Source organism: Rhizobium sp. 05N430 (assembly GCF_056396985.1).
On the sequence record NZ_JBFTMO010000008.1, the window covers coordinates 1 to 114,327 of the forward strand.

At 60.1% G+C, this 114,327-nt stretch carries 107 protein-coding genes and 5 tRNA genes (1 of these 112 only partly in view); 49 read left to right on the forward strand and 63 right to left on the reverse strand.

Annotated elements, in window-relative coordinates:
* Positions 1–114: integrase core domain-containing protein (locus tag AC1DJO_RS17360; protein WP_477831473.1), on the forward strand; the 114-nt coding region annotated here is incomplete at its 5' end.
* Here the strand turns inward: AC1DJO_RS17360 and AC1DJO_RS17365 are convergent.
* From AC1DJO_RS17365 to AC1DJO_RS17390, 6 genes are all read right to left on the reverse strand, one after another.
* Positions 61–708 carry a hypothetical protein gene (locus AC1DJO_RS17365; RefSeq protein WP_477972349.1) on the reverse strand — a complete coding sequence of 216 codons (648 nt, stop codon included), beginning with the start codon at positions 706–708 and terminating at the stop codon, positions 61–63. The two genes, AC1DJO_RS17360 and AC1DJO_RS17365, sit on opposite strands and share 54 nt — an antisense overlap.
* A 129-nt stretch (positions 709–837) precedes the next feature.
* Entirely contained in the window at positions 838–4,659 is a 3,822-nt protein-coding gene (locus AC1DJO_RS17370; RefSeq protein WP_477972035.1) for a vitamin B12-dependent ribonucleotide reductase, read from the reverse strand.
* A gap of 590 nt (positions 4,660–5,249) precedes the next feature.
* Complete coding sequence (locus tag AC1DJO_RS17375) at positions 5,250–5,843, reverse strand: PDC sensor domain-containing protein (RefSeq protein WP_112387921.1); 594 nt, start codon at positions 5,841–5,843, stop codon at positions 5,250–5,252.
* Between the two features lie 195 nt (positions 5,844–6,038).
* A complete protein-coding gene (gpt, locus tag AC1DJO_RS17380; RefSeq protein WP_112387922.1) occupies positions 6,039–6,533 on the reverse strand; it encodes a xanthine phosphoribosyltransferase in 495 nt (164 codons plus the stop codon).
* A 159-nt stretch (positions 6,534–6,692) separates the two neighbouring features.
* Complete coding sequence (locus AC1DJO_RS17385; protein WP_112387923.1) at positions 6,693–7,535, reverse strand: universal stress protein; 843 nt, start codon at positions 7,533–7,535, stop codon at positions 6,693–6,695.
* A gap of 111 nt (positions 7,536–7,646) precedes the next feature.
* Positions 7,647–8,423, reverse strand: coding sequence for a competence/damage-inducible protein A (locus AC1DJO_RS17390; RefSeq protein ID WP_477972037.1), 777 nt, complete (start codon positions 8,421–8,423; stop codon positions 7,647–7,649).
* 223 nt (positions 8,424–8,646) lie between these two features.
* Between AC1DJO_RS17390 and wrbA the strand changes: the two genes are divergently transcribed.
* The 3 genes from wrbA (at position 8,647) to AC1DJO_RS17405 (ending at position 10,411) form a co-directional block, all read left to right on the forward strand.
* Positions 8,647–9,243 (forward strand): NAD(P)H:quinone oxidoreductase type IV, encoded by a 597-nt coding sequence (gene wrbA, locus AC1DJO_RS17395; RefSeq protein ID WP_477972039.1) that lies wholly within the window; start codon positions 8,647–8,649, stop codon positions 9,241–9,243.
* A gap of 422 nt (positions 9,244–9,665) precedes the next feature.
* Positions 9,666–9,929: a hypothetical protein gene (locus tag AC1DJO_RS17400; RefSeq protein WP_477972041.1), complete on the forward strand. Its 264-nt coding sequence runs from the start codon at positions 9,666–9,668 to the stop codon at positions 9,927–9,929.
* Positions 9,930–10,003: 74 nt separating this feature from the next.
* The gene (locus AC1DJO_RS17405; protein WP_477972043.1) at positions 10,004–10,411 is read left to right on the forward strand and encodes a GFA family protein; all 408 of its coding nucleotides are present in this window, start codon (positions 10,004–10,006) and stop codon (positions 10,409–10,411) included.
* 5 nt (positions 10,412–10,416) lie between these two features.
* Here AC1DJO_RS17405 and AC1DJO_RS17410 read toward each other — a convergent pair.
* Positions 10,417–10,502, reverse strand: a tRNA-Leu gene (locus AC1DJO_RS17410).
* 33 nt (positions 10,503–10,535) lie between these two features.
* Positions 10,536–10,913, reverse strand: a complete 378-nt coding sequence (locus AC1DJO_RS17415; RefSeq protein ID WP_477972045.1) for a VanZ family protein — start codon at positions 10,911–10,913, stop codon at positions 10,536–10,538.
* A gap of 195 nt (positions 10,914–11,108) precedes the next feature.
* Between AC1DJO_RS17415 and ilvA the strand changes: the two genes are divergently transcribed.
* The 3 genes from ilvA to AC1DJO_RS17430 all read left to right on the forward strand — a co-directional run bounded on the left by ilvA (position 11,109) and on the right by AC1DJO_RS17430 (position 14,200).
* A complete protein-coding gene (gene ilvA / locus AC1DJO_RS17420; protein ID WP_477972047.1) occupies positions 11,109–12,365 on the forward strand; it encodes a threonine ammonia-lyase in 1,257 nt (418 codons plus the stop codon).
* 37 nt (positions 12,366–12,402) lie between these two features.
* Positions 12,403–12,735 (forward strand): HlyU family transcriptional regulator, encoded by a 333-nt coding sequence (locus tag AC1DJO_RS17425; protein WP_477972049.1) that lies wholly within the window; start codon positions 12,403–12,405, stop codon positions 12,733–12,735.
* A 193-nt stretch (positions 12,736–12,928) separates the two neighbouring features.
* Positions 12,929–14,200, forward strand: coding sequence for a GGDEF domain-containing protein (locus AC1DJO_RS17430; protein ID WP_477972051.1), 1,272 nt, complete (start codon positions 12,929–12,931; stop codon positions 14,198–14,200).
* 78 nt (positions 14,201–14,278) lie between these two features.
* Here AC1DJO_RS17430 and AC1DJO_RS17435 read toward each other — a convergent pair whose 3' ends face one another.
* Complete coding sequence (locus AC1DJO_RS17435; protein ID WP_477942802.1) at positions 14,279–14,893, reverse strand: FMN-dependent NADH-azoreductase; 615 nt, start codon at positions 14,891–14,893, stop codon at positions 14,279–14,281.
* A gap of 135 nt (positions 14,894–15,028) precedes the next feature.
* Here AC1DJO_RS17435 and AC1DJO_RS17440 point away from each other — a divergent pair, with 135 nt between their 5' ends.
* A complete protein-coding gene (locus AC1DJO_RS17440; RefSeq protein WP_477972054.1) occupies positions 15,029–15,991 on the forward strand; it encodes a LysR family transcriptional regulator in 963 nt (320 codons plus the stop codon).
* Positions 15,992–16,033: 42 nt separating this feature from the next.
* On the opposite strand, the gene AC1DJO_RS17445 is transcribed toward AC1DJO_RS17440, so the two are convergent.
* The 4 genes from AC1DJO_RS17445 to AC1DJO_RS17460 form a co-directional block, all read right to left on the reverse strand.
* Positions 16,034–18,022 carry a bifunctional 2',3'-cyclic-nucleotide 2'-phosphodiesterase/3'-nucleotidase gene (locus AC1DJO_RS17445; RefSeq protein WP_477972056.1) on the reverse strand — a complete coding sequence of 663 codons (1,989 nt, stop codon included), beginning with the start codon at positions 18,020–18,022 and terminating at the stop codon, positions 16,034–16,036.
* Between the two features lie 141 nt (positions 18,023–18,163).
* Complete coding sequence (locus AC1DJO_RS17450) at positions 18,164–18,499, reverse strand: PilZ domain-containing protein (RefSeq protein WP_112387934.1); 336 nt, start codon at positions 18,497–18,499, stop codon at positions 18,164–18,166.
* Positions 18,500–18,583: 84 nt separating this feature from the next.
* On the reverse strand, positions 18,584–19,465 hold the full coding sequence (locus AC1DJO_RS17455; RefSeq protein ID WP_112387935.1) for a DMT family transporter: 882 nt from the start codon (positions 19,463–19,465) through the stop codon (positions 18,584–18,586).
* Positions 19,466–19,537: 72 nt separating this feature from the next.
* Positions 19,538–19,999, reverse strand: a complete 462-nt coding sequence (locus AC1DJO_RS17460) for an Lrp/AsnC family transcriptional regulator (RefSeq protein WP_477972058.1) — start codon at positions 19,997–19,999, stop codon at positions 19,538–19,540.
* A 157-nt stretch (positions 20,000–20,156) separates the two neighbouring features.
* On the opposite strand from AC1DJO_RS17460, the gene ald reads away from it, so the two are divergent.
* Positions 20,157–21,275, forward strand: a complete 1,119-nt coding sequence (gene ald, locus AC1DJO_RS17465; RefSeq protein WP_477972060.1) for an alanine dehydrogenase — start codon at positions 20,157–20,159, stop codon at positions 21,273–21,275.
* 16 nt (positions 21,276–21,291) lie between these two features.
* Here ald and AC1DJO_RS17470 read toward each other — a convergent pair whose 3' ends face one another.
* From AC1DJO_RS17470 to AC1DJO_RS17495, 6 genes are all read right to left on the reverse strand, one after another.
* Complete coding sequence (locus AC1DJO_RS17470) at positions 21,292–21,768, reverse strand: DUF1203 domain-containing protein (protein WP_477972062.1); 477 nt, start codon at positions 21,766–21,768, stop codon at positions 21,292–21,294.
* Positions 21,769–21,863: 95 nt separating this feature from the next.
* The gene (locus tag AC1DJO_RS17475; protein ID WP_477972063.1) at positions 21,864–22,661 is read right to left on the reverse strand and encodes a M15 family metallopeptidase; all 798 of its coding nucleotides are present in this window, start codon (positions 22,659–22,661) and stop codon (positions 21,864–21,866) included.
* Positions 22,662–22,758: 97 nt separating this feature from the next.
* The gene (locus tag AC1DJO_RS17480) at positions 22,759–23,319 is read right to left on the reverse strand and encodes a GNAT family N-acetyltransferase (protein WP_477972065.1); all 561 of its coding nucleotides are present in this window, start codon (positions 23,317–23,319) and stop codon (positions 22,759–22,761) included.
* Between the two features lie 4 nt (positions 23,320–23,323).
* Positions 23,324–24,193: a 3-mercaptopyruvate sulfurtransferase gene (gene sseA / locus AC1DJO_RS17485; RefSeq protein ID WP_477972067.1), complete on the reverse strand. Its 870-nt coding sequence runs from the start codon at positions 24,191–24,193 to the stop codon at positions 23,324–23,326.
* A gap of 41 nt (positions 24,194–24,234) precedes the next feature.
* Positions 24,235–24,972 (reverse strand): alanyl-tRNA editing protein, encoded by a 738-nt coding sequence (locus AC1DJO_RS17490; RefSeq protein WP_477972069.1) that lies wholly within the window; start codon positions 24,970–24,972, stop codon positions 24,235–24,237.
* Between the two features lie 6 nt (positions 24,973–24,978).
* Positions 24,979–26,019 (reverse strand): cysteine synthase A, encoded by a 1,041-nt coding sequence (locus tag AC1DJO_RS17495; protein WP_477972071.1) that lies wholly within the window; start codon positions 26,017–26,019, stop codon positions 24,979–24,981.
* A 217-nt stretch (positions 26,020–26,236) separates the two neighbouring features.
* On the opposite strand from AC1DJO_RS17495, the gene AC1DJO_RS17500 reads away from it, so the two are divergent.
* Complete coding sequence (locus AC1DJO_RS17500; protein ID WP_477972073.1) at positions 26,237–26,893, forward strand: ChrR family anti-sigma-E factor; 657 nt, start codon at positions 26,237–26,239, stop codon at positions 26,891–26,893.
* 101 nt (positions 26,894–26,994) lie between these two features.
* Positions 26,995–27,831, forward strand: coding sequence for an SDR family NAD(P)-dependent oxidoreductase (locus AC1DJO_RS17505; protein ID WP_477949698.1), 837 nt, complete (start codon positions 26,995–26,997; stop codon positions 27,829–27,831).
* Here AC1DJO_RS17505 and AC1DJO_RS17510 read toward each other — a convergent pair whose 3' ends face one another.
* The 6 genes from AC1DJO_RS17510 to AC1DJO_RS17535 all read right to left on the reverse strand — a co-directional run bounded on the left by AC1DJO_RS17510 (position 27,832) and on the right by AC1DJO_RS17535 (position 34,621).
* Positions 27,832–29,139: an MFS transporter gene (locus tag AC1DJO_RS17510; RefSeq protein WP_477972075.1), complete on the reverse strand. Its 1,308-nt coding sequence runs from the start codon at positions 29,137–29,139 to the stop codon at positions 27,832–27,834.
* 36 nt (positions 29,140–29,175) lie between these two features.
* A complete protein-coding gene (locus AC1DJO_RS17515) occupies positions 29,176–30,435 on the reverse strand; it encodes a class I SAM-dependent methyltransferase (RefSeq protein WP_477972076.1) in 1,260 nt (419 codons plus the stop codon).
* 79 nt (positions 30,436–30,514) lie between these two features.
* Positions 30,515–31,369: a DUF1365 domain-containing protein gene (locus tag AC1DJO_RS17520; protein WP_477972078.1), complete on the reverse strand. Its 855-nt coding sequence runs from the start codon at positions 31,367–31,369 to the stop codon at positions 30,515–30,517.
* Complete coding sequence (locus tag AC1DJO_RS17525; RefSeq protein ID WP_477972080.1) at positions 31,366–32,712, reverse strand: NAD(P)/FAD-dependent oxidoreductase; 1,347 nt, start codon at positions 32,710–32,712, stop codon at positions 31,366–31,368. The genes AC1DJO_RS17520 and AC1DJO_RS17525 overlap by 4 nt, the downstream gene beginning before the upstream one ends.
* Complete coding sequence (locus tag AC1DJO_RS17530; protein ID WP_477972082.1) at positions 32,709–34,160, reverse strand: cryptochrome/photolyase family protein; 1,452 nt, start codon at positions 34,158–34,160, stop codon at positions 32,709–32,711. The genes AC1DJO_RS17525 and AC1DJO_RS17530 overlap by 4 nt, the downstream gene beginning before the upstream one ends.
* A 152-nt stretch (positions 34,161–34,312) precedes the next feature.
* Entirely contained in the window at positions 34,313–34,621 is a 309-nt protein-coding gene (locus tag AC1DJO_RS17535) for a hypothetical protein (protein WP_112387949.1), read from the reverse strand.
* Positions 34,622–34,802: 181 nt separating this feature from the next.
* On the opposite strand from AC1DJO_RS17535, the gene AC1DJO_RS17540 reads away from it, so the two are divergent.
* Entirely contained in the window at positions 34,803–35,123 is a 321-nt protein-coding gene (locus tag AC1DJO_RS17540) for a hypothetical protein (RefSeq protein WP_477972084.1), read from the forward strand.
* On the opposite strand, the gene AC1DJO_RS17545 is transcribed toward AC1DJO_RS17540, so the two are convergent.
* The 3 genes from AC1DJO_RS17545 to AC1DJO_RS17555 all read right to left on the reverse strand — a co-directional run bounded on the left by AC1DJO_RS17545 (position 35,124) and on the right by AC1DJO_RS17555 (position 36,961).
* Positions 35,124–35,444, reverse strand: coding sequence for a hypothetical protein (locus AC1DJO_RS17545; RefSeq protein WP_477972086.1), 321 nt, complete (start codon positions 35,442–35,444; stop codon positions 35,124–35,126).
* Between the two features lie 117 nt (positions 35,445–35,561).
* Positions 35,562–36,728: a hypothetical protein gene (locus AC1DJO_RS17550; RefSeq protein WP_477972088.1), complete on the reverse strand. Its 1,167-nt coding sequence runs from the start codon at positions 36,726–36,728 to the stop codon at positions 35,562–35,564.
* Positions 36,729–36,886: 158 nt separating this feature from the next.
* Positions 36,887–36,961 (reverse strand) — tRNA-Asn (locus AC1DJO_RS17555).
* A gap of 117 nt (positions 36,962–37,078) precedes the next feature.
* On the opposite strand from AC1DJO_RS17555, the gene AC1DJO_RS17560 reads away from it, so the two are divergent.
* Positions 37,079–37,378 carry a hypothetical protein gene (locus AC1DJO_RS17560; RefSeq protein ID WP_112513818.1) on the forward strand — a complete coding sequence of 100 codons (300 nt, stop codon included), beginning with the start codon at positions 37,079–37,081 and terminating at the stop codon, positions 37,376–37,378.
* Between the two features lie 9 nt (positions 37,379–37,387).
* Here AC1DJO_RS17560 and AC1DJO_RS17565 read toward each other — a convergent pair whose 3' ends face one another.
* The 5 genes from AC1DJO_RS17565 to AC1DJO_RS17585 form a co-directional block, all read right to left on the reverse strand.
* Positions 37,388–38,392 carry an inorganic phosphate transporter gene (locus AC1DJO_RS17565; protein ID WP_112387953.1) on the reverse strand — a complete coding sequence of 335 codons (1,005 nt, stop codon included), beginning with the start codon at positions 38,390–38,392 and terminating at the stop codon, positions 37,388–37,390.
* Positions 38,392–39,033 carry a DUF47 domain-containing protein gene (locus tag AC1DJO_RS17570; protein WP_112387954.1) on the reverse strand — a complete coding sequence of 214 codons (642 nt, stop codon included), beginning with the start codon at positions 39,031–39,033 and terminating at the stop codon, positions 38,392–38,394. Before AC1DJO_RS17570 ends, AC1DJO_RS17565 begins: the two co-directional genes overlap by 1 nt.
* A gap of 144 nt (positions 39,034–39,177) precedes the next feature.
* Entirely contained in the window at positions 39,178–39,345 is a 168-nt protein-coding gene (locus AC1DJO_RS17575) for a hypothetical protein (protein ID WP_310298919.1), read from the reverse strand.
* A 58-nt stretch (positions 39,346–39,403) separates the two neighbouring features.
* Positions 39,404–39,637 carry a hypothetical protein gene (locus tag AC1DJO_RS17580; protein WP_112539689.1) on the reverse strand — a complete coding sequence of 78 codons (234 nt, stop codon included), beginning with the start codon at positions 39,635–39,637 and terminating at the stop codon, positions 39,404–39,406.
* A gap of 194 nt (positions 39,638–39,831) precedes the next feature.
* Positions 39,832–39,905 (reverse strand) — tRNA-Cys (locus tag AC1DJO_RS17585).
* Between the two features lie 159 nt (positions 39,906–40,064).
* Here AC1DJO_RS17585 and AC1DJO_RS17590 point away from each other — a divergent pair.
* Positions 40,065–40,298 (forward strand): hypothetical protein, encoded by a 234-nt coding sequence (locus AC1DJO_RS17590; protein WP_112387956.1) that lies wholly within the window; start codon positions 40,065–40,067, stop codon positions 40,296–40,298.
* Positions 40,299–40,318: 20 nt separating this feature from the next.
* On the opposite strand, the gene AC1DJO_RS17595 is transcribed toward AC1DJO_RS17590, so the two are convergent.
* A complete protein-coding gene (locus AC1DJO_RS17595; RefSeq protein ID WP_162705969.1) occupies positions 40,319–40,462 on the reverse strand; it encodes a hypothetical protein in 144 nt (47 codons plus the stop codon).
* 656 nt (positions 40,463–41,118) lie between these two features.
* On the opposite strand from AC1DJO_RS17595, the gene AC1DJO_RS17600 reads away from it, so the two are divergent.
* The 6 genes from AC1DJO_RS17600 (at position 41,119) to exoR (ending at position 49,035) form a co-directional block, all read left to right on the forward strand.
* Positions 41,119–41,763, forward strand: a complete 645-nt coding sequence (locus AC1DJO_RS17600; RefSeq protein ID WP_477972090.1) for a protein-L-isoaspartate O-methyltransferase family protein — start codon at positions 41,119–41,121, stop codon at positions 41,761–41,763.
* A 232-nt stretch (positions 41,764–41,995) separates the two neighbouring features.
* Entirely contained in the window at positions 41,996–42,877 is an 882-nt protein-coding gene (locus AC1DJO_RS17605; RefSeq protein ID WP_477972092.1) for a PopZ family protein, read from the forward strand.
* Between the two features lie 118 nt (positions 42,878–42,995).
* A complete protein-coding gene (locus AC1DJO_RS17610; RefSeq protein WP_477972094.1) occupies positions 42,996–45,836 on the forward strand; it encodes a valine--tRNA ligase in 2,841 nt (946 codons plus the stop codon).
* A 401-nt stretch (positions 45,837–46,237) separates the two neighbouring features.
* Positions 46,238–47,506, forward strand: coding sequence for an OmpP1/FadL family transporter (locus AC1DJO_RS17615; protein WP_477972096.1), 1,269 nt, complete (start codon positions 46,238–46,240; stop codon positions 47,504–47,506).
* Between the two features lie 294 nt (positions 47,507–47,800).
* On the forward strand, positions 47,801–48,241 hold the full coding sequence (locus AC1DJO_RS17620) for a hypothetical protein (protein ID WP_477972098.1): 441 nt from the start codon (positions 47,801–47,803) through the stop codon (positions 48,239–48,241).
* Entirely contained in the window at positions 48,235–49,035 is an 801-nt protein-coding gene (gene exoR, locus AC1DJO_RS17625; RefSeq protein WP_112387962.1) for an exopolysaccharide production regulator ExoR, read from the forward strand. Before AC1DJO_RS17620 ends, exoR begins: the two co-directional genes overlap by 7 nt.
* Positions 49,036–49,041: 6 nt before the next feature.
* Here the strand turns inward: exoR and xth are convergent, their stop codons facing one another.
* Together xth and erpA are read right to left on the reverse strand one after the other, a co-directional pair.
* The gene (xth, locus tag AC1DJO_RS17630) at positions 49,042–49,833 is read right to left on the reverse strand and encodes an exodeoxyribonuclease III (protein WP_112513812.1); all 792 of its coding nucleotides are present in this window, start codon (positions 49,831–49,833) and stop codon (positions 49,042–49,044) included.
* Between the two features lie 116 nt (positions 49,834–49,949).
* Positions 49,950–50,282: an iron-sulfur cluster insertion protein ErpA gene (erpA, locus tag AC1DJO_RS17635; protein WP_112387964.1), complete on the reverse strand. Its 333-nt coding sequence runs from the start codon at positions 50,280–50,282 to the stop codon at positions 49,950–49,952.
* A gap of 221 nt (positions 50,283–50,503) precedes the next feature.
* On the opposite strand from erpA, the gene AC1DJO_RS17640 reads away from it, so the two are divergent.
* The 13 genes from AC1DJO_RS17640 (at position 50,504) to AC1DJO_RS17700 (ending at position 65,861) form a co-directional block, all read left to right on the forward strand.
* Positions 50,504–51,721: a deoxyguanosinetriphosphate triphosphohydrolase gene (locus AC1DJO_RS17640; RefSeq protein ID WP_477972100.1), complete on the forward strand. Its 1,218-nt coding sequence runs from the start codon at positions 50,504–50,506 to the stop codon at positions 51,719–51,721.
* A 65-nt stretch (positions 51,722–51,786) separates the two neighbouring features.
* Positions 51,787–53,544, forward strand: a complete 1,758-nt coding sequence (gene argS, locus AC1DJO_RS17645; RefSeq protein ID WP_477972102.1) for an arginine--tRNA ligase — start codon at positions 51,787–51,789, stop codon at positions 53,542–53,544.
* Positions 53,545–53,605: 61 nt separating this feature from the next.
* On the forward strand, positions 53,606–56,596 hold the full coding sequence (locus AC1DJO_RS17650; RefSeq protein ID WP_477972104.1) for an SPOR domain-containing protein: 2,991 nt from the start codon (positions 53,606–53,608) through the stop codon (positions 56,594–56,596).
* A 121-nt stretch (positions 56,597–56,717) separates the two neighbouring features.
* Positions 56,718–57,731, forward strand: coding sequence for a beta-N-acetylhexosaminidase (nagZ, locus tag AC1DJO_RS17655; RefSeq protein WP_477972106.1), 1,014 nt, complete (start codon positions 56,718–56,720; stop codon positions 57,729–57,731).
* A 20-nt stretch (positions 57,732–57,751) separates the two neighbouring features.
* Entirely contained in the window at positions 57,752–58,612 is an 861-nt protein-coding gene (locus tag AC1DJO_RS17660; RefSeq protein WP_477972108.1) for a segregation and condensation protein A, read from the forward strand.
* Positions 58,612–59,325, forward strand: coding sequence for an SMC-Scp complex subunit ScpB (gene scpB, locus AC1DJO_RS17665; RefSeq protein ID WP_477972341.1), 714 nt, complete (start codon positions 58,612–58,614; stop codon positions 59,323–59,325). The genes AC1DJO_RS17660 and scpB overlap by 1 nt, the downstream gene beginning before the upstream one ends.
* Positions 59,326–59,512: 187 nt before the next feature.
* Positions 59,513–59,704, forward strand: a complete 192-nt coding sequence (locus tag AC1DJO_RS17670; protein WP_112387970.1) for a twin-arginine translocase TatA/TatE family subunit — start codon at positions 59,513–59,515, stop codon at positions 59,702–59,704.
* A 49-nt stretch (positions 59,705–59,753) separates the two neighbouring features.
* Positions 59,754–60,422, forward strand: a complete 669-nt coding sequence (gene tatB / locus AC1DJO_RS17675) for a Sec-independent protein translocase protein TatB (protein WP_477972110.1) — start codon at positions 59,754–59,756, stop codon at positions 60,420–60,422.
* Positions 60,419–61,246 (forward strand): twin-arginine translocase subunit TatC, encoded by an 828-nt coding sequence (tatC, locus tag AC1DJO_RS17680; RefSeq protein ID WP_112387972.1) that lies wholly within the window; start codon positions 60,419–60,421, stop codon positions 61,244–61,246. Before tatB ends, tatC begins: the two co-directional genes overlap by 4 nt.
* 97 nt (positions 61,247–61,343) lie before the next feature.
* On the forward strand, positions 61,344–62,627 hold the full coding sequence (serS, locus tag AC1DJO_RS17685) for a serine--tRNA ligase (protein ID WP_477972112.1): 1,284 nt from the start codon (positions 61,344–61,346) through the stop codon (positions 62,625–62,627).
* 4 nt (positions 62,628–62,631) lie between these two features.
* On the forward strand, positions 62,632–63,399 hold the full coding sequence (gene surE / locus AC1DJO_RS17690) for a 5'/3'-nucleotidase SurE (protein WP_477972114.1): 768 nt from the start codon (positions 62,632–62,634) through the stop codon (positions 63,397–63,399).
* 7 nt (positions 63,400–63,406) lie between these two features.
* Positions 63,407–64,060: a protein-L-isoaspartate(D-aspartate) O-methyltransferase gene (locus tag AC1DJO_RS17695; RefSeq protein ID WP_112518660.1), complete on the forward strand. Its 654-nt coding sequence runs from the start codon at positions 63,407–63,409 to the stop codon at positions 64,058–64,060.
* Positions 64,061–64,226: 166 nt separating this feature from the next.
* Positions 64,227–65,861 carry a peptidoglycan DD-metalloendopeptidase family protein gene (locus tag AC1DJO_RS17700; protein WP_477972116.1) on the forward strand — a complete coding sequence of 545 codons (1,635 nt, stop codon included), beginning with the start codon at positions 64,227–64,229 and terminating at the stop codon, positions 65,859–65,861.
* Positions 65,862–65,934: 73 nt separating this feature from the next.
* Here AC1DJO_RS17700 and AC1DJO_RS17705 read toward each other — a convergent pair whose 3' ends face one another.
* Positions 65,935–66,807, reverse strand: coding sequence for an ATP-binding protein (locus tag AC1DJO_RS17705; RefSeq protein ID WP_112518658.1), 873 nt, complete (start codon positions 66,805–66,807; stop codon positions 65,935–65,937).
* 208 nt (positions 66,808–67,015) lie between these two features.
* On the opposite strand from AC1DJO_RS17705, the gene yajC reads away from it, so the two are divergent.
* From yajC to AC1DJO_RS17730, 5 genes are all read left to right on the forward strand, one after another.
* Positions 67,016–67,363, forward strand: a complete 348-nt coding sequence (gene yajC, locus AC1DJO_RS17710; RefSeq protein ID WP_112387978.1) for a preprotein translocase subunit YajC — start codon at positions 67,016–67,018, stop codon at positions 67,361–67,363.
* 36 nt (positions 67,364–67,399) lie between these two features.
* Positions 67,400–69,943 carry a protein translocase subunit SecDF gene (gene secDF, locus AC1DJO_RS17715; protein WP_477972118.1) on the forward strand — a complete coding sequence of 848 codons (2,544 nt, stop codon included), beginning with the start codon at positions 67,400–67,402 and terminating at the stop codon, positions 69,941–69,943.
* A 3-nt stretch (positions 69,944–69,946) separates the two neighbouring features.
* Complete coding sequence (locus AC1DJO_RS17720) at positions 69,947–70,333, forward strand: Mth938-like domain-containing protein (RefSeq protein WP_112518656.1); 387 nt, start codon at positions 69,947–69,949, stop codon at positions 70,331–70,333.
* Between the two features lie 2 nt (positions 70,334–70,335).
* Positions 70,336–71,187 carry a phytoene/squalene synthase family protein gene (locus tag AC1DJO_RS17725; RefSeq protein ID WP_477972120.1) on the forward strand — a complete coding sequence of 284 codons (852 nt, stop codon included), beginning with the start codon at positions 70,336–70,338 and terminating at the stop codon, positions 71,185–71,187.
* 70 nt (positions 71,188–71,257) lie between these two features.
* A complete protein-coding gene (locus tag AC1DJO_RS17730; protein ID WP_477972122.1) occupies positions 71,258–71,728 on the forward strand; it encodes a hypothetical protein in 471 nt (156 codons plus the stop codon).
* Between the two features lie 4 nt (positions 71,729–71,732).
* On the opposite strand, the gene trmFO is transcribed toward AC1DJO_RS17730, so the two are convergent.
* The 7 genes from trmFO to AC1DJO_RS17765 all read right to left on the reverse strand — a co-directional run bounded on the left by trmFO (position 71,733) and on the right by AC1DJO_RS17765 (position 82,712).
* On the reverse strand, positions 71,733–73,166 hold the full coding sequence (gene trmFO, locus AC1DJO_RS17735; protein ID WP_477972124.1) for a methylenetetrahydrofolate--tRNA-(uracil(54)-C(5))-methyltransferase (FADH(2)-oxidizing) TrmFO: 1,434 nt from the start codon (positions 73,164–73,166) through the stop codon (positions 71,733–71,735).
* Positions 73,167–73,236: 70 nt separating this feature from the next.
* Positions 73,237–74,895: a GNAT family N-acetyltransferase gene (locus tag AC1DJO_RS17740; protein ID WP_477972126.1), complete on the reverse strand. Its 1,659-nt coding sequence runs from the start codon at positions 74,893–74,895 to the stop codon at positions 73,237–73,239.
* 186 nt (positions 74,896–75,081) lie between these two features.
* The gene (locus tag AC1DJO_RS17745; protein WP_112387985.1) at positions 75,082–75,573 is read right to left on the reverse strand and encodes a hypothetical protein; all 492 of its coding nucleotides are present in this window, start codon (positions 75,571–75,573) and stop codon (positions 75,082–75,084) included.
* Positions 75,574–75,655: 82 nt separating this feature from the next.
* The gene (locus tag AC1DJO_RS17750; protein ID WP_477972128.1) at positions 75,656–77,002 is read right to left on the reverse strand and encodes an HlyD family type I secretion periplasmic adaptor subunit; all 1,347 of its coding nucleotides are present in this window, start codon (positions 77,000–77,002) and stop codon (positions 75,656–75,658) included.
* A 6-nt stretch (positions 77,003–77,008) separates the two neighbouring features.
* On the reverse strand, positions 77,009–79,354 hold the full coding sequence (locus AC1DJO_RS17755; RefSeq protein ID WP_477972343.1) for a type I secretion system permease/ATPase: 2,346 nt from the start codon (positions 79,352–79,354) through the stop codon (positions 77,009–77,011).
* A gap of 105 nt (positions 79,355–79,459) precedes the next feature.
* On the reverse strand, positions 79,460–81,532 hold the full coding sequence (locus AC1DJO_RS17760; protein WP_477972130.1) for a hypothetical protein: 2,073 nt from the start codon (positions 81,530–81,532) through the stop codon (positions 79,460–79,462).
* A gap of 139 nt (positions 81,533–81,671) precedes the next feature.
* Complete coding sequence (locus AC1DJO_RS17765) at positions 81,672–82,712, reverse strand: fibrinogen-binding protein (RefSeq protein ID WP_112387989.1); 1,041 nt, start codon at positions 82,710–82,712, stop codon at positions 81,672–81,674.
* Between the two features lie 860 nt (positions 82,713–83,572).
* Here AC1DJO_RS17765 and AC1DJO_RS17770 point away from each other — a divergent pair.
* Positions 83,573–84,340: a helix-turn-helix transcriptional regulator gene (locus AC1DJO_RS17770; protein ID WP_112387990.1), complete on the forward strand. Its 768-nt coding sequence runs from the start codon at positions 83,573–83,575 to the stop codon at positions 84,338–84,340.
* Positions 84,341–84,617: 277 nt separating this feature from the next.
* Here AC1DJO_RS17770 and AC1DJO_RS17775 read toward each other — a convergent pair whose 3' ends face one another.
* Positions 84,618–84,761 carry a DUF1127 domain-containing protein gene (locus AC1DJO_RS17775; RefSeq protein WP_074061123.1) on the reverse strand — a complete coding sequence of 48 codons (144 nt, stop codon included), beginning with the start codon at positions 84,759–84,761 and terminating at the stop codon, positions 84,618–84,620.
* 294 nt (positions 84,762–85,055) lie between these two features.
* Positions 85,056–85,202: a DUF1127 domain-containing protein gene (locus AC1DJO_RS17780; RefSeq protein WP_112387991.1), complete on the reverse strand. Its 147-nt coding sequence runs from the start codon at positions 85,200–85,202 to the stop codon at positions 85,056–85,058.
* 854 nt (positions 85,203–86,056) lie between these two features.
* Between AC1DJO_RS17780 and AC1DJO_RS17785 the strand changes: the two genes are divergently transcribed.
* The 5 genes from AC1DJO_RS17785 (at position 86,057) to AC1DJO_RS17805 (ending at position 90,334) form a co-directional block, all read left to right on the forward strand.
* Positions 86,057–87,160, forward strand: a complete 1,104-nt coding sequence (locus tag AC1DJO_RS17785) for a DUF2157 domain-containing protein (protein WP_477972132.1) — start codon at positions 86,057–86,059, stop codon at positions 87,158–87,160.
* Complete coding sequence (locus AC1DJO_RS17790) at positions 87,157–87,747, forward strand: GDYXXLXY domain-containing protein (protein ID WP_112518648.1); 591 nt, start codon at positions 87,157–87,159, stop codon at positions 87,745–87,747. Before AC1DJO_RS17785 ends, AC1DJO_RS17790 begins: the two co-directional genes overlap by 4 nt.
* 153 nt (positions 87,748–87,900) lie before the next feature.
* Positions 87,901–87,985: transfer RNA gene (locus AC1DJO_RS17795), tRNA-Leu, on the forward strand.
* Between the two features lie 177 nt (positions 87,986–88,162).
* Positions 88,163–89,641 carry a trigger factor gene (gene tig, locus AC1DJO_RS17800; protein WP_477972134.1) on the forward strand — a complete coding sequence of 493 codons (1,479 nt, stop codon included), beginning with the start codon at positions 88,163–88,165 and terminating at the stop codon, positions 89,639–89,641.
* Positions 89,642–89,821: 180 nt separating this feature from the next.
* On the forward strand, positions 89,822–90,334 hold the full coding sequence (locus AC1DJO_RS17805; protein WP_477972137.1) for a PAS domain-containing protein: 513 nt from the start codon (positions 89,822–89,824) through the stop codon (positions 90,332–90,334).
* A gap of 22 nt (positions 90,335–90,356) precedes the next feature.
* On the opposite strand, the gene sthA is transcribed toward AC1DJO_RS17805, so the two are convergent.
* The 6 genes from sthA to phaC form a co-directional block, all read right to left on the reverse strand.
* Positions 90,357–91,763, reverse strand: coding sequence for a Si-specific NAD(P)(+) transhydrogenase (gene sthA, locus AC1DJO_RS17810; protein WP_477972139.1), 1,407 nt, complete (start codon positions 91,761–91,763; stop codon positions 90,357–90,359).
* Between the two features lie 100 nt (positions 91,764–91,863).
* Positions 91,864–92,454, reverse strand: coding sequence for a dual specificity protein phosphatase family protein (locus AC1DJO_RS17815; protein WP_477972143.1), 591 nt, complete (start codon positions 92,452–92,454; stop codon positions 91,864–91,866).
* Between the two features lie 93 nt (positions 92,455–92,547).
* A complete protein-coding gene (radC, locus tag AC1DJO_RS17820; protein WP_112387997.1) occupies positions 92,548–93,375 on the reverse strand; it encodes a RadC family protein in 828 nt (275 codons plus the stop codon).
* Between the two features lie 7 nt (positions 93,376–93,382).
* Complete coding sequence (gene map / locus AC1DJO_RS17825) at positions 93,383–94,219, reverse strand: type I methionyl aminopeptidase (RefSeq protein WP_112387998.1); 837 nt, start codon at positions 94,217–94,219, stop codon at positions 93,383–93,385.
* A 158-nt stretch (positions 94,220–94,377) separates the two neighbouring features.
* Positions 94,378–95,637: a DUF2778 domain-containing protein gene (locus AC1DJO_RS17830; protein ID WP_477972146.1), complete on the reverse strand. Its 1,260-nt coding sequence runs from the start codon at positions 95,635–95,637 to the stop codon at positions 94,378–94,380.
* Positions 95,638–95,881: 244 nt separating this feature from the next.
* The gene (gene phaC / locus AC1DJO_RS17835) at positions 95,882–97,741 is read right to left on the reverse strand and encodes a class I poly(R)-hydroxyalkanoic acid synthase (RefSeq protein ID WP_477972147.1); all 1,860 of its coding nucleotides are present in this window, start codon (positions 97,739–97,741) and stop codon (positions 95,882–95,884) included.
* A 127-nt stretch (positions 97,742–97,868) separates the two neighbouring features.
* Between phaC and AC1DJO_RS17840 the strand changes: the two genes are divergently transcribed.
* The 4 genes from AC1DJO_RS17840 (at position 97,869) to recJ (ending at position 103,027) form a co-directional block, all read left to right on the forward strand.
* On the forward strand, positions 97,869–98,285 hold the full coding sequence (locus tag AC1DJO_RS17840) for a hypothetical protein (RefSeq protein ID WP_477972148.1): 417 nt from the start codon (positions 97,869–97,871) through the stop codon (positions 98,283–98,285).
* 223 nt (positions 98,286–98,508) lie between these two features.
* Positions 98,509–99,726, forward strand: coding sequence for an LL-diaminopimelate aminotransferase (locus AC1DJO_RS17845; RefSeq protein WP_112388164.1), 1,218 nt, complete (start codon positions 98,509–98,511; stop codon positions 99,724–99,726).
* A 64-nt stretch (positions 99,727–99,790) separates the two neighbouring features.
* A complete protein-coding gene (locus tag AC1DJO_RS17850; RefSeq protein WP_112388165.1) occupies positions 99,791–101,113 on the forward strand; it encodes a homoserine dehydrogenase in 1,323 nt (440 codons plus the stop codon).
* A 108-nt stretch (positions 101,114–101,221) separates the two neighbouring features.
* A complete protein-coding gene (gene recJ / locus AC1DJO_RS17855) occupies positions 101,222–103,027 on the forward strand; it encodes a single-stranded-DNA-specific exonuclease RecJ (protein ID WP_477972150.1) in 1,806 nt (601 codons plus the stop codon).
* A gap of 3 nt (positions 103,028–103,030) precedes the next feature.
* On the opposite strand, the gene rfbA is transcribed toward recJ, so the two are convergent.
* The 6 genes from rfbA to AC1DJO_RS17885 form a co-directional block, all read right to left on the reverse strand.
* The gene (gene rfbA / locus AC1DJO_RS17860) at positions 103,031–103,900 is read right to left on the reverse strand and encodes a glucose-1-phosphate thymidylyltransferase RfbA (protein WP_477972152.1); all 870 of its coding nucleotides are present in this window, start codon (positions 103,898–103,900) and stop codon (positions 103,031–103,033) included.
* Positions 103,901–103,910: 10 nt separating this feature from the next.
* Positions 103,911–104,795 (reverse strand): dTDP-4-dehydrorhamnose reductase, encoded by an 885-nt coding sequence (gene rfbD / locus AC1DJO_RS17865; RefSeq protein ID WP_477972154.1) that lies wholly within the window; start codon positions 104,793–104,795, stop codon positions 103,911–103,913.
* 2 nt (positions 104,796–104,797) lie between these two features.
* On the reverse strand, positions 104,798–105,853 hold the full coding sequence (gene rfbB / locus AC1DJO_RS17870) for a dTDP-glucose 4,6-dehydratase (protein ID WP_477972156.1): 1,056 nt from the start codon (positions 105,851–105,853) through the stop codon (positions 104,798–104,800).
* Positions 105,854–105,871: 18 nt separating this feature from the next.
* A complete protein-coding gene (gene rfbC / locus AC1DJO_RS17875) occupies positions 105,872–106,438 on the reverse strand; it encodes a dTDP-4-dehydrorhamnose 3,5-epimerase (RefSeq protein ID WP_477972158.1) in 567 nt (188 codons plus the stop codon).
* A gap of 8 nt (positions 106,439–106,446) precedes the next feature.
* Positions 106,447–108,432: a CgeB family protein gene (locus tag AC1DJO_RS17880; RefSeq protein WP_477972160.1), complete on the reverse strand. Its 1,986-nt coding sequence runs from the start codon at positions 108,430–108,432 to the stop codon at positions 106,447–106,449.
* 206 nt (positions 108,433–108,638) lie between these two features.
* Positions 108,639–108,713 (reverse strand) — tRNA-Glu (locus tag AC1DJO_RS17885).
* 393 nt (positions 108,714–109,106) lie between these two features.
* On the opposite strand from AC1DJO_RS17885, the gene AC1DJO_RS17890 reads away from it, so the two are divergent.
* Positions 109,107–109,790, forward strand: coding sequence for a tyrosine-type recombinase/integrase (locus AC1DJO_RS17890; RefSeq protein WP_477972345.1), 684 nt, complete (start codon positions 109,107–109,109; stop codon positions 109,788–109,790).
* Between the two features lie 164 nt (positions 109,791–109,954).
* Here AC1DJO_RS17890 and wecB read toward each other — a convergent pair whose 3' ends face one another.
* The 5 genes in view from wecB to AC1DJO_RS17915 are tightly spaced (at most 9 nt apart) and all read right to left on the reverse strand, a layout consistent with a single transcriptional unit that may run on beyond the window.
* Positions 109,955–111,082, reverse strand: coding sequence for a non-hydrolyzing UDP-N-acetylglucosamine 2-epimerase (gene wecB / locus AC1DJO_RS17895; RefSeq protein WP_477972162.1), 1,128 nt, complete (start codon positions 111,080–111,082; stop codon positions 109,955–109,957).
* Positions 111,075–112,085: a polysaccharide biosynthesis protein gene (locus AC1DJO_RS17900; RefSeq protein WP_477972164.1), complete on the reverse strand. Its 1,011-nt coding sequence runs from the start codon at positions 112,083–112,085 to the stop codon at positions 111,075–111,077. Before AC1DJO_RS17900 ends, wecB begins: the two co-directional genes overlap by 8 nt.
* Positions 112,086–112,094: 9 nt before the next feature.
* Positions 112,095–112,949, reverse strand: a complete 855-nt coding sequence (locus AC1DJO_RS17905; RefSeq protein ID WP_477972166.1) for a dTDP-4-dehydrorhamnose reductase family protein — start codon at positions 112,947–112,949, stop codon at positions 112,095–112,097.
* Positions 112,946–114,184, reverse strand: a complete 1,239-nt coding sequence (locus AC1DJO_RS17910) for a glycosyltransferase family 4 protein (protein ID WP_477972168.1) — start codon at positions 114,182–114,184, stop codon at positions 112,946–112,948. The genes AC1DJO_RS17905 and AC1DJO_RS17910 overlap by 4 nt, the downstream gene beginning before the upstream one ends.
* Positions 114,181–114,327, reverse strand: partial view of a glycosyltransferase gene (locus tag AC1DJO_RS17915; protein WP_477972170.1) — the 3' portion only. It continues 879 nt past the right edge of the window; the window shows 147 of its 1,026 coding nt (coding positions 880–1,026); the start codon falls outside the window, past its right edge; the stop codon is at positions 114,181–114,183. Before AC1DJO_RS17915 ends, AC1DJO_RS17910 begins: the two co-directional genes overlap by 4 nt.

The window sequence follows — 114,327 nt, forward strand, 5'->3', positions numbered from 1 at the left end:
GACACAGCTCTCCGGAAGATCGACGGATGGATTGAAGACTATAATGAAATCCATCCACACTCAGCGCTCAAAATGGCCTCCCCAAGGGAGTTCATCAAAGCATTGTCTCAATAGCTGAGCTGTCCGGCGAAATGGGGGGCACTCCAACAACAGAATTCTATGATCCTGCGTGGTCGTGGATTTTGTAGCCCTACCTCCCAAGCTTATATCTGATACCTCTACAAGGCGCCCGGCATTTCTCTGGATAGTGTTTAGAATGTTGAGGACTACTGTTTCGTGGTTGACGTGCATATCGATCCAAGCACGCTCAACATGCTGAATAAGCTGCCGATAGCTTTTCATCCACAATTCCACATCCTCGACGGAATTGCTTATTTCCAAGATCAGAAATCGATCATGCGCCGATCTTGTTCGCCGACGCAGGTCGGCCGTGCAGTGCTTAAAAACATCGACGCCAAAGAAATCTCTCGCGCAAGCACTACCGAAAAGTATCCTATCACCGTTTGCGAATAATCCGGTAATGCCTTTGTGATGGCGGTGCCCGCCACAGATATGGCAGTAAATCTTCTCGCTCTTTGAGCGGTAAAAGTTGTCAAAGACGACTTGGCTATCACCCGTGACGACCCTCTCTTTGGCAAGCAAGCCATCTTGCTCATAGGGGCTTTCTAAGAATAAGCGTTCGCTGTGTAAGAAGCTGTGCAAATCCACAGGACTCTCCTCGACGGTTGTTTTTACCTTTCCACCCACGCAAAACGTGATTCACTATTTGTTCCAGATGGACTATCAGCCCGGAAATGACTTCCGGGCTGATAGTCAAAACACTGTCGCAACACTTAATCAGCTGCAGCCGCTCGTCGCGCCGCAGGTGTCGCATTTCTCGCACGTCCCATTCCGTACCATCGTGAAGTTCTGGCACTCGGAGCACATGTTGCCCGTGTAGCCCTGCATGATGGAGCGGGCGCGGCGTTCGGCTTCGACCTTCTTGGCTTCCGTCTTGGCGGTCGCAGCGTCGGCGGCGGCCTTGTCGGAGAAGAGGGCGGTTGCCTGCTGCTGGCTTTCGGTGGCGATCTCCTCGATCACTTCCTCGGCGATCTCTTCGGCCAGTTCCTTGGCGCGCTCCTCGTAATCGCGCTTGAAGGCGACGATTTCGGAGGTGGAGATGGCAACCGTTGGTTCCAGCTTGCGGGCGGCAGCGCCGGCAAACGAGGTGACGGTCGCGGTCGAGGAGGCGCGGGCAGGAGCGGCGGTCGCCGACCCCTTCGGTTCGCCGGCAGCCTGGCGTTCGCCGTTCGAAACCAGCGTCGGCTTGTAGCCGCGGGTCCAGCCGGTCGAGACGAGGTTCGTCTTGCCTTCCTGGATACCCTTGCCGAGAGCCGTGTTCGAGAAGTCGGACGTATCGACATGCGCGAGGTCATGACGGCCGAGATAGGAGACAGCCAGTTCGCGGAACACGTAGTCGAGGATGGACGTGGCGTTCTTGATCGCATCGTTGCCGATGACCATGCCGGCCGGTTCGAACTTGGTGAAGGTGAAGGCCTCCACATATTCTTCGAGCGGCACGCCATACTGGAGACCCAGCGAGATGGCGATGGCGAAGTTGTTCATCATCGCACGGAAGGCGGCGCCTTCCTTGTGCATGTCGATGAAGATTTCGCCGATGCGGCCGTCGCCGAATTCGCCGGTGCGGAGATAGACCTTGTGTCCGCCGACGGCAGCCTTCTGGGTGTAGCCCTGGCGGCGGTTCGGCAGCTTTTCGCGTTCGCGGGTGACGCGTTCGACCACACGCTCGATGATCTTCTCGGTGATCGTTACGGCCTGGGCCGCGACCGGCTGCTGCAGCAGATCCTCGAGCGCCTCGTCGGTTTCGTCCTCGATCAGCGAGGCGTTCAGCGGCTGCGACAGCTTGGAGCCGTCGCGGTAGAGGGCGTTCGCCTTGAGGCCGAGCTTCCAGGAGAGCATGTAGGCGCTCTTGCAATCGTCGACCGTTGCATCGTTCGGCATGTTGATCGTCTTTGAGATCGCGCCGGAGATGAACGGCTGGGCAGCCGCCATCATGCGGATATGGCTATCGACCGAGAGGTAACGCTTGCCGATCTTGCCGCATGGGTTGGCGCAATCGAAGACGGCGAGGTGCTCGTTCTTCAGGAACGGTGCGCCCTCAAGCGTCATCGCACCGCAGACGTGAACGTTTGCCGCCTCGATGTCCTTGCGCGAGAAGCCGAGGTGGTCGAGCAGGTTGAAGCTCATGTCGCCGAGCTGCTCGTCGGAAACCTTCAGCGTGCCCTTGAGGAAATCGGTGCCGAGCGTCCACTGATTGAAGACGAACTTGATGTCGAAAGCCTGCTTGAGCGCGCCGTTGACTGCTTCGATCTTCTCGTCGGTGAAGCCCTTGGCCTTCAGCGAGCCGGGGTTGATGGCCGGTGCCTGGTTCAGGTTGCCGTGGCCGACTGCGTAAGCTTCGATCTCGGCGATCTGGCTCTCGGAATAGCCGAGCGTGCGCAGCGCTTCCGGAACGGTGCGGTTGATGATCTTGAAGTAGCCGCCGCCGGCGAGCTTCTTGAACTTCACAAGTGCGAAATCAGGCTCGATACCGGTCGTGTCGCAATCCATGACGAGACCGATCGTGCCTGTCGGCGCGATAACGGTTGCCTGAGCGTTGCGGTAGCCATGCTTTTCGCCGAGCTCGAGTGCCTTGTCCCAGGCGCTCCTGGCGTGTGCGGCCAGATCCTGATCCGGGTTTTCGGAGTGGATCAGGGCGACCGGGTTGATCGACAGGCCCTCGTAGCCAGACGTCTCGCCATGGGCGGCGCGGCGATGGTTGCGGATGACGCGCAGCATGGCTTCGCGGTTCGGCTTGAACATCGGGAACGGACCGAGTTCAGCAGAGATTTCGGCCGACGTGGCATAGGAAATGCCGGTCATGATCGCCGTCAGCGAGCCAGCGATGGCGCGGGCTTCGTCGGAGTCGTAGGGAATGCCCGACGACATCAGCAGGCCGCCGATATTGGCGTAGCCGAGGCCGATCGTGCGGTATTCGTAGGAGCGCTCGGCAATCTGCTTCGACGGGAACTGCGCCATCATCACCGAGACTTCGAGAACGACGGTCCAAAGGCGGACGGCATGCTCGTAATCGGCAATATCGATGCGCTTGGTCGCCGCGTCCTTGAACTGCAGCAGGTTGAGCGAAGCAAGGTTGCAGGCCGTGTCATCGAGGAACATGTATTCCGAGCACGGGTTGGAAGCACGGATCGGGCCGGCCGCCGGGCTGGTGTGCCAGTCGTTCATCGTCGTGTTGAAATGCAGGCCCGGATCGGCCGATGCCCAAGCGGCGTAGGAGATCGACTCCCAGAGGTCGCGGGCCTTCAGCGTCTTCATGACCTTGCCGTCCTTGCGGGCGGTCAGGTTCCAGTCACCGTCGTTCTCGACAGCGCGCAGGAAGTCGTCCTTGATCGAGACCGAGTTGTTGGAGTTCTGGCCCGAAACCGTCAGATAGGCTTCCGAATCCCAGTCGGTATCATAGGTCTTGAACTCAAGGTCCTTGTAGCCCTGGCGGGCGAACTGGATGACGCGGCCAATATAGTTTTCCGGAACCTGATCCTTCTTGGCAGCGCGGATTTCGCGCTTCAGGGCGGGGTTCTTGTTGGCGTCGAAGCAATCGCCGTCATCGCCGCCGTCGCAATTGACGCAGGCCTTCATGATCGCCTTCAGATGCTTGGCGACGACCTTGGAACCGGTAACGAGGGCAGCAACTTTCTGCTCTTCCTTGACCTTCCAGTTGATGTATTCCTCGATATCCGGATGATCGATGTCGACGACCACCATCTTGGCCGCACGGCGGGTCGTGCCACCGGACTTGATGGCGCCGGCAGCGCGGTCGCCGATCTTCAGGAAGCTCATCAGGCCGGAGGAGCGGCCGCCGCCGGAAAGGCGTTCGCCTTCGCCGCGCAGGTAGGAGAAGTTGGAGCCGGTGCCGGAACCGTACTTGAAAAGACGGGCTTCGCGGACCCAGAGGTCCATGATGCCGCCTTCGTTGACGAGATCGTCTTCAACCGACTGGATGAAGCAGGCATGCGGCTGCGGATGTTCGTAGGCGGACTTGGACTTGGTCAGCTTGCCGGTGAACGGATCGACATAATAGTGGCCCTGGCCGGGGCCATCGATGCCATAGGCCCAATGCATGCCGGTGTTGAACCACTGCGGCGAGTTCGGGGCAACGCGCTGTGTGGCAAGCATGTAGGCAAGTTCGTCGCGGAAAGCAGAGGCATCTTCCTCGGACGAGAAATAGCCGCCTTTCCAGCCCCAGTAGGTCCAGGTGCCGGCGAGGCGGTCGAAGACCTGACGGGCGTCGGTCTCGGAGCCGTATTGCTGATCCTTCGGCAGATCCTTCAGCGCCGCTTCATCGGCAACCGAGCGCCACAGGAAGGAAGGAACGTCGTTTTCCTCGACCTTCTTCAGCTTGGCGGGTACGCCGGCCTTGCGAAAATACTTCTGCGCCAGAATGTCGGCGGCAACCTGTGAAAACTGCGCGGGAACATCGATGTTCTCGAGGCGGAAGACGATCGAACCGTCAGGGTTCTTGATCTCGCTGGTCGCCTTGCGGAATTCGATCTCCGTATAGGCGCCCTGATCTGCCTTCGTAAAACGCCGTTCGATGCGCATGTTGCCTAACCTCTAGATTGCGCGCCCCGTCCCCGATGACCAAGGCGCAAGTTTCCTCATCCGGCAGCGCCGTAAAGAGCGCAGCCAGTTCTCGTATCCGTATCGTGACAGGGGTGTCATCCGGAGATGTCTTTCCTGTATCTTGTGGTGATGATGGCTGCTAGCACTAAATATAGTATTAACAGCTTATTTTCGCCAGCCCCGGATGTTGTTTTTTGGAGCCAAAAAATCGCGCGCAAAAGCCGTCGAGGTGCACACCCGCGATGGATACAACACCCTGATTCTACGCTCGTTTTTTGAAGAGAACCGGCCTCGTTACTTCCGGTCCAGCTGCCGCCGCAACATCGAAGCCTATTAAGTTTGAAACAGGCGATTCCGTCAAGGGGTGGTTTTTAACGAAGCGTTCACCACAAGATATTGTGGATGGGGCTGTGGACAGTGGGGAAAAGCCCGGAGGCCTTGTTTTTCAAGGGCTTGCAGCGGCTTGAGCCGCCAATGATACCGGTGTCATCAAAAAAACACGAATTTCCAAATCTTGCGATGGCTATTGCGCCCCAAATCGGCATTGCGATTCGGAATGCGAAGAACGCTCAGATCGCGTCCAGCGCGATCGTTACGGTGGCGATGCCGATCGCGGCACCATTCTCGTCGCGGATCGTGAAACTTGCCTGTGTTTCAAGGATTTGCGTGACATCGTCGCGTTCGGCGCGGTCGATGAAGATCTCATCCGAATCGCTGGCGAAGGTTCTCAGATATTTATTTTCGTCGCCCTGCCAGTAATCCACGGTCGGACGGCTCTCGCCGACATTCAGTCCGTTTTTATCGGTCACAAAGAATTCAATGATGATGCCCTGCGAATTGTCCTGTTCGGCCTTGAGATATCGCGAGACCGGTTTCGCCGAGAGATTGGTCAGCATCTGGTACTGACCAGTCTCGATCTCGGCACGGTACGTGGAGTCGAGCACCTGGATGTCGGTTTTGCTGACATCGCCGAATTTGATGTTCTGATCCTTGATCGCCTTCATGACAACAGGATCCTTGACCATCGGCCGCACGACCTTATCGACATATTCCCGGACCACCGAGATATAGGCAGGTTCTGCAAGGGCAGGGGAAAAGACAGCAGTTGGCAGGATCGAAAGCCCTGAAGCCACGACCGCAATAACCCAACCCCGGTACCGCATTACCCTTCCTTGCTGCGCGCCCAGAGGCACGCCGTTGCCGGTATATATCTGTGGCAGGGGCAGATTTGCCGGCGCGCCCTTGTGCCGGTAATCTGTGGATGCCCTTGCCGAGCACCCACTATACGTTCGCAATATTACTAAGATAACAATCAATACCCGCACCAGCTGCGCCGGTCGGAAATATCATCTTTAGGTTTATTTAGGGCCTTTTGCAATCGGTTCCTGATAGGTGAAGCCCATATCCCACGGGAAATAGATCCACGTATCCTGGCTGACCTCGGTGACGAACGTATCGATCGTCGGCACGCCCTGCGGCTTGGCGTAGACGCAAGCAAAATGCGCCTTCGGCAGCATGCGGCGCACCTGGGCGGCGGTCTTGCCGGTGTCGGTCAGATCGTCGACGACAAGAATGCCTTCGCCGCCATTCTGCTGCAGTTCCGGTGCGATCCCCTTCAGTACGACCATTTCGCCCTGGTTGACGTAATCGTGGTAGGAGGCGACGCAGACCGTTTCGATCAGCCGGATGTTCAGTTCGCGGCAGATGATCGCTGCCGGAACCAGCCCGCCGCGGGTGATGCAGACGATGCCGGTGAATTCCTTCTTCAGCCCGGCGATGCGCCAGGCCAGAGCACGGGCGTCGCGGTGGAACTGATCCCAGGAAACGGGAAAGGCTTTATCGGGAAGGGACATGGGGCTGCTCCACGGCATGAAAGAAAGACCGCCGGCGACCTGGGGCTGACACAAACGCAAATCGCGCAGCCGGGGCTGCGCGAAAAGTGCCGGAACCCGTCACCGGTCGCCTGAAATAGCGGGATTTGCGGTCAAAACGCAAGTCCCGCCCTGATGTCATCAACGGGAGAGCAGCGTCAGCGCCGTCATCGACTGCAGCAGCGACTTGGTGGTGCCGCCGAAAATCAGCTGCCACAGCCGCGAATGGGTATAGGCGCCCATGACCAGCAGATCGACGCTGTTGTCGGAAAGCCGGTTCTCGATGACCGAGGATGCGCTCTTGTTGGCGCTCTCGGCGGTGGCGAGGCTGACCTTGACGCCATGGCGGGCCAGATTTGCGGCAATGTCGGCTCCTGCCATACCGGCACTCTGCGTCGCCGTATCGACCGGATCGACCGAGAAAACCTCGACTTCGTCTGCGGCTTTGAGGATCGGCAGGGCATCCAGCGTGGCACGCGCCGCTTCCTTAGAGCCGTTCCAGGCAACCAGCACCCGCTTGATCGGCTTCGGCGTGCGCAGGATATAGGGGATCATCAGCACCGGACGCCCGCTCTCGAACAGGAAGCTGTCAACATCGACATGACTGTCGGAAGGCTTGGCGGGGTCGGCCTGCGAGGCAATCAGCAGGTCGGCGCTGCGGGCGGTTTCGATCAGCGGCGCCGAGCCGTAGCCGGTCGCGGTTGCAAAGCTTCGCCATTCGAAGGGCACGCCGCTCGCCTCCGCCTTCTGCCGGAAGATGCGCTCGACCTCGAGCGTTTCGGAATGCGCCATGTCCTGCAGCGCTTGAACGGCAACCGGATCCGGGATCTCCATCGGCGCAACCAGCGGAACCGCAGACAGCGTCTCGGCGTGCAGCCCGATCACATGGGCATTGTTTGCCGCTGCAATCGAAAACGCGAAATCTGCCACGGTTGCGCTGTTATCGGCAGTATCGAGAATGGCCAGTATGGTTTTGTAGGACATATCAATTCTCCTTGGGCGGCTGAAATGAACTTCCGCGTCTAAAGAATGCTTTCGATGGTGCTCCGGTTCCTTGACTGAGATCAAAGGCTTGGCGGCAAAAGGCCGCGTGTCTCAAGCTTCGGCGGACTGGTTCTCGCCAATCGCCTTGGCCTTGCGGATATCCTCGATCATCGCTTCCACCTCCTTGCCGGCGGCGTCGATGACGTCCTGCGAGCGACCGCGCACGACGATCTCGGTCGAGAATTTCTGGCCGACATAGCGCGGATAGGAACCGATGCTGGTCTCCGGATGCGCCTTCTGGATCGCCGCCAGCGGCGTGCCGATATCACCCTCGCCATAGGGGCAGGCGATCGCCAGCGATAACACCTTGGTGCCAGTCTTCAGCGTCGGCAGCACATTGCCGATCATCGCCTGGAACACCTGCGGCACGCCGGCCATCACATGGACATTGCCGATGATGAAACCCGGTGCTGTCGAGACCGGATTGTCGATATGGGCAGCACCCCGCGGCATCCGCGCCATCCGCTGGCGGGCTTCGGTGAACTCCATCTCGCGGCGTTTGTACATGTCTGCGAGCAGTGACATTGCCTTTGCGTCGTGTTCGCAGGGCACGCCGAACGCTTTGGAAATCGCATCCGCGGTGATGTCGTCGTGGGTCGGGCCGATACCGCCGGAGGTGAAGACATAGTCGTAGCGGCCGCGCAGCGCATTCAGCGCCTCGACGATCGCGTCCTCCTCGTCGGCGACGATGCGGACCTCCTTGAGATCGATGCCCGATAGCGTCAGGAGATCGGCGAGATAGCCGATATTCTTGTCCTTGGTACGGCCCGAAAGCAGTTCGTCGCCGATGGCGAGCATGGCGGCAGTCACGATGGTCTGATTGGTCATGGAAACAGTCCGGAATGAAAATCGTCCGCTATAGGTAGCGCCGATTGCGCCGCTTGCAAATGCGGCGGAAAAACTGTTCGAAAATCACAAAAATAAGACAGCAAGCACTTTTGCGTCTTCATACAGTGAACACTGAGTTCTGTTTAGGCGGGCTGTGCCATGGACGCGCGGCTGATAGAACCGGCACCGGTTACAAACCCAATCAACCCAGACGGAGCTTGAAATGGCAAAAGTCCTCGTTCTCTACTACTCGGCTTACGGCCACATCGAAACTATGGCCTATGCCGTAGCTGAAGGTGCGAAGTCGGCTGGCGCCGACGTCACCGTCAAGCGCGTGCCGGAACTGGTGTCCGAAGAAGTCGCCAAGGCTTCCTATTACAAGCTCGACCAGAAGGCCGAGATCGCAACCGTTGACGAACTCGTCGAATATGACGCGATCATCGTCGGCGCCGGCACCCGCTTCGGCACCGTTGCCTCGCAGATGCGTAATTTCTGGGACCAGACCGGCGGTCTGTGGTTCGGCGGCAAGCTCGTCGGCAAGGTCGGCTCGATGTTCACCTCCTCGGCGACCCAGCACGGCGGCCAGGAATCGACGATCCTTGGCTTCATCCCGACCTTCCTGCACCACGGCATGGCCTATGTCGGTCTTCCCTATGCCTTCCAGGGCCAGATGGGCACTGAGGAAGTCAAGGGCGGCTCGCCCTACGGCGCTTCGACGATCACCAACGGCGACGGCTCGCGCCAGCCTTCCGAGATCGAACTCGAAGGTGCACGCTTCCAGGGCGCTCACGTTGCAAAGCTTGCAGCCAAGCTCGCCTAACACCTATTGACGCTGATCAATGAGAACGGTGCGGCCTCGGCTGCGCCGTTTTTGCTGGGCGTATCAACCCAGATTATGAAGCTGTGAAGTCAGGGCAAGAAAAGACACTGCCGCGATCGCCGTTGCGAAAATACAGGCCGCAGTCGCTTTGTAGAATCTCAGACGCTTCGTTCTGACGCCATCCCAATCGTATACCACCGTCTTACTCCCACAAGACAATCTCTACACATACGCCGCATCGTCATTCTTGCATCTTGCGCCGGCCGATCAATCGCCAGCGCCCCGTTCTGCACAATATACAAGCACATTCGAACGCGATGATAAAGCCTTCGGCATTCTGGCGGACTGCGCAAAAATGGTGCAATCGCCGATGACGCCCTGTCATGACGTCCTATATGACGGATTTCAAAGGAGATTCGCCGATGCGCGCCGCTGTTTTTCTGATGCTTCTGCTGCCGCTGGCGGCCTGCAACACCACGATGCCGCCGCCCGAGCCAATGCGCGGCAGCCTGACCTATGGCAACAGGGTGGTCTATTATGAAGCAGCGCCCGGCCACGTGGTCGATCACGAATTCCCCGACAAGTTCGGCTATCGCGTCTTCGAGAAATATGTGGTGCAGCCCGACGGCACACTGAAATTGATCTCGCGTCGGACCGGTTCCGACTATTGGAAGATCCATCGCTGAGCATCGCCGCCGTTTGACTTCGCCTTGATCCGCGCCATCTTTTCGCGCTGAGCCTGTTACCGGGAGTTTCGCGCATGGCGACGAGAATTGCCAAATGCACCTGCGGCCAGCTGCAGATCGCGGTCGAAGGCGAACCGCTCGGCGTCGGTGTCTGCCACTGCTTCGCCTGCCAGAGCCGGACCGGCAGCGTCTTCGCCGCGCTCGCAGCCTTCGGTCCCGATTATAAGGTGACCGGCCGGGCCACCGACTACATTCGCACCGGCGACCAAGGCGCCAGATTTCGCTTCCGCTTCTGCCCGGTCTGCGGCAGCAATCTCTATCACACGGAGGACGGCGAGGAGCATCGCTCGGTGGCGGTCGCCGTCGGCGCCTTCGCCGATCCGGATTTCCCGCCGCCACAGGATTCGGTCTACGACTGCCGCAGGCACCGCTGGGTAAAGCTGCCCGAAGGCATCACCGTCTATGAAAAGGACCCGGAGTAGAGGCTTGGTGCGGGCGGCGGGGATCGAACCCGCATAGCCTAAGGCCGAGGGATTTTAAGTCCCTTGCGTCTACCAGTTTCGCCACGCCCGCAGCGCGCGCTTCTCAATCAACGACTGGCGCGATTCAGTCAAGTGCGGCGCTGGAGGGAGCGGGGTCCGCTGGCTCTTTGGGAGCCGACTTGCGGGTACGAATTTTCAGAAGGCCGTGGGCGGCCATGGCGCCTATCGCGGCACCGATACCCTTGATGATGCCGTCGTGCAGGCGAGCGTGGCGGCTGGGCGAGAAATATTGCAGCGCCTCGATGGCGACGGCGCCGAAGGCGAGCAGCAGGACGATCAGCTTCCATTGCTTGGGATAGCCGAGCACGAAGATGAAGCCGGTAACGGCGTAGGCGAGCGCGCGGTCGAAATCGACCGTGGTCATCGTGTGCGGGCGCAGGCTGATCGGCGATATCGTGACGAAGACGATCGCGGCCAGCACCAGCCAGGCCAGCGGTCTCATGATTTTCGGTGTTATCATTCCGTCACATTAGCAGCGCGGCCTCATGGGTGCACTGCAAAAAACCGTGTCCGTGCAATGTTGTGGAAAGCGGGCTTAAGAAATGCTTGCCGCAACCGAACCGCCGCGGCCGCTTTCAGGCTTTCTTTCGGCCCGCGCTCTATGTCATAGCGGACCCTCGAAATGAGGAATGGACCGATGACCGTCAATCGTCAGGATGTTGAAAATGCGGGGGAGGCGCTGCGCAGCCTGTTTCCGGCGACGCCGCTGCAGCTCAATGATCATCTTTCGGCGCGCTATGGCGCGGAGATCTGGCTGAAGCGCGAAGATCTCTCGCCGGTTCGCTCCTACAAGATCCGCGGTGCGTTCAACTTCTTCCGCAAGGCGATTGCCGAAGGCGGCGAAGGACGCACCTTCGTTTGCGCTTCGGCCGGCAATCACGCGCAGGGCTTTGCCTTCGTCTGCCGCCATTTCGGCGTGCCGGGCGTCGTCTTCATGCCGGTGACGACGCCGCAGCAGAAGATCGACAAGACCCGCATGTTCGGTGCCGAGTTCATCACCATCAAGCTCTATGGCGACTTCTTCGACCAGTGCTACAAGGCAGCCCGCGATCACGTGGAAGCCATCGGCGGCGTCATGGTGCCGCCTTTCGATCATGAGGACATCATCGAGGGGCAGGCGACGGTGGCCGCCGAAATCACGCAGCAGCTGCCGGATGGCAAGGTCCCCGACATGATCGTCATGCCGGTCGGCGGCGGCGGTCTGGCAGCCGGGATCACCGGATATCTAGATGGCGTGGTGCCGAAATCCGGCTTCGTCTTCACCGAGCCTGCGGGCGCTGCGAGCCTCAAGCGCAGCATCGAGGCGGGTGAGGCGGTGACGCTCGCCAAGGTCGACAACTTCGTCGACGGTGCTGCCGTGGCCCGCATCGGCGATCTCAATTTCGCAGCGTTGAAGGATTTTCCGGCCGATCAGGTGATGCTGATGCCCGAGAACGCGATCTGCGTGACGATCTCGGAAATGCTGAATGTCGAAGGCGTGGTGCTCGAGCCTGCGGGCGCGCTGTCGCTGACGGCGATTGCGGCGATGGATCCGGAAGATATCCGCGGCAAGACCATCGTTGCCGTCGTCTCCGGCGGCAATTTCGACTTCGAGCGCCTGCCCGATGTCAAGGAGCGCGCCATGCGCTACGCGGGCCTCAAGAAATACTACATCCTGCGGCTGGCGCAGCGCCCCGGGGCGCTTCGCGACTTCCTCAATATGCTTGGCCCGGATGACGATATCGCCCGCTTCGAATATCTGAAGAAGACGGCCCGCAATTTCGGCTCGATCCTGATCGGCATCGAAACCAAGGCGCCTGAGAATTTCGCGACACTGATCGAGAACTTCGACAAATCGGGCATGGGCTTCGAGGACATTACCGAAAACGAGATCCTGGCAAACCTGATCATTTGACTTTGCGGCATCAAGTCCCTCGTGTTAAAGGCGAAACATGGCTTCGATATTCTCCAGCATTTTTTCGATGTTCTCAGGCGGCGGCGACAAGGCGGCTGCGAGCAGCGGCAGCAGAAAATCCGTTGAGCCGCAGCTCTACGGCGACTGCGCCATCTATGCCGAACCGCAGAAAGAAGGCGGCCAGTACCGCTTGGCAGGCCGGATCGAGAAGGGAGCAGGCGAGGATGTGCTCGTTCGCACCTTCATCCGCGCCGATATGTTCTCCTCGCTCGACGATGCCAACGAGTGCACCGTGCGCAAGGCACAGCAGATCATCGACCAGCACGGCGCGTCGCTTTTCGGCGACGGTGTCAAGCAGCGCCAGATCTAGGTTCGCCTAGCGCCGGATACGGGCTTCTGTCACTTAATTTTAAGTGATTTCCGCCAAAGGTGCTGCGAAGGGAATCGCAGGATCATTTCGTGGTTGCTCCAACCCGCTCTCCATCCGGACTGGCTCATCGCCCGCATGCGCGCCCTGCGCAGGCGGTGAATGATGCGCGGAATTCGCTTGGGAGAGCGCCGCGATGATCGAAGCCGCCAATCTCGGCCTCTTCGTCCTCGAAGCCATCGGCTATTTCGGGCTGATGGTGACGCTGCTGCATTTCAGAAACCGCCTGGGCCTTGGTGTCTTCGTCGCCGCGCTCGGTGTCATGCATTTCATGGAAACCTATCTGGCGGCGGTCTTCTACGTCTCGCTGCCCTTCGGCGTGGCATCGCCGGGCTCTTCGGTGTTCTTTGCCGGCAAGCTGATGATGATCCTCATGCTCTATCTGCAGGAGGACGCCGCAACCGTCCGACAGCCGATCTACGGTCTGTTCATCGGCAATCTGCTGACGGTGGCGATCGCCTGGATTCTGCAGCTGCATCACACCATCCAGCTTTCGCCCGGCAACGAGGCCGATTTCGGTTTCCTCAAGGAAATGGGCTGGCTGATGATCTGGGGCACTGCGCTGCTCTACCTGGATTCGATCGGCATCATCCTGCTCTATGAGCGGCTCGGCCGTTACATCAGGCGCAAGGTCATCCTGCGCTTCATGATCTGCGGTTTCGTGCTCCTGACCTTCGACCAGGTCGGCTTCTTCGGCGCGCTGCATTATTTCATGGACGTGCCGCTGGCGGCTTTCTGGGATGGCTGGAAGGCGAAAATGTTCGCCGTCCTGATCTACACGGTGCTGTTTGCAGTCTACGAAATCTATGTCAGGCGCGACCGCCTGCCGTCCTCGGCGCGTTCGATCAGCGACGTATTCGGCGATCTGACCTTCCGCGAGCGCTACAACGATCTGCTCGACCGCAGCGGACGCGATATCCTGACCGGCGTCTATGACCGCGGCCGCATGGAGCTGGAAGCGCCGGTGATGATCCGCGAGGCGCTGCGCCAGGCACAGCCGGGAACGGTGATCATCATCGATGCCGACCACTTCAAGGACGTGAACGACAATTTCGGTCACCTGCAGGGAGATGAAGTGCTGAAGGCGATTGCCGCGCGCCTCGGCACAATCCTGCGCTCGGCCGACCGCGTCTTCCGCTTCGGCGGCGAGGAATTCGTCGCCATCTGCCCGGGAACCGATCAGGAGGAAGGCCTGCTGGTCGCCGAACGTCTCCGCTGGACGATCGCCACCAGTGTCAAGACGCCCGACGGCAAGCCGGTGACCGTCAGCATCGGCGTCGCGACGGCCGACGAAGACGGCGTCAGCTTCACGACGGTTCTCTCTGCCGCCGACGACCGGCTCTACCAGGCAAAGAAGAGCGGCCGCAACTGCGTCGTCGGCCGCTCCGGCCTCGTCAAGGTCAGCTGAATTTCCGAAGGCCATAGCCGGACAATGAAAAACGGCCGGTGGTGAACCGGCCGTTTTCTTTGGGGATGCGTCGAGCCGTTAAGCGGCGAGGGCGATTTCTTCCGCGCGGGCCTTGGCGGCGCCGATTGCCTTTTCGGCCGCTTCCGGACCGAAGGCCAGGCCTTCGACATAGATGGTCTCGACGTCAGTGATCCCGAGGAAGCCGAGAACCGACTTCAGGTACGGAACGGCATGGTTCATGCTGACGGCTGGGCCCTGCGAATAGACGCCGCCCGAAGCGAGCACCACATAGACCTTCTTGCCGGTGGCAAGGCCAACAGGGCCGTTTTCGGTGTAGCTGAAAGTGCGGCCGGCACGCGCAACATTGTCGATCCAGGTCTTCAGCGACGAGTAGATGTTGAAGTTGATGAGGCCGGTGCCGATGACGATGGTGTCGGCGGCAAGCAGCTCGTCAACCAAGGTATCCGAAGTCTTGACGGCTTCGGCTTCCTGCGCGGTGCGCTGGTCGGCAGGCTTGCGGATGGCGGCAGTGAAGAGGTCATCGATATGCGGCAGCGGGTTGGCGGCGAGGTCGCGGCGAACAACGACGCTGCCGGCATTCTGAGCGGCGATCTTGTTGGCGAGATCGGCAGCGATCGTCGTCGACAGCGATTCAGCGCGCGGGCTGGAGGTCAGAAGAAGGATGGAAGACATGGCAGGCTCCTCATTTCGAATTGGGTTTGCCGCGGCAGCAAGGGAGGTTTGCCGTGGCTTCGACATGAGAAATAGGTCTGGCCAGCTATCTAAAAAACTGGGATAATATAGATCGAAACTATCGATGGATTAGATATGCTCCCAAACCCCACCCTCGATCAACTGCAGGTGTTTCTGACCGTTGCCGATACCGGCAGCTTCTCGGCCGCCTCGCGCGTGCTGAACCGTGCGCAATCGGTGATCAGCTACACGATCGCCAATCTTGAGGCGCAGCTGGAGGTCGAGCTTTTCGAGCGCTCCGGCGCCCGCCAGCCGAAGCTGACCAAGGCCGGCCACGCGATGCTCGCCGATGCCCGCCGCCTAGTCGCCGATCTGGAAGTGATGCGCGCCCGCGTCAAGAACCTCAAAGAGGGACTCGAAGCTGAACTGTCGATCTCCATCAGCGTCATGGTGCCGTCGCAGGCCGTGGTGATGGTCCTGCGCGAATTCCGTGTCAAATTCCCGTCGGTCACGGTCAACCTGATGGTCGGCGAGCTCGGTGAAGTCATGAACATGGTGGCGACCGGCGATGCGACCGTTGGCATCGGYGGTGCGCTGATGAAGCAGGATGATACGCTGGTTGCCGAGCGAATCGGTCATTCCTTCATGATCCCGGTCGCCGCACCCTTCCATCCGCTCGCTAAGCTTCGCCGTCCTCTGACGCTTTCGGATGTCCGCGAAGAGGTTCAGATGGTGGTGCGCGATACGTCCGGTATCACCAACGGCCGCGATTTCAATGTGCTGTCCTACCGGACGTGGCGCGTCAGCGACATCGCCATCAAGCACCAGCTGATTGCAGGCGGCCTTGGATGGGGTGGTCTCCCAGCTTCGGTGTCACGCGATGATCTGAACTCCGGCAAGCTCGTGCAGCTCGATCTCCCTGCCTATGAGCAGGGCGAGTACCCGATCTACAGCCTTCACAAGATCGCCAATCCCCCAGGTCCGGCAACCGCCTGGCTGATCGATCGCTTCCGCAACCTCCTGTCGATGTGCCCGAGCCACAGCGAATTCCAGGAGCAGCTTGCCGCTATGACCTCGGTGCAGGAAGCGGCAGAATAGGTCGGCGCTGCCGCCGGCCTCCTTCCTCAGATTGTCAGCGCCTTAGAGAACCAGCCGGAACTTGGCGAAGCCCTCGGTAGCATCGCCAGCTTCCTCGATCTTGGCGCCCTTGACCGCAGCCATATACTGCTTGGCCTTCGGACCGCTCTCGAACGTGGCGGTCGTGCCGGGCAGGGACTTGAAGGTCCAGTTGCCGTCAGCCGACGGATTGATCGTGCCTTGATCGTGGATGAAGCGGACGATCACGTCGCGGTTCGTATCCGGTGCCTGGAACACCACCTTGTCGGAGGCGATCTCGGGGAACTTGCCGCCGCCGCCAGCGCGATAGTTGTTGGTCACCACGACGAACTTCTGCTTCGGATCGATCGGCTTGCCTTCGAATTGCAAGTTCTGGATGCGGTTCGAAGCCGCATTCACCGCTTTGCCGTCGTTGTCGTACTTGCGCGGCTGAGAAAGGTCGATCTGATAGGTGACACCGTCGATCACATCGAAATTGTAGGACGGGAAGTCGTTGTTCAGCAACGGCGTATCCTTGGACCCCACCTTCACCTCGTTGAACATCCCGGCCGACATTTCCAGCCAGTTCTTCACCTGCTCGCCATTGATGACGACGGCCTGCACGGTGTTCGGATAGAGATAGAGGTCGGCGACATTCTTGATCGCCACGTCGCCGGCCGGAACGTCGGTATAGTAATCGGCGCCGCCGCGGCCACCGGCCTTGAAGGGCGCTGCTGCCGAGAGAACAGGCAGATCCTTGAACTCGGTATCGGCAAGCATCTGCTTGATGTACCAGGTCTGCGCCTGGCTGACGATCTGTACCGAGGGGTCGTCGGCAACCAGTGCGAAATAGGAATAGAGAGGCGCCGAGGTCTTGCCGACAGGCGTGCGGACATAGGCGAGCGTTGCCTCATGCTCAGCCTTGGCGGCTTCCACCACTTCCTTCTTGTCGGCGACGTCGGCCACCACCTTCTTGCTCTCGTCGCGATGATAGATCGGCCGCGCCTCGGCGGTGAAATCGACGATCTTCCAGCTCTTGCCGTCTTTCTCCAGCAGCAGGTCGATCAGCCCGAGATGCGAGCCCCAGAAGCCGGCCATGACCGTTGGCTTGCCATGCAGCGTGCCCTTGACCGGATCGGCATTGGCAATGCCTTCCCAGGTCTTCGGGCCGGGGAAGACCAGATGCTGGTGGCCGGTAAAGATCGCATCGATGCCATCGACGGCAGCCAGATAGAGCGAGGCGTTTTCCATCTTCTCTGAGGGTGCAGTGCCGTCGATACCGGAGTGGGACAGCGCGATGACGATATCCGCACCCTCTTCCTTCATGGCAGGCACCCAGGCCTTGGCGGCCTCGACGATATCGCGGGTCTGCGCCTTGCCTTCGAGGTTCTTGATATCCCAGAGCATGATCTGCGGCGGCACGAAGCCGATAAAGCCGATCTTGACCGGGCTTTCCTTACCGGCGCCGTCCTTGATCTGCTTTTCGACGATCATGTAGGGCTTGAAGAACAGGTCGTCTTTCTTGGGGTCGGAGGCCAGCTGGCCCTTGGTGAGATTGGCGCAGACGAACGGGAAGTTTGCACCGCCGAGAACCTTGAACATGAAGTCCAGGCCGTAGTTGAACTCGTGATTCCCGAGCGTGCCGACCGTATAGCCGAGCGTGTTCATCGCCTTGATAACCGGGTGGACGTCGCCGTCCTTCATCCCGTGCTGATAGGCCATGTAATCGCCCATCGGATTGCCCTGCAGCACGTCGCCATTGTCGATCAGCAGCGAATTGGCAGCTTCCGCACGGATCGAATCGATGATCGTCGCGGTGCGTGAAAGCCCCATCGTGTCGTTCGGCTTGTCGGCGTAGTAGTCGTAGGGGAAGACGTTGACGTGAATGTCCGTCGTTTCCATCAATCTCAGATGCGCCTGGTTGGCGGCGGCGCGGGCGGTGAAGGGATGGAGCAGGACGAGGGCCGAGGTCGCGGCGATTCCGCTGAGGAGAGACCTGCGGCTTATCGGGTGCAAATCGAGAATGGAAGACATCAAACACTCCTTCAAAAAATCACGCAACGCCCAGCCCGGGGTCGAACGTAGAATGATTTGCACGGGAGTGCATCCGTAAAATGACAGTGGGCGCGCCCGTTCTGTCGAGCGCGCCCACTGCCGTTCAACTCTCTGTGTCGTCTAGCGCGCCAGCACCGGCTTCACGTCTCTGTGGAAGAAACGGAAGTAGGAGGCGACCTGGGCGCGGGCGTTGGAATTCGGGTCGAAGTGGATGCCGAGGCGGCCGTTATGGCTCCAGCGGATGATGCCTTCGAGGGCCCCGAGGTCCTCGGCTTCGATGCGCACGCGGCTGCCGGACGCGGCGGCGACCGGCGTGCGAAGATCGACGGCGATGCCTGTCGTCGACAGGTTGACGATGCGGGCGTCGATCTCCTGGTTCAGGTAACGCAGCTTGCCGAACACTCGGCAATACTTGCGCTCCGACTTGCGGGTAATGATGTTGAGATTGCGGGTCATGCAGGGTCTCCGGATAGATATGCCGAGACCGTAGCAAGGAAAAATTGAAATCCTTTTAGGCAGTTAGATAAAATTGCACAAAATCTAATGTGCCTTTGCAGTCCGCCTGCCRACGACATGTTCGCGCCAGATGGTGAAGATGCCGGCGGCGACCACGATCACCGAGCCGATGACTGTGGTCAGGCTTATGCTTTCGCCGAAAATGGTGACGCCGAGGATGGAGGCATAGACGAGCTGCAGATAGGTGAGCGGCTGCACGGCGGCCGCATCCAGCATGTCGTAGGCGCGGATCAGGAAATAATGGCTGGAAATGCTGGTCATGCAGACCAGCGCCATCCAGCCCCAATCGCCTGGCAGCATCCAGGTCCAGTAGAAGGGACCGATCAGCGTCATGGTGATGCCGCCGACGACGCCGGTATAGAAGAAGCTGGTCATCGAGCTGTCGTCGCGCGACACCAGACGTGTCGCGATGACATAGAAGGCGAAGATGAAGCAGGAGACGATGGCGAGCATCAGCTTGACGTCGAAGAACTCGCCCTCCGGCTTCAGGATCAGCAGCACGCCGAAGAGGCCCGCACCGATCGCCGTCCAGCGCCGCCAGCCGACGCGCTCGCCGAGGATCGGCATGGAGAGCAGGGCGATGATGATCGGCGTCGCCGCAAAGATCGCCTGCGAATGCGCCAGCCCAATGACGGCAAAGCAGGTGATGGCAAGCACGACCTGAACGGCAAGCAGAACGCCGCGCGTCACCTGCAGCAGCGGCCGCTTGGTGCGCGCCGTCTGCCGGATGCCGCCGCGCATCTTGGAAGCCAGCAGGATGGTGAAAAGCGCAAAGGCCCAGTAGCGGATCATCGTCACAAAGATCGGCGGGTAGAGCCCGCCGAGATGCTTGGAGATCGCATCCTGCGCCGAAAATATCGTCAGCGCCAGAAGGACGAAGATATAGCCTTGCGTCTTGGATTTCATGTCTTGCAGTCAGGCAGTGGGAGTGTCCGCTTGCCACAAGCTTGGTCAGGATTCCGGTCTCTTTGCAAGGTCTCAGAAGCCGACATTCGGCCGGTCGAAGATTTCGCGCAGGGCAAAGCTGGAATTGATCTTCACGACATGGGGGAGCGCCGAGAGCCAGTCGCGGTGGATGCGCTCGTAGTCTTCGAGATCGCGGGCGGCGACCCGCAGGATATAGTCGTATTCGCCCGACATCAGGTAGCACACCAGCACGTTCGGACAGCGCTTCACCGCCAGTTCGAATTCCGACAGCGTCTTGGCGAACTGGCCCGACAGCGAGATGTGGACGATCGCGATCATCTTGTATTCGAGCACCTTGTTGGAAAGGCGCGCGTGATAGCCGGCGATCGCACCGTTCTTTTCCAGGATATCGAGACGCCGCGAACAGGCCGAAGCCGAGAGGCCCACCTTGTTGGCAAGTTCGGCGTTGGTAATCCGGGCGTTTGCTTGAAGCGCTCTCAGAATCGCAAGATCGATACTGTCGAGTTCAGGCATTCGAAGAACCTTCGGTTTGGGTCGATGAAACCGCACAATCTTCGAAAAATAGCTTTCAGGCAATACCTCTTTGCAAGGACATTTCGCAACGGCAGTGGTTGGATTCACCCATTGAAAACGTCCCGCGCCAAGCGGGCATATATGAGAGGAACGCTTCATGCGTGTCGGTTGCCCGAAGGAAATCAAGAACCATGAATATCGTGTCGGTCTGACACCCGCTTCGGTTCGTGAATATGTCGCCCATGGCCATGAAGTCTGGGTCGAGACCAAGGCAGGCGCCGGCATTGGTGCCGATGATGCCGCCTATGCAGCCGCTGGCGCGAAGATCGCTGCCACGGCCAAGGAAATCTTCGAAAAGTGCGACATGATCGTCAAGGTCAAGGAGCCGCAGCCTTCCGAATGGGCGCAGCTTCGCGACGGTCAGCTTCTCTATACCTATCTCCATCTCGCGCCGGATCCGGAACAGACCAAGGGTCTGCTCGCCTCCGGCGTTACCGCAGTCGCCTATGAGACCGTTACCGATGAGCGCGGCGGTCTGCCGCTGCTGGCTCCGATGTCGGAAGTTGCCGGCCGCCTGTCGATCCAGGCTGGCGCCACCGCGCTGCAGAAGGCCAATGGCGGCCTCGGCATCCTGCTTGGCGGTGTCCCCGGCGTTCTGCCGGCCAAGGTCACCGTCATCGGCGGCGGCGTCGTCGGCCTGCATGCCGCCAAGATGGCGGCCGGTCTCGGCGCCGATGTCAGCATTCTCGACCGTTCGCTGCCGCGCCTGCGCCAGCTTGACGATATCTTCAACGGCCGCGTCCACACGCGTTATTCCAGCATCCAGGCGCTCGAGGAAGAAGTGTTTTCGGCCGACCTCGTCATCGGCGCCGTGCTGATCCCGGGTGCTGCCGCACCCAAGCTCGTCACCCGCGAAATGCTCTCGGGCATGAAGAAGGGCTCCGTCATCGTCGACGTCGCCATCGACCAGGGTGGCTGCTTCGAAACCTCGCACGCAACGACCCATTCCGAGCCGACCTACGAGGTCGATGGCGTGGTGCACTATTGCGTCGCCAACATGCCGGGGGCCGTGCCCGTCACCTCGGCGCATGCACTGAACAACGCAACGCTGGTCCACGGCCTGGCGCTCGCCGACCGCGGCCTGCGCGCCATTGCCGAAGACAAGCACCTGCGCAACGGCCTGAACGTCCACAAGGGCCGCCTCACCTACAAGCCGGTTGCCGAAGCGTTGGGCTATGAAGCATACGCCCCGGAAAGCGTCCTCAACGTCGCGTAATTCCCATCACGTTACGTTAGATGAAGGCGCCGGCTTCGCGAGAGTCCGGCGCCTTTTCTATGCGGCACTGGAAGCAGTTGTTGCGTGCCGAGCGGACATGCACATAGGCGATACCAGGCCGCTCCAGCAGGCCACCGGCATAGGCCGGGATATCACGCGTCGGCGTTACCGCGCCGGTGCCGTAGACGATGCGGTTGTTGTCGGAATAGCCGCGGACGATGTAGTCGGTACTGCTGAGAACGGGCGGGACGATCTCTTCGGCCTGGTAACGCTCGCAACGGCGCTTGTGCAGGAAGATCGGCCCGGTTTCGGCATAGGGCTGCATCTCGGGAAACGGCCGGTAGGCGAAAACCAGCAATTCCTCACCGGCGTCGATATTCCCAAGGCAATGGCGGCAGGGATGGCCAGGCCCATCGGACACCATCGTTTCCGGCAGGAAGCCATAAGAATCGGTGCCGCCATTCCAGAGCTGTTCGGCGTCGGCAGTCGGCATTGCGGAAAACGGATATCGGTCATGGCGGTCTCCTCAGGGGTCCGCCATGAAATGCGCCTTTATCAGGAAGCGAACCACCCGATTCCTGCCGAACTTCAGGCAAGCCTATCGGCGTCGAGAGTCTTCTTCGAATTATCGAATGCCAATTTCAGTCCCGCGAAACCCAAGATTTGCGGTAGGGGGGCTAAGTTGAGCCCTCCGAACTGCAATGTTGGAAATACCTCACTGCCAGCCGGCGAATCCACCGCGACCGCGTTTGGTCCCATGTCTGCCACCTGCAGACCGGGAATCATCCTGATATCCGCCACCTTGACGAAAAGATCGCCAAAGACGCTCTTCACGTCGGCGGCGACGGCGGCGCCGCTTATGCTCATCGTCACGTCCTTGACCGACGGCGCGTCGTTGTCGATGAATTTGATGATTTCGTAATGCATGGGGTCGTTGAAGGATTTTCCCCAGCGAAAGCCATGATGCTCGAAGACCGGCGCAATCGGGGCGGTGGTGCAGCCGAGACATTTGTCGTCAGCGTTGAGGTCGATTGCGATTCCGAACGAGTGGTTGGATGGCTCCTTGCTGAGCGCGCCCGACGTTGGCTTCTTCAGCCGCTGATAGAAGGCGCCGGCGCAGCTGTCGATATGTTTCAGTAGCCCGAGATTTTCGATGTCTTCGAACGCCGCCAGTAGCTGCTTTTGTCCACGCTTGTGAAACTTGATCACCCCGCTATTCGTGTTTGGGATATGCTTCAGCTGCGGAACGGTAACGTTGACTACGTCGGCGGAATTGAAGCCGTCAATGAAGGTGATTGAATCGCCACGCCGCCAATCATTGTGCTTTGTCTTGAATTTCACGACCCCGAAAAGCGGGTGATTATAAGTCCCTATTGGCATCGTCATCCCTCCCTCAGATGAGGTTGAGAATACTGCATCGGGCTGACGGAATCCATCTTGAGTTGCGTTCAATGTAGCAACTCAAGGTATATGCGGGTTGCACTCAGCCCTTGCGGGCGATCTCCAGCAATTCCTTGTCGCTCAGCGGCCGGACGATGCCGGTGCCGGTCGAGACCGGGGAGAAGCCGAACATCTGGTAGAGCTGCAGCGCGCGGGGATGATCGAGATTGTTGGTCGTCGTCAGCACTCGCTTCGGGTTCAGCGTCCAGATCGCATAGAGTGCCTGGAGCAGGAACCATTTGCCGATGCCGAGGCCGAGCGCGTGCTCGATCAGGCCGAAATGCGACAGCTCGATCGTGTCCTCGTCCTGACAGAAATACTCATAGAAGCCGCCTGGTGCACCGTTGACATAGAGCACGCTGATATTGTTGCGCTTGTCGTGCAGCGTTGCGGTCAGCTGCTCGTCGCTCAATCGAAGACGATCGACCCATTGCCAGCGGGCCCCGACCTGCCGGTAGAGGTGGCGATAGAAGGGCAGCGGGATCTCGGTCGTCCGCATGATGGCCGTCTGGATATTGACGGGCATCGGCAGGCTCGCCTTTGGCGGCGAGGTCATTTCCAGGCGAGTGATATGGGCGGAGAGCGACGAAGGAGATTTTGCCATGCGCTCAAGCCTTGATCGGATCGGGCGGGCCGGTGACGACTGGCGTGTCGTCGCGGCTGCCCCATTCGCTCCATGAGCCGTCATAGAGCTTGTTGTCGGTATGGCCGAGTGATTCCAGCGCCAGCGTGATGATTGCCGCGGTGATACCGGAGCCGCAGGACGTGACGACCGGCTTCGACAGATCGATACCGGCGTCTTCGATCGTCTGCTTCAGCTCGGCCAAAGACTTGAAGCGGCCCTGCGTGGCGAAGACGCCCGACGGTAGGCTGCGGGCGCCGGGCATATGGCCGGAGCGCATGCCCGCGCGCGGCTCGGGCTCGGCGGCGGCGAAACGGCCGGCGCTGCGGGCATCAGCAATCTGCAGCGCACCGCTCGAAACGATGTCGCGCATGCGATCGAGCGTGACGACGCGGGCTTCGTCATAGCTGGTCTTGAAGGTTGCAGCCGGATAATCCGGCGTTGCCGTTTCCAGCGGACGTCCCTCGGCCTTCCAGCCATCGAGACCACCGTCGAGCACGAAGACGTTCTTGGCGCCCATCACCCGGAACAGCCACCAGACGCGTGGCGAGGCAAACATGCCGATGCCGTCATAGACGACGATACGGTCGTTCTCGCTGATGCCGAGCTTGCCCGCCTCAGTGGCAAAATAGCCGGGCGAGGGGATCGTATGGGGAAGATTGGTCGAGTGATCGGCGATCTTGTCCTGATCGAAGCGGATCGCACCCGGGATATGGCCTGCCGCATATTCGGCATCGGCGTCGCGCTTCTGTGCCGGCAAATAGAAGGAGGCGTCGAGGACGCGCAGATCCGGCTTTCCAAGCTCGCCCTGCAGCCAATCGGCCGAAACAACGAAGCGGCTCTTGTCTTCACTCATTCTGCTCTCCCTGATCTCTTGATGCAGCCTCTAAAGCTGCCTTACGCCTCGTCGCCGGGAGCGCCGAAGCGAATGCGGAAGCGGCGGTTTTCCTTGCCCTTCTTTTCGATCTTGGCAATGTGAATCTGCCCGACTTCCTGCGTTTCCGACACATGTGTCCCGCCGCATGGCTGGCTGTCAATCGCGGAATTCTCGCCGATGCAGACAAGGCTGACGCGTCCGAGACCCATTGGCGGGCGGACGTTCTTCGACTTGACGATACCAGGGTTGGCGGCGAGCTCTTCGTCGGTGATCCACTGCAGATAGACCGGATGATTCTGGTTCACCAGCTCCATCATCTTCGCTGTCACCTCGTCCTTGTCGATCGTTTCGCTCATGTCGAAATCGACACGGCTCTCATCCTCGCCAACGGCGGCACCGGTGATCGGAAAGGAACACACGACGGAGAGCAGATGGCAGGCGGTGTGCATGCGCATCAGCTTGTAGCGGCGCTGCCAGTCGACATGCAGCACCAGCTTCTCGCCGACATCAGGAACTGGCTGCCCGTCGAGCGGCACATGGATGATGATATCCTTGGCAGCGCCGTGCTTCGTCTGGCCGAGTTCTATCTTCGAGCCGTCGGCGCGTTCTAGAAAGCCGGTGTCACCGGGCTGTCCGCCCGATGTCGCGTAGAAGCAGGTCTGGTCCAGTTCGATGCCCCCATCGTCGTGAATGGCGGTGACGACCGCCTCCGATGTCGAAAGGTAGAAGTCGTCACGGTAGAGGGCATTGACTGGCATTGGGTCTCACGCTGCTGGTTCGTAGGGTATGTTAATATCTGCCGCGGACTTGATGAAGCCCGGAACCGGCAGGCCCTTGGACTTGAGGAAGTCGGCGTTGAAAAGCTTCGACTGGTAGCGGTTGCCGTAGTCGCAGAGGATTGTCACCACTGTGTGACCTGGTCCGAGATCCCGTGCGAGATGGACGGCACCGGCGATGTTGATCGCAGTCGATCCGCCGAGGCAAAGCCCCTCATGCTCGACAAGATCGAAGACATAGGGAAGCGCTTCGGCATCGGTGATCTGATAGGCGAAATCAGGCGTGAAATCTTCGAGATTGGCGGTGATGCGCCCCTGGCCGATGCCTTCGGTGATCGAGGAGCCGGAGGATTTCAGTTCGCCGTTCTTGTAGAATTCGTAGAGCGCGGCGCCTTCCGGGTCGGCGATACCAATCTTGATGTCCTTGTTGAAGCCCTTCAGACCGGCCGCGACCCCAGCCAGCGTGCCACCGGAGCCGACGGCGCAGATGAAGCCGTCCACCTTGCCATCGGTATCCTGCCAGATTTCCCTGGCGGTGGTCTCGATATGCGCCTGGCGATTGGCGACATTGTCGAACTGGTTGGCCCAGACGGCGCCGTTCGGCTCGCTCTTCGCCAGCTGTTCGGCAAGACGTCCTGAAACCTTCACGTAGTTGTTCGGGTTCTTGTAGGCGACGGCAGGCACTTCGACGAGTTCGGCGCCGAGCAGCCTGAGCGCATCCTTCTTTTCCTGGCTCTGCGTCTCGGGAATGACGATGACGGTGCGGTAGCCGAGTGCCTTGGCGACGACGGTCAGGCCGATGCCGGTATTGCCGGCCGTGCCCTCGACGATCACGCCGCCGGGCTTCAGCAGGCCCTTCTTTTCCGCATCCCGGATGATGTAGAGCGCGGCGCGGTCCTTCACCGACTGGCCGGGATTGAGGAATTCAGCCTTGCCGAGAATGGTGCAGCCGGTCGCTTCTGACGCGCCCTTCAGCTTGATGAGCGGGGTGTTGCCGATCGCTTCGATCACGGAGGGGTAGAAGGTCATGGAATCTGCCTCTTTGGAGCTCTTACTGTAAGAACGGTCTTTTCCCTTCACAAGGCAGGGTTGGCAAGAAATGCTATTCCTCGCCATTGCCCGCGCCGGTAAAATTAGTCTTCAGTTTCGGGAAGTCTCGAAGTCGGCCCAAAAGTGGCGGGTGATCCGAAGATTGACTTTCCGCGTATGGACGACGACAAGCAATTGCGGAGCGCAGGAACAGGGCGTGGCCGAAACCGATATGGTTCATGAGCATATAGACAGTGTCGATGCATTGATGGCGCATTATGTCGCCGGTTCATTGCCAGAACCGGCGCGCGTGCTCGTGGCCTCCCACCTGGAACTGAAGCCGGATAACCGCGGCCTGGTGACGGATCTGGAGCTGCTCGCCGGCGAAGCCCTCGAGCTGACGGATGGTACGCCGATCGCCGATCGCGACCAGCGCCTCCAGGCCATCTTTGCTTCAAAAGACATGCCATCGGCTGCCCGCATGCCGAACTCTGCCAAGCCTGTCTTCCCGCGCCCCATCCGCGAGCTTGTCGGCTTCGATGCCGATACCGTGCCGTGGAAGACCAGACTTCCCGGGTTCAAGGAATATTCGACGGATATAGATGGCTGCGAGGTCAGCCTGATGTGGATCCGTCCCGGCCGTGCGCTTCCCGCCCATACCCATAAGGGCATGGAGCTGATCCTCATCCTAGACGGCGCTTTCATCGATGAACGGGGCCGGTTCGGGCCGGGCGATATTTCCGTTGCCGACGAGACCCTCAACCACCGGCCGGTCGCCGAAAAGGAGCGTCCGTGCATTGCTTTTTCCGTGCTCGACGCACCGATCAAGCTCACAGGGTCGTTCCGCCAGCTGATCGGCGATCTGATCGGCTGAAAGCAGCCACAATAGCGTGATATGAACTTGAATCCGGGAGCACTCGGGGAACTTCCGGACGTGGTTTGGTGTTGAATCCGGCAGTCCTGGAGGTATTTCATATGCGCGATTTCATTGCCCGCCCCGAACACGGCATCGTCTGGATTTCAGGCGCCAGCTCCGGCATTGGCCGGGCTCTGGCGCTGAAGCTCGCAGGCGAGGGCTACAAGGTTGCCGTCACTGCCCGGGATCACGAAAAGCTCGCCGAACTGCAGTCCGAAGCCAACGGCCTTCCGGGCGGCATCATCGTTCTCGATGGTGACGTGACCGATGCCGAGGACATGGAACATGTGCTCGCCTCGATCGAATACGAACACGGCGCGCTCGCCATGGCGATCTTCAATGCAGGTGTCTATCTGCCCGTTCATGCAGAAGAGCTGAATATTGCCGACTTCGAAAAGACCTTTGCGGTGAACCTCTCCGGCGTCGTCAACTGTCTGGTGCCTGCTGTCAGGCACATGAAGGGCAAGGGGCAGGGGCAGATCGCCATCGTGTCGTCGGTCACGGGCTATGGCGGCCTGCCGACGAGCGCTGCTTACGGCGCCAGCAAAGCCGCACTCATCAACATGGCCGAGAGCCTGAAGTTCGATCTCGACAAGATGGGAATCCGCATCCAGATCATCTGCCCGGGCTTTGTCGACACGCCGGCAACGCAGAAAAACGAGTTTCCGATGCCGTCGCTGATATCCGTCGAGGAAGCGGCGTCGGAGATCGCCGCCGGCCTCAAATCCCAATCCTTCGAGATCAGCTTCCCGAAGCGCTTCACCTATCAATTGAAGCTGCTGCGCATGCTGCCATACAGTCTGTATTTCTGGCTGCTCAACCGTTCCACCGGCTGGAGCGAACGGCCGGCCGGCAAGCACAGCCATCACCCGGTCACTCCGCATCCGGCCGAGTGATCAGCGGCTTTCGATCCGATGGCGCAGCTCGCGATGCTTCGCCTCGTCGAGCGGAAAATTCCACATCAATGCGACGGCGCCGAGCTTCAGCGCGATCGGCACCCATGCGTAGATGGCGCCGAGCGCCGTCAGCGCAGCGGGCGCGTTGTCTGCTCCCTTCGCGGCATCGAAGCCGAACAACGCCAGGGTTGGAAACACCAGTCCGGCAGCCACGGCCAGCGAGGCCTTGGTTGCCAGTCCCCAGGCTGCGAAATAGAGGCCGCTGCGCTGCTCTCCCGAATTCACCGTATCCTCGTCGATCACGTCGGCCTGCATCGCAGGCGGCAGCGACAGATCGAAGCCCAGCATCAGCCCGGTCAGGACACAGATAAGGCCGAACGAATAGACGGCACCCGACGGCAGCAGAGGTGCCGTTGCAAACACCAGACAAGCGGCGATCATCGCCAGACACCAGGCGCGGTGCTTGCCTGCTCGTTTGGCGGCAAACGCCGCCAGCGGCACTCCGGCTATTCCGGCAAGGAAATAAATGAAAAGCAGCGGACCGCGTGCCTCGGGCATGCCGAGCCTCGCAGAGACGAAATAAAGAAACAGCGTGGCGGGGATGCCGTTGGCAAGCCCGTTCATGAAATAGGCGGAGAGCAGCCGGACAAATGGACGATTGGCGGCGAGATAGCCGACCCCCTTGCGCCAGCCGACGATCGCAGCCGTATGCTCCGAAGGTTCCGGGACCGCCCAGAGCGTGAAGGCGCCGATCACTGGCAGCGAGATGGCGACGGCAATGCCAAGCACGGCCAGTCCCGAAATGCTGCCCGCCGGATCAAGGCCGATCGCAAAGGGCAGGACGATGGCGATGAGGGTTCCCACCAGCGTCGTCGCTTCGCGCTGTGCGGCAAGCGACGTGCGCCCCGCATAATCGCTGACCAGTTCGGCGCCCCAAGCCGAATAGGGCACCAGCGCCAGCGTAAAGCCAAGGGATAGAAGGCAGCCCCAGAGACCGAGCCAAACCACTGTCGCACCGGCAGGCGGAGCATATAGCGCCAGTGCCGCAAGCGCCGCGACCGGCAGCGACAGCGCGAAAAAGAACCGCCGCCGCCCGAATTTAGGCCGGTAGCGGTCGGCAAGCACGCCGATAATGGGGTCGCAGACCGCGTCGAAGACACGGACCAGCAGCAGCGTCAGCCCGACGGCCGCAAGCGGCAGACCGAGCGTCTCGGCATAATAGGTCGGAACGATGGCATAGAGCGGCAGGCCGAGCGCTGCGAGCGGGGCGGCGGGCAGCACATAGGCGAGGCGGGTCGCGGCTGTCACATCGGATCTCTGCCGCTCGCCGCTCATCCGCTGCCGTCAGCTGCGCGAAAAGACGACCTGGCGGACGTCGATATTCTTGGCGCGGAAGCCGGCCTCGCAATAGAAGAGGTAGAATTCCCAGAGGCGCTTGAAACGCTCATCGAAGCCCATCGGCCGGACCCGCTCCCAGACATTCCAGAAGCGTTCGCGCCATTCGGCCAATGTCCGGGCGTAATCGAGGCCGAAGCCGAAATCCTTCACCAGCGACAGATCGACCCTGCGGCCGAGTTCCGCCAGATGGTCCTGCGTCGGCAGCATTCCGCCCGGGAAGACGTATTTCTGGATGAAGTCGGGATTGCTGCGATACTGATCGAAAGCCTCGGGTTTGATGGTGATGATCTGCAGCCCGGCCTTGCCGCCCGGCTTCAGGCATTCGCGCAGTTTGGAGAAATAGGCAGGCCAGTATTTTTCGCCGACCGCTTCGAACATCTCGATCGAGACGATCCGGTCGTAGAGCCCTTTCTCGTCGCGGTAATCCTGGAAGCGCAGCTCGACCCGGTCGGCAAGCCCCGCCTTGCGGATGCGCTCTTCGGCAAAGGCGAGCTGCTCGCGGCTGATCGTCAATCCCGTCACCTTGCAATTCATCTCGCTGGCGGCGAATTCAGCGAAGCCGCCCCAGCCGCAGCCGATCTCCAGCACATGATCGCCGGGCCTGATGCCGGTCGCTTCGGCGAGCGCCCGGTATTTGGCGTTCTGTGCCGACTGCAGATCGTTGGCGCCGGTGGAATAGAGCGCCGACGAATAGGTCATCGTCGGATCGAGCCACTGTTTGTAGAAGTCGTTGCCGAGATCGTAATGGGCCGAAATGTTGCGCTTCGAACCGGTCTTGGTGTTGGTGTTCATCCAGTGGCGGATGCGCTCGAACACCCGCACGATGCCTTTCCTGCCGTTCGAATATTTTTCGGCCGCCTCGCCGTTGATCAGGAACAGTTCGAGGAAGGCGGTAATGTCGGGGCTCTGCCAGTCGCCGTCCATATAGGTCTCGGCAACACCGATCGTGCCGCTGGTCATCGCCCGGCTGGCAAGGTTCCAGTTGTTCAGCTTGACGGCGGCGCGGGGGCCCTCGATCCGGCCTTCGATCAGCGCCTTGCGTCCGTCCGGAAGCTCGAGCGCGAGCGCACCGTGCTGCATCTGCAGGAGGCCGCGCAGCGCGAACTTCGCCTTCAATGGCAGGCCCTTCGAAAAGCGGCCAAGATTATCGGCCGTAAGCGCCAGTGCGCCGCGGGCAAAGGAATTCCAGTCTTCTGCAGTGGTCATGATCGGTTCCTCCAGCCGTTAGCCGGTTAAGGACAGAGATTGCATGAGCCAGCCCCCGGCATTTCTGCGAACGCTAATGTCATTCAGCAGCTTCTGCAATATGGGATGGATGGCGCACACTTACCGGTGGCGGCGGGGCAGGGCGCGAGATGTATTTCGCCCCCTTGATCCAGAGCTTGAGCGCCTCCCAATGGATGCCGGCGACGATCTTGAAGGTCAGGAAGGGAATGCGCGCCGTCAGCCCGGCAAGGGTGGCGGTGGCGAGCGGCTTCATCGCGCCGGAGAAGGTCGCCGCGAGCAGCGGTCCCTGCCGATCTGTCTCCAGGATCCGCCAGCGGATCTCGTCGCCCGGCGGAAGCATGCGGAAGTGATAGTCCATATCCATGCCGATGAAGGGAGAAACATGGAAAAGCTTGCTGCAGCTCTGCCGTAGCCCGCTGTCCGAAAGCTCGCCAAGACCGACGGGGCAAACATAGGTGTGCCGCTCGCCAAAAGTGTTCCTGACCTCGTAGATCATGGCGATGAGGTCGCCGGACGCACCATAGGCATAATAGACAGAAATCGGATTGAAGACGTAACCGAGGATACGCGGATAGCAGACGAGCAGAATGCGCGCCGCCCTCTCGCCAAGTCCGGCGTCCTCAAGCAGCCGGTCGGCATAGGCGCGCAGCGGCATCCCGGCGGTACCGGTGTGATCGGCTTCGTGAAAAGCGACGAGGTTGCGGCTGTTGACGGAGAATACCGGCGACAGGCGGTCGGCTTCCGCAAGCCGGTCGAGATCGACGAGCAGCGAGAAGACCTTGTACTGGAAGCGGTGTCCGAAGGGCTTCATGCGCTGGTGCATGACGCTGCCGCAATAGAGCGCGGCGGCGGCATCCGGCGGCGGACCATTCCGCCCCATACTCGCGCCATGCTTTTGCGGGCGGACAGTCATGCCGCCGCGTCCAGAAGAGGTTCGCGGGAAGAAGCCTGGATGGCCCGCCAGGGGATCACCCCGCCCAGGGCTTCCGCCGCCGCCAGGCCGGATACGAGTCCATCCTCATGGAACCCGTAGCCCGTCCAGGCGCCCGCGAAATAGCAATTGTTGTTTCCCTGGATCGACGCGATCTCCCGCTGGGCCGCCATGCCTTCCGCCGAGAATTGCGGATGCTCGTAGCTGAACTCGGCAAAGACCTTCGCCGGATCCGGCTCGCGCCCGGGATTGAGCGTCACGAAGAGCGGCAGCGTGGGATCGATGCCCTGCAGCCGGTTCATCCAGTAGCTGACGGCAACCTCGGCGCGGCCATCGTCCTCGCTGGAGCGCAGGTAGTTCCACGATGCCCATACCTTCTGCCGCTTGGGCATCAGCGACAGATCGCGGTGCAGCACGACGCGGTTCGGCTGGTAGGGTACGGCCCCGAGCAACCGCTTCTCGCGATCGGTGGCATCGACGAGCATTCTCGCCGTCTGGTCGCTGTGCGAGGCGAAGATCACCTTGTCGAAATGCTGCTCGTTGCCACTGTCGTCGATCACGGTCACGCCATCAGCGTTACGCATCACGCCGCGCACGCCGCAGGAAAGCTTCAACCGGCTGCCGAGCGGCGCCAGCAACTTTTCCAGATAGTTGCGGCTGCCGCCGGTCACCGTCCGCCACTGATGCTGCTTGGTATAGATCAGCCGGTGATTGTCGAAGAAGTTGACGAAGTGCTCGGCCGGAAACTGCATCATCCGCTGCGACGGCGTCGACCAGATGGCAGCCGCCATCGGCACCAGGTAATTGTTGGTGAACCCGGGGGAAAAGCCGCGCCAATCGAGATAATCGCCGATCGAGCGTGATGCCAGATGGCCGGCGGCGCGGTCTTCCAGGCAGGTCTTGTTGAAGCGCAGGATCTCGCGGATCATCAACAGGAAGGACGGGCGCAGCAGATTGCGTTTCTGCGCAAACAGCGAAGAGAGACCGCAGCCGCTCCACTCAAGACGGCCCTCGTCCAGCGACAGCGAGAAGCTCATGTCGCTGGCATGCGTTGCGACGTCGAGCTCGGCAAACAGCGCGGTGAGATTGGGGTAGTTGCATTCGTTATAGACGATGAAGCCGGTATCGACAGAAATGTGCTTCCCGTCATAATCGACATCGACGGTCGCCGTGTGCCCGCCGGGGCGGCTGTTCTTTTCGAACAGCGTGACGTCATGCATCGGATTGAGTGCCCAGGCAGCCGAAGCACCCGAAATGCCGGAGCCGATCACGGCGATTCTCAAGCGTTCCTGCGGCGGCCGGGCGATGTGAAAATGCGCGTTCATGCAGCGTCCTTTATGGCGTTGTAAGCTTTCAGCGCGCGGTCGCGGGCGGCGGCGTGATCGACGATCGGTTTGGGATAGGTGTCACCGAGAATGATACCTGCTTTCTTGAGCACCGCAGCCGGCGCATCGAAGGGGCGGTGGATGTATTTGGTGTCGAGCTTTGCGAGCTCGGGGATGAATTCGCGCACATAAGTGCCGTCGGGATCGAACTTTTCGCCCTGCAGCACCGGATTGAAGATGCGGAAGAATGGCGAGGCATCGGCGCCGGAGCCCGCGACCCACTGCCAGTTGGCCGCGTTGCTCGCCGGATCGGCATCGACAAGCGTGTCGCGGAACCACTTTTCACCGCGCCGCCAGTCGATCATCAGGTCCTTGATCAGGAACGAGCCGGTGATCATCCTGACGCGATTATGCATGATCCCATGCCGCCAGAGCTGACGCATGCCGGCGTCGACGATCGGATATCCCGTCAGGCCGCGCGTCCAGGCGTCGAAATGCGCCTTGTTGTTATGCCATTCGAAACCGTCGAAACGATCGTTCCAGTTGGCATAGGGCAGCTTCGGGAAGTGGAAGAGCAGATGATAGCAGAATTCCCGCCAGGCAAGCTCCTTGCGGAAATGCACGAAATCATCCGGCGAGACGCGCTTCGATAATCCGCGCGTCGCATCCCATATGCGGGCAGGCGATATTTCTCCGAGTGCCAGATGCGGGGACAGCATGGAGGTGGCTGTAACCGAGGGGAAGTCGCGATCCTTCTTGTAGCCGCTCAGGCGATCGTCGACGAAATCGGCAAGCTTCTCCAGCGCCGCATCCTCGCCAGGCGTCCAGACCTCGTCGAAGGCCGACGCCCAGTTCGGCTTCACCGGCAATAGCTTCCAGGAGGCGAGGCTGTCGGATTGCGGCCAATGGCTGGGGAAGGCGATCTTCTTCGGCGCTTCCAGCGGATGCGGCGGCTCTCCGGAGCCCTCCAGCGCCCGCCAGAACGGCGTGTAGACCCGGTAGGGCGTGCCGCCGCCGGTCTTCAGCTTAGAAGGCTCGTGCAGCAGCTGCCCGGCAAAGCTCTGCGCCTGTACGGCCTGCCGCTCTAGTTCGTGCTTGATGCGCGTGTCGATGGCGATCCCAGGCGGATCGTAGCGGCGGTTCCAGAGCACCGTTTCGGCACCCGTCGATTTGATCAGCGCGTGCAGTACATCGAGCGCGTTGCCGCTGAGAAGCACAAGTTTACTGTGATGCTTTTGAAGCGACCGGTCGAGTGCTTCAAGAGAGTGGTGAAGCCACCAGGCCTGGGCAGCGCCAAGCGGGCCATTGCCCGACGATTCGGGCTCGCGGATATAGATAGGAATGACTGGCTTTCCCAAGGCGCAAGCCTCGTGCAGCGCGTGATTGTCGTCCAGACGCAAATCCTTGCGAAACCAGACAATAACCGGTTTTTCCACTGCCTTCGCCAACGCCGTCATTCCCTGTTCTGTTCTTTTGGTCTGCTACGCACTTACGGCGCCTCTGGATCAAAAGTTTCAGACGGAGAGACAGTTTTATTCACACGTCAGGCGGACATGAAAAAGGCCGGTCGAAACCGGCCCTTTCCGGGGAATGACGTCGGTCAGTTGTCATACTCGCGGCAGCGATCGCTGATCGATGCGCCGCCCTGACCGGCACGGCTATCGACGACGCCCTGCTGCGGCATATTCGGGCAATCGAGCACGCCACGCGGCTCGCCGATGCTCTCGGTCGTCACCGGATCGACCGGCTCGACACGAACAGGATGCGTGCCGTTGTTATCAACGCTCATATCGGACGAATAGCGCGGTGCATCCGGTGCCGTCGTATCGTAGGCCGGTGCCGATTGCGCGAAGGCGGGCGCGGCGAGGCCGATGGCGAGCAGCGATGCTGCGGCAAATGTCTTACGCATGGAGAAACTCCTCCTTATTCTGCTTCCTCACTATGGGTGACCAAGGCGAAACCCGTGGGACGAGCCATTGTTCCGAAATTTCCCGTTGAAGTTTCAGTCCGCAAAAGCCGGTGTGGTTACGCGTAAACCTTAACAGGCGAAGCCGCTGGTCACAGCTTCTGCCGCGTGATTAGGAAGCGCCATGCCGTATGATGCGGCGCGTGGGGTTCAGGTGGTCATTTCCTTTATCGAAGCAGCGGATATGTCGTTCAAGGCTGCCTTGTCGGTTGCCGTGACGATCGGCGGTATGATGGCCGCCACCGCCATCCTGAAGAGCGAATCCGCCGAGAGCCAGCGTCTTGACCTGTCGAGGCCCGTCCTGTGGACGTCCGAACCGGTCCGCGTACCGCCACCGCTGAATTTCGCGTCGGGTGATGGCGAAGCTAGCGGGCGCTTCTGCGTCAGCGAGATCGGCCTGCGCATCGATTGCGATCTGATCAACACGGCATCGTCGTCGCTCTGATCAGAGCGTGCCGCCATCCTTGTAATAGCTTGGATATTGCACGAATTCTGGATCGCGTCCGCTATCGCCTTCTGTGCGTTCGGCTTTGCCTTCGCGCGTTTCGGCATAGCCATGGCTGATCAGCCAATCCTGCACGATATGGCGCATCGCTTTGTCGCGCTCGGCTATGCCGAACTCAGCCATGAACCGCTGAAGGGCTTGCTCGCACCGTTCTGAAAAATCCTCTGCCATCAGATGGTAAGCGGCGAGGGCGGGGTTTGTTCCACACATCGAAGTGCAGAAAAAAGAAGAGCCGGTTCGCTGACGAACCGGCTCATTCAATCTATCAGCTATGCTGACTAACGTGGTTCCCCTCTGGCCGGACGGCGCAAAAGCAGAATGAGTTTACGGATCAAAAGTCGGATCGTTCTGACGATAAAGGAATTGCAGGAATATCGCCTATTTTTCTGACGTCGGCCCTTCGCCCGAGGTCTTGAAGTATGAAACAGTTGTTTCAATCCATTCGGCGCCTGGAATCTTGCCAAGGGCAAGAAGCACACCGGCCGATGTGGAAGCAACGAGGAGGCCTATAATCGCCTTGGCGACCAACTTTCGGCCCTCGCTGAAGACTTCTTTTCCCAAGGCTGATTTTGCGATGGCCGACCAGAAGTTTTGCAGAGTACCTGTCATGGCAAGCACGTCGCGTTTGTCGGCGTCTTTACTATTTGCCCATTGGGTTACAGTACCAAGCGCTATAGTTACTTCCAGCGCAGTGTCCGTCCTCGCTTCCAAGTCTCTACTAAGCGCCACAAGACTCTGAGATAGTGCTGCGACTGAATCTCTATCGATATCGATGGCGTTCTCTCGAAAGACTCTCCAATCCTCAAACTGCGCCGCCGCGGCGAAAACCAATTCGACATGAGATCGAAGAAGTTCGAATAGCGTCGGCGATAGTTCCTCCGCATCACCGCCTAGGACGCGCCCGCACGTCTGATTGTACATTCCGATCTGGATAATGTTTGCACGAGTTTCCAGCTTTTCTTGAAGCGTTGTAAATGCGTCGCGAAGGCGGGGTGAGCAGTTTGACAGCGAGAGCTGATCGTTAACATAGGCGCCCTTTTCCATAGCGGTATCAAGGGCCGCAGCAGCGATATCCTTTTCGCGCTCACGTGTGCGTAACGGCTGGTCAACGACGACGACGCGGTCGCCCTCAAAGCCAAACTGGAACGCTGCGGGTTTTTGGCCGGGCACGGTATCGAGAACCTCGTCAGGGCCGAGCTGATTGAGACCGATTCTCAGGCCAGCTGTCAGGTTCGCTATACCAGCAAAGTCATGAAGGAGAACGCGCACGTGTCCGCTGACGTGCGAACCGTTTTCCTGCTCGTAGCGACCCTCTGCAAGATTTTGAAGGGTTCCGATCAAGCCTTCGAGCCGCTCCACGTCGGCAGTGCGAAGAGTGTCAATTTTGCCTAGTTGCCGTCTTACCTCAGAGCGAAGCTCGTTGAGCTTCTTGCCAGCGAAGCCAGCGCCTTCAAATCGAGGGTCGGATTTTTGAATTGCTCTTTCGATCCGAGCGAGACGGGTGTCCATTTCTTGAAGAAGATTTCGGAGCTTGTCCGGCCTCATCGTTTTCCCATCGCCGTGAACTCATTGGTAATATACGGCGACAGTTCGGACGGCGCTAGGCTGTCCAATCAAACTTATCCACAAGGCTGCTATCGAGAACGAGGAGAAAGTAGCGGAAATAAAAAGGGCCGCGCTATGCAGCGCAGCCCTTCAGAATTTGGCTCCCCGGGCCGGATTCGAACCGGCGACCTGTCGATTAACAGTCGAATGCTCTACCGCTGAGCTACCAGGGATCACCGCTTGCCGCGGTGTGAGTGGGCTAATACAAATGCTTGTTCGATTTGCCAAGCGGTTTTTTCAAAAAAATGACATCTGCTTGCAATTGCTGCACTTATCCCCATCTCCTGTGGATGACTGACGGGAAAAACAACACTGGAAATTCGCGAGCCAAGCGCTTTGGCATCGATCATGCGACCGGGGAGCTCGTTCTTGGCTCCTGGCGCATCCCGCTGCCGCGCTCGCGCATGGCGCGGATCGGCATCGGACTGCTGCTGATTGTCTGTGGCTTCCTGGGGTTTCTGCCCATCCTCGGCTTCTGGATGTTGCCGCTGGGCTTCATCGTGCTGTCGCACGATCTGCCTTTGGCGCGCCGCTGGCGCCGCAGGCTGTCGGTCTGGTGGCACCGGCGGGGCAGGCCCGCCGGTAGCTAAAGTCTGGAATCAGGCGAAGAAGCCCGCGGCCCAGTAGAACAGCGCCGAGATCAATGCCGCCGCCGGCAGCGTCACCACCCAGGCGATGACGATATTGCCGGCAAGCCCCCACCGCACCGCTGAGACGCGCTTTGCCGCGCCGACGCCGATGATGGCACCGGTAATCGTATGCGTCGTCGAAACCGGAATGCCGAGCCATGTCGCGCCGAACAGCGTCAGCGCTCCGCCGGTCTCGGCGCAGAAACCCTGCATCGGATTGAGCTTGGTGATCTTCGATCCCATCGTGTGGACGATTCGCCAGCCGCCGAAGAGCGTACCGAGCGCCATCGCCGTCTGGCAGGAAAGCACCACCCAGAGCGGAACGTGGAAGCTGCCGCCGAGATAGCCCTGCGAATAGAGAAGCACGGCAATGATGCCCATGGTCTTCTGCGCATCATTGCCGCCATGGCCAAGCGAATAGAGCGAGGCGGAGACGAACTGCAGGATGCGGAAGGTGCTATCGACGGCAAACGGCGTCTGCCGCACGAAGATCCACGAGACGGCGAGCACCAGGAACAGCGCCAGCAGAAAGCCGATCATCGGCGACAGCACGATGGCTCCTGCCGTTTTCAGCAGGCCGCCCCAGACGATCGAGCTGAAGCCGACCTTGGCGAGGCCGGCGCCGACGAGACCGCCAACGAGCGCATGCGACGAGCTCGACGGTATCCCGAAGACCCAGGTGACGATGTTCCAGATGATTGCGCCCATCAAGGCCGCAAAAATCACCAGCGGGCTGACGATCTCGGGATTGATGATGCCGGTGCCCAGCGTTTCCGCCACATGCAGGCCGAAGAACAGGAAGGCGATGAAATTGAAGAACGCCGCCCACATCACGGCATATTGGGGCTTCAAAACACGAGTCGAGACGATTGTCGCGATCGAGTTCGCCGCATCGTGCAGTCCGTTCAGGAAATCGAAGAACAGCGCGACCGCGATCAGTCCGATCAGCAGCGGAAAGGCGAGGGTGGCATCCATCAGACGTTCTCGATCACGATGCCGCTGATTTCGTTGGCAACGTCCTCGAACCGGTCGACCACCTTTTCGAGCTCGGCATAGATCTCGCTGCCGATAATATAGGCCATCGGGTTGGAGGCGCCGTGACGGCGGAACAGGTCTTTCAGACCGAGATCGTAAAGCTCGTCCGACTTGCCTTCGACACGCGTGACTTCCTCAGCGATCGATGTCAGCCGCTGCGCATTGGCGCCCATCCGGTCGAGAAGCGGAATGGCCTCGGCAATCAGATGTGCCGCCTTGACGATTTCCTTGCCCATCTCCTGCATACCGGGATCGAAGCTCTTCTGTTCGAACAGGCGGATGGTCTTGACCGTCTTGTGCATCATGTCGATCGCGTCATCGAGCGACTGGATCAGATCCTTGATGTCGCCGCGGTCGAATGGCGTGATGAAGCTGCGGCGCACGGCCAGCAAAACTTCGCGGGTAATATCGTCGGCCTCGTTTTCCAGCGTGACGATGCGGTTGCAATGCCGCTCGGTATCGTTTCCGGCCAACAATTCGTTCAGCGATTCCGCCGCGCCGACGACGGTGCGCGAGTGCTGAGCAAAAAGATCGAAGAATCGATCTTCGCGCGGAAGAAGTTTGCGAAACCAGCTTAACATGGCGACCCCGTGAGTGCTTGAGTTGTCACGCAACTGTCACAAATGGGGTCCTGTTGCAATAAAAGCCGGGCCGAACATACCGCGCCAGCAGGCTTTTCCACGCGTTTGAGGCAGGTTTCACACAGCCTCGGGAATACGATTCTCTTAATGAAGGTCGAGTGTCAGCTGCCGGTTCTTGATTTGAGGCAGAGGCAGGCCGATATCGATCTTGCCGAACACGCGCCGTCTGCGCTCCTCGTCCTTTTCCCGCTCGGCGCGGCTGGCAGCCACGGTCGCAAGCGCATTCGCAATCACCTGTTCGGCATGGGTCATAGGAACCTCCGTCTGATGTTCCTATTTTGTTCTCATTCAAGCGAATAGTCAAGTCTGCTCATTCACCGAAGTAGAACAGCGGCTCGCGGGTCAGTTCGCCGTTGCCGATATGGCCATACAAGTCCTGGCCGAGGATCCAGTAGGTAATTTTTTGCGTCGTCAGGGAGAAAACATAGTCTCCGTCGATCCAGTGCTCGGCCTTGCTGCCGCCGATTGGGAACAAAAACTTGCCTGCTTGAAATAGGACCGCTTTCTCAGACTTATGATCGAAAATGTATCTCGTTTTCGCCATGTGTCATCCCGCTTCTATACGCAGGATGCAACGTCACATGGGATCTTGATCATGTCTATATTATCAGAAGTAGAGTCGGATTATATTCACAGATAAGCTTTAGCTTAAACAGCATTATCCCAAAAATGGATAATACATCACCGGCCGCAGGGGCGGGGATTTATTCCGGCAATACAAGCTTAGATTGTTGAATTTGGAGGCCTCGCCCGGAATTGAACCGGGGTACAAGGATTTGCAGTCCTCTGCGTCACCACTCCGCCACGAGGCCATCCGTGAACGACTTGTTCAGTGGTGGCGCGGATTTAGAATGATCCAAAGGAAACCGCAAGAGGTGTTTTTCGAAAAATCTTGACCGGCAATAACTCGTCCACCGTCAATCGGCATCCGGCGCCCTTGATCATTCAGCGAATCCGCTCATTATCCATATATGAGGAATATCTCAAAACCCTTTGTCACCAAGGATGATCCCGACCGCCACATCCGGTGCCAGGACGCGCTGCAATTCGCGTTCCGCGATTTGATCGAGGCGGCGGTTGCCGCCGGATGGAGTGAGCAGGAAGCGCTGGATGCCGTCGGCTATCTTGCCGAAGGGCATATGCAGGAGCGGGTAGCGAGGGCGGACGCCGCGGCATTGGCGGCGCTTTTGAAGACAATGCGCTGATCCGCGCGGCGATCAACGCCTCAATTCGATCTTTGAAGCGCGGCAATCGGCGAGACGCCACCTGTGGTGACGCTGGGTGCGGCAGAGCCGATCAGTGGAATGCAGAGAATGATTGCGACGAAACCGCCGATAAAGCAGGCGCCGAGTATCAGGGATCTGTTCATGCCTATTCCGCGTTCGCTTCGATTGCGGCCTTTGTCGCATGGGAAGCTGACAGGTTCCTGAAACGCTGTTCAGGGTCTCGGTGCGGATTTCAGATAAAGATAGGCGCCGATGGCAAAAAAGCTAAGCGTCAAGCCCGGCCAGGCGATGAACACGGTCGTGTAGCCGCATGCGCCAGTGAAGCAATCTCCGAGCGTTCCCGCCAAGGATAGCCGCATGGACAAGACGCCCGCAAGAATGACGCTTGCGGCGGCGATCAGCAGCAGAATGAAAATCGTAAAACCCGTGCTTCGCATTCGAACCTAAAGAGCGGGCCTACTGATTCCTGCCTGCTGCGCTGTGATTGTCCTCAACTCGTCCGGCTGTTGACCAGCCCGCAGCAAAGAATGCCGACGAGCGCCGCACCGATGAACAAGTCGAAGAGTGTGAAATGCACGAACATGGCAGACATGGCCTGCTCCTCCTCATTTCCTCCGGTTGCAAGAATACCACAGGGCCACGCTTTATGCCACTTCGGAGTTTGGAATGCGCTCCGGCGCACGCGACAGCGCCGCGTCCACTCAAGTATTCTTGCCGCAGCCGCGCGCGGAGCCTTGAAAGCATCCGAACCCGGGATTAAGAGACGCATGTAGCCGCTGAAAACGGGCAAGAGGATAAGATGGATTTCGAAGCAGCACGCGTGAAGATGGTCGACAACCAGATCCGTACGACGGACGTGACGTCCCATTCCGTGTTGAGCGCGTTCCTGACGGTCGAGCGCGAAACTTTCGTGCCTGAAAAGTCGAAGGCGCTGGCCTATATCGATAATGACGTCGAGATCTGTCCCGGCCGCTTCCTGATGGAAGCCTCGCCGCTGGCAAAGCTGCTGCAGCTTGCCGCGATCACCAAGGACGACACGGTTCTCGAAGTCGGCTGCGGTACCGGCTACACCTCGGCGCTGCTGTCGCTGATCGCCGGTTCGGTTACCGCTCTCGAATCCGATGAAGCGCTTGCCGCAACGGCAAAGGCCAATCTGGCAGCCTATCCGAATGTCGCCGTTGTCACCGGCGGTCTCGAGAAGGGCCATACGGCCGGCGCGCCTTATGATCTGATCTTCGTCAACGGTTCCGTCGAGCATGTTCCGGCAGCTCTTCTCGGCCAGCTCGCCGAGGGCGGCCGTCTGGTCACGGTCGAGGGTTACGGCAACGCCGCCCGCGCCAAGGTCTTCGTTTCCGAGCGCGGTGCCGTTTCCGAAAACGTCTTCTTCAACGCGTCGGTCAAGCCGCTGCCGGGCTTCGCAAAGCTGCGCGAATTCGTGTTCTGAGCAGCATTGCATTGCTCCTTGACGATGCGGGCGCCTCGGGCGCCCGTTTGCGTTTGCGGCGCTGAAACCGGGCCGGGCAGACGGTCCGCAGTTCATCCAACAAAACTGTGCATGGACGCATTCATTTGATTCGCGATGATTTTTTTCGCGTCTTGGGTATTCTAGTGTCTAGGTGATTCGGATGCCCACACCACGCAATCCGATCGTTGCTTTTAGCATAACGGGGATAGATATGGCTCAGCCAAGCGTAGCGCGTGAACCGTCCATGGAAGAGATCCTGGCGTCGATCCGCCAGATCATCGAGAGCAATGATCCGGGTGCCGGCAAGGCCATTTCCCAATCTCTGCCGCCGGTTTACGGCGATGACGGCGAAGACGAGGGCAGCGACTCCAACATCCGTCTGACCGTCGACGACACCTATGCCAATGTCGAGTTTCCCGAGCCGGTGATGCAGGCCGATCCACGCTTCGTCGCCGCCAATTCGGCAGGCACGCGCGATATCGAGGAGCCCGCGCGCTCCATGTCGCTTGCCGATGTCGCCGCCCGGGTTCGTGCCGCCTCCGAGCGTCTGCCGGCCCAGCCGCCGCGCGAGCTTCCGCCGGTCTTCCGCCAGCCGGAACCCGTGGCCGAGCCCGTCGCTGAACAGGTCCGTGCACCGGTCGAGCATGTATCCGCTCCCGTCGTCGCCCCGCTGCCGGCATCGAAGCCGGCGCCGCTTGTTGCCGAAGCCGCACCGGTGGACGCTGCCCCTCAGCCGGTAGCAGCCGCTGCCACAGAAGTGTTCCCGGAGCCGCAGGCAACGATCGCTCCGCAGGCCGAAATCGCGCCGGAGGCACCCGTCGTCGAAGCCCCGGTTGCCATGCCCCAGTTTCTGCCGCAGATCATGGAAGAAGCCCAGGCGCTGATCTCGCAGGATGCCAGCCTTCAGGTCGCACGTTCCTTCGAGGAACTGGCGCTTGCCATCGATGGCGCCGAGCGCCGCTCGCTGGATGAGATCGCCGAAGACATGCTGCGTCCGATGCTGCGCGAATGGCTGGACGACAATCTGCCGACGCTGGTCGAACGCCTCGTGCGTGAAGAAATCGAGCGCGTGGCGCGCGGTCCGCGCCGCTAACCGGAAACGCTTTTTACCGAACAAGCCGCTCCGGTCTCCGGGGCGGCTTTTTTATTGACTTGCCCGCAGCCATCCTATTTACAAACCCCATCCTAAAACCCCGAAGTTTGGTCATAAAATGCTCGACAAGACCTACGATTCCGCCGCAGTCGAACCCAAAATCGCTGCGAAATGGGACGAAGCCGATGCTTTCCGCGCTGGCGCCAACAAGAAGCCCGGTGCCGAAACGTTCACGATCGTCATCCCGCCGCCGAACGTGACGGGCTCCCTGCACATGGGCCACGCGCTCAACAATACGCTGCAGGATATCATGATCCGTTTCGAGCGCATGCGCGGCAAGGATGTGCTGTGGCAGCCGGGCATGGACCATGCGGGTATCGCCACGCAGATGGTCGTCGAGCGCAAGCTGATGGAACAGCAGCTTCCGGGTCGCCGCGACATGGGCCGCGACGCCTTCATCGACAAGGTCTGGGAATGGAAGGCTGAATCGGGCGGCCTGATCTTCAACCAGCTGAAGCGCCTTGGCGCCTCCTGCGATTGGTCGCGCGAACGCTTCACCATGGACGAGGGTCTGTCGCAGGCCGTTCTCGAAGTGTTTGTAACGCTTTACAAGCAGGGGCTCATCTACAAGGACAAGCGTCTGGTCAATTGGGATCCGAAGCTGCTGACGGCGATTTCCGACATGGAAGTCGAGCAGCTCGAGGTCAAGGGTAACCTCTGGCATCTGCGCTATCCGCTGGAAGAGGGCGTCACCTACCAGCATCCGGTTGCCTTCGACGAAGACGGCAAGCCGACCGAATTCGAAACCCGCGATTATCTCGTCGTCGCCACGACCCGCCCGGAAACCATGCTTGGCGACACCGGCGTTGCCGTCAATCCGGATGACGATCGCTATACGTCGATCGTCGGCAAGCACGTCATCCTGCCGATCGTCGGCCGCAAGATTCCGATCGTTGCCGACAGCTATGCCGATCCGACCGCCGGTACCGGCGCCGTCAAGCTGACGCCGGCGCATGATTTCAACGACTTTGACGTCGCCCGGCGCACCGGTCTGCGCGCTATCAACGTGCTGGACGTCGACGGCTCTGTCATCATCAAGGAAAACGAGGACTTTCTGGAAGGTCTCGACAATCCGGCTGCCCTGCATGGCGCCTGGGATCGTCTCGAGGGCCAGGATCGCTTCGCGGCGCGCAAGATCATCGTCGAGATTTTCGAAGAAGCCGGCCTGCTCGACAAGATCGAGCCGCACAAGCACATGGTTCCGCATGGCGACCGCGGCGGCGTGCCGATCGAGCCGCGCCTGACGGAACAGTGGTGGGTCGACAACAAGACGCTCGCCAAGCCGGCGATCGCCTCGGTTCGCGAAGGCCGCACCAAGTTCGTGCCGAAGAACTGGGAAAACACCTATTTCCAATGGATGGAAAACATCCAGCCCTGGTGCATCTCCCGCCAGCTCTGGTGGGGACACCAGATCCCGGCCTGGTACGGTCCGGATGGCCAAGTCTTCGTCGAGAAGACCGAAGAGGAAGCGCTGCAGGCTGCGATCCAGCACTATCTGTCGCATGAAGGCCCGATGAAGGCCTATGTCGAGGACCTGCTGGAGAACTTCAAGCCGGGCGAAATTCTGACCCGTGACGAAGACGTTCTGGATACGTGGTTCTCATCGGCGCTCTGGCCGTTCTCGACGCTCGGCTGGCCGGAGAAGACCCCGGAACTGGCGCGCTATTACCCGACCAACGTTCTGGTCACCGGCTTCGACATCATCCCGTTCTGGGTGGTTCGCATGATGCAGATGGGTCTGCACTTCATGAAGGACGAGGATGGCAATCCGGTCGAGCCGTTCCATACCGTCTATATCCACGCGCTGGTCCGCGACAAGAACGGCCAGAAGATGTCGAAGTCGAAGGGCAACGTCATCGACCCCCTGGAACTGATCGACGAATACGGCGCCGACGCGCTGCGTTTCACGCTGGCCATCATGGCGGCACAGGGCCGCGACGTGAAGCTCGACCCGGCGCGTATCGCCGGCTACCGCAACTTCGGCACCAAGCTCTGGAACGCCACGCGCTTTGCCGAGATGAACGGCGCCAAGAGCGACCCGAACTTTGCGCCTGACAGCGTCAAGCTGACCATCAACCGCTGGATCCTGACGGAACTTGCCCGTGCGGAACGTGACGTAACGGAAGCCATCGAGGCCTATCGTTTCAACGATGCGGCTGGCGCGCTTTACCGTTTCGTCTGGAACCAGGTCTGCGACTGGTATCTGGAACTGCTGAAGCCTGTGTTTAGCGGCGAGGACGAGGCTGCCAAGGCGGAAGCGCAGGCCTGCAGCGCCTATATTCTCGAAGAGATCTACAAGCTGCTGCATCCCTTCATGCCGTTCATGACGGAAGAGCTGTGGGCGCATACCGCAGGCGAAGGCATCGAGCGCGATACACTCGTCTGCCACGCCGACTGGCCGGTACCGTCCTTCTCCGACGATGCCGCCGCAGACGAGATCAACTGGCTGATCGATCTGGTGTCCGGCATCCGCTCGGTTCGCGCCGAGATGAACGTCCCGCCGTCAGCGACCGCGCCGCTGGTCTTCGTCAACGCCAATGCGCTGACCCAGGAGCGCCTGTCGCGCCACGACGCGGCGATCAAGCGCCTGGCGCGCGTGGAGACTGTCTCGCTTGCCGACACTGCGCCGAAGGGCGCTGCACAGATCGTCGTCGGCGAAGCCACGGCCTGCCTGCCGCTCGGCAGCCTGATCGACCTTTCGGCCGAGAAGTCGCGTCTCGAAAAGGCGATCGGCAAGACCGAAGGCGAGATGGCCCGCATCAACGGCAAGCTGTCGAACGAGAAGTTCGTCGCCAACGCCAATCCCGAAGTGGTCGAAGCCGAGCGCGAGCGCCTGGCCGAACTGCAGGGGCAAATGGAAAGCCTGACGGTTGCGCTGGCGAGGGTGAACGAAGCTTAATCCACTCTTGGTAGTAAACTATTCCAAAGCGGCGTCCGGCCTTGCATGGGCGCCGTTTTGCGTTCGCAGCAATCCGAATCGGAAGAACTTGCTCATATGCGCCGCCGATCACGCTGAATCGGGCGGTTTTGCAAATTATTCAGTGGGTAGGGCCGAAAAAACTGACTGTTGTCAGATTGATACAGGGGCAGATCGGCTTGGAAGGATAATCCAAAACTAACCCGGAATGATTAGTTTATTGGGATAAAATTTTACCATACGCAAAAATTTGACGTGCTCGTCAATTTCTTACGTCAATTTAACTTCTTGCATGCATTGTGGCGTCATGAAGGCGCGCATTGTCATCCGCGCTATTCCTTTGCAAGGTGCAGCATCTGCATTGCTTGAGTGGGGGAGACACAATGGCATCTCGTATGTTTTCCAAGGGCGTAGCATCGCTCATTATCCTTTCGTCCGTCGCGATGCCGTCCTTTGCGGGCGGTCTGGAACGCGGCGGCTACAATATCGATCAGCTGTTCGATACCGGTCCGTTTTCGTTCAATTCGGGCGTTACCTATGTGATGCCGCAGCGCAAGCTGAAGAATGTGAAGGACGAAGACACATCGATGACCATCAACGGTGGTGGTGACCTGAGCGGACGTCCGAACTACGCTGACGAGACCGAGAATTATGCGGTTCCCTACGCCGGTTTCAGGGGTAACGTCGGAGACATCGACTGCTTGGTCGATTATTCCGAGCCCTTCGGTGCGCATACCAATCCCGGCGTGAACTGGGCAGGGGCGAACGACAATATCGAGACCAAGGTGACGAGCCACAACTACGCCGGAACCTGTTCATACAAGTTCGATGTCGGCCAGGGCCAGTTTCGCCTGATTGGCGGCGCCTTCTATCAGGAGATCGACGCGTTCAAGGAACGCCAGGTTATCACCATCCCGCCGGTATTGGGAACGGGTATCGGCCGCCTCGATTTGACGGGAGAAGGCTGGGGCTGGCGCGCTGGTGTCGCCTACGAAATTCCCGAATATGCTTTGCGGGCAAGCCTCGTTTACAACAGCCGGGTGAAATACGACAATCTCGACGGTACAGTTGACCTCACCCAGGTTCCGGCATTCCTCGACCCGACCAATCCGGCGCTGGGCAAGCGGACGGACGTTTTCGGTTCTGCCGATGCACCAGACTCGCTTGAGCTCAAGCTGCAAAGCGGCATCGCGCCTGATTGGCTCGCTTTCGGCTCGGTAAAGTGGACAAACTGGAGCGTATTGCAGTCGATCGCCTTCTGCCCGACAGCAACAAAGGGCGTTAAATGCACCTCGGGCGGGGCGACCGAGCTCACATCGCTTGACCTTCTTTACCGCGACGGCTGGACGATCACCGGAGGTGTCGGACACAAGTTCAACGATCAGTGGGCTGGCGCAATTAGCCTCACTTGGGATCGCGGGACCAGTCAGGGATACGGCGCGCAGACTGACTCGTGGACCATCGGCGCGGGCGCGTCGTACACTCCGACGGAGAATGTCGAACTGCGGTTGGCCGGAGCAATTGGATTGCTGACCAGCGGTTCTTCACACGCCGTAACCTATGACGGCATCACATACGGCGAGGGAGTCTCATACGATTTCGGCGACGACCTTGTAACGGCACTCTCCGCCAGCCTCAAAGTCAAGTTCTAATAAAGACTTGCCAAACACAAAGCCCGGCCTAGCGCCGGGCTTTTCTTTGCTTGCTGCCATATTAATCATGCCTTTTGGCCATCCCATTTTGTGACGAATCCGCAACAGTTTTTTACGACAGTTGGCGTAAGCTCTCTCCAGGGACAATTTGTCCATTTCCCGCCACAAACAGAGCGCAGCGGTATCTTCGGGCAAGGGAATGGCAGGCGTAGGGTGCGTTTGAAAAGTAAGATGGGTCGAGTTTTTTCAGGGACAGGCAAGGGCCGATCGGGGGCCGGATTTCATTCCGCTCCATTGGCGATTCAGCTTTTCCCGCAAGGCGATTCCGCCGAAAAACTTCGCTCTCAGGTCGTGTCTTCCATCTGTCCATTCTCCGATGTTTCCGCGTCCATGATGGGCGCTGAAGAACGCCGCGATCACGCCGATACCGGTTTGGTCACATTTGGTGTTTACGACTATTGGCGAGGCGGAGAGAGAGACATTTCCTCCGCAAAAGTGACGCCGCAGGCATTGCAGGCGGGGGGGCGGGCCGGAAACCGGGCGGTCTATCGCGATGCGCAGGAAATTCACGCCCTCGAAGAAGGGCGAAAGGCTGGATGCGACGCGGGCAAAGGAGCCAGAGAGCTCGCCGCGGGATCGCTCGCCTGGAGGGAATACGCCGGGACGCGTGGCAGCGGAGTTTTTGCTGCCGGGCTGGTCTGCGATGGAAGCGAAAGAAACCGAGTGAAATGCTGACATCCGAGTTCAGACTTTTCAGATCATCTATCATGGGGCTGTCCATCGCTCTTTCAGCGGCGATTGCATCCCCAGCTGGCGCGTTTGATATCAATGCCGGCGTGACCAAGGAATCCGGTCCTTTCGATCTCTTCAAGTTCGGTTTCAAGGCTTACAAGAGCGGCCAGAAGGAAGAGGCCGTCGAAGCCTATAAATACGCCGCCGAAAAGGGGCACACCGGCTCGCGCTGGGCGCTGGCCAATATGTATGCCGACGGCGATGGCGTTACCCAGGACGATTTCGAGGCCTTCAAGATCTACAGCGAGATCGCCCAGCAGGGTGTCGAGCCCGGTTCCGAAGACACCGGCTTCTTCATCAATGCGCTTCTTTCGCTTGCCAGCTACTACAAGCACGGCATTCCGGGCAGCCCCGTCAAGACCGACCTCAATCAGGCCCGCCAGCTTTATTTCCAGGTCGCCTCCACCTTCGGCGTGCCGGAGGCGCAGTTCCAGCTGGCGCAGATGATGCTGTCCGGCGATGGCGGCAGCGCCAATCCGCTGCAGGCCAAGAAGTGGCTGAACCAGGCCCGCAAGAGCGGCCATCCCGGCGCCATGTCGGTCTTCGGCAATATTCTGTTCCAGGAGGGCCAGTCGGCTCGCGGTCTGGCAATGATGACGGCGGCGCTCGACCGCTGCAAGCCGAAGGACTGTGGCTGGATGGAATCGCTGCAGGAGCAGGCCTTCTCGGTCGCCACCGAAGGCGACCGCCGCGCGGCGGTATCGCTCTCCCACAATATCGCCACCAGTGGCGACTGATTTCCTTTAGGCGGCGAAGTCGAAATAGGCGACGACGGGCACGTGGTCCGACGGCTTTTCCCAGGCGCGCACATGCTTTTCGATCGCTGTAGAGGTCATCCGGTCGGCAGCCTCGGGCGACAGCATCAGGTGGTCGATGCGGATGCCGTTGTTCTTCGGCCACGCGCCGGCCTGATAATCCCAGAATGAATAGAGCTGTGTCGCATCGGTGGTCGCGCGCACCGCGTCGGTGAAGCCGAGGGCTTCGAGCCTGCGGAAAGCCTCGCGCGTCTGCGGCAGGAACAGCGCGTCACTCTCCCAGACCTTCGGATCGAAGCAGTCATGCGGCTCGGGAATGACGTTGTAGTCACCGGCCAGGATGAAGGCTTCCTCATATTCGAGACGCTGGATCGCGAATTGCCGCAGGCGCTCCATCCAGGCGAGCTTGTAGGTATATTTCTCGGTGTCGACGGGGTTGCCGTTCGGCAGGTACAGGCAGCCGATGCGAAGCGCCTTGTTGCCGGGCAAAGAAAAGACGGCCTCGAGGAAGCGCGCCTGCTCATCCAGCGGATCACCGGGTAGGCCGCGGTTCACTTCGTCAGGCTTGCTCTTGGAAAGGATCGCAACGCCGTTGAAACCCTTCTGGCCGTGGGTTTCGACGTGATAGCCGAGCGCCTCGATCTCGAGGCGAGGAAACCCTTCGTCGACGGTCTTGATTTCCTGCAGGCAGGCGATGTCAGGGCTGGAATCCTTCAGCCATTGCGTGAGGTTGTCGATACGCGCCTTGACGCCGTTGATGTTCCAGGTCGCGATCTTCATCCGTCACCTTTTGCTTCGTGCCGATCTTGTATCGTGATGGGCAGCGTCCGGACAAGACGATAAACCGGCCGGAAGAGATTTCTTCGGCCGGTCTGATTTGGGTGCTCTGATGTTGTTCAGATCGAAAAGCTGGTGCCGCAGCCGCAGCTGGCGACCGCGTTCGGATTGTTGATCTGGAAGGATTGGCCGAGCAGGTTGTCGACGAAGTCGATCTCGGAGCCCGCCATATAGATCAGCGACATGCTGTCGATCAGCACCTTCGCATCGTTCTTCTCGACGATCACGTCGTCGTCCTGAACGCCGTCGGCGAGATCGAACTTGTAGGAAAAGCCCGAACATCCGCCGCCTTCGACGGAAACGCGAAGGGCGCTCTTGCCGGCTTCGGCGCCGACGATGGCGGCGATTCGCTTTGCCGCGGCATCGGAGAGGGTTACTGTGGTCTCTGTCATGCTTCCTCCTGCCGGGGTCAAGATCCGGAGAGAATTGATAGAAGCCGATGATCTTTCAAACGGCTGATATCAAAAGAATTTATCACATGCGTCGTTGAAACGCATTATTGCGGAAAGCGGTTAAGAAAGCGCCGCTTTGCCGTATATACTGACTATAGGTATGAAGAGCGTGAAGCGGCGTCAATGGGCGATCCGGCCGCGAGCTCGAATGACGGTGAAGAATGACGATCGATAGGCATGCATTGGGTTTTGGAAACAGCGAGCGGGCAGTCTATGCGGCAGACCCCTGGACGACCCGCGGGCGGCTCTATGACGAAAGCTCCAGCCCGACACGTTCCGATTTCCAGCGCGACCGCGACCGCATCGTCCACACCACGGCCTTCCGCCGCCTGAAACACAAGACGCAGGTCTTCATCGCCCAGGACGGCGACCACTACCGCACGCGCCTGACGCACACGATCGAGGTGGCGCAGATCGCCCGCGCTTTGGCCCGTGCGCTCAAGCTCGACGAAGATCTGGCCGAGGGCGTGGCGCTGGTCCACGATTTCGGCCACACGCCCTTCGGCCATACCGGCGAAGATGCGCTGCATGAGGTGCTGCTGCCCTATGGCGGCTTCGATCACAATGCCCAGTCACTGCGGATCGTCACCAAGCTGGAGCGCCGCTATGCGGAATTCGACGGTATCAACCTGACCTGGGAAAGCCTCGAAGGCCTCGTGAAGCATAACGGCCCGCTGCTGACCAAGGACGGGCAGGGCACGCGCGGCCCCGTCCCGCAGCCGATCCTCGATTATTGCGAGATCCACGACCTGCAGCTCGACACCTATGCAAGCCTTGAGGCGCAGGTTGCGGCGATTGCCGACGACATCGCCTACAATACCCATGATATCGACGACGGCCTGCGCTCCGGGTACCTGACCTTCGAGATGCTGGAGGAAATTCCCTTCCTCGCCGGGCTGATGGCGGAAGTGCGCGAGCGCTATCCGAACCTCGAGGCGAGCCGCTTCACCCATGAAATCATGCGCCGCCAGATCACCCGCATGGTCGAGGATGTGATTTCCGTCGCGCAGGAGCGCCTGGCGCAGGTCAAGCCGGAGAGCGCTGACGATATCCGTCACGCCGACCGTGTCATCGCCACCTTCTCGCCGGCGATGGCCGAAACCGACAGGTTGATCAAGCAGATGCTCTTCAAGCGCATCTACCGCCATCCCGAGATCATGCGCATCCGGGCAGGGGCCGCGCAGATCGTCACCGACCTCTTCGGCGCCTATATGGCGAACCCGAAAGAGATGCAGAGCCACTACTGGGTCGATCATATCGCAGGCCTTGCAGATGCCCCGAAAGCCCGCCATGTCGGCGACTATCTGGCCGGCATGACCGACACCTATGCTATCAGCGCCCACAGGCGATTGTTTGACCACACTCCCGATTTGCGATAGGCAGCACGCGCCCGGCAAAAGGCCGGTCGATGCCTTGTGGCACAGCCTATGCATGGAAGAGTGCGATGAACCTTTTTACCGATTTCGAAGCCAGGATTAAAACCGCCCTTGAACAGATCGATCTGGTCAAGGAAAAGCGATCCGAGTTCGATTTCGGCCGCATCGCCGTCGAGCCGCCGCGTGACGCGACCCATGGCGACGTTGCGACCAACGCGGCGATGGTGCTGGCCAAGCCGCTCGGCACCAACCCGCGGGCCTTCGCCGAAATCATCATCGGCAAGTTGAAGGAAGATCCGGATGTGGCCGACGTCTCCGTCGCCGGTCCTGGCTTCATCAACATCAAGCTGTCCGTCGGCTACTGGCAGCGGCTGCTCGCGTCGATGATCGGCGCCGGCACCGATTACGGCCGCTCGACGCTCGGCACCGGCCGCAAGGTCAATGTCGAATACGTCTCGGCAAACCCGACCGGCCCGATGCATGTCGGCCATTGCCGCGGCGCCGTCGTCGGCGACGCACTGGCAAATCTTCTGTCTTTCGCCGGCTATGCCGTCGAGAAGGAATATTACATCAACGATGCCGGCTCGCAGATCGACGTGCTGGCGCGCTCGGTCTTCCTGCGGTACCGCGAGGCCCTCGGCGAGAAGATCGGCGAGATCCCGGCAGGTCTCTATCCGGGCGACTACCTCGTGCCCGTCGGCCAGTCACTGGCCAGTGAATACGGCGTGCGGTTGCACAATATGCCGGAAGAGCAGTGGATGCCCATCGTCAAGGACAAGGCGATCGATGCAATGATGGTGATGATCCGCGAGGATCTTGCAGCATTGAACGTTCACCACGACGTCTTCTTCTCCGAGCGCACGCTGCATGATGGCGGTGCCGCCGCCATCCGCACGGCGATCAACGACCTGACCTTCAAGGGCTTCGTCTACAAGGGCTCCCTGCCGCCGCCGAAGGGGCAGCTGCCCGAGGATTGGGAAGACCGCGAACAGACGCTGTTCCGTTCGACCGAGGTCGGCGACGATGTCGATCGTCCGCTGATCAAGTCGGATGGGTCCTATACTTACTTCGCCGCCGACGTTGCTTACTTCAAGAACAAGTTCGACCGTGGCTTCAACGAAATGATCTATGTGCTCGGCGCCGACCATGGCGGCTACGTCAAGCGTCTGGAAGCTGTCGCGCGTGCCGTTTCGGAAGGCAATTCGAAGCTGACGGTGCTGCTCTGCCAGCTCGTGAAGCTCTATCGCAATGGCGAGCCGGTGAAGATGTCGAAGCGCTCCGGCGACTTTGTGACGCTGCGCGACGTGGTCGAGGAAGTCGGTCGCGATTCGGTGCGTTTCATGATGCTGTACCGGAAGAGTTCCGAGCCGCTTGACTTCGATTTCGCCAAAGTAACGGAACAGTCGAAGGATAATCCGGTCTTTTACGTGCAATATGCGCATGCTCGTTGCATGTCGGTTTTCCGGCAGGCGAGGGAGGCGTTTCCGGACCTCGACGTGACCCCCGCAGAGCTTGCAAAAGCCGTCTCCGGAATCTCGGATCCCGCGGAATTGCAGCTGATTGCGAAGGCTGCTGAGTTCCCGCGCGTCGTCGAGTCCGCAGCCCAGGCACAGGAGCCTCACAGGGTCGCTTTCTACCTCTACGACCTCGCCAGTTCGTTCCATGCACACTGGAACAAAGGTAAAGATCAGACTGAATTACGATTTGTTAACGATAAGAGCCGAGAATCGAGTATTGCCAGACTAGGGCTGGTGTACGCTGTCGCTTCGGTTTTGAAGTCGGGTCTTGCCATTACTGGTACCGCCGCACCGGATGAAATGCGATAAACGTCACCAAATCCCCACATTGCGCTGGCATTGACCGCGTTGGCTTTTGAGTGGGATGGGTATGGCAGACAAACAACTTGCGTATGACGCGCGACAGAAGACGGAGCTGTTCGATGAAAACGATCCGCTTGCGGAACTCGCGCGCATCGTTGGCTTCGAGCCGCGGGTAGCCGCCAATACTGTTTCAGAGCCGGTCGGGCAGGAGCCCGCCTTCGATCTCGAAGACGAGTTGCTGCGGGAATTCGAAAGCTACGATGCGCCGCGCGCACCGGATGTTGTCGATCATCCGGCCGAGCCGGTCGCGGCCTACGAGCCCGTCGCTTACGAGCAGACTGCGCAGGTCGAGCCGGAGCCGACCTATTGCGAGACACAGGCCGTAGAGCCTGAGCCGGTCGTCCATGCCGAGCCGGCAGCCGCTTCCGCCTGGAATGCTGCGGGAGCCTTTGCTTCGGCGGATTGGACTGCGCAGCAGTCCGAGCCGGTGTCGAACGGCGCCCGTGATCTGATCGAAGAGCTTGAAATGTCGATCGGTGCAGCTGCAGCTGTTCAGTCGGTGGCACCGGCTCCGAAGGCGCCGCAGTGGTCGGCTGCCAGCATCAAGCTGCCGCTTGCCAATTTCCACACGGCTCGCCGCGAAGAACCGGCGGCTCCTGTCGCCGTGGTTCCCGAGCCGGTCGTCGCTGCGCCCGTTGCCGCCGCGCCGCAGGTGGTCGAGACCATTCCATCCGAAGCTGCAATTCACGAACTTGCAGCTCTCGATGTCGCTGACGAGTTTCCGCCGGTTTCCGGTGGTTTCCCAGCCGAGATCGATCGCCACGAAGTCGCCGAATTGCCGCAGCACGAGCCGGTCGCCGAAGCGGCAGCCGTCGAAGCCTACGCCGAACCCGTTTCGCACGATGCCGGTTTCGATCTTGCCGCCGCCGCCAAGGATGGCGTCGTGGCATCGGATGCCGCGCTGACCGAAGCTTTGCCGCAGGATGCGGCCACGGCGTTCGATATCGATAATCTGCTGGCTGACGTCTCGCGCTATCCGGTCCCGCAGCGCGCTGCCGAGCCGGTTCATCATGAGGCGCCCGTCGAAGCTGCTCCCGCTCGCCATGCCGAGCCGGTTCAGGCCTTTGCTCCCGTTGCTGCCAAGCTGGCTGCTCCGGAAGAGGAAGACCCGTTTGCCGGTCATGACTTCGAGCTCGATCTCGAGGGCATCGAACTGGAACTCGCTGATCTTGATTTCGCCGAACCCGTGAAGCCGCTGCCCGAACCTGTTGCTGCTGCTCCGGCACCGGTAGCCGCGCCTGCTGCCGCATTCGTTCCGGCACCTGTTGCCGCCGCGCGTCCGATTGCACCCGCGCCTGTGCTTGATGAGGCGCCGCGTCCGGTGGCGCAGCCTGCCTATACGCCTGCGCCGGTTTCCTATGTGCCGGCTGCCTCGGTCTTCACCCCGGCGCCGCAGCGGACCGCTCCTGTCCAAGCCGCGGCACCTGAGCCGGTTGAAGAGTTGCCTTTCGACCCGTCGATGATTGCCGATGCCGACGGGCATCCGGAGGCTGTCGAAGAGATGCATGTTCCGGCGCTGCCGCCTGTCGAACAGCACAAGCCTGTGGCGCAGACTTCCGATTTCGATTTCGACGTCGACGCCGAGATTGCCAGCCTCTTTGAGCCTATGAAGTCTGCCGAGCGTGCACCTGCCGCTGCTCCCGCCTGGGCGCCGCCGGCCGCTACTCCTGCCGCCGCGAAGCCTGCCGCAGCACCTGCCGTTGCCGGTCTTGACGATCTGGAGCGCGCGCTTGAGGAAGACCTTCGCCGCAGCATGCGCGAACCGGTGCAGCGCACCGAGCAGCTCGCGGAAGTCCACATCCAGTCCGCAGGCGCAGCCGAAGACATGCACCGCGCCCGCTCGATGAAGCGCATGCTTGCCGCCGCTGCCATGGTGGTGGTTTTCGCAGGCGGTGCCTACGGTCTCTACACCGTCGTCGCCGACTCAGGCATTGCCGGTGGCTCGGGCGAGCCGCGCATCATCTCCGCCGACAAGGAACCTGTTAAGGTCGTTCCTGACAATCCGGGCGGCAAGACCGTTCCGAACCAGGACAAGGCCGTTTACGACCGTGTCGCTGGGGCCACCGAGACGCCGAAGCAGACGGCCCTGGTGTCTTCGGATGAGGAACCTGTCGACGTCGTTCAGCGTACGCTGACGCCTGAGATTGCCCCTGAAGACAATGACGGCGATGTCACCGATCAGGCGATGAGCACGCCGGTCAGCGATACGCAGGATCCGCGCCTTCTTCCGGACCAGAACCAGCCGGAGCAGGCAGCAAATGACGGCGACGCAGACCGCGTCCCCGCCGTTTCGCCACGCAAGGTCCGCACGATGATCGTCAAGCCTGACGGAACTCTGGTAGCCCGTGAGGACGAAGCACCGGTCGATGCGCCTGTTGTCAAGCAGGTCAAGACGACCACCATCACGCCGAACGGCTCGGCTGCCAGCTTCCCGGCCAGCACCGAAGTCGCTTCTGCCGACATCCGCTCCACCCCGGTCGAGAACACGGCAACGCCGCCTGCCCAGGCTGGCGCGTCGGAATCGGTCCTTGCCAAGGTTGCAGCGAGCAACCCTGCTAATGTCGAGCCGCCGGTCCGTCAGGTTCAGTCGACGCCGGTCGAGCCCCAGGCTGCGGCAAAGCCTGCAGAAGCTGCTCCGGTCCCGGCAGTCCGTCCGGCCGCCAAGCCTGCAGCCGCTGTTGCTCCTCAGCCGCCGAAGCCCGAGGTTGCCTCTGTGGCGCCCGCCGTCACCCAGCCGCAGGCTTCAGCGCCTTCCGGCGGCTACGGCGTGCAGATTGCGTCTCTGCCCTCGGAGGCGGAAGCCAACAAGTCTTATGCAAGCCTCTCGAAGAAGTTTGGTAGTGTTCTGGCTGGCCGCAGCTTCGAAATCCGCAAGGCTGATATCGCCGGCAAGGGCACCTTCTACCGCGTCCGTATCCCGGCCGGCTCAAAGGATGAAGCCGCAGCGCTTTGCGAAAAGTATCGTGCCGCCGGCGGCACATGCCTGATCTCGAAGTAAGCAGCGTCACACACGTTCGAGGCGGCGGGCATGGTCCCGCCGCTTTCGTTTTGCCCAGCCTTTCCTGTGAATGCCTGTTGACCTCTATCGCAATTCGCCTCAGCACCTCTATGATTCGGGTATGACCGAATCAAAAGCGATGATCCTGGGCTGTAGCGGCCTGTCACTGACCCCGGAAGAAAAGGCCTTTTACAGGGCCGAGCGCCCCTGGGGCTTCATTCTTTTTGGACGCAACATCTCCGAGCCGCAGCAGATCGCCGATCTCGTTGCCGAGATGCGCGAAAGCGTCGGCTGGTACGCGCCGGTGCTGATCGACCAGGAGGGTGGCCGCGTCCAACGCATCCGTCCGCCGATCCTGCAGCACTATCCATCCGGTCAGGCGCTCGGCGACATCTATCGCCAGGATCGGGAGCAGGGGCTTCGTGCCGCCTGGCTGATGTCGCGCCTGCACGCGTTCGATCTTCTGAAGTTCGGCATCAATGTCGATTGCCTGCCGGTGCTCGACGTGCCGGTCGAAGGCAGCAGCAACGTCATCGGCAACCGCGCCTATGGCGGCGATCCGCAGACGGTGACCGCGATGGGCCGTGCTGCCAGCGATGGTTTGAAGGCCGGCGGCGTGTTGCCAGTGATGAAGCATATGCCGGGCCATGGCCGGGGCTTTGCCGATTCTCACCACGAACTCCCTGTCGTTACCGTTTCGCGTGACGAGCTCGAAGCCCACGACTTCCCGCCGTTCATCGCCATGAAGGACGAACTCGCGGCGATGACCTGCCATGTCGTCTTCACGGCGATCGACGATGCCAATCCGGCAACCACGTCCCGCAAGGTGATCGACGGCGTCATCCGCAGCCACATCGGCTTCAACGGCCTGTTGCTTTCCGATGATACATCGATGAACGCGCTGGCTGGCACGATCGGCGAGCGCGCCGCGAATATCATTGCAGGCGGATGCGATATCGTGCTGCATTGCAACGGCCACATGGACGAGATGCTGCAGGTGGTCGCCAATGTTCCGGTCCTGTCGGACGCTTCGCTGAAGCGCGCCGACGCGGTCCTGGCCGGCATGCCGAAGCCCGATCAATCCGAGGAAGCTGCAATCCGCAGTGAATTCGATGCGATGTTCGCCACCGTCTGAAAACTGGAAGCGAGGCAGAGTTGAACGTAGTCAAGGGTCCCGAGCGGTCGCCGTCGTCAGCAACGCCGATGGATAAGCTATGGCAGGATAACGGGGCCGAACGCGCCACCCACGAGCCCGCGCTGGTGATCGACGTCGCGGGCTTCGAGGGCCCGTTGGACTTGCTGCTTTATCTCGCCCGTAATCAGAAGGTCGATCTGTCGCGGATCTCGGTTCTGGCGCTTGCCGAGCAGTATCTGCTGTTTGTCGACAGCGCCCGCCGCATCCGCATCGAACTGGCCGCCGATTATCTCGTCATGGCGGCCTGGCTCGCCTATTTGAAATCGCGCCTCCTGATCCCGCAGCAGATCAAGGACGACGGCCCGTCGGGCGAGGAGATGGCGGCAACGCTCGCCTTCCGCCTGAAGCGCCTGGAAGCGATGCGTGAGGCCGCCAGCGGTCTCGTCAACCGCAACCGTCTCGGCCGCGATATCTTCGCTCGCGGTGCGCCCGAACATATCCCGGATCGCCACCGGTCCGCCTACGATGCCAGCCTCTACGATCTCCTGACTGCCTATGCATCGCTGCGACAGCGCCAGGCTGTCACACAGGTCACGATAGCCCGGCGCACTGTCTGGTCGCTGACCGAAGCGCGCGAGCTTTTGACCCGGATGATCGGGGATGTCTCCGACTGGACGGCGCTGGAGCACTATATGCTGCGCTACATGACCTCGCCGGAAGAACGCGTCACGGCAATCGCCAGCGCCTTTGCGGCGTCGCTGGAGCTGGTGCGCGAGGGCAAGCTCGAAATCCGCCAGGAGGGCGCCTTTGAGCCGCTCTACATGCGCCGCGGACCGAAGCACGCCACATTGCAAGTTATCGAGCAGGAGGCGCCGCTGTGATCGATCCTGAGGCCTACATCGGCGGAGAGCAAGGCGAGGGCACCGAAAGCGGGGATTTCCAGGCGGAACTCGAGGCAGAGCGTATCGCCGAGGCGCTGGTCTTCGCTTCGGCGCAGCCCGTTTCCGAAGCCTTCATTGCCGATCGCATTGCCAAGCACTTCAATGTCCGCGCCATCATGCTCCGGTTGAAGGAGCAGTACGCGCCCCGCGGCGTCAATCTTGTGCAGGTCGACGACGCCTGGGCCTTCCGCACGGCGGCCGATCTCTCATTTGTGATCCGCCGTGATGAGAACGAGGCGAAGAAGCTTTCGCGGGCCGCGCTCGAGGTCCTGGCGATCATCGCCTATCACCAGCCGGTGACGCGCGCCGAGATCGAGGACATCAGAGGCGTCCAGACATCCCGCGGCACGCTCGATGTGCTGATGGAGGCCGGATGGGTTCGTTTCCGCGGCCGCCGCCGCACCCCCGGACGTCCCGTCACGCTCGGCACCACGCGGGACTTTCTCGACCATTTCGGCCTTGAGGAGCTGCGCGATCTGCCGGGTATCGAAGAGCTCAAGGGGGCAGGGCTGCTCTCTGGCCGTATCCCGGCGAATTTCAATATTCCGTCGCCGCTGATGAGCGATGAACTGACGGAGGACGAGGACCCGATCACCCAGATGGATCTGGAAGAATTGGGGCTTCTCGCGCCCGGCGGCGCCTCCGAAGATTAGCGGCTGCTGGTCTTTGTTTTGACACCGAGGGCGAAAACAATAGTGATCACCATAATTCGATGGCGCAATGACTTGTCACAATGGCCGAAGCCGTGACATTAAGCGTCAATCCAAGGGGAATTTTGGTGTTGGAAACGATGGCGGAAACTCTTACATCGAAGAGACATCGCAACAGGGAGTATGCGTAATGGGTTCTTTTAGCATGTGGCACTGGTTGATCGTTCTGGTCATCGTGCTGTTGTTGTTCGGTCGCGGCAAGATCCCGGAATTGATGGGCGACGTCGCCAAGGGCATCAAGAGCTTCAAGAAGGGCATGAACGACGAGGACGCGCCGGTCGACGGCAAGACCGTCGATCACAAGGCCGACGAAACGAAGTAACCAGTCCGGAAACGGGTGGCTTGCCCCGCTTCCCATCCAGGAGCCTTGAATGTTCGATATTGGCTGGACCGAGCTGCTCGTCATCGCGGTCGTGTTGATTGTTGTGGTCGGTCCGAAGGACCTGCCGCCGATGCTGCGTGCGTTTGGAAAGATGACCCAGCGCGCCAAGAAGGTTGCCGGTGAATTCCGCGCACAGTTCGACGAGGCGCTGCGTGAGGCAGATCTCGACGAGGTGCGTCAGACACTCGCCGACGCCCAGCGTCTGAACCCGGCCAATACGCTGCGCGAGGCGATGAACCCGCTGCGCCAGATGGGTAACGACATCAAGGCAGATCTGCAGAGCGCCACCAAGGTCGATAACAAGACCGAAGTGCCGCCTGTCAGCGTCCCGGAACCGTCGATGAGCCTGCCGGAAACGCCGCCGATCGTGGCGCCGCTCCCCGAGCCGGCTGTTGCCGCTGCCGTTGAAAAGCCGAAGGCCGTGCGCAAACCGCGTGCCGCGGCTGCTGCAAAGGTTGAACCCGTGGCTGCCGCTCCCGCGGCCAAGGCAAAGCCTACACCGGCCGCCAAGGCCTCTGCCGCTCCGGCAAAGACTGCGGCGGCCAAGGCGGCCCCGGCTAAGGCGCCTGCCAAGACCGTGGCCGCAAAGGCTGCACCAGCAAAGAAGACCGCAGCTGCTCCGAAGAAGGCAGCGGCAAAGAAAAAGGATGAGGCATGAGCGGCGATATTGAAGACAAGCCGCAGCCCTTGATCGAGCACCTCATGGAGCTGCGCAGGCGGCTGATGTGGTCGATCGGCGCGTTTTTCATCGCCTTCATCGTCTGCTTCTTCTTTGCCAAGCATCTCTTCAACTACCTCGTCTATCCCTACAAGCTCGCCGTCATCTGGGCGGGCATGGATGTCGACAAGGCACAGCTGATCTACACGGCGCCGCAGGAATTCTTCTTCACGCAGGTGAAGGTCGCCATGTTCGGCGGCGTGGTGATCGCATTCCCGATCATTGCCGCGCAGATCTACAAGTTCGTGGCGCCCGGCCTCTACAAGAACGAGCGCGCGGCCTTCCTGCCGTTCCTGATCGCCTCGCCGATCCTGTTCCTGCTCGGCGCCGCACTCGTCTATTTCTTCTTCACCCCGATGGTCATGTGGTTCTTCCTGGCCATGCAGCAGACGCCGGGCCATGGCGACGTCGCCATCTCGCTGCTACCGAAGGTCTCGGAATATCTGAGCCTGATCATGACGCTGGTGCTATCCTTCGGCCTGGTCTTCCAGCTCCCCGTCATCACCACGCTGCTCGCCCGCGTCGGCCTGCTCACCTCGCAGTGGCTTGCCGAAAAGCGCAAGTTCGCGATCGTCATGGCCTTCATCGTCGCTGCGGTTCTGACGCCGCCCGATCCGATGTCCCAGATCGGTCTTGCACTGCCGACGATCCTTCTCTACGAGATTGCAATCCACGCGGCTCGACTCGTCGAGCGCCAGCGTGCGCGGCAGTCGGTCGAAGAGGCGGAACGATCCGCGGACGTTGCCAACACGGACAGCGTCTGAGCGGCTTCGCAATCTCTTCCCGTACGCTTCCGTATCTTCCGGCCGCAGCCAGGTCAGGCTCCGGCCGGTTCCTGTTTTGTAACGACCCGGAACGACAATGCTCGATATCAAATGGATCCGTGAGAACCCCGAGGCTCTAGACGCCGCGCTTGCAAAGCGTGGTGCGGACGCTTTGGCGCAGTCCCTCGTAGCCCTCGATGAGAAGCGCCGCTCCGCCGTGCAGAAGGCGCAGGACCTGCTGTCACGCCGCAACACCGCCTCGAAGGAGATCGGCGCGGCGATGGCGCAGAAGAACACCGAGCTTGCCGAGAAACTGAAGGCCGAAGTCGCCGACATCAAGGTGACACTGCCGGCTGCCGAAGACGACGAGCGCCAGTTCACCGCCGAGCTCAACGACGCGCTGTCGCGCATCCCGAATATCCCGTTCGACGACGTCCCCGTCGGCGCCGACGAGAGCGGCAATGTCGTCACCCGCACGGTTGGCGAAAAGCCGCGCTGGAACCATACGCCGAAGGAGCACTTCGAAATTGGTGAAGCGCTCGGCTACATGGATTTCGACCGCGCGACCAAGCTTTCCGGCTCGCGTTTCACGGTCCTGACCGGCCCGCTGGCGCGTTTGGAGCGGGCGCTCGGCCAGTTCATGATCGACCTGCATACCGGCGAGCACGGCTATACCGAAGTGTCGTCGCCGCTGATGGTGCGCGACGAGGCGATGTTCGGCACCGGCCAGCTGCCGAAGTTCGCCGACGATCTCTTCAAGACGACGGATGGCCGCTGGCTGATCCCGACTGCCGAAGTGACGCTCACCAATCTCGTCTCGGCCGAAATCCTCGAACAGGAAAAGCTGCCGCTGCGCTTCACGGCGCTGACGCCGTCCTTCCGCTCGGAAGCCGGTTCTGCCGGCCGCGATACCCGCGGCATGCTGCGCCAGCACCAGTTCTGGAAGTGCGAGCTGGTCTCGATCACCGATGCGGAAAGCGCGGTCGCCGAGCACGAGCGAATGACGGCCTGTGCCGAAGAGGTGCTGAAGCGCCTCGGTCTGCATTTCCGGACCATGACGCTCTGCACCGGCGATATGGGTTTTGGCGCCCGCAAGACCTACGATCTGGAAGTCTGGCTGCCGGGGCAGGATACGTTCCGGGAAATCTCGTCCTGCTCGGTCTGCGGCGATTTCCAGGGACGGCGCATGGATGCGCGCTACCGCGTCAAGGGCGAGAAGGGCACCAGGTTCGTTCACACGCTGAACGGCTCGGGTACCGCCGTCGGCCGCTGCCTGATCGCCGTTTTGGAAAACTACCTGAACGAAGACGGCTCGGTGACTATCCCCGATGTGCTGCTGCCCTATATGGGCGGCTTGAAGAAGATCGAACGGGCGGCCTGAGACCATGCGCATTCTGCTCACCAATGACGATGGCATTCATGCCGAAGGCCTCGCAGCCCTTGAGCGGATTGCGCGCACTCTCTCCGACGACGTCTGGATCGTGGCACCCGAGACTGATCAGAGCGGTCTTGCCCATTCGCTGAGTCTGTCGGAGCCGCTGCGCCTGCGCAAGGTTTCCGACAAGCACTTCGCGCTGCGCGGCACGCCGACCGATTGCGTCATCATGGGCGTCAAGCAGGTTATGGACATCAAGCCGGATCTCATCCTGTCCGGCGTCAATTCCGGCTCCAACGTCGCCGACGACGTGACCTATTCCGGCACTATCGCCGGCGCCATCGAGGGCACGATGCAGGGCGTACGCTCCTTCGCGCTCAGCCAGGCCTATGTCTATGCGGACGGCGCTCGCGTCGTGCCGTGGGAGGTCTGCGAGGCACATGCACCGGCTCTGCTGCAGAAGCTTATGAATGTCGATCTGCCGGAGGGCACCTTCCTCAACCTGAACTTCCCGAATTGCCGTCCTGAGGACGTAGATGGGGTCGAGGTTACCGCACAGGGCAAGCTTGCCTTCAACCTGCAGGTCGACGCCCGATCGGATGGCCGGGGCTTTCCGTACTATTGGCTGAAGTTCGGCGAGCGCGCCGGCGCCTTCGCCGAAGGCACCGATATCCAAGCTTTGAAGCATAATAAGATTTCGGTAACACCTTTGAAACTGGATCTGACTGATTATTCCGTGAAGGACCGCGTCGAGCGGGCGCTTTCGGTTACGGAGTAAGCAGGCATTGACGTCACAGCTGGTCGAGAAGGAAGGTTTTGCGGCTCTCGTCCTGAGGCTGCGGGCCCAAGGTATTTCCGATATCGATCTTCTGACGGCGGTCGAGCAGACGCCGCGCTCGCGTTTCGTTCCGGCGCAGTTTGCCGATGAGGCCTATTCAACACGGACGATCCCGATCGAGTGCGGCTCGTTTCTTGAAGGCGTCGATCTTGCCGTCCGCATTCTCCATCATCTGAAGGTCAAGCCCGGCCAGCGCGTTCTCGAGGTCGGCACCGGCAGCGGCTTCATGGCCGCCGTCATGGGCCGGATTGCCGAACGGGTTCTGACGATCGACCGCTACAAGACGCTGGTGGTCAATGCGCAGAAGCGCATGGATCAGCTCAGCCTGCGCAACATCATCGTCCGCCAGGCCGATGGCAGCAACGGCCTGCAGGGCGAGGGCACCTTCGACCGCATTCTCGTGACCGCCGCGTTCGCCTCGATGCCGCGCGTCTATACCGATCAGCTGGTCTCCGGCGGATCGATGATCGCGCCGCTGATGATATCGGACGACGAATGCCGGATGGTGCGGTTGACGAAAACCGGCAGCCGCTTCGAGCGCGAGGAACTCTTCACTGTTCCCTATCTGCCGATCGTTCCGCGGGTCGCTTCACAGCTCTGATCTGTGCGCATTTCGCGCCGCTTTCGCAGGGTGCGATTTTTCACCCGCAAGACTATGGTTATCAATTCCTCTAAAAAACTGCTCCAATTCCAGCGCTTTAACCGCGTGGTAATACTAACGCGCTTTAATACTCCCACAAATGGTTGCGTTGTGAGTGGGTCGTATCATGAGTTTTTGTGTATCGCCAAAGTTCGGAAAATCGGCCTTCAATCTTCTGGCCGTCGCCTTGCTGGCGAGTGCAGCGACAGGCTGCAGTTCGGATGTTTCGCGCTTCAGCGGTGGTCTTTTCGGCTCCGGTCAGGATCAGATGGCAACGGGTTCGGTCCCGCGCCGCAGCATGAGCGGACTGCAGGGCGATCCCGTACCGCAGGGCGACATGCGGGGCGGAGGCGCCATGCAACCGGCCTACGGCAACAACAATCAGTCCTACGGCAATCAGTCCTACGGCAATCAGTCCTACGGCAATCAGTCGTACAATCAGCCTTACCCGGCCTCGACCGGCGCGATCCGCTCCAATGCCCGCATCGCATCGGCGCCGGTCACTGTTCAGCGTTCCGAGCTCTCGGCACCGGGCGCAGTTGCTCCCGTCGCATCCCGCGAACGCCAGGAAGCACTGGCTCAGCCGTTCCCGGCATCGCAGGCTTCCGCGCCGCGCAAGCTGCAGGCCGCTCCGAAGCTTGCTGCGCCCGACACGCTGACGACGGGTTCGACGCCAAAGGCAACCGGCTGGTCTGCAGCCAACGCTCCATCCGTCACGGTTCGTCCGGGCGAAAGCCTCGCTGTGCTGGCGCGCCGCTACGGTGTTCCTGAAAACGAAATCCTCCGTGCGAATGGCATGAAGTCCGCTTCGGCCGTCAAGCCCGGCCAGTCGATCCTGATCCCGACCTTCAACGGCGGCAGCAACGCGGCCAAGGCCGCCTCGCAGACGGCTGACCTCTCCAAGCCGGGCAAGGCTCCGGAGCCCTACAAGACGCCGGAGCAGAACGTCGCCGTTCTGCCGGGTGCCAATACGGCACGCGACAAGTCGCAGGTCAGCGCTGACGGTGCCATGGGCAAGGTTGCAGCGGCCGGCGGCAAGGCTCCCGGCGGCGCCGGAAGCTATACCGTCAAGCAGGGTGACTCGCTCGCCAAGATCGCCAAGGCCACCGGCGCCAGCGTCGACTCGATCAAGCAGGCCAACAATCTGCAGGCAACCTCGATCCGCATCGGCCAGACGCTGACCATTCCGGGCGGCTCTGCCGGAACCGACCAGATGAAGACGGCTTCGATCCCGGCCAAGGCCTCCGAGCCGAAGGCTGCCGCCCCGGCCGCAACCGAGACCGCGTCGAACCAGCCTGCCGGCTACAAGGCGCCTGCGGCGACCCAGACCGTCGATGAAGTCGAGAAGAAGTCCGATGTCGCTTCCGCAGCGCCTGAGGCAACCGGCATCGGCAAATATCGCTGGCCGGTTCGCGGTGCGGTCATTGCCGCCTACGGCGCCAACGTCAACGGCAGCCGCAACGACGGTATCGACATCTCGGTTCCGCAGGGCACGCCGATCAAGGCCGCTGAAAACGGCGTCGTCATATATGCAGGCAACGGCCTGAAGGAACTCGGAAACACCGTTCTCGTCCGCCACGACGACGGCACGGTCACCGTTTACGGCAATGCCGATACGCTGAGCGTTACCCGCGGCCAGAAGATTCAGCGCGGCCAGACCGTTGCAGTCTCCGGCATGAGCGGCAACGTCAAGCAGCCGCAGGTCCACTTCGAAGTCCGCAAGGATGCTTCGCCGGTCAACCCGATCACCTTCCTCGAATAGTTAGCGCGTACTGGGAAATGCGAAAGCCCGGCCTTGCGCCGGGCTTTTGCGTTTCGGGCGAGGGGCAGTGGTATCAATCGCGGGAGAGATTGATGCGCATGCGGCCGGCAAGATCCTGGATATACTGCCAGGCGACACGGCCGGAGCGCGCGCCGCGCGTCGTTGCCCATTCCAGGGCCTCGGCCCGCATCTTGTCACGATCGAGCGTCAGCTTGAAATGATCGGCATAGCCGTCGATCATCGTCAGATAGTCTTCCTGGCTGCACTTGTGGAAGCCGAGCCAGAGACCGAAACGGTCCGAAAGCGATACCTTCTCTTCCACCGCTTCCGACGGATTGATCGCCGTCGACTGCTCGTTTTCCATCATGTGGCGCGGCAGCAGGTGGCGGCGGTTGGACGTGGCATAGAACAGCACATTGTCAGGCCGCCCTTCGACGCCGCCATCCAATGCCGCCTTCAGCGACTTGTAGGCCGTGTCGTCATGATCGAAGGAGAGGTCGTCGCAGAAAACGATGATCCGGTGCGGCACATCCTTCATCAGGTCGAGAAGGGCAGGCAGGCTGGCGATGTCTTCGCGATGAACTTCGACCAGCTTCAGCGAAACGCCGCTTTCGCGCCTGACATCCTCGTGCACTGCCTTGACCAGCGACGACTTGCCCATGCCGCGCGCGCCCCACAGGAGCACGTTGTTGGCCGGAAAGCCGTCGGCGAAACGCACGGTGTTTTCATGCAGGATATCGCGCACGTGATCGACGCCGCGGATGAGCTTCAGCGCCACGCGGTTCGGCCGTGCCACGGGCTGCAGATGCTGCCGTGCGGGCGACCAGACGAAACAGTCCGCGGCGTTCCAGTCGTTCACGGCAGGGGCGGGACCGGCAAGCCGCTCGACGGCTGCCGTTAGCCGCTTCAGTTCCTGCAGGATGACGCTGTTGATCTCTTCAGCCATGCTATGTCCTCCTGAAAATGGACTGCGGTGAACCGCCTCTTGTCCTTCGTGGCGGCGTAACATGGCCTTTCCACAGCCGAAAGGTTATCAGGCGGCGGATTCGGTACGCCTCACGGCTGTTTTTGTTGCATTCGTTCTTACCGCAACTATAGTCCGGCCACTGAAAAGAGAGGCGGAATTTCGCCGCCCGCAGCTGAGGAGTTTATCAATGTTCATCACCCCGGCATTTGCCCAGGCCGCAACGGATACTGCCGCGTCGCCATTCGGCTCCGGCTTCGAAATGATCATCCTGTTCGTGCCGCTGATGGTCGTCTGGTATTTCCTGCTGATCCGTCCGCAGCGCGCCCAGGCCAAGAAGCGCGCCGAGACCCTTTCCGCCATTCGCCGCGGCGACCAGGTCGTTACCGCCGGCGGTCTCGTCGGCAAGGTCACGAAGGTCGTTGACGACAAGGAAGTGGAAGTGGAAATTGCTGATGGCGTTCGCGTTCGCGTCGTCCGCAGCGGCATTGCAGACGTCCGCGTCAAGGGCGAGCCCGTCAAGGCAGACGCCGCATAAAGACCGGCTTCAGACGAGCCGGATCGGAAAGGCAGCATGCACCACTTTTCCCGTTGGAAAACATTTCTGATCTGGCTTGTCGTCGCCGCGGCGGCATTGGCCGCCGCGCCAAATCTCTTCTCCGCCAATACGCTTTCTTCACTGCCGCAATGGCTGCCGCATAAGGCGCTGACGCCGGGCCTCGATATCGAGGGCGGGGCGCATCTGGTGGTGAAGGTTGAGCGGGCCGATATCGTAAAGAACCGGCTCGAAAACACGGTCGCCAGTGTCCGTTCGCGGCTTCGCGATGCGAATATCCGCTATACCGGTCTGGCAGGCAACGATCAGACCATCCAGGTCCGCATCACCGATCCCGCGCAGACCGATCAGGCCGCATCATTGCTTTCGCCGCTGGCAGTCGCCTCGGGCGGATCGGCAGATCCCGATTTCACGATCACGAAGAGCGCCGACGGGCAGCTGAACCTTGCAATCTCGGGCAAGTCGATCGATCGCAACCTGGCATCGGCCCTGCAACGCTCGATCGCCATCGTCGCGCATCGCGCCGTCGAAGCCGGCGGAGCCGATCCTGTGATCACCACCGAGGGCCGCGACCGGCTGACGGTGCAGATCCCCGGTCTCGGCGATCCGCAGCGCTTCAAGGATCTGCTCAGCCAGCCGGGCAAGATCACCTTCCGTCTGGTCGATGCGAGCGTGACGCCGCAGGATGCCATGGCGGGCACCGTTCCCGCCGGTTCCGAGATCGTCTACTCGCAGGACGATCCGCCGATCGCCTATCTCGTCGAACGCGCCGAGGTCATGCACCAGTCGGATCTCGGCGACTTTGCCGTCGAGCCGGGCAATTCGCCCGACGACTCGTTCCTGAGTTTCAACTTCAATCTCGACGGGTCCAGGCGCTTTGCCGATCTCGTCCAGAAGAATGCCGGACGCACGCTTGCCGTGCTCCTCGACGACCAGGTGCTGACAACCCCTGAACTCGGCAAGCTTCTGGTCGGCGACAGCAGCCGTATTCCACTCGCTTACGCACCCGATGAGACCGAGGATCTGGCAGCGATGCTCCGCTCCGGTCCTCTCCCGGCCGGCCTGACCATCGTCGAGGAACGCACGATCGATCCGGGGCTCAGCGGCGGCGCGATCCGCGCCGGTCTGCTGGCCGGCATTATCGGCGCCGTCCTCGTTGCCGGGCTGATGATCGGCCTCTACGGTATGCTCGGTGTCATCGCCAGCCTCGCGCTGCTCGTCAACGTCCTGATGATCATCGCCGTTCTCAGCGTACTCGGCGCACCGCTGACGCTGCCGGGCGTTGCAGGCATCGTGCTGATGATCGGCATTGCCGTCGATGCCAGCGTGCTGATCTACGAGCGCATCCGCGAAGAACTGAAGGCCGGACTGCATCTCGATCAGGCGATCTCGGCGGGATATTCGCGCGCCTTCATGACAGTCGTCGATGCCAATATCACGACGCTGATCGCGTCGGCGATCCTCTTCTATCTCGGCAGCGATTCGATCCGCGGCTTTGCCGTAACGCTGGCGACCGGCATCGTCACGACGGCATTCACCGCATTCCTGTTCACGCGCCCACTGGTCGAAGCCTGGGTGCGCCGCCGCCGCTTGAAGCATCTGCCGAAAAGCGTGCACACCGACGTGTTCGACGGCACCTCTATCCGCTTCATGGGCATCCGTCGCTACAGCTTCACGGCGCTTGCCGCGCTGTCGCTGGTCTGCATGCTGGGCGTCGCCGCATCCGGCCTGCATCTCGGCGTCGATTTCACCGGTGGCTCGCTGATCGAGGCACGCTCGAAACAGGGACCTGCCGATCTCGAAGATATCCGCTCGCGGCTCAGTGAGCTCAATCTCGGCGACGTCGAGGTCAAGCGCCTGCGTGATCCGAACAGTGCTGCGATCCGCCTCCAGTCCCAGGGCGGCGGTGACAACGCCGAACAATCGGCGATCTCGCTGGTCCGCAGCGAATTGCAGGGCGAATATGATTTCCGCCGCGTCGATGTCGTCGGCCCGGCCGTCTCCGGTGAATTGGCGCGCACAGCGACGCTCGGTGTTCTTGCCTCGCTGGCTGCGATCCTGATCTATATCTGGATCCGCTTCGAATGGCAGTTCGCGATCGGCGCCATCATCGCCACGCTGCACGACGTCATCCTCACGCTCGGCTTCTTCGTCGTCACGGGCATCGAGTTCAATCTGACGAGCATTGCCGCGCTGCTTGTCATCGTCGGCTACTCGCTGAACGATACCGTGGTGGTCTACGACCGCATGCGCGAGAACCTGAAGCGCTACACGCGCATGCCGCTGCCGATCCTCATCGACGCCTCTATCAACCAGACGCTGTCGCGCACCATCCTGACGGCGGCCACGACGCTGCTCGCGCTTCTGGCGCTGACATTGTTCGGCGGCGAAGTGATCCGTCCCTTCGCGCTCGTCATGCTCTTCGGTGTTGCCGTTGGCACGTTTTCCTCCATCTATATTGCTGCGCCGGTCCTGATCCTTTTCAGGCTTCGCCCGAAATCCTATGACGACGAGGACGAAAACGAGACCGCGGGCGGCGCACCCGGAAAGGCTACAGTCTAAGTCATGGCAAGAGGCATCGAAATCCGCGCGGCACATTTTCCCGGCCGCGCGCCCATCGACAGCTATGGAAACGGCGGCTTCCGCTTCGCCGACATGTCGCATCGCGGCTCTATCCTTTGCCTGCCGTCGGGCATCTATGGCTGGGAGATGGACGTGACGAAGCCGCTCTCGCCCGAAAATTTCATCCGCGTGCTCGAAGAGGCCGGCGATATCGAAGTGCTGCTGGTCGGCACCGGCCCGGAACTGAAACGTTTGCCGCCCGAGCTGAAGCAGGCGCTGAAGGCCCGCGGAATCTCGTCCGATCCGATGAGCACCGGCGCTGCCGTGCGCACCTACAATATCATGCTGGCCGAATCGCGGGCCGTCGCCGCAGCGTTGATCGCGGTCTGACCATGGCCGAGAAGACGATGACCAACCAGGAGATCTGCCTGGCGATGCTGCGCGACAGCGACCGGGACCGTTATCTAGCAAGCCTGCTGTCGCCGCCGGACAAGCGTGCCGCACTTGTCGCTCTCTATGCCTTCAATGCCGAGCTCGCCAAGATCCGCGATCTCGTACACGAGCCCCTGCCGGGTGAAGTGCGTATGCAATATTGGCGCGACCTGCTCGAGGGCAGCGCCCACGGCTCGACGGAAGCAAATCCCGCCGCCGCCGAGCTTCTGAGCGCGATCGAAACCCACCGCCTGCCGCGGCAGACGCTGGTCGACATGATCGAAGCCCGCATCTTCGACCTCTATGACGATCCGATGGAGAGCCGCTCTTCGCTGGAAGGCTATGCAGGGGAAACCGCCTCGGCGCTGATCCAGCTGGCAAGCCTGGTGTTGTCGCCGGAGGACGCGTCGAAATCCGCCGATGCCGCCGGACATGCGGGTGTTGCGCAGGCGATTTCAGGCATGCTGCTGCTGATGCCGCTGCACCGCCACCGCGGCCAAGTCTATATTCCGCTGGAGATCCTGAGCGCGACCGGCCTCGACCGCGACAGTTTCATCGCAGGCGCCGATAAGACCCGAATTTCCGCAGCGATCGAAGCCTTTGCCGGGCTCGGCCGCGATCATCTTGCCAAGGCGCAAAAGGCGGCAATCCCGCCCTCAGTCTTTCCAGCTTTCCTGCCGGCAACGCTTGCCGGGCCGGTGCTGGCAAGGGCGCAACGGGCAGGGGCAGGCCTGTTCGACAGGCCGTTGCAGCAGCCGCAATGGCGCCGTCAGCTGGGAATGACCTTTTCGTTGATGCGCAAGAAAATCTGAGGCGAGTTCAAACTCGCGCAAGCCTCAGGCATTATAAGGCGGCAACCGCAATTCCGGATTGGAGACCGCGTTGAGCATTATCATCTGGTCGATCATTTTCGCTGGCCTTTTTCTCCTGGCTTTTGTCGCGACACGCATGGCGTCGCAGAACAAGGAAGAAGAGGGGTTGCGCGACATGGGTCTCGCGATCCTTGAGTTCAACCGCGCCTTCCCGCACGAGGCGATCCGCCAGCTTCAGGCGACGGCCGATGGCCAGGTGGTGTTCGTCAGATTGCACGACAACAAGGCCGGCTTCATGCGTAGCATGCACCGGCACTTCTCCTGCCACGTGCTGCAGCCGGGCAGGGTGCGGGTTGCAAGCTCGGAGACCGGCAAGGGACTGGTGATCGAGTTCCTCGACCACCCGCACCAGAACAGCACCTTCGAATTCGTTTCCGCCAAGGAGGCGTCCGAGGTCTCGCTGTGGCTGCTCGGCAATTATGTCGCCGATGCTGATCTGGTGCTGCCGCCGACAGACGCGCCGGCAGCCAGCAACCAATAAGCCGTCAGGCGCTTTCGGCCAGCGGCACGCTCTGGCCGAGCCATTCTGCGCAATCGGCAAGCGCCCGCTTGGCGATCAGCTGCCGCTTCATGATCGTCTTGTCCTTGCCGCGGAAGCGCTTGACGCCCTCAGGCTTGACGATCGAGCCCGGCTGCAATTCCGGAAACAGCCCGAAATTGATGTTCATCGGCTGGAACGACCGCTTGCCGGGCTCTTCGTCGGTGACGAGATGACCGCCGGTGATGTGCCCGAGCAGCGAGCCAAGGGCCGTCGTGGATGGCGGCAGCGAAACCTCTTCACCCTTCCGCTCGGCGGCGGCGAAACGTCCGGCCAGAAGGCCGACGCTGGCGCTTTCGACATAGCCTTCGCAGCCGGTGATCTGTCCGGCAAAGCGCAGACCCGGACGAGACTTCAGCGTCAGGGAGCTGTCCAGAAGCGTCGGCGAATTGATATAGGTGTTGCGGTGCAAGCCGCCGAGGCGGGCAAATTCGGCATTTTCCAGGCCCGGGATCATTCGGAAGATATCCGCCTGGGCGCCGTATTTCAGCTTCGTCTGGAAACCGACCATATTGTAGAGCGTGCCGAGCGCATTGTCCTGGCGCAGCTGAACCACGGCATAGGCCTTGACCGTCGGATTGTGGGCGTTGGTGAGCCCCATCGGCTTCATCGGCCCGTGGCGCAGCGTTTCGCGGCCACGCTCGGCCATCACCTCGATCGGCAGGCAGCCATCAAAATAGGGCGTGCCTTCCCATTCCTTGAAGCCGACGGTGTCGCCAGCGATCAGCGCGTCGATGAAGGCGTTGTACTGCGCCTCGTCCATCGGGCAGTTGATATAGTCCTTGCCGGTGCCGCCGGGGCCGACCTTGTCGTAGCGCGACTGATACCAGCAGATATCCATGTCGATGCTTTCGCGGTAGACGATCGGCGCGATGGCATCGAAGAAGGCCAGCGCATCGGCGCCGGTTTCAGCGTGGATGGCCTCCGCGAGCGACGGCGCCGTCAGCGGACCGGTGGCGACGATCGCCAGATCCCATTCCTTCGGCGGCAGGCCGGTGACTTCCTCGCGCACCACGGTGACGAGCGGATGCTCGTGGATCGCCTTGGTCACCGCATCCGAAAAGCCGTCGCGGTCGACGGCCAGCGCGCCGCCTGCCGGTACCTGGTGCTTGTCGGCGCAGGCCATGATCAGCGAACCGGCCAGGCGCATTTCCGCATGGATGACGCCGACGGCATTGCTGGTGGCATCGTCGGAGCGGAAGGAATTTGAGCAAACGAGCTCGGCAAGGCCGTCCGTCTTGTGGGCGTCGGTGCCGCGGACGCCACGCATCTCGTGGAGGATGACGGGAACGCCGGCCTGGGCGATCTGCCAGGCTGCTTCGGAGCCTGCAAGGCCGCCGCCGACGACGTGGATGGGGGAATGGGAAGAGGTCTTGTTCATGCGCGGCTGATTATCACGCCTCGACAGCGCAGGAAACTCCCGCGTTCAAAAACCAACCGCTTGCGGGAAGTCAGCTGAACGCCGGTTCCCGCTCCAGTTGGAGATGGACGGGACGCTGCATCGGCCGCTTCGCGACTTTCTTTGGCTTGGCTGCCCTGACCTTCTGAGCGGGCCTCTGTTCGCTGACAATGCGCCGAAGGGCTTCGCGTGACTTTTCGACATAGGTCTGTTGCATCGCGTCGTCGAAATCGTAACGCTCGATCATTGAGAATACGCGGGCTGCCTCCTCCTTGCGTCCGGCGCCGGCGAGCGCCACACCCTGCTTGTAATGCGCCTGCGCGTCGAAGGGGGCATTCTGGATGATCTTGCCGAAGGTGAGCGCCGCCTTGTCATAGCTGCCGAGCGCCAGCTGCGTTTCTCCGAGTTTCAGATAGACGGGCGCCACGTCTTTAACGCGTCCGATAAGTGCCGTGAAACCTGCCTCGGCCTCGTGCAGCTCACCCTTGTCGAACGCCAGGCTGGCGAGACCGAATTCGGCGCCGATATGGCCGGGGACCGTAACTGCAAGCTGCTTGAATGCCACCTCGGCATAGGCCTTCTCGCCGCGCCGGTACATTTCCAGCGCCCGCTCATAGACGAAGTCGATGCTCCGCCGGTTGATGATACCACCGAGATTCTGGCCAGTTCGCGTGCGGAAGACGGTGCAGGAAAGCTGCCGCTCCTCTGGACCGAACATGTATTTGTATGGCTCTGTGCCACGCAGGAAATCGTAGGTCGCAAAACCGTCGGCGATGGCGCGGCGAATGCAGTAGCCATGAAGGATAAGACCGGGCGAGGGCGTCTTCCATTCTTCGTCGCGGCCGGTGATGTAGAACAGGATGGCTTTCTTCTGCGGGTCGACGATGTTGGCAAGCACGCCGAGTGGCCGGTCGCCATGCCAGAGCACGGGTACGTCGAGATTGCCGGTCGCAAAGCTGTCCATCAGCAAAGTGCGTGTCGCGCTGATCAGCTTGTCGATCCGTTCCACCCCCTTCTTCGCCAGCCATTTTGTCCGCCAGAACTGGAAGAGGATGTCGAGATCGCGATCGATCGTCTCCGGGGTCGCCATGGTGATGCGGAACTCTTCGCCGCCATCCAGTTTGCGTAGGAAGCGCCGCAACTTCTGCCGCGACTGGCTGCTCATGCTGCTGTCGAGATAGCCATCGAAGCTGTCAGGCAACCGGACGACGGGGCAGACGCAGTTGTCGATATTGTCGGCGTTGCGGATCGCGCTGTCGCGAAACATCACGTCCGGACCTTCTAGTTCACGCAGGAAGGCTTTGCGCCGCTCCGGCGATCCATAGAAATACTCGACCTTCAGATGCGTCCAGTTCTGCTGCTTGAGATAACGCGCGAAGCCTTCGATGGCGAACCGCTCATAGGCGGGATCAGCGAGAAACCCGGCATAATCAGCCGAATAATTGCCGGCCATGACGATCTCGTCGAAGAACAGGCCGGTCTTTTCGTCATGCTGGGTAAGAATCCGTAACGGAAAGAAGGCGACGTAAGGTGAACCTTCCGGCTTTTCCCGCAAGGCCAGAACAAACCAGCGGTTCCGCCGTGCAAGATAGGATCTGAGCCAGATCCAGGAGAGAAAATGCTGTGCGTGGGGGTCCTGCAGATAGACCCGGTCCCACTGCTCGCGGAGCTGGTCGAATCCAGCGTCCGTGTCGATCACGTCAATGCGCATTGCCCCCTCCCAACACCCCTTACACAGTTCGGGAGCCTGCATTCTATGGGGAAACGGCGGCCATCAAATATGCCGTTCGGATAAAACACCGGCATCAAATCGGGCTAGCATTTGCGGGTTATGGGGCCCTGAGCGGGTAATCCCGGCGCTTGCCGATGTGTTTGGCAAGCCTGCTGTTTTATAGGATCAGATGTTGGCCGACGCATGCTCGCTGGCGTGGATGAATTCCCAGAGCGATTTGCTGATAGCGACGATCTCGGCGATCGAGTGTTCCAGCGCCTGGATCTCTTTCTCATCGAGCTGCTCGACCTTGCCGTAGCGGATTTCCTTGTCGTCCTCGACAAGGCGCATCAGCTGCGTGGACGAGATCTGGCCGTTGTCGTCGAAGGAATAGATGCAGTGATTGTATTTGTTGCGCATCCGCGATTCCCGCTTCAGCCGGCCCATTGTCTGAAGCACCGCCTTGCGGTCCGCCGGCGGCGTGGAGTGCAGTTTGGCGAGCCGCTCGACGAGGTCGATGCGGGCGCGCGTGGTGTTCAGCGTCAGGAACACGACGATCGCCGCGTCCTTCTCGACTTTCAGAAGGTGGGCAATGACATAGATCAGCAGGCTTTCGGTATTGGTCCAGACATAGTTCAGGCGCCCAACCCGCAACAGCACGTCAGACATGGCCGCCATAGAAGCCTCCAACAACCGATCCCGTGAAGGACAATACTGCAGATCGGAACGGGAGGCTTCTAATCTCTTCGTACTAGGGCGGTCAGCGCTCCTTGAAGGCCCGCGACATACTGTCGGTGATCGGCTTGGTGATATATTCGAAGAATGTCCGCTCCGATGTCTGGATCAGCACATCTGCCGGCATCCCGGGTACCGGATGGAACCCATGCACCTTGGCAATCTCCGAATCCGGTATTTCGACGCGGACGATATAGACATCCTTGGTCTGCAGACCTGCATTCTCTTCGATCGAGTCCGCCGAGACGTAGAACACCTTGCCGTTCAGAACAGGCGTCGTGCGGCGGTTCAACGCCGAGAGGCGGATGGCGGCCGTCTGACCTTCATGCAGCTGGTCGATCGACGTGCGCAGAACCTGCGCCTCGATGATCAGCGGCACATGCGCGGGCAGGATTTCCATGATCGGCTTGCCCGTGGTGATGACACCGCCTGCCGTGTGGTAATAGGCACGGATCACGGTGCCGTTGACGGGCGAACGGATCACTGTCCGCTCCAGCACGCCCTGCGCTTCGCGGGCCTGTTCGCGCACGCTATCGAGATCGGAATCAGCGCTTTCGAGCGCATCGAGCGCGGCCTGCTTGTTGGAGTTGACGGCGATGACGGCCTCCTGGCGGAACTTGGCGATTTCGGCTTCGCTCTCGTTGAGCTCGCCTTGCAGGCGCGAGATATCGCCCATGGCATCCGCCATGGCGCGTTCGATCGCCAAAAGGTCCGTCTTGCGCATGTACCCGACCTTGACGAGGCGGGCCTTGGAATCGCGCTCTTCGGTCAGTAGTGAAAGCTGCCGTTCGAAAGAATCCTTCTGCCCGCTATAGCCCTTGAACCGGTAGTCGAGCGAGGCGATGTTCTTGTCGATCAGGTTCAGCTGCTCTTCGAGTTTGACCTGTTTGCTGCGGAAAACGATATTCTGGCTCTGGATGATCGAACCGACATCGGGATCGCTGGCCTCGGCCATGACAACATCGGGGATCTTCAGGTCCTTGTCGCCCGCAGCTTCCGCTCTCAGCCGCGCGACAACCGCCTCGAGGCGCAGCCGCCGGAGCTTCAGCATGCGGTCGTTGGATAGCGCCGCCGTCGGGTCGAGGGTCAGGAGGACGTCACCTTCCTTGACGACGTCGCCTTCGCTGACCCGCATGTCCTTGATGATGCCGCCCTCGAGATGCTGGACGACCTTGTTATTGCCCGTGGCAACGAAGCTGCCCTGCGCGATGATCGCCGAGGCCAGCGGCGCCGTGCCGGCCCAGATGCCGAAACTGCCGAAGGAAGCAGCAAGGACGCTGAGGCCGATGATGCTGTGATAGCGGATCGAGCGCGGAACCTCGCTATACCATTCGACGGGATTGTTGCTCGTCTGCAGAGTGGTACTCGCCATTTCGATTTAACCTTCGATACGCGGCTGGGGACGATTGTTGTTGTTGTTGTTGCCCTGGATGGCTTGCAGCACTTCCATGCGCTCGCCGAACATCCCGACCGAGCCATCCTTGAGCAGAAGGATCTTGTCCACGCACTGCAGCAGGGCAGGGCGTTGCGTGATGGTGACGGTGGTAATGCCCTGCTTCTTGGCATGGATCAGCGCGCGGGCAAGGGCTGCCTCACCCTGCGTGTCGAGGTTCGAGTTTGGCTCGTCGAGAACCACGAATTTCGGGCTGCCGAAGAAGGCGCGGGCCAGCGCGATACGCTGCTTCTGGCCGCCAGAGAGCGGCGCACCGTCGGCGGCAACGACCGTCTCGTAGCCCTGCGGGAAGCTGGCGATCAGCTCATGGACGTCGGCAAGCACGGCCGCTTCGTAGATCTGGTGATCTTCGACATCGTCGCGCATGCGGCAGATGTTGGCCTTGATCGTTCCCGGGAACAGCTGCACATCCTGCGGCAGATATCCAATGCTTTCGCCGAACTGCCGCTGATCCCAGTTGCGCAGGTCCATGAGGTCGAGGCGCACGTTGCCGGAGGTCGGCAGGATCGAACCAACCAGCATCTTGCCGAGCGTCGTCTTGCCGGAACCCGAATTGCCGATGACAGCAAGGGATTCGCCCTTCTTCAGCGAGAAGGAGATGCCGTTGAGGATGACCTTCTTCTGTGGTGGCGGAACGAAGAGGATGCGCTCGACGTCGAGGCGTCCTTCCGGATTGGGCAGACGCAGGCGCGGGAAGTTCAGCGGCGAATTGATCAGCAGCTGCTTGATGCGGCCATAGGCGGCGGCAGAGCGGTTGAACTGATGCCAGCCTTCGATCGCGCCTTCGATCGGCGCCAGCGCGCGTCCGGAGACGATCGAAGCGGCGATCACCATGCCGCCCGTCAGCTCGCCCGACAGCGACAGATGTGCGCCCCAGCCAAGCAGCGCTACCTGCGTGATCATCCGGCAGGCCTTGGAGATGCCCGAGAAGATGATGTTGCGGTCCTGGGCGGCGACATGGCTTTTCAGCGATCCTGCCGTTTCCCGGCCCCACATCTTCACGGCTTCCGGGATCATCGCCAGTGCGTTGATAATCTGCGAATTGCGGGCCATCGAATCGAGATGGAAATTCGCCCGGTTGAGATAACCGTTGGCTTCGGCGAACGGGCGCGCCGTGAAGCGCTGGTTCAGATAGGCGATGAAGAAGAGCACCGCGCAGCAGACCATGATGATAATGCCGAGATGCGGGTGGACGAGATAGACCACGACGATGAACAGCGGCATCAGCGGTGCATCGAGGAAGGCGATCAGCGTGCCCGACGTGATGAAGCCGCGCAGCTGCTGCAAATCCTGCAGGATCTGGTAGTCCTTGCCGGTTCCGTGCAGAGAGGCGCGGGCCGCTGCGCTGAGGATCGGCGCGCCGAGCTGCACTTCGAGTTCGACGGCCGTGCGCATCAGGATGAAGCGGCGGATGGAATCGAGAAATGCCTGGATCAGCACGGCGCCGAGCACGGCGATGGTCAGCATGACGAGCGTGTCGATCGACCGGCTGGTCAGCACGCGGTCGGAGATCTGGAAGAGATAGAGCGGGATCGCCAGCAGCAGCACGTTGATCGCAATGGTGAAGGCCATGACGATCACCATGTTGCGCCGGATCGCGGCAATGCCCTTGGCCAGGCTGGCAGCAAAATTCACCGGTTCGCTGCGCTTGTGGAAATTGGCGCCGTTTCCGCCGCCTCCGCCACCGCCGCCACCTGAATCGGTATCCTTGCCATTGCCGCCGCCGCCAGTCTTCAGCCGGCGTTCGTTGTCCTGTAGCGGACCGGTATTGCCTTCGATGGTCTTGCCGAAGGGAATGGCGGCAGGGCTCTGTTTCAGTTCAGGCGCGGCCTCGGGTATGGCAATGGGAATTTCCGGGCTCTCAGGCGTCCGGCGCGCGACAGTCTCTTCCTCAACCGGTGCCGCTTTCTCCATCACGGGCGCAACGGGTTCTGCAGCAGCGGCGATCGGTTCTGCGGGCGCGATGATTTCAGGCTCCGGAGCGGGCGCTTCGGCGACAAGCTCGATCACGGGCTCCGCGGTCTTGGCCTCAACCTCGGACGTTGCTTCGACGACGGTGTCCGCTTCAGCATCGATGGCCACGGAGGGTTCGGCCTCAGCGGCGGCTGCCGGAACTTCGGCAATATCTTCAACCGCAGCAGCGCGGAACGCCCCATCGGCGCGCGCGGCGGATTCGGCCTGTGCCGCAGCTCTTGCGGCAGCACGCTTTGCCGTTAGCTGGCGGAGGTTCGCCACCGCATCGTCGATCGCCGACATGCACTCGTCGGTCATGTCCTCGTCGAAGGCACTGCCGCGGCGGCCAAGTCCCAAAGTCCGGCTTCCGGTGAAGGTGTTCTTTGGAATGTGATTCATGGGAGCGTTTCCCTCTACTCAAAACTATGCAGTGACGCCTTGCATCACGTCCGGGTGGGTCAGCGTCCATGAAAGATCGTGGCCGCCGTTGATTGTGGCGTCCTCGGAGCCTGCGTGATGCGTTGCGTCATCGCCGAGAAATGCGATGACCTCATTTGCAAGTGGCGCGGATTGCGGCTGGGAGGTGTCGTGTTCGACGAGGCCGCTCTGGATCAGGATGGCATCCGAATAGAGCTGTCCGCCGAGATAGGTCGTATGGCCGAACGTGTCGTAATCCAGGATCTGCGCGATATTGACGACAGCGTTGCTGCCGGTATCGACATGGATCGTGGCATTCTGGTTGTTCTGGGCGATTGCCGAGATAGCGTGTGTCACGTCGTCTGAATCGCCGAGCAGGCTGACCTGCTTGATGACGTTGACGTCGTAAAGATTGCCGGTGATGTAGAGGACGTTAAGTCCGGCATGGCCGGCGAAGTTTGCGTCATGCGCCAGCCCAGCCGGCATCGATGCGTCACGCTCCTCGATCGCTTTTTGCGTCTGCACCATGTAGTCGGGCATCGCCTGGAAACGGTCGTTGGCGCCGACATTGTGGATTTCGGCCAGGTTCCAGATCAGGTTGTTGCCTGACTGGATGGTCGCCCCCGGGGCGCCGGGTTCGCCGCGCGCCCAATCGTTGTCATAGAGGACGGCGATCTGCGAAATGACATTCATGTCTAGGACGTTGCCGCCAACGATCACCAGATCGTATTGCATGCCGATGCCGAACATCGACGCGAAGTTCACGGATGCATTGCCGCCCGTCAGCACGGTTGCTTCCGTGCCCGTGGCGGTAATCGTCATCGTGTCGTTGTCGTTGATGAAGTGATACTGCTCGATCCAGTTGACGAAGGACACGTCGCCATCGACGACGCTGACGCGCCAGGCGGTCGGGAAGATCGGATCGTGGCCTGTATCGGCTGAAGTCGCGTGTTGAGAGGCGCCGTCGTCATAGACGCTGCGCTGGAAGCTCGCGATGTTCTTGGCAACAGTCGCAGCGCTTGCCGAGGTGTCGAACATGCTGTCGATATGGTCATGGTCGCTGTAGACGTAACTCTGCGAGATCGCGTCGATCTGATGGTAGTTGCCCATCACTGCGGTCACCGAGGATATGACGGCGGTATCGGTGATGGCGACGATATTGGCGAGCACATTGGCGCCGGCGGCCACGTCGAGGCTGTTGACCGGTCCGCTATGCTGCTCGATCGGCAGGTCGGTCTTGCCGGTCTCGGGATCTTCCGGCGGCTTCGCGATGCCTCTGTCAGGCATGTAGTCGTCGAGAACGGGCGCTGCATCGGCGAGCTTGCCGTTGATGTAGATTGCGCCTGTCAGCTCGGTGCCGCCGATGTCGTGGCCCGCATCGACATAGCTATAGGTCTGCCCGCTCGTATCGGTGTCGTCGCTGCCGTAAGTCTGCAGCTCGCCGTCAGGGCCGGGTGTTCCCGACTCGAGGACCGAGTTGACATAGGTATGAATGTTGTCGGCAATCGTCTTCAGCGCATCGGCGCTGTCAGTGCGGTCGAGACTGATGAACGGTGACGCAGCTTCGGCCTTTTCCTGGAGATAGAGCAGTTGCGCAGTGACGAAGCTGGTATCCCGGAATTCGGCATCGCGGTCCGTCATGTTCAGATAGTCGTCGTCGTAGAGGATGTTCACCTGCGCGACATGCGCGACCATTGAGCCCGGTCCTTGAAAGACCTGCAGCTCCGGATCTTCACCGGGCATGCTGAAGCTCGGGATATAATGGAGGCCGCTGAAGTCGCGATGCGCGAGATCGGAAAGCTTCGCTAGGCTCTCTTCGAAGGCGTGCCCATAAAAGCGCGGGTGGGCGAAATTGATGTCGTAGGCCAACGAGCGGTACGGTGCGCTCGGGTCGAAGTCCTTGAGTTGCAGATCCGATGAAAACGTCGCCGCCCGGATTTCGTCCTCGGGCTGGATGGCGACGTCCTCATTCGGGCGTGCCCCTTCCGCATATACATTGCGTGCTCTCGCCTCTTCGACCGCCGTATCGAATAGACCGATGAAGTGCGCAATGATTTCGGAAATCTTCTCGCTATGCATGATGGCCCCTCCCGTTTGACACGGTGTCCGGCCTGATCTGCAGCATATCCGCCCTTGGATACTCTCGTGTGCTGCGTTTCAAGCCGCCAAACTGCACCGGCGCGAACGCCGGTGCAGCAGGTCTGGACTTTGCTTGAGGTTACGCGGCACCGCCGTCGTGCGAGTCCTGGCCCGTGGTATGCGAGTCATGTCCGATCGCATCGAACGTGTTGCTGAGCATGTTCGCGCCCTGCACGAGCTCCATGTGGATCCCCGAATTCGCAAGGATCGCAGATGCGTCCGCAACGCTCGAACCGTTGACGTCGTCGCCTGCGCCGCCGGTCCAGCCGCCATGATGGCTGAGGTCCATGCCGTCAGCGCCATGTGCGTTACCGCCATCCACCGACAGTTTGTTGTCGGCGTTGGAAGCATCCATCTTCATGCCCCAGGACGTGTCCTGGTCCGCCAGGTGGTTTGCCTGGATGGCACTGAAGGCGTTGCCGTTGTTGAAGGCACCGTTCAGGATGTTGTCGATGTCAAGCGTGAAGGAGAAGTTGTCGCCGAGGTTGAAGTTGACGTCGTTGCCGGCCACCCCAAGATTGTCGAAGTCCTTGACGTCGTGAATGGTCGCGAAGTCGGTATCGGTCTTGTTGAAGCTGTCGGCCGTGTTCGTCGTGTCGTTGTCGGTCTTGTTGAAGCTATCAGCCGTATTGAAGCTGTCCGATGTCGTGGTCGTCTTGACGTCGGTATCGGTGACCGTCTTGATGTCGGTGTCGGTCTTCGTGTTGATATCGTTGTCGCTGTACGACTTGCTGTCGTAGCTCCAGTCATAGTCCGACTTCACATTGGTATCAGCGTCGTTGATGTTGGTGTTGGTCGTCGTATTCGTGGTCTTGCTGTCGTAGTCCCAATCGTAGCTGTTGTCGCGATTGTTGCCGTTCAGCAGGTCGAGCGTCGCATCGACGGTGATATCCGAGCTGTTGTCGCTGTGATCACTGTTGTCACTGTTATCGCTGTTATCACTGTTGTCGGTATTGGTCGTGTTGTCACGATTGTCGCCATTGGCGAGGCCGCCAATATAAGCGGTGGAATTATCCGAAGTGTCCGGATCATTGATTGCGGTATTGCCCAGGAAGCCGTCTGCAAGCGCACCGATGTTATTGGTCTCGGTGTCGCCGCCCGGCTGATAATTCTGGCTCATTTCGCTTCCTCCAAAGGAATTCGGAGCAGTGTGCGAAATCCCTCTCATCTCAAATGGGATTTTACTCGCGCTTACTCCGATACTGATTACTCATATGCAGATGTATGCATTACCTGGTCATCTGCGGTTCAATTCCGGTTTGTTGGCCAAACCTGATGTATTGGATTGCGCGTAACTCAGTACAAGGACGCACAGATCTAGCTCCGCAATCATGTGATTGAAGACTTCATGCTTTCAGTTGTTTGAGTTGCCCCAATGGAAAAGCAGAGATATCGCAGTCGCGAGGGGATATTCCGCGTTTCCGGTGCCGCAATTGAGCGACAATACGACTTTGACCGAGAAGAACCGAGCTTCCTAGATACCAATTCGGGCTAGCGCGTTGGAACTCACTGTGGCTCGCCCGGACTGATCAAGGCGTTTCAAGATGACCTCTGTTCACTGGCAATGAAACCGCATGCAGCCACCCCCATTTGAGGGCAATTGGGCCGCTTCGTTTCGCTCCACCTCTAAGTCAAAAGTCTTGCATAAGTAACATTCCGGTTAATTGGCGCTGTCCAAAAGAGTGAAAAAGACGACGCACCTACTATTGGTTCGAAAATACCATAAAGGACCAAAAATAACCGACTATATACCCCATAAGTTATCTAGGATGGGGTGGATACAACCAGAACAATAGGAAATGTCATTGTATATTTACAAAAACTAACCCGTTTGGGCCATTTCCTTCAATGGAACTTCGTATTACCATAATTAAGAAATGGCTAACTAATGAAGACGGGAATTACGAGGGGTGCCCGTCCGGGCCGCCCGGAAGTATCACTCAAAGCATTTGTAACGTGTAACGCTATGGGGAGGCGTAAATGTTCATGACTGCGTCGAAGACTGGTGATGCCGATCAGAGCCGAAAGTTCGGTCCGGCCGGGGACACAATACTTGTCATTGCGAATGCCGACTTGTTCTCCGAATGCCTCGTCGAGGCGCTGGCGAAGAAGTTTCCGAGTTGCGAAGTCATCAGCAGGGGCTATTCCAAGGCCATGCTGCAGAATGATGCCAACGACGCCACGCTGGTTCTCTTCTACCACATTACCGGAACGGAGCTCAGCGATGCTCTGGCGACTGTCAGGGAAAATCACCCCGCGACATCGATCGGTCTCGTCGTCGAAGCGATCGACATGATGGAGCCCTATATCAACCGGCTCGTCGAGGCCCGCGTCATCGATGGCGTCCTGCCGCTCAACCTGAGGCTCGACGTGTTCATGGCAGCTGTCGATCTTCTGATGAAGGGTGGCGAGCATTTCCCGTCGGCACTGCTGAACCGCCTGACCAACCAGGCACCCGAGCGCTCGCTTTACGAGGCACGCTCCGTTGCGGTGGCCGGGGCAGGGGCGATGCGGCTGAGACAGGGCGATATGTCGTCCCTGACGACGCGCGAGGTGCAGATCCTTGATCTGATCTGTAAGGGCACGCAGAACAAGATCATTGCCGATGAACTCCATCTGTCGGAGAACACGGTCAAGGTTCACGTCCGCAACATATACAAGAAGATGAATGTGCGCAATCGCACCGAAGCAGCCTCGCGGTTCTTCAGCAGCGAAGCGAACAATCCGACGGGAAGATGGCGGAACTGATTACCGGTCAATATGATCAATGAGCAGGCCGCGCGAAACAGCGCGGCTTCTCCAGCCGCAGCGTTGCGGACGTCGATACGCCGACGCGCGTGTCCGCAGCCAGGCGAAGCGCAAAGCGCGCATAATTCTCAATCACAAAGAATCTGATGAATCCGCGTTCGTTTGAACGGGCGGCGGTTCAACGGTGAGCACCGGCGACTTGCCGGCTTATGAACAGGCCTGAAAACGAAAACGGCGCCTAACGGCGCCGTTTTGGGTGTATCTCATTCGCCGCTGATTAGCGGAACGAACGGGATGCAATGTTACGGATCTCGTAGCGGCTGATGCCGATATCGGAGAGGGTCTGGTTGGACAGGTTGCCGAGTTCGTTGAGCGTACGGCGGTAGCTAATCCAGCTCTTTGCAATGCGGATCGGGTTCATTGTCTTCATCCTTAGAAGTGTCTCGCGGCCGGCGTCATCGCCGTCTCTGCGCTTGGACATTCATATAGTGGATCTCTGTCATATTGTGCAGTGCAAAGAAAAGGCATCTGCTATGCGTTTGTGCAATGATCTGCCCGCGAAATGCGCAGGTGTGATTTTTTGAGCGGCTAAATTGAGCCTTTTTATCTGCAACTCTTACGAAAGTGTAAATTTCAGACAAAAGAAAACGCCCGTTGCGTGAGCACCGGGCGTTTTGAGAAGGAGATCAGCTTGGGAGGACGCTGATCGCCTGAATTAGCGGGCGGCTGCCTCGCGAGCGACGCGATGGATTTCCGACCGGTCGATGCCGAGGTCGTGCAATTCGCGGTTGCTCATGCGGCCGAGTTCGCTAACGGTCTGACGGTACTTGCGCCAGTTGTTGAAAGAGCGGGTAATGTTCATTTTGATCCCCTTTCCGAGGGTTCGCATCTGCCAGCTGCAGCCTATCCGCGCTGGCTTTCATTTGATGAGCTGAATATATGCTGCGCCGCAAAGAACGAATAGAGACAAGATTTCAAGTCACCTATGCGCTTTGCGCAGGTCTGGCGCCGTGAATTACATGATTTTGCCGCTTTCTGGTCAATGAATAGGCAGAATGATATTCCCCCAGCGTGCCTATTGCCGGTGGTCTGGCTCCAGGTGCGGCTGAGAGTGTTTTCGAGGCGCGCAAAGGGGGGAGCTGGATGCCCGGAGTAGGCGCCGCCGCGGCAGCGCCCAACATTTCCGGCAGACGGCGGGATATCTATCTACAGATTCTCGCGCGCCGCCCACTCCATCCGCAGACATCAAGCGGCATATATGCATTCCGGCTGATTTAATCGTTTAACCACCCGTTAAACAAAACGCCCACCGGGGGAGGATCCGGTGGGCGTCATGTAGGTGACTGACAACTGGGAGGAGGAGTGTTGTCAGTCTATCGGAGTGCGCTGGGAGGAGGAGTGCGCATCTCCGAATTCTTTATACGGACATCATATCCGCAGGCTTCCGGTTAACCGGGCCGGGCTGCCACGCCCGCGCTTCTTGATGATCAAAATAGTATGACTAATGATTATTTTGCAGTGCAATATTTTCATAGTGGCTATGCGCATCGTGCATGCCTTTCTACAATGACCATATATTAGAACATTGGCGTTAATTGTCGGTTAAGAAGTGCACCAAGTTCATGCAGGGCGTTTCTTGCATTTCGAGCGCGGGATTGCCTAACCGGATCACCGGCGATAACGCTAGCGGATGCCATCACGGGGGCGGAGGCTGATATGTATCGAGGCAGGTTGGAGCGTGATCTTTCGGTGTGGGTCGGCAAGGGATTAATCCCCGAGGCGACTGCCGAACTGCTGCTCGGGGAATATGACAGCCGTCCGGCGAGCTTCAGTCTCGGCCGCGTCCTGATGGTACTGGCCGCTGTCCTGTTGGGTGCGGCCCTGCTGCTGCTCGTCGCGTCCAACTGGGAGGCCATTCCACGGCTGGTGCGCGCCGGCGCGATCCTGGCCGTGATCTGGATGGCCTATCTCGGCGCTGCCGCCCTGTTCGCCCGTGGTGCCATCGCCGCAGCCAATGCGCTGCTTGTCGTCGGCGTCCTCAGCTTCGGCGGGGCCATATCGCTGATCGGGCAGATGTATCATCTGTCCGGCGACGAGCAGACAGTCATGTATCTCTGGTTTGCCATCGCTGCTATTTCGGCCGCGCTCTTCCGCTCGGGTCCGGCAACGGCAATCGCGGGCTTTCTCTCCTGGGCGTCCTTTGGTGTCTATCTCAGCAATTACGACACCCGCTGGGTCGGTGCCGGCGCCTGGGCGCCGCTGGCAATGAGCGTCGTCCTCATTGCGCTGGTTCGCTACACCGACGCTGGCCGGTCACGTCACCTTGCCTACTTCCTGGTGGTCGGCTGGCTGGCTTGGCTTTATACCTTGCACGACGATTTCTGGCTGGCCGCAGCCTATGTGATCTGCGGTCTCGCGGTGTTCCTGGCCGTCAGCCTGCCGCCATTACGCAATTCCGCCTTCATCAAGGCCGCGGGGGCTGCGCCGGCCTTCTACGCATTCCTGATCGCCACCGTCGGGTTGCTGCTGCTCAATATAGAACTTCAGAAAGGCGGCGCGCTTGTCGTTCTCAGCCTGGTCACGCTGGCCATCGCCGTATTGGCAATCGCGCTGCAGGGCCGGGATAACGGTGCCGTTCGCTATCTGGCCTATCTGATGTTCGCAGCCGACGTTCTCTATCTGGCATCGGAGACGGTCGGCTCGATCCTTGGCACATCCAGTCTCTTCCTTCTCTCCGGCGTCTTCGTTGCTCTGGTCGCCTGGCTGGTGATCCGGCTGGAACGGCGCTTCGGTGGAAAAAAGGCGGAGGTGGCCCAATGAGCGCGATCGTCTCGAGCCGCAATCCGGCAAGGCGTTATATGGTGGCGGCGCTTATCGCTGCCGGTCTGCAGACCGCGGTACTCGGCTATATCATAGAGAGCCGTGCCGCTATTCTGCGCAGCGGAGCGGAGGTCGTCCTCAAGACTGCGCCCGTCGATCCGCGCGACTTCCTGCGCGGCGATTACGTAGTCCTGAACTACGACATCTCCTCCGTGCCGGTCAGCAGTGTCAAGGGTGGGCTTCCATCTGCCGCCGGCGAACAGGTGCTATGGGTGCGGTTGAAGCCGCAGGCCGATGGCTTCTGGAACGTCGCCGAATCGTCATTCTCTGCGCTGCCGGAAGAGAGCGGCAGCGCGGTGATCAGAAGCCAGCCTTTCTATAGTTATGGCCCGGCCGGCGGCGACAGCATGCGCGTCGAGTATGGCATCGAGCGCTACTATGTTCCCGAGGGCGAGGGCAAGCCACTTGAGGAGGCCCGGCAGGATGGTCAGGTCTCGGTTGCGGCCCGTGTTTCGGCCGATGGAACGGCGCAGATCAGGAGCCTTCTCGTCGATGGGAAGGCAGCCTATGAGGAGCCGCTTTACTGATTGGAGGAGAGGCCTGTGGATTGCCGCTCGCCGGGCGGTTGATCGCTGTCATCGGGCCTTCATTTTTCCTTTGCCTCTACCAAATCGGGTGATATAGAGACGCCGCGCTCCGGAAGGCCTCATGCGCAGGCATATGCATGCGGTTTTGCGAACGCGGGTATGGTGAAATTGGTAGACACGCCAGATTTAGGTTCTGGTGCCGCAAGGCGTGGGAGTTCAAGTCTCTCTACCCGCACCAAAGCTGGCTTGCAGGCGGGATATCCCGATTACCCGGCAGGATGGCGCCGTCCCCCTTAACGGCGGGATGTATTGGAATTTGAAGAACAAAGCCACGCGCGGCCAAATTGTCCGGCGTCGTGCTCATCGAAACGAAGGCGTCTGGGCACGGCCGCCAACGAAATGAAGGTAGGAAGACATGCAGGTTATCGAAACGCTCGCTGAAGGGCTGAAGCGCGAAATCAAGGTCGTTATCCCGGCCAAGGACATGGAAAGCAAGCTGAACGAGCGTCTTGCCGACGTTAAGGACAAGGTCCGTATCAACGGCTTCCGTCCGGGCAAGGTACCGCCTGCTCACCTCAAGAAGGTCTACGGCAAGTCGATCATGGCCGACCTCGTCAACGAGATCGTCCGCGAACAGCCGACCCAGATCCTTTCCAGCCGTGGCGAAAAGTCGGCTACCCAGCCGGAAATCGCCATGACCGAGGACAAGGACGAAGCCGAGAAGATCCTCTCCGCTGAGAAGGACTTCGAATTCACGCTGTCCTACGAAGTCCTGCCGCCGATCGAACTGAAGTCCACCAAGGGCATCAAGATCACCCGCGAAGTCGTCGATATCTCCGACGACGAAGTCAACGAACAGGTCCTGAAGGTTGCCGAGAGCGCCCGCTTTTACGAAACCAAGAAGGGCAAGGCTGCTGACGGCGACCGCATCACCATGGACTACGTCGGCAAGGTCGACGGCGTTGCCTTCGACGGCGGCACCGATCAGGGCGCCGAACTGGTTCTCGGTTCCGGCCGTTTCATCCCGGGCTTCGAAGAGCAGCTAGTCGGCACCAAGGCTGGCGACGAAAAGACCATTACCGTGACGTTCCCGGCCGATTACCCGGCCAAGAACCTCGCCGGCGCTGAAGCCACCTTCGACGTCACCGTCAAGGACGTTGCTGCTCCGGGCGAAACCGAAATCAACGACGAACTGGCCAAGAAGCTCGGCCTCGAATCGGCTGACCGCCTGCGCGAAATCGTCCGTGGCCAGATCGAATCGCAGTACGGCTCGCTGACCCGCCAGAAGGTCAAGCGCCAGATCCTCGACCAGCTCGACGAGATGTACAAGTTCGATACGCCGAAGTCGCTCGTTGACGCTGAGTACAACGGCATCTGGAGCCAGGTGAACAACGACCTCGCACAGTCTGGCCGCTCGTTCGAAGACGAAGGCACGACCGAAGACAAGGCACAGGAAGAATACAAGACGCTGGCTGAACGCCGCGTCCGCCTCGGCCTCGTTCTCTCCGAAATCGGCGAAAAGGCCGGCGTCGAAGTCTCCGAAGACGAAATGCAGCGCGCGATCTACGAACAGCTGCGTCAGTATCCGGGCCAGGAAAAGCAGATCCTCGAGTTTTTCCGCAGCCAACCGGGTGCAGCCGCTTCGATCCGCGCTCCGATCTTCGAAGAGAAGGTCATCGACCATCTGCTGACCGAAATCGACGTCACAGACAAGAAGGTCACCAAGGAAGAGCTGCTCGCCGACGAAGAAGGCGAAGGCTCCGACAAGGACGCCAAGAAGGCTGCCCCGAAGAAGAAGGCAGCTGCCAAGGCTGAGGCTTCCGAAGGCGAAGAAGCAGCTCCGAAGAAGAAGGCTGCTCCGAAGAAGAAGGCTTCCGAAGGCGACGCTGAATAATCGGCTGATCCCTTATGGATTTTCGAAGGCCTCGCCGCTTGCGGCTGGGCCTTTTTGTTTGTCATCGAGTGTCCTGACTCCGAGGCTGTGAAGAAGTTTCATATTTGCTAATCAGTGCCTTGCAGTGTGAAGCTGATCCTTTACACTTCTGGATTGCGACGATGTGCAAAGGGGAAAATCTTGGCCTTCCAGAACAGCGCCATTGAGTCCGAAGCGGCAGAGTCCGGCTTTTTCACCTGGGATATCGTGGCGAACCTGCTCTATGCCGATGGTGCGGTCGCTGAGCTTTTCGGCCTTGATTACGTCAAGACCGAGCACGGACTGCCGCTGGATATCTATATCGAACGCATTCATCCGGAAGACCGCGCGAATGTGGCTGCCGCCATCCACGAATCGATCGCGACAGGTGAGCCGGAGCAGCAGAGCTACCGGACGCGCCAGGCAGACGGTCGCTACAGCTATGTGATGGTCTTTGGCCGCTGCTTCCGCGACAAGGCGGGCATCCCGTCGCTCTATGCCGGCATTATTTGTCCGGTGTCCGATGAGCCGATGCTGACCAAGCCATTGGTGAAATACTGCCTCACGGCCTACGATATCGCCGTTCGCGAAGGTAACCACGCCGTTGCCAAGCACCTGCAGGCGGCGCTTGGCGAACTCGACTGGATGAAACCAGATGGTTTACTGGCGAACTGAGCCGGCTTAGCCGGGAAATGCCCTAAAGCTCCGACTTGATATCGCCCATTCGGTTCCAGGCGTCGAGGCCCGCAATCTTGTAGGCCTCGRCAAGCGTCGGATAGTTGAAGGTGTTCTCGACGAAATATTCGACGGTACCCTTCAGGTTCAGCACGGCCTGGCCGATATGAACGAGCTCGGTGGCGCCTTCGCCGACGATATGGACGCCGAGCAGGCGCCGCGTCTTCAGCGAGAAGATCAGCTTCAAAAGGCCGGTATCGAGGCCCATGATATGGCCGCGCGATGTTTCGCGGAAACGGGCGATGCCGCATTCATAGGGAATGCCGCGTTCCTTCATCTCTTCCTCAGTCAGGCCGCAGGTCGAGATTTCAGGGACGGCATAGATGCCGTAGGGGAAGTATTTCGGCGGCTCCTTGGCAACGGCACCGACGGCGACGCGTGCCGCGATGCGGCCCTGTTCCATCGAGGTCGAGGCAAGGCTCGGAAAGCCGACGACGTCGCCTGCGGCGTAGATATTCGGTACCGAGGTCTGGAAGGTTTCCGGATTGACCTTCAGGCGGCCGCGATTGTCGGCTTCGAGGCCGATGGCCGGCAGGTTAAGCGTATCGGTAGCGCCCATGCGTCCGGCGGCAAACAGCACCATGTCGGTTACCAGGTGGCGGCCGTTGTCGAGCGTCAGCTGCACCTTGCCATTATCGAGCTTCTCCACCTTGTCGGCCTTCTGGCCGAGTAGCAGCTTCATGTTGCGGTCACGCAGCTGATAGGTGAAGTCCTCGATGATCTCCTTGTCGATGAAGTCGAGCATTGTCGACTTCGGGTCGATGACGGTCACGGCGGTGTCGAGCGCGCTGAAGATCGTCGCATATTCGATACCGATAACGCCGGCGCCGATGACGACCATCGAGCGCGGCAGTTCCTCGATATCGAGCAGCTCGTCGCTGTCGATGATCGCCTTGCCGTCGAAGGGCATGTAATCGGGCCGGAACGGCTTGGTGCCGACAGCAAGCAGCACACTTGCGGCAGAAACCTGGATTGTTTCACCGTCATCCTTGACGACCTGCAGCGTCGCGGCGTCGATGAAGCTCGCCTTGCCGCGCATATGCTGCACGCGGTTGCGGGCGAACTGATGTTCCAGCACTTCAACTTCATGATCAAGGGTGATCAGCAGGCGGCGGCGAAGGTCCTCTGCGCTGATCTGATCCTTGACGCGATAGGCCCGGCCGTAGAAGCCGCGTTCGCGCCAGCCTGAAAGATTGAGCGCCGTTTCGCGCAACGTCTTGGACGGGATGGTACCGGTATGGACGGAGACGCCGCCCACCCGCTTGCCCTGTTCGATGACCAGAACCTTCTTGCCGAGCTTGGCAGCCTGAATGGCGCCGCGGCGGCCTGCGGGGCCGCTGCCCACAACAACGAGATCGTACTGGAACATGGCTCAGCCCCGGCTGGAAGAGGAATCAAATATTGCGCCGCAAAATGTCGCGCATTCACCGGTAGCTGGTCAATGTTACAGATGGTTTAAGGCGCTGGTATCAAGAATTACCGAAGCCAAGCAGGGGTTCCATCTTCTCGAAGGTAATATCCATCGGGAAAGCATGCGAAAACGAATAGGGGATGTGGCCGTAAAGCAGCGATAGCTGGCCCTCCGCGACCTTTTCACTCTTGCCGGCGATGGCAGCGAGATAGAGCGCCGAGGCAAGCCCTGTGCGGTCTGCGCCCGCCTGGCAATGGATCAGGAGCGGCTTCGGCGCGTCGCGCATGATGGCGATGAGCTGCAGAGCCTGTTCAGGCGTCAGCTCCTTTGAGGAATTCATGCGGAAGTCGATATGCTTGATCCCAAGTGCATTCGATTGGGCGATCTCGCTGTCGTACCAGCTCTTGCTGCCGTTCTCGCCCCTTAGATTGAGGATCGTCTTGATGCCGTAACTGCCTTCCAGCCGGGCGATCGCTGAGGCGGAAGGCTGCGAGGAACGATAGACTTCCCCGGGCACGACGGCGTGGAAATTGTTCGTCGCCAGCAGATGGACGTAGTAGCCGCCGATCAGCAGCACGAGCAGGCCGGTGAGGCTGAGAATGCGTTTGGCGATCGGGGAAATGGTCAGGCGCGGAAATCTCAGTGTCATCGAATCTCAAGCTCGGGTCGCGCTGCGAGAAGAGCAGCATGCGCTCTTTGCGAGCCGAAGCTGACAGACACCTGAAGGAAACTGTGACGGTAGCTAGATTAGCCTGAGGCCTTTAAGACTGGCATGGCCGTCCTTGCCGATGATGATGTGGTCGTGAACCGTTATGCCGAGCGGCTTTGCCGTATCGATGATCATTTTCGTCATGTCGATATCGGCGCGCGAAGGCGTCGGGTCGCCGGAGGGATGGTTGTGAACCAGGATCAGCGCGGTTGCCGAAAGCTCCAGCGCGCGCTTCACCACTTCGCGCGGATAGACAGGCGTGTGATCGACCGTGCCGCGCCCCTGCACCTCGTCGGCGATCAGCGCGTTGCGTTTGTCGAGGAAGAGAATGCGAAACTGCTCACGGGTTTCGTGCGCCATCGCCGCATGGCAATACTGGATCACCGACGACCATGAACCCAGCACCTGCTTGTTGCGCAGCTCGCTCTTCAGCGTGCGCTGGGCCACTGCGGCGATCAGCTTGAGATCCAGCGCCACCGTCTCGCCGATGCCCTTGACCTCCTGTAGCAGCCCGGCCGGCGCGCCGAAGACGGCGGCGAGCGTGCCGAAGCGGTCGAGCAGGGCCTTGGCGATCGGCTTGGTGTCGCGCCGCGGGATCAGGCGGAAAAGCAGAAGCTCCAGGATTTCGTAATCGGCCAGCGCCCCGTCGCCATTTTCGCGGAAGCGGTTTCGTAGCCGCTCGCGGTGGCCGTGATAATGCTGCTCTCCGCCAAGGGCAGGCGGTGCTGAAGCCGCTTTCGCCATCGAGGGTTTTGCGGGCTGCTCGGCAAAGAACAGGCGCTCGTCGATATCCGGTTCGCCGACAGGCAAATCGTCGAAAGGCAGTTCGTCATCGGAAGTCAGAACCGGGCCTTTCGCCATCTTCGTTTCACCCGTTGAGCGGCGCGAGCCCCGGACGGTCGAGACCACCGGGCGACAGCGTGAAGATCTCGCATCCGCTGGCGGTGACGCCGACGGTGTGTTCGTATTGTGCCGAGAGCGAGCGGTCGCGGGTGACTGCCGTCCAGCCGTCGGCGAGAACCTTCACATGCGGACGCCCGAGATTGATCATCGGCTCGATGGTGAAGATCATGCCTTCCCGCAATTCCGGCCCCTCGTTGGCGCGGCCGTAATGCAGGATATTCGGCGAATCGTGGAACAGGCCGCCGACGCCGTGTCCGCAGAAATCGCGCACGACAGAGCAGCGCTCGGCTTCGGCATAGGTCTGGATCGCTTCGCCGATCGCGCCGGTGCGGGCGCCCGGACGCACGGCGCCAATGCCGCGCATCAGTGATTCATGGGTGACCTCGAGAAGCCGTTCGGCCGCGCGCTTCAGCTGACCGACCGGATACATACGGCTCGAATCGCCGTGCCAGCCGTCGACCACATAGGTGACGTCGATATTGACGATGTCGCCATCGCGTAGCGGCTTTGAATCTGGAATGCCGTGGCAGACGACGTGGTTGATCGATGTGCAGGTCGATTTCGTGTAGCCGCGATAATTCAGTGTCGCCGGATAGGCGCCATTGTCCATGCCGAATTCGAAGACGAAACGGTCGATCGCATCGGTCGCAAGCCCGGGCTTTACGATCGCCGCCAGCTCGTCGAGACAGCGGGCGGTCACCTGGCACGCCTTGCGCATACCCTCGAAAGCCTCGGGGCCATAGAGCCTGATTGCGCCGGTATTTTTCGGCGGCGCCGATGCGGCTTCGATATAATTCACCATTGCAGGGCCTTAGCGGAAATTGTCCTTGTCGTACATAATGCAGCTATGCCGGGTTCGTCCATGCCGATCAATGGGCCTGTCGCGATTTGTGCCAGCATAACGCAGATGAGGCGGCCAGTTGCCTGGGCCGCCTCATCGGTCAAATGCAGATACTGGACTTAGGATTGCTTGGAGAAGAGCGATGCCAGCGTCGATTTGGGCGAGGAACCCGTCGAGCCGCCGGTATATTTCGGCACGACGACGAGCTGTTTGACTTCGCCACGCTTGAACGCGGCCAGGAAGCGCTTGTAGTCCCTGAACGATACGCAGCCGTTGGAATCGCCGCGCTTGCCGAGCATGTAGGTATGGGCAAGCAGCCCGACGCGGTCATGGATGGCGCCTGGGCCGCCGACCGGGTGCAGGCGGATTGCCTCGACGCCGTGGAACAGGGCTTCGCGCATCTGCAGATTATAGGTGTGCGGCGGCGTCGGGCCGCGCATCTTCTGGCTGACATAGCGCGGATTGTCGCGCATTGCGCCCAGGCCGGAATGGGCTTCGAGGCGCTCGCCGTTCGGCATGTACACCGTACCGGCGGAAATATCGTAGATCGCAATGCCGTTGCGGGCGACTGGGGCAAGCGCCGGCCGGCCGATCTTCGGCATCTCGCCGTCATCGTCGTCCTGATCCACCTTGGCATAGGCGAGTGCGGCGACCGGTGCATCGGCAGCAGGCTTCGGCCGGTTCGGGCGTGCCATCGGCAGCGGCACGTCGCCGCTTTCCGATAGAACGAGACCGAACGGTGCGTCGGAAACAACGCTCTCGGCAAGCGCGGTCTCGACGGCCGGTGCAGCGGCGGCTTCCGGCTTCTGTTGCGGCAGTGCTTCTGCAGCTGCCATGGTCGGCGCCGTTTGCGGCGCCTTGACGGTGGCGACTTGGACTGGCGCGGGGAGGGAGGCCGGAACCGTGACGGCAGAGAATGCCGCAGCGCTTGCGATCGTTTCTGCCTGCTGCTTCAGGGCCGAGGCAATTTCACTGCCGTTGTTGCGCATGGCAAGCGCCGAGAGCCCCCGGCGCTGCATCAGCGCCACCATGTCCTTGGAGGATTTCGACTGCACCTCTGCCGTCATGCGATCGGACACGGTGATCTGGCCGGGCAGCCGGGAAAATTTGCCGATGTGGACGAGCGTATGGGCGGCCGACGCGTTGTGATGCGCAGGCGCCATCGGCGCGATGGCGATATCCGCAAACAGCCGCTTGTCTTCGCGTTCCGGCATGGCCGACGAGTGCATCGTTGCGACCGATGCGAGCGCCCATGTCGATACAGCGGCCCCAAGGCCGATGGCAGCGATGACCGGAACGAGCCGGAGGAGCTTTGCCGAGCCAAAAATCGCCCAGCCGAAAGGGTTGACGCTTTCACACGTCTCGACAGCAAACGCCATATTACTCGGTTTCCAAACGCGTCACTCTACCGGCGGCTTACGCAGGACGCTTTCGCCGGAGCCGATAATGAAGCAAGAGGGCCTAATTGAGGCATCCCGCACATAATCAACTGTCTGGAACTATGCGGGATTATGGTTTCCAATTTCTTTATAAGCATGAAGGACCGCCCAAAAAAAGATTCTGGTTCGGTTCTTTTGGCGATGAAATCGGGCTAAAGATCGGCCATTCGGAGGCAGATATGGTCTATGCCCGCTCCATCACGTAGCTGCCCGGTGCTTCCTCGATCGCATTCAGCGAGGCACCGCCGGGCTTGCGGGCAGGTACGCGCTTGCCGTCCTTGGCCTCGATCCAAGCTTGCCAGTGCGGCCACCAGGAACCCGGATTTTCCTCGGCTTTGTTGAGCCAGGTGTCGTAATCGCCCTTGGCTGGGCCGCCGGTCCAATACTGATACTTCTTCTTGTCCGGCGGATTGACGACGCCGGCGATATGTCCCGATCCGGTGACAACGAAATCCACCTTGCCGCCGAAGAACTGGCTGCCGAGGAAGACCGACTTTGCCGGCGCGATGTGATCCTCGCGGGTCGCCAGATTGTAGATCGGGATCTTCACGTCCTTCAGCGACACGGTCTTGCCGTCGAGGATCATCTCGTCCGCGGTCAGGGCATTCTTGAGATAGCAGTTGCGCAGATAGAAGGCGTGATTGGCAGCCGCCATGCGCGTCGAATCGGCATTCCAGAACAGCAGATCGAAGGGCATCGGCATTTCGCCCTTCAGGTAGTTGTTGACGAAATAGGGCCAGATCAGTTCCGAAGCGCGCAGCATGTTGAAGGCCGTCGCCATCTTCGACCCATCGAGATAGCCGACAGATTGCATATGCGCTTCGAGCGCCTGCAGCTGCTCCTCGTCGACGAAGACCTTCAGGTCGCCGGCATGGGTGAAATCCACCTGCGTGGTGAACAACGTCGCCGAGCGGATGCGCTTGTTCTTTTCCTTGGCATGCAGCGCAAGCGTTGCGGCAAGCAGCGTCCCGCCGACGCAATAGCCGACGGCGTTGACGTCCTTTTCGCCCGTGGCCTTCTCGATCGTCTCCAGCGCGAAATCGACGCCCTCGCGGGCATAGGCCGTCCAGTCCTTGTCGGCATGGCGCGAATCGGGGTTGACCCAGGAGATGACGAACACCGTCTGGCCTTGGTCGACGCACCACTTGATGAACGACTTCTGCGGATTGAGGTCGAGGATGTAGAACTTGTTGATCCAGGGCGGGCAGATCAGGAGAGGGCGCTTTAGCACCGTCTCGGTCGACGCCTCGTACTGGATGATCTGGCAGATATCGTTCTGGGCGATCACCTTGCCCGGTGTCAGCGCCATATCCCGGCCGACGGCGAATTTCGTCATGTCGGTCTGGCGAAGCTTCAAGTCGCCGTGCCCGGCAACGATATCCTCGGCTAGCATCTTCATGCCGCGCACCAGATTTTCACCGCTGCTGGCGATGGTTTCCCTGTAGAGCTGCGGGTTGGTGGCGACAAAATTGCTGGGCGAGAGCGCCGCGGTGATCTGCTTGATGTAGAAGCCGGCCTTGTGCTTGGTGTGCTCGTCCAGACCCTCGGTCTGCGTCACCATCTTTTCGGCCCAGTCGGCGGTGATGAAATAGACCTGCCGCAGGAAGTCGAAGAACGGGTTCTTCTCCCAGTCCTGATCGGAAAACCGCTTATCCCTGCGCTCGGGCTCGGGTTCGGCGGCTTCGCCCTGGATGCGCTGCATCGAGCGCATCCAGACGCCGAAATAGCTGCTCATCAGCTGTGTCTGCGCCTCGAAGGTGCGGCGCGGATCGGACATCCAATATTCGGTGATCTTCGACAGCGTCTTGACCATGTCGGTCATCGGCTCGGCGGCCTTGTCGCTGACATCGCCCCGTTCGCGGGGCGCCAGCCATGCGGATGCGGCCTTGCCGAGATTTTCGAGGGCGCGGGCAAAATTCATCGCCATCGCCTCGGGATCCTTCATCAGATAGGGATCGAGGTCTGCCGTTTCGAAGCCTTGCGGCTTTCCCTTGTCGCCTGTCTTGCTGTCGGTCACACGTTTCCTCCGGGCGGCAGCAATCATCCTGAAATCGATTTGTACATCGTGCAAGATCGATAAAACAAGTTCAACACAACCACGCTCATGCTATTGCTTTGTTGCTGCGACAAATTTAACAGTCGCAGAGGCTTGAGGATTTGGAAGATCTGGCATGACGAACAACGGCAGCTCTGGCATCGCAATCGCAACCCGCATGGCAATTATTGCCGCGGCCGCGGCGATGACGCTTGCCGGCTGCACGTCGACGCCGGATGAGAAGGCAGCGCTTGCCGCCAGGCGAGCGGCCCCCACGGCGGTCGTGATGACCGCCACCAAGGGTGAGGCTCCGGCCGAGAGCGGCCTTTCGCACTATAGGGACGGTTATCCGTCCTTCGGTGCGCCTCTGACGGCCGCCAACGTTCAGATGAACGATGACGAGGCCAAGGGCCTGCAGGCCAAGCTGACTGCGCTTGGCGCGCAGCGCAAGGCGGGCACGATTTCCGAGGCCGAGTATCAGCGCCGCGTTGCCGAATACCGCAAGCTTGCGGCCGATCACGGCACCGACACACTCTCGGAAATCACCAAGTAGGCCTTGCCTTTCAGGCAATTTGCACGCAAAGCCTTCCGCAGCTGGCGGGAGACGTAAATTTTCCCGATAATGCTTCGCAGCCGCGGCATCCGTCAAAGAATCGCCGCCTGCAGACAGTCTGATGAATACGGCGCATGCGATTCTGAAGTTCGTATCGCAAGCAGCCGGGAACAGGACGAACTTCGAGCGCGGCCGCGGTGGCCGCATTTCCATGGGGAATGAAATGGAAGAGTTTCACAAAGTCCGGCGTTTGCCGCCTTATGTTTTCGAACAGGTCAACCGTTTGAAAGCAAGCGCGCGAGCGGGCGGCGCCGATATCATCGATCTCGGTATGGGAAACCCTGACCTGCCGACCCCGAAAGCCATTGTCGACAAGCTCTGCGAAGTGGTCCAGGACCCGCGCACGCACCGTTATTCGTCCTCCAAGGGCATTCCCGGCCTTCGCCGCGCGCAGGCCGCCTATTACGCCCGCCGTTTCGGCGTGAAGCTCAACCCGGATACGCAGGTCGTCGCGACCCTCGGTTCCAAGGAAGGTTTCGCCAACATGGCGCAGGCGATCACCGCGCCTGGTGACGTCATCCTCTGCCCGAACCCGACCTATCCGATCCATGCCTTCGGCTTCCTGATGGCAGGCGGCGTGATCCGTTCGATCCCGGTCGAGCCGGATGAGAATTTCTTCGCGCCGCTCGAGCGCGCCGTGCGCCACTCGATCCCGAAGCCGCTGGCGCTGATCCTGAACTATCCGTCGAACCCGACGGCCTTCGTTGCGACGCTTGATTTCTACAAGGACGTCATCGCCTTTGCGAAGAAGCACGACATTATCGTGCTGTCCGACCTTGCCTATTCGGAAATCTACTTCGACGGCGAGCCGCCGCCCTCCGTTCTGCAGGTTCCTGGTGCCATCGACGTCACCGTCGAATTCACCTCGATGTCGAAGACCTTTTCCATGCCCGGCTGGCGCATGGGCTTTGCCGTCGGCAACGAGCGCCTGATCGCCGCTCTGACGCGCGTGAAGTCTTACCTTGATTACGGCGCCTTCACACCGATCCAGGTTGCAGCAACCCACGCGCTCAATGGCGACGGTTCCGACATCGCTGAGGTCCGCAACGTCTACAAGCGCCGCCGCGACGTCATGGTCGAGAGCTTCGGCAAGGCAGGCTTCGAAGTGCCGCCGCCGGCAGCCACGATGTTCGCCTGGGCGAAGATCCCGGAGAAGTTCCGTCACCTCGGTTCGCTGGAATTCTCCAAGCTGCTGGTCGAAAAGGCCGACGTTGCCGTCGCGCCAGGCATCGGCTTCGGCGAAATGGGCGATGATTACGTTCGTCTCGCACTGGTCGAGAACGAGCACCGCATCCGCCAGGCTGCGCGCAGCATCAAGAAATTCCTGTCGACGGCCGACGAGACGATGCACAACGTCATCTCTCTGAACGCACACCGCTGATAGACACCTCCCAATCGGCAGCCGCGGTCCGCGGCTGCCACTCGTGAACATTCAGGATCGCTTCATGGCAGACGCCCTCAAAATCGGCATTGCGGGTCTTGGTACCGTCGGTGCCTCGCTCGTCCGTATCATCCAGAAGAAGAGCAACGAGCTTGCTGCCACCTGCGGGCGTCCGATTCACATTACGGCCGTGACGGCACGCGACAAGACCAAGGATCGCGGCATCAATCTCGATGGCATCACCTGGTACGATACGCCGGAAGAGCTGGCCGCCAAGGCCGATATCGAGGTTTTCGTCGAGCTCGTCGGCGGTGCCGAAGGCGCTGCCAAGGCATCCGTCAAGGCCGCTCTCGATCGTGGTCTCCATGTGGTGACGGCCAACAAGGCGCTGCTGGCCTATAACGGCGTCGAGTTCGCCAAGATCGCGGAAGAGAAGGGCTCGCTGCTCAACTTCGAAGCGGCTGTTGCGGGCGGTATCCCCGTCATCAAGGCGCTGCGCGAATCGCTGACCGGCAATTCGATCTCCCGCATCTACGGGATCATGAACGGCACCTGCAATTACATCCTCACCAAGATGGAGAAGGAAGGCCTGTCCTTCGCCGATTGCCTCGCCGAAGCCCAGCGTCTCGGCTATGCCGAAGCCGACCCGGCCTTCGACATCGAGGGCAACGACACGGCGCACAAGCTGTCGATCCTGACGACGCTGGCTTTCGGCAACCAGATTGCCGCTGACGACATCTATCTCGAAGGCATCACCAACATTTCGATCGAGGATATTCGCGCGGCTGCCGATCTCGGCTACCGCATCAAGCTCCTCGGCGTTGCACAGCGAACCGAAACCGGCATCGAGCAGCGCGTTCATCCGACCATGGTGCCTGTCGATTCCGTCATCGCCCAGGTCGATGGCGTTACCAATGCCGTGGCGATCGAATCCGATATTCTCGGCGAGTTGCTGATGGTCGGCCCGGGTGCCGGCGGTAATGCCACTGCCTCGTCGGTTCTCGGCGATATCGCCGACATCGCCAAGAGCCAGCCGGGCGCCCAGCGCGTTCCGGTGCTCGGTCATCCGGCCAAGTCGCTGGAGCCCTATCGCAAGGCACAGATGCAGAGCCATGAAGGCGGCTACTTTATCCGCCTGACGGTTCTCGATCGCACCGGCGTTTTTGCCAGCGTCGCAACCCGCATGGCCGAAAACCACATCTCGCTGGAATCGATCGTGCAGCGTTCGCAGCAGCACCTGTCGCCGTCGCATCACCAGACGATCATCCTCGTGACCCATGCGACGACGGAGGACTCGGTCCGCAAGGCCGTCGCTGCCATCAAGGGCGAGGGCTATCTCGTCGGCGAACCGCAGGTCATCCGCATCGAGCGCCCCAAGGAAGACTGAGGGTAACGCCAGCCCAGGCGTTGCCACCGGCCTTAAGGCTGCATAAATGTGCTCATGGAATTTTTGCCGCCCCGTCACGGGGCGGTGACATTGTGGGGCATTGGCAGAATGGTGGATATAGCCGCTGATCCGGTACAGCGCGCGTTCCTCGGGGTGGAGAAATCCATTCTCGACAATCGCTGGATTTCGCGGCTCGACCAGGCCGGGCAAAACCGCGCGCTCGCCATGTCGCAAGTCCATGGGCTGCCGGATCTGATTGCCCGCGTGCTTGCCGGCCGCGGCGTTGCGGTCGATGAAGCCGTCGAGTTCCTCGATCCGACCATCCGTAACCTGATGCCCGATCCCTACAAGCTGACCGATTGTGAGAAGGCGGCAAAGCGTCTGGCTGAAGCTATCCGGCGTGGCGAGAACGTTGCGATCTTCGGTGACTATGACGTCGACGGTGCCGCCTCATCGGCCCTGATGTACCGCTTCCTCGCCCATTTCGGCGTCAAGGCCGAGATCTATATTCCGGACCGCATTTTCGAAGGCTATGGACCGAATGCTGCCGCGATCAACCAGCTGATCGACAACGGTGCGAACCTCATCGTCACCGTCGATTGCGGATCGACCAGCCACGAGGCGCTCGACGCCGCCAAGGCGCGCAATATCGACGTCGTCGTCATCGATCACCATCAGGTGACACACGCGCTGCCGCATTGCCACGCGCTGGTGAACCCCAATCGCGAAGACGATCTTTCGGGGCAGGGACACCTCTGCGCCGCCGGCGTGGTCTTCCTGGTGCTTGTGGCCACGCTCCGATTGCTGCGCGAAGCCGGCGACAAGCGCATTCTGGCAATCGACCTCTTGCAATGGCTGGATATCGTGGCGCTCGCCACGGTCTGCGATGTCGTCCCGTTGAAGGGCCTAAACCGCGCCTATGTCGTCAAGGGCCTCGTCGCCGCGCGCCACCAGAGCAATGCGGGTCTTGCCGCCCTGTTTCGCAAGGCCAGTCTCTCCGGGCCGGTCACATCCTATCATTTCGGCTTTCTCGTCGGCCCTCGCATCAATGCCGGTGGCCGCATCGGCGATGCAGCCCTTGGCAGCCGCCTGCTGACGCTCGACGATGCCGGCGAGGCGGAGACGATCGCCCAGAAGCTCGACGAACTGAACCGCGACCGCCAGGTCATGGAAGCCACCATGCTGCAGGAAGCGGAAGCCGAGGCAATGGCGGAGTATGGCGATGGCCAGGGTGCTTCCGTCATCGTGACCGCCCGCGACAAGTGGCATCCGGGGATCGTCGGTCTTCTGGCCGCACGGCTGAAGGAGAAGTTCAAGCGCCCGGCCTTCGCCATCGCTTTCGATCCCTCAGGTCGCGGCACAGGATCCGGCCGCTCGATCAACGGCTTCGATATGGGACGCATGGTCCGCGCCGCCGTCGACGAGGGGTTGCTGATCAAGGGCGGCGGACATGCGATGGCCGCGGGTCTGACGGTCGAGCGCGAAAAGCTCGGCGCCCTGCGCAGCTTCTTCACCGAACGCGCCGAGAAGACCGTCGCCAATCTGGTCGCCAACGAAACGCTGAAGATCGACGGCGCCATCGGCGCCAGCGGCGCCACGCTCGATCTCATCGACCGGCTGGAAACCGCGGGCCCCTACGGATCCGGCCATTCGCAACCGGTCTTCGCCATCCCCGCCCATCGGCTGCGCGATGTCAGGACGGTCGGCGAAAAGCACGTCAAGGTGACGCTGGAAGCCATGGATGGCGCCCGTCTCGACGGCATTGCCTTCCGCGCCGCCGATACCGCTCTCGGCAACCTGCTGCTCAATTCACGCGGCGCCAATCTGCATGTCGCAGGCTCGCTCGGCGCCGACCACTACCAGGGCTCGCGCCGCATTCAGCTGCGCGTCTCCGATGCGGCACAGGCGAAGTAAGCCCTACCAGTCGGCCGAGAGCTTGGTGAGATACTGCCCATAGGCGCTCTTGCCGAGCTTTTCCGCAAGCTTTGCCAGATCGTCCTGGCTGATATAGCCCATGCGCCACGCCACTTCCTCGGGGCAGGCGATCTTGAAGCCCTGGCGCTTCTCCAGCGTGCTGACGAAGGCGGCCGCATCGAGAAGGCTATCGGGCGTGCCGGTATCCAGCCAGGCATAGCCACGGCCCATCAGCTCGACGAACAGTTCGCCGCGCTCCAGATAGGTGCGGTTGACATCGGTGATCTCCAATTCACCGCGCGGTGACGGCTTCAGATTGGCGGCGATATCGACGACCTGCTGGTCGTAGAAATAGAGGCCGGTGACCGCCCAGTTGGATTTCGGCTGCTTCGGCTTTTCCTCGATCGACAGCGCGTTCATCTTGCCGTCGAACTCGACGACGCCGTAACGCTCGGGATCGGTGACGTGATAGGCAAAGACCGTGGCGCCTTTGGTGCGCGCCGTCCCCGACTTCATGATCTCCGGCAGACCGTGGCCGAAATAGATGTTGTCGCCAAGAACCAGCGCGGAATTCTGGCCGTTGATGAAATCGGCACCGATGATGAAGGCTTGTGCCAGGCCATCCGGGCTCGGCTGCACCGCGTAGTTCAGCGAGATGCCCCATTGCGAGCCGTCGCCGAGAAGCCGCTTGAAGGCCTCGACATCGTGCCGCGTGGTGATGATCAGGATGTCGTTGATCCCGGCCAGCATCAGCGTGGTCAGCGGGTAGTAGATCATCGGCTTGTCGTAGACAGGCATCAGCTGCTTCGACACCGCCTGGGTGATCGGATGAAGCCTGGTGCCGGTGCCGCCCGCTAGAATGATCCCCTTCATCTCAGTCTCCTCAAATCGAATTCTTCAAAATGGCTTTGACCGCAATTTCCGTGGAGCTTTTCCAGTCGGGCAGGCGGATGCCGTAGGTGGCAGCGATTTTTTCGCCCGAAAGCCGCGAATTGGCGGGACGTCTCGCGGGCGTCGGATATTCTGCAGTGGTGATGGGCGTAACGGCAGCACTGTTGCCGCCGAGCGCTCGCGATTGCGCAAAGATCTCGGTGGCGAAATCGGCCCAGGTGGCTTCGCCGGTCCCGGTCAGATGAAAGGTGCCGCGCAGCGCGGGATCTGGATCGGCTTTCAAACGCGCCGCAATGGCGAGGATCGCATCGGCAATATCAAGCGCCGATGTCGGGCATCCCCGCTGATCGGCGACGACGCGCAGCTCGTCGCGCGTTTCGGCAAGCCGCAGCATGGTCTTCACGAAATTGGCGCCGAAGGGCGAATAGACCCAGGCCGTCCGCAGGATGACGTGATCGGCATTGCCCGCCGCCACCCGCAGCTCCCCTTCGAGCTTGGTGCTGCCATAGACCGAGATCGGACCGGTTGGATCGGTCTCGACATAGGGCGCCAGCTTTTCGCCGGAGAACACATAGTCGGTCGATAGATGGATGACGGGGATGCCAAGCTTGGCAGCCGCTTCGGATACGGCGCCGGCACCAGCTGCATTCACGGCAAAAGCTGAATCAGGCTCGCTCTCGGCCTTATCGACAGCCGTATAGGCCGCGGCTGAGACGATCACGTCGGGCTGTGCGGCCGTCAGAGCCGGCAGCACACTAGCGGGATTGGCAAGATCGAGCTCAGGACGGCCAATCGCGATCACCTCAATGCCTGAGGGTGCTGTTGCCAGAAGCGACCGAGCGACCTGACCCTCTCTACCCGTTACGGCGATGCGCATCGTCATCGTCCCTTGAAGACGCCAAGGCGTTCGCCGGAATAGACGTTGTCGCGCAGAGGGCGCCACCACCATTCATTGTCGAGATACCAGCGCACAGTTTTGTCGATGCCGCTGTCGAAATTCTCCGCAGCCTTCCAGCCGAGCTCCGTCTCCAGCTTTGTCGCGTCGATCGCGTAGCGAGCATCGTGGCCAGGCCGGTCGGTGACATTCGTGATCAGGCGCGAATGCGAGGCCTTGTCCGGAAACACGGTGTCGAGAATGGCGCAGATGCGCTCAACCACCTCGATATTGCGGCGCTCGTTGCGTCCGCCGACATTGTATTTTTCACCCGGGCGTCCGCGCGAGGCGATGGTGAAGAGGGCCCGCGCGTGATCCTCGACATAGAGCCAGTCGCGGATATTGGCGCCGTTGCCGTAGACTGGCAGCGGCTTGCCCTCCAGCGCATTGAGGATCATCAGCGGAATGAGCTTTTCCGGGAAGTGGAACGGGCCGTAATTGTTGGAGCAGTTGGAGACCACGACCGGCAGCCCGTAGGTCCGGTGCCAGGCGATCGCCAGGTGGTCGCTCGCGGCCTTCGAGGCAGAATATGGGGAGGAGGGATCGTAGGCGGTCACCTCCTCGAACAGGCCCTGATCGCCGAGTGAACCATAGACCTCGTCGGTTGAGACATGCAGGAAGCGGAAGGCCGCCTTGGGGCGCGCATCGAGGCCATCCCAGTAGTGGCGCGCAGTATCGAGCAGGCTGAAGGTGCCGACGATATTTGTCTGGATGAAATCGCCTGCACCCGAGATCGACCGGTCGACGTGGCTTTCAGCGGCCAGATGCATGACGATGTCAGGGCGGAACGAGGCGAAGGCTTCCTTCATCTTCGCCCGGTCGCAGATATCAGCCTGCAGAAAGCGGTAGTTGGCGGCATTCTCGACTGAGGACAGCGAGGCAAGATTTCCGGCATAGGTCAGCTTGTCGATATTCAGTACCTCGGCACCAATCTCGCTCACCAGATGACGCACCAGCGCCGAACCGATAAAGCCTGCTCCCCCCGTTACGACGACACGCATTGCCGGAAATCCCCTGAATTACTGTGCTGAAAACTGAAAGTGGCCTGGAATATCGGCAAGCTTCGGAAGCTTCCGGTCCTTGTCGGAAAGCACCGCATGCGCCTCGTCGACCGGCCAGCGGATGCCGATATCAGGATCGTTCCACAGGATGCCACGGTCGTGTTCGGGGCTGTAGGGCGCCGTCACCTTGTAGCTGATCACGCTATTCGGAGCGAGCGTCACGAAGCCATGTGCGAAGCCTGCCGGTACCCAAAGCTGGGCACCGTTATCGGGCGTCAGCTCTTCGCCGAGCCACTGGCCGAAGGTCGGAGAGCCCTGGCGAATATCGACGACGACATCGAGAATGGCGCCCTGAAGGCAGCGCACCAGTTTTCCCTGGGCGAAGGGTGGCGTCTGGAAATGCAGGCCGCGCAGCGTGCCCGCTTGTGCCGAAAGCGACTCGTTGTCCTGGACGAAGGTGATGTCGGCGACATTCTCGCGAAACCATCCGTCCTTGAACACCTCGGAAAAATAGCCGCGGTGATCGCCATGCCGCGCCGGCGTGATCTTCAGGATACCCTCGATCGTCGTGGTCTCGATGCGCATGGTCTTTTCTATCCGGCCTGCATCACGCTCATCAGCATATCCGCCTGCGAGCGGCTTTGCATGGCTGCAAATCCATTGGCTGCGATGAGTTCGCGCTCCTCGTCATCGGCGACGAGCTCCTTGCAGCGCTCGACGAGATCCTCGTAAAGCTCGACTGCCAGGCCGCCCATGAACGGCTCGAGATCCGGATCCTCGATATCGCCTTCGGTCAGAACGCAGACGCGGTTCGCCAGGAGATAGGAGATGCGGACGATCTCGAAGACGCCGCTTTCATAGTGGTGGATGTTGATGACGATCTTGGCGCGGGCGATCGCGGCGTCGCGCTCGGCACCGTAGACGTTGAAGAGATGGACGACCTTCAGCCCTGCCTCGTGGAGAGCGACCAAGATGTCGCGACGGCGATCGTTCATCGAGCCGTAGAACAGGACGTCGATATCCTTTACCGGCGCCCATTCGATCTGCGTCAGCACCTCGCTGTAGCCGATTTCGAGAACGCCGGCATGATCGATGCCCTTGGCCGCCAGGTTCCGCCTGTTGCGCGGGCTGTAGTCGAGCACGGGAAAGGACTTGAGAACGGCGGTGTAGCGCTCGTTCATCCAGGTGCTGTCGTCTGATACCTGCTCGAGATTGACGATGACGCTGTCTTTCGGCAGGTGGGCGGTGATCTCCGGCGGCAGCAGATTGCCGCCATAGACTATCGGCGAACGGCCCGCGAATTCACTCATCTCACGCACGATTGGCGCCGAGCCACCAAGCTCCTCGAACGCACCTTGTAGCCCGAGCGCCACCTCGTCGAACGCATGGCTGTGATTGTAACCCTTGGGCGTGACGATCCAGATGCAGTGCCGGTCCTTGTGCGCATCCCAGCCGCCCTCGAACGCTTGCAAGCCCGAAAGATCTGACGCAACCGGTTCTGCGACAGAGAGCGGTGCCAGGGGCTGGCTCATCGCCTGCAAGGCGGCGGCATTCGGTGCGGGCAGCGATTGGTCGCCGGCGCTTGACGCGCTTGCCGGCCGCGACTTGCCCTTGGGGAAATTGCCACGCGGCGTCCAGTCGGGCGGATCGTCGCCGGTCCAGATCAGCTGGGGCTGCTTGACGATAGGCATCCGGCCTTCCTGCCACAGCTCGAGCTTCGCCGGATCACGCGTCTGCAGGAACGCTTCCTTGCGGCCGTAAAGGCTGTTGAGCAGCTGGCCGGTCCGGGCGCCGAACTTCCATTCGAAATCCTCGGCGGAGGGCACGAAGGCGGAGACTTTCATGCCGCTTGCCACCGCATGCGGGATGTAAAGCCCAAGCAGACGTTCGATCACGAAGGGCCGCATCGCGGCATTGCCGTCGCGGCTGTAATTCGCCGTGCCGCTATAGGCACGTCCGGCCGGCGTGCCGCGCGCCGCTTCCTGCTCCAGCGCCTGCAGGATATGTTCGCAGAAGGCGAAATAGCCGGACCAGAATTTCTGATTGCCGACGAAATAGTTGCAGAAGAAGAATGAAGTGCGGCCCTGCGGCGGCGCGATCGGATAGCCCATCTCCTTGAGATGGCCGAACACCGGCTCCATACCGGGATGGCCGCCCATCATCGCGTGTTCCCAGACGTTGCTGTAAACAGCGGCGTGGCCGATCAGCGGATTGTAGAGATAGGCATCGGCGCCGCCGGCGCGCGCTTTTCTCGCCTCGGAGATGAAGGATTGCAGACTGGAGACCGATTTGGTTTCGAACTTGCTGGACAGCAGCCCCCAGAACACATCCGCCTGCAGCCCAGCCTGCAGGTGGTGCTCGTGCAGAATCCGGAAGAGTTCATATTCGCGCGTCGTCGATTGCGTGTTGAAGGAAATGTCGAAGGGCAGGGCAGCCGAATCGAGATTCGCCAGCTGCCTGGCGTCGAGATAAGGCTGGTAGACGATCACCGATCCGGATTGCTGCGCCTTTACGCTCAATTGCTGAAGGCTCGGCAATCCCGCGGGCAGGGTGGTCGGAATCTGCTGGTTGATCGTCAAAGTCGCGTCCTTCGAATGCCGCCTCCGCTGGAAAGAGAGATTCCCGCGAGGCTATCCGGGCCGGACTATTGGCATCGAAGCTTGCGCCACCCTGTTGGATGCGCGGTGCGCACGACGGTCTGATATCGCTACGTCGAGAGTGTGTTTTTGCTGATTGTGAAAGTCCGCGAAACTTGAAAACATTCTCTCCGAAATCGAGAGAGAAGTGGCACGCCCTAGGGGAGTCGAACCCCTCTTCCCAGAATGAAAATCTGGTGTCCTAACCGATAGACGAAGGGCGCTTCCTTCGTGGTGGCGCCCTTATAGTCAGCACCTTTCTGACCCGCAAGCGGTAAAATGCGAAATTCCGTAGATTTTTTCTGAGCTTGTGGAAATACCTTGCAGCAGGCGCCGAAGTCCCCGGAATACAGGGGATGCCGCGCCTCGCAGTAGGATCGGCAGGACGCGGTTTGCAGCCGCTGACCCAAAAAGATTGGTCTTGGCAGTTATCCGACCACCACGATCAGAGACTCCAGAATCAAGCACTTGAGGCTCGATTTGTGATCGATAGCGGAAGAGATCCACTTGACGCTCGCTGAGACCGGGATGAGGAGAATGCGGGCCCAGCGGCAGTCCCGACTTTCGAGAGAGCGGCGCGATTACACCACGCCGACAGGGCAGAAGGCTTCTGCAACCTGAAGCATATCGACCAGTGGATCACTATGCTGGAGCAATATGTCTTCCCCAAAATTGGAACGGAATTGGTTAACACACTTGGTGCCGCCGACTTTGCGGCGTGCCTGAAACCAATCTGGCTTTTGAAGCCTGAGACTTCCTCACGCGTTAGACTGCGCTGCGACGCAGTGATGAACTGGGCTGCAGCCAGTGAATACGTCGATGTAAGCCCCGTGGACCTTGTCGTTAAGCTTCTGCCAAAGCAGCTAGGTAAACGAGAGCGTGTCGCGCATCAACCTGCACTTCCTTGTAGGGACGTGCCTAACTTCATCGCTAATCTCCTTCATTCGGGAGTGTCAAACACTACCTTACAGATGCTGGAGTTGCTGATCATGACCGCCCGCCGTTCAGGCGAACTCCGTCAGATGCAATGGCACGAGGTCGACTTTTCCAACGCGATCTGGACAGTGCCCGCAGCACGCATGAAAGTGAAGATCACCCATCGCGTGCCGCTTACCCCAAGAAGCATCGAGATACTTGAAAGCCAGCTTGAGAAGTCGGAAACCGGCGAAGGGTTGGTGTTCCTTCACGAAGAATACGCCAATGCGCGCTATGACGCTCACCAAATTCCTCCGGGACAACGCGGTCGTGAGCGATACGCTCGGACGCATCGCCACCGCTCACGGATTCCGCTCAAGCTTTAGGGACTGAGCATCTGAGAACGGATACTCCCGCGATGTTGCTGAGCGAGCGCTCGCCCATACTGTTAAGAATACAGTCGAAGCGGCCTACCATCGTACTTATCGATCAACGGCGCGCATTGATGTTGGCGTGGGAGGCTTTCTGCCTAGGAAAGTGACGCTGCGATCTATGCCCGAGACCATACCGTTCGATTTACGTAATCTATGTAGCTGAGTACAACACGCAGAATTTGCTTCGATACGGAACCGACTTGATAGTCGGGAACGGGGTCTATGGCTCGAGCAATTTTGTTATGCTCGGCAACGATGACACGCACCGCGTCAAGAACGCGTTCCTTCGTTAAGCCTGTCATAATCAAGGTTCCTACATCCATGCCTTCAGGACGCTCGTGGGCGTTCCGGATAGTAATTGCGGGCAAGTTAAGGAGAGAGCTTTCTTCCGTTATCGTCCCACTATCGGAGATCACACACAGCGTCTCCATCTGCAGTCGAATGTAGTCGGTGAAGCCAAAAGGTTTGAGAAAATGAAGCCGTGGATCAAGCGGCACGAGATCCGTGCTCTCCATCCGCTTATGTGTCCTCGGATGGGTCGAGACGACGATTGGCATGTCATACGCTTCGGCCAGCGCGTTAAGCGTCTCAATCAAATTCTGAAGATTTTCGCGACTATCGACGTTCTCTTCACGGTGTGCACTGACGATAAAGAAGCGACCGCTTTCCAATCCCAATCGTTGCATAATTTCTGATTCTTTGATTTTTGGCATATAAAAATCGAGAACCTCACGCATGTGGGAGCCGGTCTTGATAATTGTTTCCGGTCGAATGCCTTCTGCAACTAGGTAGCGCCGCGCATGCTCGGTCAGGACAAGATTGATGTCGCTGAGATGGTCAAGGACCTTGCGGTTAAGCTCCTCCGGAACTCGCTGATCAAAGCAACGGTTGCCTGCTTCCATATGGAATACGGGGATCTTCCGTCGTTTCGCAGCGATAACCGCCAGGCAAGAGTTCGTATCGCCGTAGAAAAGTACAGCTTCCGGGCGCTCTTTTTCTAAAACCACATCGGCTTTTTCAATGACACGCGCTATTGTCTGCGCAGCGTTTTCGCCAACCGCTTCAAGGAAGTGGTCCGGCTTGCGTATTCCGAGGTCGTCAAAGAAAATCTGATTGAGCTCGTAGTCGTAATTTTGGCCGGTATGAACAAGCACGTGGTTCGTATGTTGATCAAGTTCTGCAATTACCCTCGACATCTTTATCAATTCGGGCCGCGTGCCAACAATCGTCATAACCTTACGCATTGAGTTCGTCCTGAATGAAATCGAGTTTCATGAGCAGTGCCTTAACCCTCTCTACGTCAAGCCGAATAGTGTTATGCGAAGTGTAGTCCTCAATGGCGGAGACCTTTGTTTCTCCCTCGACGAAATACTTATTGTAGTTCAGATCCCTGTCATCTGCAGGCACTCGATAATACTCGTCTAGATCCTGTGCGCGGGCCATCTCCTCGCGAGACAGGAGTGATTCGTATAGTTTTTCTCCGTGTCGCGTGCCTATGATCTTCATCACTACGTCGCTGCTGAATACCTCCCTCACGGCTTGGGCGAGGTCGCCCATCGTCGACGCAGGTGCCTTCTGTACAAAGATGTCACCTTGGCGCGCGTTCTCGAACGCATAGATCACAAGATCCACAGAATCCTCGAGCGACATCAAAAAGCGTGTCATGCTGGGGTCAGTGACCGTCAATGGCTTGTTCGCTTTAATCTGACTGACAAACAATGGAATGACGGATCCGCGAGACGCCATCACGTTGCCGTACCGCGTTGCACAAAGCACGGTTTCTCCTTCACGCCGCATGCGCGCCTTGGCGACCATCAGCTTTTCCATCATGGCCTTGGATATGCCCATCGCGTTGACCGGATAAACGGCCTTGTCGGTGCTCAGAACCACCACGCGCTTTACGCCACAGCTTATCGCGGCATTCATTACGTTTTCGGTCCCCAGCACATTCGTGCGAACGGCCTCCATTGGATAGAACTCACAGGAAGGGACCTGTTTTAACGCAGCGGCATGGAAAACATAATCCACACCCTGCATCGCGTCGTGCACACTGTCGTAGTTGCGGACATCGCCGATATAGAACTTGAGTTTAGGGTTGTTCATCGCGATCCGCATGTCCTCTTGCTTCTTTTCATCACGACTGAAAATGCGGATCTCGCGAACATCAGTGTGCAGGAAGCGATTGAGAACAGCGTTGCCAAATGATCCCGTCCCCCCGGTGATCATGAGCACGTTATTGGCGAACATATCTCTCTCCTATTGAAATGCGTGCATAGAGCCGATCAGATCAGACCAGGGTGGAGCAACGTAGCCGGTCGCCTCTCGGAAACGATCAGCATTCAGCGATCGATCAATCACCAACGCCTCATCTGGGACAATTTCGATAGTCTTGCCATAGATGTCTGCAACCAGTCTCAGGAGATCTAGCTTGGATATAGACGTCGCGGCGACATGATACAGTCCTGAAAGATCGCTACGAGGCAATACAATGTCTCGTATCAGATTCGCGACTTCGACCGTGGGCAGTCCTGAGAAAAATGCACGAGAATAGCCCTTCACACTGCCACTTTGAGAGAGAAACCAACCTATGAGGCTGTGGGCGCTACCCAACTCGTGGCCAATGATGGACGTTCTTAACGTTATCGCATTCGGATAATCCACTTCGCCTAGAAGTTTGGACCGGCCATAAAGATCCTTTGCGTCCGGAAAATCCGATTCACGATAATTTCCGTGACTTCCAGAAAATACACAGTCGGTGCTTATATGAACGAGACGAGCACCAACTAGATCGCATAGCCTCGCGAGCCGATGCGGCAATATTGCATTGATAGGCAGTGCAACAAGTGGATCATTTGCGTCCGCTAACTGCTTAACCAGTCCAACACAATTTATGACCGCATCAGGCCTTATTTCTGTAAGGATCCGTGCAAGTGAATCCTGATTCTCGACATCAATGCCGGAAATAATCCTATCGGACAGCCCAGCCGGAAAATAGCGCTTCGCCGAAGTAGCCCTACTCGTCCCGTAGACTACCAAAGACTTAGTTTCCGACAGCTTTCGAAACATGGCATTGCCAAGCATCCCCGATACACCAAGAACAAGTATCTTCATCTGCCGCCGGTCCTCTTTGCCTGAATTAGGTGCTGGATAAGTTCTCGCGAGCGACGCGTCAATTCAAAGTGTCCAAGAAAATACCGCCGTCCGCTTTCGCCTAGCTGCTCGCGCATCGCCGGAGACATGTTCTCAAGCCGCGAAATTGCTGCCGCCAACCCGGGACCGTCGCCGGCTGGACAGACAAGCCCTGCTTCTGCCTCGCGGAGAATTCGTGCTCCCTCGCCATTGATGGAAGCGACAACCGGACGCCCGCTTGCGAGAAACGTTTGAATTCTGCTTGGGATGGTAAGCGCAATTTCCGGATCATCTACAAGCGTGATAAGAAGCGCAGAGGCGCTTCCCAGAATTAATGGCATATCCGACGGGGCGAAACGGCCGGCCAAAACAAGATTATTCAAAGCGAGACGCTTGATTTCCGCATCGATCCATTTTTCTCTACTGCCACTTCCGACAAGAAAAATCTTGATGTTCGGCGCAGTGCGGAGCAATTGCTTGGCCGCCACAACAATCGTCTCTACCGATTGTGCTCGGCCGACATTGCCGGCGTAGACAACAGAAAATCTCCCCTGCATTTCGGACACGAGTTCCTGGGCGGCACGACTGGCGAGGGGAATCTGTGCTTTTGCCTTAATGGAATTTGGGAAATAGCGTATCTTGCTCGGATCACCGCCGCCCCGGATTACAGGCGCGCGAAAAGCCTCGGATTGAACCAGGATAAGATCAGTTCGACGATAAATGTAGCGCACCAGAAGTGAGACCAGTCGCAGGGCAAAACGGCTTTTCACGTGCCCGGTCGCCTTGAGAGCATCGGGCCAAAGATCTTGGACCCACAACGTTACCGGGACCTTCTTGATATAGCCGAGGAAAAGGGCCGGCAAAGCTTGGAGGAGAGGAGACGGTGCGTATATGAAGATCGCGTCAAATTCGCGGCGTCGAAGCGCAAAGGGAGCAATTAGCATTCCCGATGCTACGAACGAAAGGTAGTTGAGAGCAAGGCGAAGCGACGTAGCGGATCCTCGCGGCAAGAGCGGTATCCGAACAACCTCTATACCGGAAAATCGCTCTCGCTTAATGTCGCCCGCTCGATACCCATCGAAAAATTTGCCCTCGGGATAGTTCGGCTTTCCCGTCAGGACGGTTACGTCGACGCCTGCCTCTGAGAGTTCGGATGCCAACTCGTTTATGGGGAAATTCTCCGGCCAGAAGTACTGGGTCCAGACCAGCACCTTCATCGAACTACATCCCCAAGGAAATCGTCGGCAGTCCCGACCTCGGTTGGCATCTTCGATGTGCCCATAAATCTCAACACTGCGCGTGCAATCGACAGTGGCGAGTCCGGATCGAAGGTCTCTACCGGTGCTACGATATCACGAAC

Coding starts and splice junctions, on each gene's coding strand:
- gpt (WP_112387922.1), bottom strand. CDS start 6,533: ATGTCCCTTCCCGATAAAGCCTTTCCCGTTTCCTGGGATCAGTTCCAC.
- AC1DJO_RS17755 (WP_477972343.1), bottom strand. CDS start 79,354: ATGACCGACGAGTGCATGTCGGCGATCGACGATGCGGTGGCGAACCTC.
- AC1DJO_RS17415 (WP_477972045.1), bottom strand. CDS start 10,913: ATGAGACCGCTGGCCTGGCTGGTGCTGGCCGCGATCGTCTTCGTCACG.
- AC1DJO_RS17610 (WP_477972094.1), top strand. CDS start 42,996: ATGCTCGACAAGACCTACGATTCCGCCGCAGTCGAACCCAAAATCGCT.
- map (WP_112387998.1), bottom strand. CDS start 94,219: ATGGTGAATTATATCGAAGCCGCATCGGCGCCGCCGAAAAATACCGGC.
- AC1DJO_RS17505 (WP_477949698.1), top strand. CDS start 26,995: ATGCGCGATTTCATTGCCCGCCCCGAACACGGCATCGTCTGGATTTCA.
- AC1DJO_RS17905 (WP_477972166.1), bottom strand. CDS start 112,949: ATGAAGATACTTGTTCTTGGTGTATCGGGGATGCTTGGCAATGCCATG.
- AC1DJO_RS17370 (WP_477972035.1), bottom strand. CDS start 4,659: ATGCGCATCGAACGGCGTTTTACGAAGGCAGATCAGGGCGCCTATACG.
- rfbD (WP_477972154.1), bottom strand. CDS start 104,795: ATGCGCATCGCCGTAACGGGTAGAGAGGGTCAGGTCGCTCGGTCGCTT.
- AC1DJO_RS17405 (WP_477972043.1), top strand. CDS start 10,004: ATGGCGACGAGAATTGCCAAATGCACCTGCGGCCAGCTGCAGATCGCG.
- rfbC (WP_477972158.1), bottom strand. CDS start 106,438: ATGCGCATCGAGACCACGACGATCGAGGGTATCCTGAAGATCACGCCG.
- radC (WP_112387997.1), bottom strand. CDS start 93,375: ATGGCGAAAGGCCCGGTTCTGACTTCCGATGACGAACTGCCTTTCGAC.
- AC1DJO_RS17430 (WP_477972051.1), top strand. CDS start 12,929: ATGATCGAAGCCGCCAATCTCGGCCTCTTCGTCCTCGAAGCCATCGGC.
- AC1DJO_RS17600 (WP_477972090.1), top strand. CDS start 41,119: ATGGATTTCGAAGCAGCACGCGTGAAGATGGTCGACAACCAGATCCGT.
- tatB (WP_477972110.1), top strand. CDS start 59,754: ATGTTCGATATTGGCTGGACCGAGCTGCTCGTCATCGCGGTCGTGTTG.
- AC1DJO_RS17705 (WP_112518658.1), bottom strand. CDS start 66,807: ATGGCTGAAGAGATCAACAGCGTCATCCTGCAGGAACTGAAGCGGCTA.
- AC1DJO_RS17495 (WP_477972071.1), bottom strand. CDS start 26,019: ATGACCTTCTACCCCTCCGTGATCGAAGCGATCGGCAACACCCCGCTC.
- AC1DJO_RS17575 (WP_310298919.1), bottom strand. CDS start 39,345: ATGACCCATGCCGAACAGGTGATTGCGAATGCGCTTGCGACCGTGGCT.
- AC1DJO_RS17650 (WP_477972104.1), top strand. CDS start 53,606: ATGGCAGACAAACAACTTGCGTATGACGCGCGACAGAAGACGGAGCTG.
- exoR (WP_112387962.1), top strand. CDS start 48,235: ATGCTGACATCCGAGTTCAGACTTTTCAGATCATCTATCATGGGGCTG.
- AC1DJO_RS17535 (WP_112387949.1), bottom strand. CDS start 34,621: ATGCGTAAGACATTTGCCGCAGCATCGCTGCTCGCCATCGGCCTCGCC.
- trmFO (WP_477972124.1), bottom strand. CDS start 73,166: ATGAACAAGACCTCTTCCCATTCCCCCATCCACGTCGTCGGCGGCGGC.
- AC1DJO_RS17560 (WP_112513818.1), top strand. CDS start 37,079: ATGACTGACGGGAAAAACAACACTGGAAATTCGCGAGCCAAGCGCTTT.
- AC1DJO_RS17460 (WP_477972058.1), bottom strand. CDS start 19,999: ATGCCTGAACTCGACAGTATCGATCTTGCGATTCTGAGAGCGCTTCAA.
- rfbB (WP_477972156.1), bottom strand. CDS start 105,853: ATGCGTGTCGTCGTAACGGGGGGAGCAGGCTTTATCGGTTCGGCGCTG.
- AC1DJO_RS17765 (WP_112387989.1), bottom strand. CDS start 82,712: ATGAGCCAGAATTATCAGCCGGGCGGCGACACCGAGACCAATAACATC.
- AC1DJO_RS17595 (WP_162705969.1), bottom strand. CDS start 40,462: ATGAACAGATCCCTGATACTCGGCGCCTGCTTTATCGGCGGTTTCGTC.
- AC1DJO_RS17700 (WP_477972116.1), top strand. CDS start 64,227: ATGAGTTTTTGTGTATCGCCAAAGTTCGGAAAATCGGCCTTCAATCTT.
- AC1DJO_RS17400 (WP_477972041.1), top strand. CDS start 9,666: ATGCGCGCCGCTGTTTTTCTGATGCTTCTGCTGCCGCTGGCGGCCTGC.
- AC1DJO_RS17435 (WP_477942802.1), bottom strand. CDS start 14,893: ATGTCTTCCATCCTTCTTCTGACCTCCAGCCCGCGCGCTGAATCGCTG.
- AC1DJO_RS17640 (WP_477972100.1), top strand. CDS start 50,504: ATGACGATCGATAGGCATGCATTGGGTTTTGGAAACAGCGAGCGGGCA.
- AC1DJO_RS17565 (WP_112387953.1), bottom strand. CDS start 38,392: ATGGATGCCACCCTCGCCTTTCCGCTGCTGATCGGACTGATCGCGGTC.
- AC1DJO_RS17450 (WP_112387934.1), bottom strand. CDS start 18,499: ATGACCCGCAATCTCAACATCATTACCCGCAAGTCGGAGCGCAAGTAT.
- AC1DJO_RS17745 (WP_112387985.1), bottom strand. CDS start 75,573: ATGGCGGCCATGTCTGACGTGCTGTTGCGGGTTGGGCGCCTGAACTAT.
- AC1DJO_RS17750 (WP_477972128.1), bottom strand. CDS start 77,002: ATGGCGAGTACCACTCTGCAGACGAGCAACAATCCCGTCGAATGGTAT.
- AC1DJO_RS17515 (WP_477972076.1), bottom strand. CDS start 30,435: ATGACCACTGCAGAAGACTGGAATTCCTTTGCCCGCGGCGCACTGGCG.
- AC1DJO_RS17830 (WP_477972146.1), bottom strand. CDS start 95,637: ATGGCGTTTGCTGTCGAGACGTGTGAAAGCGTCAACCCTTTCGGCTGG.
- AC1DJO_RS17840 (WP_477972148.1), top strand. CDS start 97,869: ATGACGAACAACGGCAGCTCTGGCATCGCAATCGCAACCCGCATGGCA.
- surE (WP_477972114.1), top strand. CDS start 62,632: ATGCGCATTCTGCTCACCAATGACGATGGCATTCATGCCGAAGGCCTC.
- AC1DJO_RS17425 (WP_477972049.1), top strand. CDS start 12,403: ATGGCTTCGATATTCTCCAGCATTTTTTCGATGTTCTCAGGCGGCGGC.
- AC1DJO_RS17815 (WP_477972143.1), bottom strand. CDS start 92,454: ATGACACTGAGATTTCCGCGCCTGACCATTTCCCCGATCGCCAAACGC.
- ilvA (WP_477972047.1), top strand. CDS start 11,109: ATGACCGTCAATCGTCAGGATGTTGAAAATGCGGGGGAGGCGCTGCGC.
- secDF (WP_477972118.1), top strand. CDS start 67,400: ATGCACCACTTTTCCCGTTGGAAAACATTTCTGATCTGGCTTGTCGTC.
- AC1DJO_RS17375 (WP_112387921.1), bottom strand. CDS start 5,843: ATGCGGTACCGGGGTTGGGTTATTGCGGTCGTGGCTTCAGGGCTTTCG.
- tig (WP_477972134.1), top strand. CDS start 88,163: ATGCAGGTTATCGAAACGCTCGCTGAAGGGCTGAAGCGCGAAATCAAG.
- AC1DJO_RS17760 (WP_477972130.1), bottom strand. CDS start 81,532: ATGCATAGCGAGAAGATTTCCGAAATCATTGCGCACTTCATCGGTCTA.
- AC1DJO_RS17910 (WP_477972168.1), bottom strand. CDS start 114,184: ATGAAGGTGCTGGTCTGGACCCAGTACTTCTGGCCGGAGAATTTCCCC.
- AC1DJO_RS17580 (WP_112539689.1), bottom strand. CDS start 39,637: ATGGCGAAAACGAGATACATTTTCGATCATAAGTCTGAGAAAGCGGTC.
- AC1DJO_RS17770 (WP_112387990.1), top strand. CDS start 83,573: ATGTTCATGACTGCGTCGAAGACTGGTGATGCCGATCAGAGCCGAAAG.
- AC1DJO_RS17490 (WP_477972069.1), bottom strand. CDS start 24,972: ATGCCAGTCAATGCCCTCTACCGTGACGACTTCTACCTTTCGACATCG.
- wrbA (WP_477972039.1), top strand. CDS start 8,647: ATGGCAAAAGTCCTCGTTCTCTACTACTCGGCTTACGGCCACATCGAA.
- rfbA (WP_477972152.1), bottom strand. CDS start 103,900: ATGAAGGGGATCATTCTAGCGGGCGGCACCGGCACCAGGCTTCATCCG.
- AC1DJO_RS17785 (WP_477972132.1), top strand. CDS start 86,057: ATGTATCGAGGCAGGTTGGAGCGTGATCTTTCGGTGTGGGTCGGCAAG.
- AC1DJO_RS17540 (WP_477972084.1), top strand. CDS start 34,803: ATGCCGTATGATGCGGCGCGTGGGGTTCAGGTGGTCATTTCCTTTATC.
- AC1DJO_RS17790 (WP_112518648.1), top strand. CDS start 87,157: ATGAGCGCGATCGTCTCGAGCCGCAATCCGGCAAGGCGTTATATGGTG.
- phaC (WP_477972147.1), bottom strand. CDS start 97,741: ATGATTGCTGCCGCCCGGAGGAAACGTGTGACCGACAGCAAGACAGGC.
- nagZ (WP_477972106.1), top strand. CDS start 56,718: ATGACCGAATCAAAAGCGATGATCCTGGGCTGTAGCGGCCTGTCACTG.
- yajC (WP_112387978.1), top strand. CDS start 67,016: ATGTTCATCACCCCGGCATTTGCCCAGGCCGCAACGGATACTGCCGCG.
- AC1DJO_RS17550 (WP_477972088.1), bottom strand. CDS start 36,728: ATGAGGCCGGACAAGCTCCGAAATCTTCTTCAAGAAATGGACACCCGT.
- AC1DJO_RS17720 (WP_112518656.1), top strand. CDS start 69,947: ATGGCAAGAGGCATCGAAATCCGCGCGGCACATTTTCCCGGCCGCGCG.
- AC1DJO_RS17390 (WP_477972037.1), bottom strand. CDS start 8,423: ATGACCAATCAGACCATCGTGACTGCCGCCATGCTCGCCATCGGCGAC.
- AC1DJO_RS17780 (WP_112387991.1), bottom strand. CDS start 85,202: ATGAACATTACCCGCTCTTTCAACAACTGGCGCAAGTACCGTCAGACC.
- AC1DJO_RS17670 (WP_112387970.1), top strand. CDS start 59,513: ATGGGTTCTTTTAGCATGTGGCACTGGTTGATCGTTCTGGTCATCGTG.
- AC1DJO_RS17445 (WP_477972056.1), bottom strand. CDS start 18,022: ATGTCTTCCATTCTCGATTTGCACCCGATAAGCCGCAGGTCTCTCCTC.
- AC1DJO_RS17740 (WP_477972126.1), bottom strand. CDS start 74,895: ATGCGCATTGACGTGATCGACACGGACGCTGGATTCGACCAGCTCCGC.
- AC1DJO_RS17520 (WP_477972078.1), bottom strand. CDS start 31,369: ATGACTGTCCGCCCGCAAAAGCATGGCGCGAGTATGGGGCGGAATGGT.
- sseA (WP_477972067.1), bottom strand. CDS start 24,193: ATGAGTGAAGACAAGAGCCGCTTCGTTGTTTCGGCCGATTGGCTGCAG.
- AC1DJO_RS17385 (WP_112387923.1), bottom strand. CDS start 7,535: ATGTCCTACAAAACCATACTGGCCATTCTCGATACTGCCGATAACAGC.
- AC1DJO_RS17470 (WP_477972062.1), bottom strand. CDS start 21,768: ATGCCGACTGCCGACGCCGAACAGCTCTGGAATGGCGGCACCGATTCT.
- recJ (WP_477972150.1), top strand. CDS start 101,222: ATGGTGGATATAGCCGCTGATCCGGTACAGCGCGCGTTCCTCGGGGTG.
- AC1DJO_RS17570 (WP_112387954.1), bottom strand. CDS start 39,033: ATGTTAAGCTGGTTTCGCAAACTTCTTCCGCGCGAAGATCGATTCTTC.
- AC1DJO_RS17475 (WP_477972063.1), bottom strand. CDS start 22,661: ATGACGATGCCAATAGGGACTTATAATCACCCGCTTTTCGGGGTCGTG.
- wecB (WP_477972162.1), bottom strand. CDS start 111,082: ATGCGTAAGGTTATGACGATTGTTGGCACGCGGCCCGAATTGATAAAG.
- argS (WP_477972102.1), top strand. CDS start 51,787: ATGAACCTTTTTACCGATTTCGAAGCCAGGATTAAAACCGCCCTTGAA.
- AC1DJO_RS17480 (WP_477972065.1), bottom strand. CDS start 23,319: ATGGCAAAATCTCCTTCGTCGCTCTCCGCCCATATCACTCGCCTGGAA.
- AC1DJO_RS17615 (WP_477972096.1), top strand. CDS start 46,238: ATGGCATCTCGTATGTTTTCCAAGGGCGTAGCATCGCTCATTATCCTT.
- AC1DJO_RS17725 (WP_477972120.1), top strand. CDS start 70,336: ATGGCCGAGAAGACGATGACCAACCAGGAGATCTGCCTGGCGATGCTG.
- ald (WP_477972060.1), top strand. CDS start 20,157: ATGCGTGTCGGTTGCCCGAAGGAAATCAAGAACCATGAATATCGTGTC.
- AC1DJO_RS17850 (WP_112388165.1), top strand. CDS start 99,791: ATGGCAGACGCCCTCAAAATCGGCATTGCGGGTCTTGGTACCGTCGGT.
- AC1DJO_RS17590 (WP_112387956.1), top strand. CDS start 40,065: ATGAGGAATATCTCAAAACCCTTTGTCACCAAGGATGATCCCGACCGC.
- erpA (WP_112387964.1), bottom strand. CDS start 50,282: ATGACAGAGACCACAGTAACCCTCTCCGATGCCGCGGCAAAGCGAATC.
- AC1DJO_RS17900 (WP_477972164.1), bottom strand. CDS start 112,085: ATGTTCGCCAATAACGTGCTCATGATCACCGGGGGGACGGGATCATTT.
- AC1DJO_RS17775 (WP_074061123.1), bottom strand. CDS start 84,761: ATGAACCCGATCCGCATTGCAAAGAGCTGGATTAGCTACCGCCGTACG.
- AC1DJO_RS17845 (WP_112388164.1), top strand. CDS start 98,509: ATGGAAGAGTTTCACAAAGTCCGGCGTTTGCCGCCTTATGTTTTCGAA.
- xth (WP_112513812.1), bottom strand. CDS start 49,833: ATGAAGATCGCGACCTGGAACATCAACGGCGTCAAGGCGCGTATCGAC.
- tatC (WP_112387972.1), top strand. CDS start 60,419: ATGAGCGGCGATATTGAAGACAAGCCGCAGCCCTTGATCGAGCACCTC.
- AC1DJO_RS17605 (WP_477972092.1), top strand. CDS start 41,996: ATGGCTCAGCCAAGCGTAGCGCGTGAACCGTCCATGGAAGAGATCCTG.
- serS (WP_477972112.1), top strand. CDS start 61,344: ATGCTCGATATCAAATGGATCCGTGAGAACCCCGAGGCTCTAGACGCC.
- AC1DJO_RS17525 (WP_477972080.1), bottom strand. CDS start 32,712: ATGAACGCGCATTTTCACATCGCCCGGCCGCCGCAGGAACGCTTGAGA.